At 52.8% G+C, this 105,893-nt stretch carries 68 protein-coding genes; 58 read left to right on the top strand and 10 right to left on the bottom strand.

Annotation, left to right across the window (positions count from 1 at the left end; genetic code table 11):
• Positions 1–379 precede the first annotated feature (379 nt).
• The 23 genes from HMPREF9412_RS21940 (at position 380) to HMPREF9412_RS21835 (ending at position 32,921) form a co-directional block, all read left to right on the top strand.
• Positions 380–3,166, top strand: a complete 2,787-nt coding sequence (locus tag HMPREF9412_RS21940) for a glycoside hydrolase family 3 C-terminal domain-containing protein (protein WP_036673061.1) — start codon at positions 380–382, stop codon at positions 3,164–3,166.
• Between the two features lie 355 nt (positions 3,167–3,521).
• A complete protein-coding gene (locus HMPREF9412_RS21935; protein WP_006207692.1) occupies positions 3,522–3,722 on the top strand; it encodes a cold-shock protein in 201 nt (66 codons plus the stop codon).
• A gap of 220 nt (positions 3,723–3,942) precedes the next feature.
• A complete protein-coding gene (locus HMPREF9412_RS21930; protein WP_009593899.1) occupies positions 3,943–4,185 on the top strand; it encodes a cold-shock protein in 243 nt (80 codons plus the stop codon).
• A 66-nt stretch (positions 4,186–4,251) separates the two neighbouring features.
• Positions 4,252–4,479, top strand: coding sequence for a helix-turn-helix domain-containing protein (locus tag HMPREF9412_RS33440; RefSeq protein WP_009593947.1), 228 nt, complete (start codon positions 4,252–4,254; stop codon positions 4,477–4,479).
• Positions 4,480–4,806: 327 nt separating this feature from the next.
• The gene (locus tag HMPREF9412_RS21920) at positions 4,807–5,265 is read left to right on the top strand and encodes an Hsp20/alpha crystallin family protein (RefSeq protein WP_036673055.1); all 459 of its coding nucleotides are present in this window, start codon (positions 4,807–4,809) and stop codon (positions 5,263–5,265) included.
• 158 nt (positions 5,266–5,423) lie between these two features.
• On the top strand, positions 5,424–6,128 hold the full coding sequence (locus HMPREF9412_RS21915; RefSeq protein ID WP_175320794.1) for a PspA/IM30 family protein: 705 nt from the start codon (positions 5,424–5,426) through the stop codon (positions 6,126–6,128).
• Between the two features lie 27 nt (positions 6,129–6,155).
• On the top strand, positions 6,156–7,187 hold the full coding sequence (locus HMPREF9412_RS21910; protein WP_009593950.1) for a TFIIB-type zinc ribbon-containing protein: 1,032 nt from the start codon (positions 6,156–6,158) through the stop codon (positions 7,185–7,187).
• Positions 7,184–7,972 (top strand): TPM domain-containing protein, encoded by a 789-nt coding sequence (locus tag HMPREF9412_RS21905; protein ID WP_009593930.1) that lies wholly within the window; start codon positions 7,184–7,186, stop codon positions 7,970–7,972. The genes HMPREF9412_RS21910 and HMPREF9412_RS21905 overlap by 4 nt, the downstream gene beginning before the upstream one ends.
• 21 nt (positions 7,973–7,993) lie before the next feature.
• Complete coding sequence (locus HMPREF9412_RS21900; protein WP_009593938.1) at positions 7,994–9,013, top strand: SPFH domain-containing protein; 1,020 nt, start codon at positions 7,994–7,996, stop codon at positions 9,011–9,013.
• A 387-nt stretch (positions 9,014–9,400) separates the two neighbouring features.
• On the top strand, positions 9,401–11,626 hold the full coding sequence (locus HMPREF9412_RS21895) for an AraC family transcriptional regulator (RefSeq protein WP_009593904.1): 2,226 nt from the start codon (positions 9,401–9,403) through the stop codon (positions 11,624–11,626).
• A gap of 174 nt (positions 11,627–11,800) precedes the next feature.
• A complete protein-coding gene (locus HMPREF9412_RS21890) occupies positions 11,801–12,736 on the top strand; it encodes an ABC transporter permease (RefSeq protein WP_009593931.1) in 936 nt (311 codons plus the stop codon).
• 184 nt (positions 12,737–12,920) lie between these two features.
• The gene (locus HMPREF9412_RS21885; RefSeq protein ID WP_009593897.1) at positions 12,921–13,787 is read left to right on the top strand and encodes a carbohydrate ABC transporter permease; all 867 of its coding nucleotides are present in this window, start codon (positions 12,921–12,923) and stop codon (positions 13,785–13,787) included.
• A 107-nt stretch (positions 13,788–13,894) separates the two neighbouring features.
• On the top strand, positions 13,895–15,439 hold the full coding sequence (locus HMPREF9412_RS21880; RefSeq protein WP_036673072.1) for an extracellular solute-binding protein: 1,545 nt from the start codon (positions 13,895–13,897) through the stop codon (positions 15,437–15,439).
• Positions 15,440–15,482: 43 nt separating this feature from the next.
• Positions 15,483–15,671 (top strand): hypothetical protein, encoded by a 189-nt coding sequence (locus HMPREF9412_RS32625; protein WP_139084044.1) that lies wholly within the window; start codon positions 15,483–15,485, stop codon positions 15,669–15,671.
• Positions 15,672–15,750: 79 nt separating this feature from the next.
• Positions 15,751–18,651 (top strand): DUF4855 domain-containing protein, encoded by a 2,901-nt coding sequence (locus HMPREF9412_RS21875; protein ID WP_009593926.1) that lies wholly within the window; start codon positions 15,751–15,753, stop codon positions 18,649–18,651.
• Positions 18,652–19,060: 409 nt separating this feature from the next.
• A complete protein-coding gene (locus HMPREF9412_RS21870) occupies positions 19,061–19,249 on the top strand; it encodes a hypothetical protein (RefSeq protein ID WP_009593944.1) in 189 nt (62 codons plus the stop codon).
• A 368-nt stretch (positions 19,250–19,617) separates the two neighbouring features.
• On the top strand, positions 19,618–20,727 hold the full coding sequence (locus HMPREF9412_RS21865; RefSeq protein ID WP_009593914.1) for a BMP family lipoprotein: 1,110 nt from the start codon (positions 19,618–19,620) through the stop codon (positions 20,725–20,727).
• Between the two features lie 396 nt (positions 20,728–21,123).
• Positions 21,124–22,656 (top strand): ABC transporter ATP-binding protein, encoded by a 1,533-nt coding sequence (locus HMPREF9412_RS21860; protein ID WP_009593952.1) that lies wholly within the window; start codon positions 21,124–21,126, stop codon positions 22,654–22,656.
• On the top strand, positions 22,649–23,704 hold the full coding sequence (locus HMPREF9412_RS21855; protein WP_009593958.1) for an ABC transporter permease: 1,056 nt from the start codon (positions 22,649–22,651) through the stop codon (positions 23,702–23,704). Before HMPREF9412_RS21860 ends, HMPREF9412_RS21855 begins: the two co-directional genes overlap by 8 nt.
• A gap of 6 nt (positions 23,705–23,710) precedes the next feature.
• Positions 23,711–24,664 carry an ABC transporter permease gene (locus tag HMPREF9412_RS21850; RefSeq protein ID WP_009593905.1) on the top strand — a complete coding sequence of 318 codons (954 nt, stop codon included), beginning with the start codon at positions 23,711–23,713 and terminating at the stop codon, positions 24,662–24,664.
• A 182-nt stretch (positions 24,665–24,846) separates the two neighbouring features.
• Positions 24,847–31,101: a 5'-nucleotidase C-terminal domain-containing protein gene (locus tag HMPREF9412_RS21845; RefSeq protein WP_009593903.1), complete on the top strand. Its 6,255-nt coding sequence runs from the start codon at positions 24,847–24,849 to the stop codon at positions 31,099–31,101.
• Positions 31,102–31,446: 345 nt separating this feature from the next.
• A complete protein-coding gene (locus HMPREF9412_RS21840) occupies positions 31,447–31,935 on the top strand; it encodes an RNA polymerase sigma factor (protein WP_009593946.1) in 489 nt (162 codons plus the stop codon).
• A 68-nt stretch (positions 31,936–32,003) separates the two neighbouring features.
• Positions 32,004–32,921: a hypothetical protein gene (locus tag HMPREF9412_RS21835; protein WP_254664096.1), complete on the top strand. Its 918-nt coding sequence runs from the start codon at positions 32,004–32,006 to the stop codon at positions 32,919–32,921.
• 138 nt (positions 32,922–33,059) lie between these two features.
• On the opposite strand, the gene HMPREF9412_RS21830 is transcribed toward HMPREF9412_RS21835, so the two are convergent.
• Complete coding sequence (locus HMPREF9412_RS21830; protein WP_009593948.1) at positions 33,060–33,935, bottom strand: AraC family transcriptional regulator; 876 nt, start codon at positions 33,933–33,935, stop codon at positions 33,060–33,062.
• A 153-nt stretch (positions 33,936–34,088) separates the two neighbouring features.
• Between HMPREF9412_RS21830 and HMPREF9412_RS21825 the strand changes: the two genes are divergently transcribed.
• Positions 34,089–35,408 (top strand): sulfatase-like hydrolase/transferase, encoded by a 1,320-nt coding sequence (locus tag HMPREF9412_RS21825; protein WP_036673052.1) that lies wholly within the window; start codon positions 34,089–34,091, stop codon positions 35,406–35,408.
• 119 nt (positions 35,409–35,527) lie between these two features.
• On the opposite strand, the gene HMPREF9412_RS21820 is transcribed toward HMPREF9412_RS21825, so the two are convergent.
• Positions 35,528–37,444: a beta-N-acetylhexosaminidase gene (locus tag HMPREF9412_RS21820; RefSeq protein WP_036673049.1), complete on the bottom strand. Its 1,917-nt coding sequence runs from the start codon at positions 37,442–37,444 to the stop codon at positions 35,528–35,530.
• Between the two features lie 436 nt (positions 37,445–37,880).
• Between HMPREF9412_RS21820 and HMPREF9412_RS21815 the strand changes: the two genes are divergently transcribed.
• The 9 genes from HMPREF9412_RS21815 (at position 37,881) to HMPREF9412_RS21775 (ending at position 62,861) form a co-directional block, all read left to right on the top strand.
• On the top strand, positions 37,881–38,897 hold the full coding sequence (locus tag HMPREF9412_RS21815) for a LacI family DNA-binding transcriptional regulator (RefSeq protein ID WP_254664095.1): 1,017 nt from the start codon (positions 37,881–37,883) through the stop codon (positions 38,895–38,897).
• A gap of 158 nt (positions 38,898–39,055) precedes the next feature.
• Positions 39,056–40,726 carry an ABC transporter substrate-binding protein gene (locus HMPREF9412_RS21810; RefSeq protein WP_009593954.1) on the top strand — a complete coding sequence of 557 codons (1,671 nt, stop codon included), beginning with the start codon at positions 39,056–39,058 and terminating at the stop codon, positions 40,724–40,726.
• A gap of 101 nt (positions 40,727–40,827) precedes the next feature.
• The gene (locus HMPREF9412_RS21805; RefSeq protein WP_139084050.1) at positions 40,828–42,738 is read left to right on the top strand and encodes an ABC transporter permease subunit; all 1,911 of its coding nucleotides are present in this window, start codon (positions 40,828–40,830) and stop codon (positions 42,736–42,738) included.
• Between the two features lie 12 nt (positions 42,739–42,750).
• Entirely contained in the window at positions 42,751–43,581 is an 831-nt protein-coding gene (locus HMPREF9412_RS21800) for a carbohydrate ABC transporter permease (protein WP_009593929.1), read from the top strand.
• A gap of 27 nt (positions 43,582–43,608) precedes the next feature.
• A complete protein-coding gene (locus HMPREF9412_RS21795; RefSeq protein ID WP_009593918.1) occupies positions 43,609–45,753 on the top strand; it encodes an alpha-L-rhamnosidase C-terminal domain-containing protein in 2,145 nt (714 codons plus the stop codon).
• Entirely contained in the window at positions 45,750–48,164 is a 2,415-nt protein-coding gene (locus HMPREF9412_RS21790; RefSeq protein WP_254664094.1) for an alpha-L-rhamnosidase-related protein, read from the top strand. Before HMPREF9412_RS21795 ends, HMPREF9412_RS21790 begins: the two co-directional genes overlap by 4 nt.
• 106 nt (positions 48,165–48,270) lie before the next feature.
• Positions 48,271–52,104: a DUF5722 domain-containing protein gene (locus HMPREF9412_RS21785; RefSeq protein WP_009593945.1), complete on the top strand. Its 3,834-nt coding sequence runs from the start codon at positions 48,271–48,273 to the stop codon at positions 52,102–52,104.
• A 48-nt stretch (positions 52,105–52,152) separates the two neighbouring features.
• Complete coding sequence (locus HMPREF9412_RS21780; RefSeq protein ID WP_009593900.1) at positions 52,153–54,837, top strand: alpha-L-rhamnosidase; 2,685 nt, start codon at positions 52,153–52,155, stop codon at positions 54,835–54,837.
• Positions 54,838–55,268: 431 nt separating this feature from the next.
• Positions 55,269–62,861 carry a pullulanase gene (locus HMPREF9412_RS21775; protein WP_009593915.1) on the top strand — a complete coding sequence of 2,531 codons (7,593 nt, stop codon included), beginning with the start codon at positions 55,269–55,271 and terminating at the stop codon, positions 62,859–62,861.
• Between the two features lie 218 nt (positions 62,862–63,079).
• On the opposite strand, the gene HMPREF9412_RS21770 is transcribed toward HMPREF9412_RS21775, so the two are convergent.
• Genes HMPREF9412_RS21770 through HMPREF9412_RS21755 form a run of 4 tightly spaced genes read right to left on the bottom strand, consistent with a single transcriptional unit; the run spans position 63,080 to position 67,519 of the window.
• On the bottom strand, positions 63,080–63,856 hold the full coding sequence (locus tag HMPREF9412_RS21770) for a PHP domain-containing protein (protein ID WP_009593949.1): 777 nt from the start codon (positions 63,854–63,856) through the stop codon (positions 63,080–63,082).
• A gap of 37 nt (positions 63,857–63,893) precedes the next feature.
• Positions 63,894–64,703 (bottom strand): energy-coupling factor transporter transmembrane component T family protein, encoded by an 810-nt coding sequence (locus HMPREF9412_RS21765; RefSeq protein ID WP_009593920.1) that lies wholly within the window; start codon positions 64,701–64,703, stop codon positions 63,894–63,896.
• Positions 64,678–66,636 carry an ABC transporter ATP-binding protein gene (locus HMPREF9412_RS21760; RefSeq protein ID WP_009593916.1) on the bottom strand — a complete coding sequence of 653 codons (1,959 nt, stop codon included), beginning with the start codon at positions 66,634–66,636 and terminating at the stop codon, positions 64,678–64,680. The genes HMPREF9412_RS21765 and HMPREF9412_RS21760 overlap by 26 nt, the downstream gene beginning before the upstream one ends.
• Complete coding sequence (locus HMPREF9412_RS21755) at positions 66,629–67,519, bottom strand: hypothetical protein (RefSeq protein WP_009593934.1); 891 nt, start codon at positions 67,517–67,519, stop codon at positions 66,629–66,631. The genes HMPREF9412_RS21760 and HMPREF9412_RS21755 overlap by 8 nt, the downstream gene beginning before the upstream one ends.
• A gap of 198 nt (positions 67,520–67,717) precedes the next feature.
• Here HMPREF9412_RS21755 and HMPREF9412_RS21750 point away from each other — a divergent pair, with 198 nt between their 5' ends.
• From HMPREF9412_RS21750 to HMPREF9412_RS21735, 4 genes are all read left to right on the top strand, one after another.
• The gene (locus tag HMPREF9412_RS21750) at positions 67,718–68,560 is read left to right on the top strand and encodes a MurR/RpiR family transcriptional regulator (protein ID WP_009593940.1); all 843 of its coding nucleotides are present in this window, start codon (positions 67,718–67,720) and stop codon (positions 68,558–68,560) included.
• Between the two features lie 426 nt (positions 68,561–68,986).
• Positions 68,987–69,730 carry a hypothetical protein gene (locus HMPREF9412_RS21745; RefSeq protein ID WP_009593925.1) on the top strand — a complete coding sequence of 248 codons (744 nt, stop codon included), beginning with the start codon at positions 68,987–68,989 and terminating at the stop codon, positions 69,728–69,730.
• Positions 69,731–69,745: 15 nt separating this feature from the next.
• Positions 69,746–71,434, top strand: coding sequence for a vWA domain-containing protein (locus HMPREF9412_RS21740; RefSeq protein WP_009593922.1), 1,689 nt, complete (start codon positions 69,746–69,748; stop codon positions 71,432–71,434).
• A gap of 56 nt (positions 71,435–71,490) precedes the next feature.
• Positions 71,491–72,630: a toxic anion resistance protein gene (locus tag HMPREF9412_RS21735; protein ID WP_009593910.1), complete on the top strand. Its 1,140-nt coding sequence runs from the start codon at positions 71,491–71,493 to the stop codon at positions 72,628–72,630.
• Positions 72,631–72,707: 77 nt separating this feature from the next.
• On the opposite strand, the gene HMPREF9412_RS21730 is transcribed toward HMPREF9412_RS21735, so the two are convergent.
• A complete protein-coding gene (locus HMPREF9412_RS21730) occupies positions 72,708–73,331 on the bottom strand; it encodes a TetR/AcrR family transcriptional regulator (RefSeq protein ID WP_009593894.1) in 624 nt (207 codons plus the stop codon).
• Between the two features lie 245 nt (positions 73,332–73,576).
• On the opposite strand from HMPREF9412_RS21730, the gene HMPREF9412_RS21725 reads away from it, so the two are divergent.
• From HMPREF9412_RS21725 to HMPREF9412_RS21695, 7 genes are all read left to right on the top strand, one after another.
• On the top strand, positions 73,577–74,524 hold the full coding sequence (locus HMPREF9412_RS21725) for a phosphotransferase enzyme family protein (RefSeq protein WP_009593919.1): 948 nt from the start codon (positions 73,577–73,579) through the stop codon (positions 74,522–74,524).
• Between the two features lie 311 nt (positions 74,525–74,835).
• The gene (locus tag HMPREF9412_RS21720) at positions 74,836–76,434 is read left to right on the top strand and encodes an ABC transporter substrate-binding protein (RefSeq protein ID WP_009593923.1); all 1,599 of its coding nucleotides are present in this window, start codon (positions 74,836–74,838) and stop codon (positions 76,432–76,434) included.
• 99 nt (positions 76,435–76,533) lie between these two features.
• Entirely contained in the window at positions 76,534–77,484 is a 951-nt protein-coding gene (locus HMPREF9412_RS21715) for an ABC transporter permease (protein WP_009593921.1), read from the top strand.
• A 15-nt stretch (positions 77,485–77,499) separates the two neighbouring features.
• A complete protein-coding gene (locus tag HMPREF9412_RS21710; RefSeq protein ID WP_009593936.1) occupies positions 77,500–78,405 on the top strand; it encodes an ABC transporter permease in 906 nt (301 codons plus the stop codon).
• Positions 78,406–78,427: 22 nt separating this feature from the next.
• Complete coding sequence (locus HMPREF9412_RS21705) at positions 78,428–79,450, top strand: ABC transporter ATP-binding protein (protein WP_009593939.1); 1,023 nt, start codon at positions 78,428–78,430, stop codon at positions 79,448–79,450.
• Complete coding sequence (locus HMPREF9412_RS21700; RefSeq protein ID WP_009593937.1) at positions 79,434–80,420, top strand: ABC transporter ATP-binding protein; 987 nt, start codon at positions 79,434–79,436, stop codon at positions 80,418–80,420. Before HMPREF9412_RS21705 ends, HMPREF9412_RS21700 begins: the two co-directional genes overlap by 17 nt.
• 43 nt (positions 80,421–80,463) lie before the next feature.
• Positions 80,464–80,883 carry an OsmC family protein gene (locus tag HMPREF9412_RS21695; protein WP_009593933.1) on the top strand — a complete coding sequence of 140 codons (420 nt, stop codon included), beginning with the start codon at positions 80,464–80,466 and terminating at the stop codon, positions 80,881–80,883.
• A 155-nt stretch (positions 80,884–81,038) separates the two neighbouring features.
• Here HMPREF9412_RS21695 and HMPREF9412_RS21690 read toward each other — a convergent pair whose 3' ends face one another.
• Positions 81,039–81,452 (bottom strand): DUF2500 domain-containing protein, encoded by a 414-nt coding sequence (locus HMPREF9412_RS21690; RefSeq protein ID WP_009593901.1) that lies wholly within the window; start codon positions 81,450–81,452, stop codon positions 81,039–81,041.
• A gap of 270 nt (positions 81,453–81,722) precedes the next feature.
• Positions 81,723–82,316 (bottom strand): NAD(P)H oxidoreductase, encoded by a 594-nt coding sequence (locus HMPREF9412_RS21685; RefSeq protein WP_009593895.1) that lies wholly within the window; start codon positions 82,314–82,316, stop codon positions 81,723–81,725.
• A 203-nt stretch (positions 82,317–82,519) separates the two neighbouring features.
• On the opposite strand from HMPREF9412_RS21685, the gene HMPREF9412_RS21680 reads away from it, so the two are divergent.
• Both HMPREF9412_RS21680 and HMPREF9412_RS21675 read left to right on the top strand, forming a co-directional pair.
• Complete coding sequence (locus tag HMPREF9412_RS21680; RefSeq protein ID WP_009593955.1) at positions 82,520–82,858, top strand: winged helix-turn-helix transcriptional regulator; 339 nt, start codon at positions 82,520–82,522, stop codon at positions 82,856–82,858.
• Positions 82,859–83,246: 388 nt separating this feature from the next.
• Positions 83,247–85,265 (top strand): bifunctional diguanylate cyclase/phosphodiesterase, encoded by a 2,019-nt coding sequence (locus HMPREF9412_RS21675; RefSeq protein ID WP_009593912.1) that lies wholly within the window; start codon positions 83,247–83,249, stop codon positions 85,263–85,265.
• A 103-nt stretch (positions 85,266–85,368) separates the two neighbouring features.
• Here HMPREF9412_RS21675 and splB read toward each other — a convergent pair whose 3' ends face one another.
• Positions 85,369–86,394, bottom strand: a complete 1,026-nt coding sequence (gene splB / locus HMPREF9412_RS21670; protein WP_009593913.1) for a spore photoproduct lyase — start codon at positions 86,392–86,394, stop codon at positions 85,369–85,371.
• Positions 86,395–86,698: 304 nt separating this feature from the next.
• Between splB and HMPREF9412_RS21665 the strand changes: the two genes are divergently transcribed.
• From HMPREF9412_RS21665 to HMPREF9412_RS21610, 12 genes are all read left to right on the top strand, one after another.
• Entirely contained in the window at positions 86,699–87,454 is a 756-nt protein-coding gene (locus HMPREF9412_RS21665) for a response regulator transcription factor (protein ID WP_009593917.1), read from the top strand.
• Positions 87,423–89,072, top strand: coding sequence for a sensor histidine kinase (locus HMPREF9412_RS21660; RefSeq protein ID WP_009593941.1), 1,650 nt, complete (start codon positions 87,423–87,425; stop codon positions 89,070–89,072). Before HMPREF9412_RS21665 ends, HMPREF9412_RS21660 begins: the two co-directional genes overlap by 32 nt.
• Before the next feature lie 204 nt (positions 89,073–89,276).
• Positions 89,277–90,914, top strand: coding sequence for an ABC transporter substrate-binding protein (locus tag HMPREF9412_RS21655; protein WP_009593908.1), 1,638 nt, complete (start codon positions 89,277–89,279; stop codon positions 90,912–90,914).
• A gap of 187 nt (positions 90,915–91,101) precedes the next feature.
• A complete protein-coding gene (locus HMPREF9412_RS21650) occupies positions 91,102–91,971 on the top strand; it encodes an ABC transporter permease (protein WP_036673070.1) in 870 nt (289 codons plus the stop codon).
• A 10-nt stretch (positions 91,972–91,981) separates the two neighbouring features.
• Complete coding sequence (locus HMPREF9412_RS21645) at positions 91,982–92,869, top strand: carbohydrate ABC transporter permease (RefSeq protein ID WP_009593928.1); 888 nt, start codon at positions 91,982–91,984, stop codon at positions 92,867–92,869.
• Positions 92,870–93,143: 274 nt separating this feature from the next.
• Positions 93,144–94,307, top strand: coding sequence for a GntR family transcriptional regulator (locus HMPREF9412_RS21640; RefSeq protein ID WP_009593942.1), 1,164 nt, complete (start codon positions 93,144–93,146; stop codon positions 94,305–94,307).
• Between the two features lie 402 nt (positions 94,308–94,709).
• Positions 94,710–95,993 carry a glycoside hydrolase family 125 protein gene (locus HMPREF9412_RS21635; RefSeq protein WP_009593898.1) on the top strand — a complete coding sequence of 428 codons (1,284 nt, stop codon included), beginning with the start codon at positions 94,710–94,712 and terminating at the stop codon, positions 95,991–95,993.
• Positions 95,994–96,052: 59 nt separating this feature from the next.
• On the top strand, positions 96,053–97,333 hold the full coding sequence (locus HMPREF9412_RS21630; RefSeq protein ID WP_009593953.1) for an ABC transporter substrate-binding protein: 1,281 nt from the start codon (positions 96,053–96,055) through the stop codon (positions 97,331–97,333).
• A 41-nt stretch (positions 97,334–97,374) separates the two neighbouring features.
• Positions 97,375–98,295 carry a carbohydrate ABC transporter permease gene (locus tag HMPREF9412_RS21625; RefSeq protein WP_009593927.1) on the top strand — a complete coding sequence of 307 codons (921 nt, stop codon included), beginning with the start codon at positions 97,375–97,377 and terminating at the stop codon, positions 98,293–98,295.
• Between the two features lie 27 nt (positions 98,296–98,322).
• On the top strand, positions 98,323–99,213 hold the full coding sequence (locus HMPREF9412_RS21620) for a carbohydrate ABC transporter permease (RefSeq protein WP_009593907.1): 891 nt from the start codon (positions 98,323–98,325) through the stop codon (positions 99,211–99,213).
• A gap of 76 nt (positions 99,214–99,289) precedes the next feature.
• Positions 99,290–101,404, top strand: coding sequence for a glycoside hydrolase family 76 protein (locus tag HMPREF9412_RS33710; RefSeq protein ID WP_009593951.1), 2,115 nt, complete (start codon positions 99,290–99,292; stop codon positions 101,402–101,404).
• Between the two features lie 785 nt (positions 101,405–102,189).
• The coding region (locus HMPREF9412_RS21610) for an ATP-binding protein (RefSeq protein ID WP_009593911.1) at positions 102,190–105,893 on the top strand (3,704 nt) is incomplete at its 3' end.

Raw genomic sequence — 105,893 nt, 5'->3', positions numbered from 1 at the left:
GAAGCTGCCAGCTCGGCCCCTTTTTGCAAGTCGCCGACGGCGTATTGTATGTCTAACTGAGGAAACAGGGGAATGCACTCTTGTATGATAGGAACCATCGCTTCATAAGGAGCGATTATATGGACACGTATACGCATAACTGATCCTGCCTTCATTCAAAATCATCCAATCGCATATCCCGTGTTGGCGGAATATAGATGTTTACATTATTATAGCCAACTTCATCGCATCCTGCGAACATCGCACTGTTTTCCGATTCAGAATTTGTTACTATGATAGTACATAGATGCCTAATACCTAATGTTGGAATCCGTCAGGCATTTACTATCTTTCTTCATATGGCTTGGTGATTTGGAGAAAACAAACGGGAGGGAACATATTGAGTACACAGAGAGTGGGAGCTCCTTTGGAGGGCTTTGCGGAGTTCAGCCGAAAAGTCGCCGCCGAAGGTGCCGTACTGTTAAAGAATGAAGGACAGGCTCTGCCCCTGCAGCCGAACGAAACCGTTTCCGTTTTTGGCAGGACGCAGGTTCATTATTACCGCAGCGGTACGGGGTCGGGAGGCAGCGTTCATGTTTCCCATACAACGAATCTGCTGGGCGGTCTTCGGGATCAGAAGGGCATCGCCGTCAATGAAGAATTGGCTGCCGTTTATGAGCAGTGGATCGAGCAGAATCCTTTCGATAATGGCGGAGGCGGCTGGGCGGCTGAGCCGTGGCATCAGAAGGAAATGCCTTTGACCGATGAGCTGGTCTCCGCGGCAAGACGCGCATCCGACAAGGCGATCGTTGTCATCGGACGGACGGCCGGAGAAGATCAGGACAACGCCAATGAGCCGGGCAGCTACCAGTTAACGTCCGAAGAAAAAGCCATGCTGCAGCAGGTGACCGCACACTTTGAGCAAACCGTTGTAGTCCTGAATGTATCCAACATTATCGATATGAGCTGGATGCTCGATGAAGGTTATGGGCATCCGATTTCTGCAGTCATTTATGCTTGGCACGGCGGCATGGAGGGCGGCAACGCCATTGCGGACGTATTGGCGGGCGAGGTGACGCCCAGCGGCAAACTGACGGACACGATTGCTTATTCCATCGACGATTATCCATCGACCCGCAATTATGGCAATGAGCTTAAGAACCTGTATCAAGAGGATATTTATGTGGGCTACCGATTTTTCGAAACGTTTCGACCCGCAGCCATCCAGTATGAATTCGGGTTTGGATTGTCCTATACGCAGTTCCGAATCGAGCCGCAAGAAGCCAAACTCGCGGTCAGAAAGGGAGCGCCAACCGTTGAGATCGGCGTGAAGGTGACCAATATCGGGACCGCCTATGCAGGTAAAGAGGTTGTGCAAGTTTATTACGAAGCACCGCAAGGATGGCTGGGCCAGCCTGCCAAAGTTTTGGCCGCTTTCGGGAAGACGCAGGAGCTACAGCCGGGGGAATCGCAGCAGCTAACGCTCCAGTTCCCGGTTCATGCCATGGCCTCCTATGACGATGCAGGCGTGACGGGCCACCGTTCAGCCTATGTATTGGAGGCCGGAACGTACCGTCTGTATGCGGGAACCAGCGTGAGAAATGTGCAGCCTATCGGCTTGGATGGTCAAGAAGGTTATGTTGTAGAAACGCTGCAGGTTGTCGAGCAGCTCCGGGAAGCCATGGCGCCAACGGAGAGCTTCACGCGAATGAAGCCGGGCGTTCGTAGGGAGGACGGCTCGTACGAGCTTACTTATGCGGAGGTGCCGAAGCGCACGATTGCCATGGAAGAGCGCATTCATCAAAACCTGCCGCCGACCTTGGAGCAAACGGGCAATCGAGGCTATACCTTAAGGGACGTCCATGAGGGGAAAGTCAGCATGGAGGCTTTCATCGCCCAGCTTAGCGATCAGGATCTGGCGGTCATCGTCAGAGGAGAAGGCATGAGCAGTCCGCTGGTTACGGCGGGGACGGCATCGGCTTTTGGCGGCGTGAGCGACCGCCTGCTCGACTACGGAATTCCGGTGGCTTGCACCGCGGACGGACCGTCCGGTATTCGGATGGACAGCGGGCAGCAGGCAACGCAGGTGGCGATTGGCACCCTGCTTGCAGCAACGTGGAATACGGAGCTGGTCGAAGAGCTCTACGTGATGGAAGGCCGGGAGCTGCTCAGCTACAACATCGATGCGTTGCTCGGCCCTGGTCTGAACATTCGGCGCAGCCCGCTGAACGGTCGCAATTTCGAGTATTTCTCGGAAGATCCGCTCATCTCCGGCGCCTTTGCTGCGGCATGCACGCGCGGGATTATGAAGGGCGGCTCCAACGCCACGCTGAAGCATTTTGCTTGCAATAACCAGGAGAAGCATCGGAGCAAAGTCGACGCCGTCGTATCCGAACGGGCCCTTCGGGAAATTTATCTGAGAGGCTTTGAAATCGCGGTGAAGCAGGGTGGGGCGAATTCCATCATGACCTCGTATAACCCAATCAATGGGCACTGGGCGGCTTCCAATTATGATCTGAACACCACGATTCTGCGCGGAGAGTGGGGATTCCAGGGCATCGTCATGACGGATTGGTGGGCCATTATGAACGACGTGGTGAACGGAGGCCCGGCCGATCGGAAAAATACGAACTGGATGGTCCGTGCCCAAAACGATTTGTACATGGTGGTCATGAACTACGGAGCGGAAATCAATGCCTGGGAAGACAATACGCTGGCATCCTTGGAAAATGGCACGCTGACCCGCGGAGAGCTGCAGCGCAGCGCCATGAACATTTGCCAATTCCTGATGCATACGCCGGTCTTCTCCAGAAAGCAGGTGATCGAGGAAGCCGTGGGTGCATTTAAAGCCGATCCATCCCTCGAGTCGGTACCAGCCCAAGCTTTATCGGAGAGCACGCAAGTGAAGCCGGCTGCAGCGGGATCGACTTATGTGAAGGTGGAGCAAGCCGGCGAGTACCGGATCATTGTGCGCATCATGTCGCCGGAATCGGAACTGGCCCAAAGCGCCTGCAACGTCACGCTGAACGATCAGCCGGTAACCACGATTCAAACGAATGGTACCGACGGCAGATGGATTCGGCAGAAGCTTGTCAAAGTGGAACTGGAAGCGGGTTATTACGAGATGAAGCTGGATTTCGTCAAGCCGGGCTTGCAGATCGAGTGGATTGAATTTAAAGGGGTTTAGATCTAGGTTGTACCGGGATCATATAGCCAAGCTATGCAAACCGCCCCTGTAATAGCTCATGGTGATTTGCATGAAGCAGCTTTCGTCGTAAATACGTTCCATGCTTCTATTTCTAAGGCAGCAAGAGCCCGCTCACGGAGAGCGGGCTCTTGTTAGGTTATCCATCAATGTAATGGAAAACATTCGTCGTTTGCTATTCCACATCCATTGAGGTATAATAAGTTTATTGGGATTTTGACCTGAGATTCACATATTGCAGAGGGTTATTATTTTGATTAGGAACCTTGTGCAATATGTGAATTTTTTGTTTTTTAACCAAAAATGAGAAAATCATATAAATTTAGGAGGTGTTTCTATGCAAACAGGAACAGTGAAATGGTTTAACGCAGAAAAAGGCTTTGGTTTCATCGAGGTTGAAGGCGGCGAAGACGTATTCGTACACTTCAGTGCAATCACTGGTGACGGCTTCAAGTCGCTTGACGAAGGACAGCGCGTTGAATTTAACGTAGTCCAAGGCAACCGCGGACAGCAAGCCGAGAACGTTGTAAAACTGTAGACTCGTGAAAGGATCCCCAAACGTATCGTTTGGGGATTTTTTTTAAGATATCAGAAAGTATGAATTTCAGAGGATCTGCTGCTTGATATCGCAAGGATAACTACCGCTAAACGCGGTCCGTCTTCTTTAAGAGTACGTCGATAGACGTTTTTCTTATAAAGGGTGGGCTTGGCTAGTTGAGGCACGAAAGCGTTAAAAAATGTAGCTGAGGGGGATTTCATTGTCATATTCTTGGAATAAGCCGCTGGAAAATCTGCCGGAAGAGATGACCACGATCTGGTCTTGTACGAAGGAAGGGTGTAACGGTTGGATTCGAGACAACTTCTCGTTCAAGGAAGTTCCCGTTTGTTCACAGTGCGCGTCGCCCATGGTCAGCAGCAATAAAATCCTGCCGATTCTCGTTTCGTCGGATCAGCAAATCAAGCTTTACCGCAAGAATCAGCGCAAGGACACGAAGTCGTAGGGCAGTTCTCACGGTCCCAAAACCATTCTGTCCTCGTTCGTTGCGTACAAGAAAGGTTGAGATTTCATGCAGGCATTCGAAGATTGGAATCTAAAGGTGAAAAAAACGTTTAATGCTACAAGTAACAAGGAGGTATTAACCGTGTCTGAGGCAGGTCATTTGTTAGGTCTGTCCAAAGATCAAATGAAGATCTATGTCGATCAGAATAAGCTGACTAAGGTTCCGATCATGAGAAGCGTGCATCGATACCTTTTGTTGAAAAGTGAAATCGATCGAATTATGCAAAAGCAATAAAACAGAGCAGTATTGTGCTTATACAGAGACAGAGCTTCAAGCTCTTCGATCAGTATCGATCTTCCATATGAATATATAAGAGAAGAGGGTGCCCTAAGGGCACTCTTTTTTATTTCAGGCTCCCAGTAATCGGTGGAACTTTTAAACCAATCACATCGAAGGTCAAAAAAGGTCAAATTTTAAGATCCGAACAAATTCTTTTGTGAAAACGGCCGATAACGAGCTATTTTAGCGCGAATTCCTGCATCATCGGTTTTGGCATTTAAACGTTCCGGGCATATAATAAAAGCGTAAGGTCAAACAAGGTCAAAGAAAGGGGAATTCATGATGTTTGAATTGATGCCATTCGGCAAGCGCAGAGAGGATGCCTTCGGACAACTGATGAAATCATTTCATGATGCCTTTAACGACGCTTTTCCTGATGATGTGTTTGCGCCGTTCAAGGGTTCGATGATGTCGTTTAAGACGGACGTCAAGGAGACGGAGCACGCTTATCTGGTTGAGGCGGAGCTGCCCGGTTTTCGCAAGGAAGACATCGAAATCAGCTACACTGACCCTTACTTAACGATCAAAGCCGTGCGCAAGGAAGATCAGAGCGTGGAGGATACGAACCAGCACATCGTCCGCAAGGAGCGCCGTTACGGCGAGTATGTGCGCAGATTTTACGTTCAGAACATAGCCGAGGACCAAATCGACGCTTCCCTCAAGGATGGAGTCCTTAAGCTTGAAATACCAAAAAAGCCCGACCCTGGTAAGAAACGCATCCAGATCCGGGATGATATCTAATATATATGCCCTCCGATCCATAAGGTCGGGGGTTATTTTTTTGTGCTTACTTAGTCATAAATTTACATATATGCCAATGAATTTCGGCAAATGAAACCTATCGGGAGTATATAGGGTATTATAAGTTAAATGTAAACTTTTCGAGGGGGACGCACATGATGGGAATCTTATCGAGGTTTAAGGATATTATGAGGGTGAATGTGAACTCGTTATTGGAACGGACGGAAGATCCGGAGAAAACGATCGATACCTATATGCGGAGCTTGAACGGCGATCTGGGTAAGGTGAAAGCGGAGACCGCTTCCGTGCTTTCGGATGAGCGGAGAGCGAAGCGGGCACTGGATGAGTGCAGCGCCGAGATTCAGAAGCTGCAGCGATATGCGGAGAAGGCCGTGGAAGCGGGAAATGAAGGCGATGCCCTGAAGTTCCTGGAGCGAAAAGCGGCGCAGGCCGAGAAGCTGAGCGACCTGCAGGCAGCCCACGAATCGGCTGCCGCAAACGCCGTCAGAATGAAGCAATTGCAGGATAAGCTGGTGTCGGATATGAGCCAGCTGGAAGATCGCTATGCCGAGCTGAAAGGGAAGATGGCGGCTGCCAAATCCCAGCAGGAGCTGAATTCCGGCCGATCCTCCTTGGGCGGTGCCAATGCGGCATTCCATACCATGGAGGAGAAAGCGAGCCGTGCTTTGGATGAAGCGGAGGCCCTGGCTGAGCTGCGCGCAGGAGCGAAGGAAGATGACCTGGACGATTTGATCGCGGAATTGGAGAAGAGCATGGGCAAGGACGGAGTTGCCCCGACTTCACCTCCTAATGCCAAGGATGAACTGGAAGCGATCAAAGAAAAGCTGAACAAGAAGGAGTAACCATTTCATTGTTATCGAGGTGAGCAAATGCCGGTAATTGAATACAAATGTCCGAACTGCGGCAGCGGCATGGTTTTTGACGGCGATACGGGAATGTTGTCTTGCCCCAGCTGCGGAAGAAAAGACAACATCGAGGAAATCCCCGACCCGCTGAAGAAGCAGGTGTTCGCGGAAGATGAGGTAAAGGAGTACCATTGCAACAGCTGCGGAGCCGTGATCGTGACCGAGCCGGAGACCAGCGCCACGACCTGCAGCTTCTGCGGATCGGCCGTCGTGCTCAGCGACCGGTTGAGCGGCGAGCTGGCACCGGTGAAGGTCATCCCTTTTTCGATTACGAAGGAAGAGGCGATGAAGGCGTTCAAGAAATGGTGCCGGAACGGCCTGTTGACGCCAAGCGGATTTATGACAGCGGATCGGATCAAGGGCATCACCGGGATCTACGTCCCCTTCTGGCTGTATGAGCTGCATAATCGGGTTGAGGTTCATGGCCAAGGCACCAAGGTGAGAACTTACACGCAAGGAGATTACCAGTACACGGAGACCGAGCATTTCGACATCTACCGGAAGATTCGCTTGAATTATGTGAAGGTGCCGATCGATGCTTCCGAGAAAATGAACGATGAGCTGATGGATAAGCTGGAGCCTTTTCCCTATCAGCAGCTGAAGGAATTCAAGACGCCGTATCTCGCCGGGTACATAGCGGAAAAATACAGCCATGACGACGAGCAGCTTCTTCCGCGCGCTAAGGAAAAGATCAGCTCCTTCATTGATTCGTATATTTCGTCGGCGGTCTCAGGATACACGACCGTGAGTTATACTAACAAACGGATCGATACCACCAAGAAACAGGCGGATTACGTTCTTCTTCCGGTATGGATGGTGCACTATGATTACAACAAATCGGAGTATACGTTTGCGATGAACGGCCAGACGGGCAAGGTGGTCGGCAAGCCGCCGATCAGCAAAGCGAAGGTGGCCGGGTGGTTCGCGGGCATTTCGGGCGTCTCCTTGCTATCCTTGAAGCTGATCTCCTGGGCAATGGGAGGAGGGTTCCTGTGAGAAGACGATATGCGTTATGGACGGTCTTATTTTTACTAACGGTATATTTGATAGCGCCCTCCGGGATCGTCAAAGCTGCGGATGATAAGACTTTGATCTTTGACGAGGCGAATTTGCTCAGTCCGGAAGAACGCCAAGAGCTGAGTGCGATGGCGAATGAGTACGGTGCCGAACGCGAAACGGACTTTATGATCCTAACAGTTAACCGTGTTGAGAATGATGACTATGAGACTTGGACGGAAAACTTTTACGATGAATACGCACCTGGGTATGACAAGCCGCACGGTAATACTGTTATTTTAACCCTAGTGATGGATACCCACGATGTGCATTTGGAAGGTTATTATAAGGCTGAGAAGTATCTCGATTCCGGGAGACTGACCAAAATACGCAACAAGATTACGCCTGATTTATCGAACGGCAATTACAAGCAGGCTTTTGAAAAATACATCAAAACCGCTCATCGGTATATGGGCTTTGAGCCGGACGTGAACCCGGATAACATTATATTTAATCTCTGGTTTCAGCTGGGAGCTGCCGCTGCCATCGGCGTGGTCGCCGTGGGCATCATGGCTTACCGCTCCGGCGGGCGGGTAACGGTCAACAGCCGAACCTATGAGGATGCCAGCACATCGGGGATCTTGAATCAGCAGGACCGATATATCAGAACGACCGTAACAAAGCGGAAAATAGAGCGCAACACGAGCAGCGGCTCGGGCGGCGGAGGCGGAGGCGGCGTCACCGGCGGCGGCCATTCGCACAGCAGCAGCAGCGGGAAATTTTAATGGGAAGGGATGGAAGCATCAATGGGATTTTTCAAGAATCAATTCTCCAACGTAGTGGAATGGGAAGAGTTTAGGGATGACATGATTTTCTGGAAATGGCGCAACCGGGAGATTAAAAAAGGAAGTAAGCTGGTCATTCGCTCCGGTCAGGATGCGATCTTCATCAATAACGGCAAAATCGAAGGGATTTTCGAGGATGAAGGCGTATATAACATCGATTCGGATATCATCCCGTTTCTTTCTACCTTAAAAGGATTTAAATTCGGCTTTAACAGCGGCATGCGCGTGGAAGTGCTGTTCGTGAACACCAAGGAGTTCACCGTCCGATGGGGGACGCAGAACCCGGTTCTGATCCCGACGCCGCAGCTGCCGGGCGGCATGCCGATCCGTGCCAACGGGACATTTAATTTTAAAGTGAACGATTACGTGACGCTGATCGACAGGATTGCTGGGATCAAAGAGAGCTACCTTGTGGAGGACGTGAAAATCCGGATCAGTTCGGTACTCGATCAATTGTTGATGAAGTGGATCAGCCGCGAAGGCAAGGACATGTTCAATCTGCAGGCGAACGCTTCCGACATCGCCAGGGGGATTCGGGAAGACCTCGACATGGAAGTGATGGACAACGGGATGACGATTACCGGTTTCCAGGTGATGAGCTTCAATTATCCGAAGGAAATTCAGGACATGATCACGAAGACGGCCTCCCATGAAATGATCGGCAATCTGCAAAAGTACCAGCAGGTCAGCATGACGGACGGGATCGCGTCCGGCAAGGTGAAAGGCGGCGGTGCGGCTTCGGATATGGCAGGCATGATGATGGGGATGAACATGGCCAATGAAATGATGAAGAATATGAATCAGAACCAGGGCCAAAACAATCAGAATCAAAGCCAGCAGTCTCCGGCCGCGAAGGAGCCATCCGCCCCGGCATCCTCGTCCTCTTCCGAAGGAAACAAGAAGCCCAATTTCTGCCCGAACTGCGGCGCGAAGAACGAAGGCGCGAACTTCTGTCCGAATTGCGGACAGAAGCTGGGTTGAATGAAAGCCAGCAGCACGAATAAATGCACAACCTTGGATGGACATAAAGGGTTTTGATTTTTATGTCACGGTTAAAACGATGCGAACTGCGTTATTTCTTCTATATAAAAGTAAATTCAACTCACGCCCCCCTCACTCATAAAGTGAGGGGCTTTTTTGCTATGAACGCCGTAGCTGAGTTATGTATCTACCTTTCCGCAGGAAGTGGCTCACAACTGGAATGAAGAACAGCCTCCGAGGGCAGGAAGGAAGGTGCTGCAGCGCGAATCCGGAGAAATAGAACTTGACGGACAAATGAGAACTAGGCAAATGGAAAAGGGGTACATTATGATAGGACATATCGGTCATAAGAGAACTCCCGAAGACGAAGGGGGACAGGGGGATACTATGTTCAGATCGACATCCTGGCGCATATTCGTGATAAGCGGCATCTTTTTTGCAATGACCATCATACCGTTCTCGTTGTTTCTGGCCAACCGGTTTTCTCATTTCGCATACTCGCAGATGGGGACGTTCAACCAGGACCGCATCGAAGAAATGGCGGAGCGGGTCGAGTACATCCTGGCCAAGCTGAAATGGTACAGCCTGACCATGTATGAAGACCATTCCGTTCAAAACTGGATGTATGCTTCAGCCGACAATCTGCTGCAAAATGCCAGCACGATGGGGGTGTTATCTAAATATTTATCTCATGAGCCTTATATTGAAACCGCTTACTTATTCAGTATCCGCAAACGCGAGGTGATCGACGCCAAGGTTGGATTGCTTTCATTCGAGGAATTTGCCGATCAGACGATGCTGCAGCGGATCGAGCGCACTCCCGGGACATTCCTCCGCTATTTTGATCACAGGATAGGAAATAATTCGTATTTGGCTCTTCAGCTTCCTTCGACTCCTGAGCAGAAAAACCGCGACGGGTATCTTGTCGTCCTGTTCGACAAAAAGGAGCTGCAGAAGCATTTGATCTCAGGCGACGGAAGGGCGGATACACTGCTTTCGATCGTGGATGATCGAGGAAGATTGATTCTGGGCGAATGGGATGAGCGGCTCGAGGAGACCATCGATAACATCCAGACAGGGCAGAACCAGGGAGCCTTCGAAATGAACAGCGCCGAAGGGAAAGCGTTCGTCAACTATGCGCGGATGGGATCGCCGGAGTGGACCATTATATCTGTTACTGAAATGAAGCAATTCCGCGAAAAGGCGGGGGCGTTCAAAACCGTCATCATCGTCTGCTCGCTCCTGCTGCTCGTGGCGCTGCTTCTGATCGCCTATTGGAATTCGCGCCGTTTTGTTGGGCCTTTCCGACGACTGGCGGATCAACTGCAGCGGAAGCTGGGCGTGAAGGGGGAGAACGATTACGGCGTCATCGAGCAGGGCGTCGTAATGCTTCGCGATCATTATCCGCTGATCAAGACCGAATATTTGCGGCAATGGCTGCTGCAGGGCAGGCTGACCGACGGCGCCAGAGCGGCGATTGTCCGCGAATCGTGCCTGCTTGACTATGAGTGGCTTCGGTTGGCTGTTATCAAGATCGATTCCTATTACGAGATATCCGAGCGGTATGATTTCTTCTCTCGCAAGCTGCTCAAGTATGCAATCGGCAATATCGCAGAGGAGCTGCTTGGCACATCAGAACGGCCGATCGAGGTGGTCGATTTTGGGACCGACCATCTGGTCGTGCTGGTTGGCACGGCCAGTTCCCTCCCTGATCCCGAGTTGACCCAAGAGCTCAAGGAGCTTAGCCGTCAAGTCAGCCGTTACGTAAAGCTGGACGTGACGATCGCAGAAAGCGAGGCGCGGCGCGTACATGACGATTTGCGAAAAGTATACGACGACATGAACGAACTGACATTATTCAAGTTTGTCAGCGGTGATGACAAAATCTACGTCGAACAAGACTTTGAACGATATGCCGATTTACAGGCGCCGATCGACTCCGCCGTGCATGAAAGCTTGATCCAGACGATTCGAAGCGGCAAAGAGGAGAAGGTGCTGGCCATGCTGGATGAGGTGTTCACGCGCCTGCAGACGATGAAATATACCGAGTGCCAATTCCAACTGAAGCTGCTTCTGTTTGCGATCGTCAAGTCGTTCAGCAAAGTGATGTCTATCCAGAGTGTTGAAGGGATTGAGCGCCACTTGAGGCAGTTCGCCACGCTTACCGAGGTTCGCGAATGGCTGAAGGAAGAGACCGGGCGGATGATCCGGCAGCTTAGCGACCAAAAGGGATTCAATCGCAAGGAAAAGCTGATTGGGGAAATCATCGAGTACGTCCGCTACCATACCCATGACCCGATGCTGTCGGTAGACGATATCGCTGACCATATCGCTTTGTCGGCCAAATACGTCCGGCAGCTGTTTCACGAACATTATGGCATGCCTCTATCGAATTTCATCTTGAACGAGCGGCTCGGGAAGGTTAAAGAGCTGCTGGAGCAGACCAGCATGCAGATCACCGAAATTGCAGAGCAGTCCGGTTTTCAGACCAAAAGCCACTTTTTCACCGCATTTAAAAAAGCGACCGGCATGACGCCGAGCCAATACCGCGACAGCAAGGCGGACGAGCGGATGGAGCGGACGCGGCAGATAGCCGGGAACTCTGCGAATTAGAAAGGCCAGCGGGCGATCGAGAACCGGCCAGACCAATAACAACCGGCCGAACGCTCGCGAATCGGCCGCGCGAGAACCGAATCCGGCCAATGAGAACTAGGCAAGCAGCAACCGTGAATGCTACGATGGCTCCGTTCAAATCCTGCAAGCCGCACAAGAAAGGAGGGACGCTCTTTGGAGCGACGTAGAAGGTTCGGCGGGTCGTTTGTGCGCGAGCTGTCGCGGAACCGGTATTTGTACTTGCTGGCGCTGCCCGGCATTGCGTTTCTGGTCGTATTTGCTTATATGCCCATGGCCGGGCATCTGCTCGCCTTCCAGGATTACCGGCTATCCGATGGAATATGGGGGAGCGAATGGGTCGGATTTAAGAACTTCGAGTTTTTCTTCAATGGGAAAGACTGGCTGCGGGTGACGCTGAATACCGTTTTCCTGAATGCACTGTTTCTCGTAACCGGCCTCGGCAGCGCGGTCGTGCTGGCTATTTTTCTGAACGAAATCCGTAACAGGCTGTTCAAGCGAATCACGCAATCGTTAATTTTTTTACCGTATTTCATTTCTTGGCTTGTCGTCAGCATGATGACGTTGACGCTATTCAGCACATCCGAGGGGCTCATTAACCGCGCGCTTGCCGCCCTTGGCTACGAAGGAGTGGACTGGTATTTGACGCCTGGCGTATGGCCGTATATTTTAACCGTCATTAGCGCCTGGAAGATTGCCGGCTATAATTCCATTATTTTTTTGGCCGTCATTACGGGCATCTCCTCGGAATATTACGAGAGCGCCCGAATAGAAGGCGCGAGCCGGATGCAGCAGATGCTCTACATAACGCTGCCGTTGATGCGGCCGACCGTGATGATATTGGCGCTGCTTGGCATAGGCCGTATTTTCTACGGCGATTTCGGCATGATTTACGCGATCATCGGAGATAACGGCATACTCTTTCCGACGACAGATGTCATCGATACGTATGCGTTTCGTGCGCTGAGGCAGCTGGGGAATTTCAGCATGTCCGCTGCCGTTGTCGTGTACCAGTCCTGCATGGGGCTTGTCACGATTCTGATCTTCAATGCGATCGCGCGCAAGGTGGACGCGGATTCAAGACTATTCTAAAAGGAAGGTTGGGCGAGTTGGCATGAGGCCGGATTCGGGCTTCCGATCGCTGTTGTCCCCGAATCGTTATGATCGTATAAGCTCGTTAAGCGGATACGATTCGGGAACAAAGGCGACCACTTGCGTTTCTCCAGCTCCGAACCGGCCCTTTGCTTCAGTCCCAACCAGTTAAGGTGTGATCGAAGTGAGAGAACGGTTGTTTCTTGTTTTGATGTACGGAGTGCTGGGTGCTTTTGCGCTGTTTTGCTTCATTCCGTTCTGGATTGTGTTCATTAACTCGTTCGCCGATGAATCGCTTCTGCAGACGGCGGGGTACCAGTTGCTGCCGAGCAAATTCAGCCTCCATGCGTACAAATTTCTGTTTTCCGGCAAGCAGGTGTTTCTAAGCTACGGCATTACGATGATCGTGACGGTCGCCGGCACGGCGCTGGGCGTACTCTTGACAGCTGCATATGCGTACACGCTGAGCCACCGGAAAGTGAAGTACCGCCATATTTTATCGTTTCTAACCTTCCTGACGATGCTGTTCGGCGCAGGACTGGTCGGCTTTTACATGCTGATCGCCAACTGGCTGCAACTGAAAGACTCGGTGTGGGCACTCATTTTGCCCTATCTGCTTAATCCGTTCTATGCCTTCATTCTTGTCTCTTACTACCGGACGCTGCCGTATGAATTGAATGAAGCTGCGACTGTGGACGGCGCCAATGATCTCTATATTTTCTTTCGCATCATCTGGCCGATTTCGCTGCCTGTTATCGCCACGGTGAGCCTGTTTTACGCGCTGCAATATTGGAACGACTGGTACTTGTCATTGCTGTTTATCGACAATCACAAAATGCTGCCGCTGCAGATGATGATCCGCCAGCTTATGTCCAATTTGAATGTTATGGCTTATGTAAGCGGGAGCCAGACGCAGTACAACGTCGTCGTGCCGACCTATGGCATGCAGCTGGCGATCGTCTGCGTTACCATCGGCCCGATCGTGTTCGTCTATCCGTTCATACAGCGCTTCTTTATTAAAGGTTTGACGCTTGGTTCGGTAAAAGGGTAGAGCGGCAAGCGTGAAGGCGTTTGGCCGGTTCGAGCTTTCAACCGCTGTTGTTTATGAACCGGCTCATCCGTCTGTTTTCTCTATTATTGATTCAGGGGGAAGGAACCATGAAAAGATTATTGTCCATCGCGCTTGTGTTATTGATCGCGCTCGTCGCGATTGCCGGTTGTTCGGGCAAGAACGAAGGGGAAGGGAAGGCACCTGGGCCGTCGGGTCAAACCGGAGACAGCGCCGGCGGTGACGCCAAACTTGAAGAGGTGACCCTGAAAATCATGATTCCCGGCGATCGGCCGTCGGATATGGATTTGGTCATCGCCGAGGCAGAAAAGCGGATGAAGGATACGATCAACGTCAAACTCGACGTCGTCTTCGTACCTTGGTCCGATCTGGCGCAAAAGACACAGGTGACGCTTGCTTCCGGCGAAAACATCGATCTCATTTTCGATGCGCCATGGCTGCACATCAATCAGATGATTGCAAACGGATTCTATGAGCCACTGGACGACCTGTTGGTCCAGTACGGCCAAACGGTGCTCGAGAAACGGCCGCAGCAAATGTGGGACTACAACAAATACGGCGGCAAAATTATGGCCGTTCCGCTCGGCGTCAGCTACATGTCCGGCAATTCCTACATGGTGCGCAAAGATATTCGCGAGAAGCTCGGCGTACCGCCGATTAAAACCTATGAAGATTTGATCGCTTTCGCCTACAAGGTGAAAGAGCAGGAGAAAGGCATCATCCCGATGACCGCAGGCTCCGGCACTTATTCATTTGTCGCTCACCATGCGCTGAACGATTACGAAACCCATGTTAGACCTACCCACGCCCTGGGCAACAGCCTGATGCTCTATTACAAGAACAATGACGGCAAAGTTTACAATTTGCTGGAGGATCGGGAGCCGATCGGAACGTGGCTGGCGAACACGCGCAAATGGTTTACTGACGGTCTGATTTTTAAGGACATCTTGACGACAAAAGATTTTCATCAGCCGATCTCGGCAGGCAAAGTGGCAATCGTCACAAACGGCGCGTTCGGCATCGGCGATTCCCTCAAGAACACGTTAAAGAACAATGTGCCGGACAGCGAGCTGGAGACGGTCACCTTCTTTAATCCGGAGAAGGGCGCGAACATCACCGACTTCAAACAGTGGAACTTTCTGGCCGTTCCGAAGGTAAGCAAGAATAAGGAGCGGGCGATTATGTTCCTGAACTGGGCGAATGAGAAGGAAAACTACGACCTGCTTTCTTACGGAATCGAAGGGAAGCATTGGGAAGCGGTAGGCGACGACAAAATGAAAACCCTGGATACATCCGGCTACTCTGCTTTCGGCTATGTTTGGCTGTGGAATCCCGTCGATGAGCGGAGTGATGTGAAGGGCGAGAATGAGGAGTTGAACGCTGTGCTTAAGGATGCCGACATGTTCACGACCGATATTTTGGCCGGCTTCGAATTTGACAGTACCCCGGTGCAAAACGAGGTCAGCCAGTACAATACAGTCGATGGGCAATACTACACGGCGCTGTTCAACGGGGTTATCGATCCGGACGAGACATTGAAGAAGTTTGAAGCGGAAGCCGGCCCCGCCCTCAAAAAAATTCAGCAGGAACTGCAAAAGCAGATTGATGAGTTCCTGGCGGCAAAGGCGAAGTAGACCAGAATCACCTGAACACTGATAAACCGAAGTTTGCTTATCCATGCCTATGAATCGCCCGAAGTGCGGAGTGTTTGGCTGCGCTGTACTACTGCCGTTGCCCACTGGAAACTTCGTGCCGGTGGCGGCACTGGATGCGGCGGTGACGGCTTCCTCTTCCGGAGGAAGCCGATCTTATACGCTTTGCTGCTTGCTTATGGCGGATTTCGTGAAAGGGGGGATTACAATCTAGCGTTCACCCGGAACAGAAATAAGGGTTTAAAGTTTTTGATATTTCTGTACTCGAGAATAAAGAAAAGGAGCTGGCCTTGATGAATTTCAATAAAAAATGGTTATCCGGATTAATGGCAGCCGTATTACTACTGACTCCGCTCTCTGCGGTTCAGGCGAAATCGCTTGTTCCGGATGTGACCGTCCTGCAGGCGGCAGGTGCAGACCAGATGGAAGCAGGAAAGGATACAGGTCATCCACAGGTCGAACTAGATCTACTGACGGATGCTGGTGAACCAGCAGCGGAACAGGCACCACAAGCAAAAGGTGAAAATCAAGCGGCAGCATCTTTGGCAGTGCAGGAGACGCAATTCCGCAATCTCGCGGCAGGCCTTCCGTATGAATGGTCTGAAGCTCCGGAAGCTTCGCATCCCGATGACGGATACAAGCTTACGGACGGAAAATACGGCTCATTGGATATGAACGACCCGGCATGGGTAGGACATCTGCGCGGAAAGGCTCGCGAAGTTGTGTTCGATCTCGGTGAGGAAAAGTCAATTGGAAAGATCACGGCTAATTTCTTTCAAGATTTTCCTACGAATTCGATTCTCGTGCCGCTGTCGGTATCGATGTATGTCTCCGACGATAAGGAAAATTGGGGGCTGCTTTCCCATAACGCTACGCAGCTTCTGTGGGGAGAAGGACCGCCCAGACAGGAGACCTTTGAATGGGATGGCAGCCGGGATGGAATCAAAGGCGGGAATACGGATGGCAAGCTGGCTTATGCCCGTTATGTGAAGGTGACCATTTATATGCATCCTACACAGTGGGAATACATTGATGAAATCGAAATTATGGGTATGGACGGCAAGATTGAAGGGGCGGTAAAGGTTCCTGCCGAGCAGCCTCGTTTTTTGGAGCCGGGGGAAGCTACGGCCGGGATCCGGAATCTGAATCTGTTTTATAACGGACAATATGCGAATGGTTTGGGTGATTGGAAAAAGGAACGGATTATCCCTAATATCAGTTATGTAAATAAAGACGGCGAGCTGGTCGATTGGCTTTATGACGGCGTTCTATATCTCGGGATTGCTTCGCCTGCCGGCCGCGATTTCGGTCAGGGACAAACGAACCTGGACGATTGGAAATGGTATTTGGATAAAACATTTGCAGCCACGGGCGATATGCAGCAGTTGAATGAGGCTGCCAAGGAAGTTGGGGCCAAGCTGAAACAGCCCGATCATCAAGTCAAGGTTGTGTTAATGATTCCGAATCCAGGGGAATCCTTAACGGATTTTGGCGACATTGACGGCAACGGTTCCTTGAATTTCAACGACTCCGTCGTAGGCAAAGAAAAAGCGTCTGAAAACAGAGGAAAAGCGGTGCAGTGGTGGCTGGACCAGGCCCGGCAAAGATGGCAGGCTGCCAACTACTCGAATCTTGAGCTTGTCGGCATGTACTGGATGCCGGAACAAATCGACATATCCGAATCGGGACCGGACATAGCTCGCATGGTGTCGGATAAAGTGCACGCCATGAACATGAAGGTTTTCTGGATTCCACACTCCTATGCTTACAAAATGTTTATGTGGAAAGACGTAGGGTTCGATGCCGCGGCGCTTCAGCCTAACTATTTCTTTGGCGGAATGGATTCCGACCGTCTGGACGATGCTACGGATACTGCAAAGCGATACGGAATGGGGAACGAAGTTGAATTTGATGACGGAATGCTGACAGATCCCGTACTTCGTCAGCGTTTTATCGAATACTTGGACAGCGGCGTCAGATCCGGTCTGATGCAAAATGGCTTCAGAGCTCACTATCAAGGCAATAATGCAGTATACAACTTAGGGGTAAGCAAGGATCCTAGTTTGCGTTTAATGTATGACTGGCTGTACCAGTATTTGAACGGAACGTACGCCATCGATAGCAGCCCGGCGCCGGAGACGATGGCGGAGGTTGTACAGCGTTATGTCGCATCGAACGAAATCAAGCCGGCTTTTGGTAATGATTTGACGTATCGATTGCAGACCATCAAGCTTCTTTTGGACGATAACAAGCCGAAGGAAGCCGTGACGTATATGCAGGATTTTCTCGCGCACATTCACGACCCGGCCGTCCAAGCGCAAGGGTTGATTTCGGTCCCGGCCGCAACGGTGCTTGATTCCTACGCCCAAGTTCTCATTCAAACCTGGTCTGACGGAGGGGGACTCAGCAATCTGGTTCTTGGCCAAAGCTATACAATTTCACATCAGCCTAACAGCAACTATCCCGATTCCGGGAACGAACTTACGGACGGCCGATTCGGCGGGACGGATTACCGCACCGAGCAGTGGCAGGCCCATGCGGGAAGCGACTACCCTGACGAACGAAGCCGCACCATCACATTTGATTTGGGTGGCAACAAATCGATCGGGGCAATTAGAGCCCATTTTCTTCAGGATAAAGGACCCGGCATTTATTTTCCTCCGAACGTTACTTTTTCCGTTTCATCTGACGGCCAATCCTGGAGCACGCTGGCAACCGTTTCTCCGCCACCGGCGCAGGATGCTGCCTCGGCCGAGTTCGTGGGTTGGAGCGGGATAACAGACGGTGTGCCGGGGGAATCGGGAGCCGATAAAGTGTCTGCCCGCTACGTTAAAGTGGAATTCCCGGTCAACGTCTGGGTCTTCCTTGATGAAATCGAAGTTCTTGGCATTGACGGCCATGCGGGGGGGGGCACTACAATCGACGGCGCAAGAGCCGTGGTGGATGCCGCTGCGAAGAAATTGACGATCGACGGTCTGGTCGTGAACGGCAGTCAGTCCCAAGTGAATTTGAAAATACTCGATTCGAAAGGGAAAGTTCGGTACGAAGGCCAGACGACCAGTACGGAAACGGGAAGTTTCCAATTCACGATCAAGCTTACCGGCAATTTAAAGGGAACCTGCGATGCCTATCTGTCTATGGAGGGAATGCCGGCTCCTGTTAAGATTTCATTCGAGTACAATAAAAAGGACTGATGAGTTATTCCAGCGCGAGCTCAGATTCCGATGGCATGCGGCCTGATTTCTATGATTTTGATTTAGGATGAGGGCATACCTTGATAAATTTTGTCACGGCATAATGCATGATAATTAATTTATGTTTCGTAAAAAAGCCATGGACGCAGCGTGATTTCCACGCTGTGACCTATGGCTTTTGCTTTCGAATCGGTCTTGATGACCGATAAATATCTGATGCATCCCGATGTTTATGAACACGTCTCATATAATGAAGTAATTGCGGGCTATCTGAAAAATTCATACTGCGAAAGTTAAGATTAATGTAAACGCATACTTATTCATGGTATAATGCATCTAATAGATTAGGCAATTTTAGTCATTTGGGGTTCTTATAAAGCTGTGAATCTGGCCTGGGGGTGTTGCGAGGATGAAAAGGTACAGCGTGTGGCGTCCGGTCATGCTGATTGCGGTGGCGCTGCTTACGAATAACTTGGTCACGAGTTTGGCGGGCGTGTTCGGCATGTCGCCGGAGTCGGCGAGCAATCTGGGTTTTATCGCGATGATTGTTGCCGCATTCATTACATATAACCGCATGATGAAAATCCGTCGCAAGTGAATAATCATTCAAAGCCATTCATCGAATGAACAGCATGTTTATAAGCACCTTGGCCAAGGTGCTTTCTTTTCGTAAAGCGCATTTATTTTTTACCAAATCAAAGGGTCTGAACCCTTGCCCACGCTTCGTATCACACCGCCTGTAATCCCCGTGTTATCTATAAAAACCGTCAAATCAACGATGCGAAAATTACGTCTTCCTATCTCTACTAGAATTGGAATAAAACATGTCTTAAACGTTTCACCGCGGCACAGATGCAGTTTGACAGATTCACCCAAATTTATGTTGAAAAGGGTCACTTTTATTAATATATTGTAAATAGCGCGAATCTAGTATTCGGGCATATATACCTAGGAGGGTTATCCTTAATGAAAAAAGGGGTCATATCATTAATCAGTTTGGCGTTATCTGTCACGATGCTGGCGGGCTGCGGCGACAAACCGGCGTCAGAGCCAAGCGGCGGCGCAGGCGGCGACGCACCTAAGGCAAACTTCATGGTAGGGATGGTTACAGATGCGGGAACGATCGATGACAAGTCGTTTAACCAAGGCACATATGAAGGTATTGAGAAGGCGAGTAAAGACTTCAACATTAAGCATAAATACCTGAAGCCAGCTGGACAGACAGAGGCTGATTATTCGAAGGAAATTGTAAACCTTTACGATGCCGGATATAAATTCATCGTAACGCCAGGCTTCAAATTTGAGACGGCTGTGTTTAAAGCACAGGAAAAGTACACAGACACTAAATTCGTTATTATCGATGGATCACCACGCCCTGCAGCAGACGCCGATCCAGTTGTTAAGGAAAATACCGTATCCATCTTCTTTGCAGAGCAGGAGTCCGGGTTCCTGGCTGGCGTAGCGACTGCGCTTCATGTGAAGGATGGACAAGCAGGCTTTATCGGCGGCATGGAAATTCCGCCTGTACAGAAGTTCAACTGGGGCTTCCAACAGGGTGTAGCTTATGCTAACGAGAACCTCGGTACGAAACTGGTGATTAACAAAGAAAACGTTGTATATCAAGGAACCTTTGACGACACTGCAGCAGGCAGCCAATTGGCGGCACAGATGTATGACCGCGGCGTGAACGTGATCTTCGCGGCAGCAGGCGGCGTTGGTGTCGGTGCGATTAATGAAGCGAAGACTCGCGTGCAGCAAGGATCCGAGGTTTGGATCGTCGGCGTCGACGTTGACCAATATCAAGACGGCGTATACGAAGGCGACAAGTCGGTTGTACTGACTTCGGCTGTTAAGAAAATCGACAATGCGGCTTACGATATGATCAAAGCTGAAATGGAAGGTAAATTCCCGGGTGGACAGACGCTTACACTGGATGCGACTAATGACGGCGTCGGCCTTCCTGAGAAGAACCCGAACCTGAGCGATGATGTTCTAAAGCAAGTTGACGAAGTGTTTGGCAAGATCAAAGCCGGGGAAATTAAAGTAGCAGCAGAGCAAGGCGATTTGATTAAATAAATCAAGACACCAAGGTTATCTACAAAGCGTGGATAGGCTTACTTGAAAAGCAGCGATACCGCATGAAAAAAGACGGATTCCTTTCCGTCTTTTTTTAAGGTATTAGAAATTATAAGTTATTTCAGCGAAACGTAAGCAGTTCTGTAATCGCATTTATATGTTTTGGGGCCCCCGCAAAGTATTTGGAACAAGCATCGAAGCATAGGCTCCACTATGTGGGGCTTTTTAGGTATCAGACCGTATCACCAGCGCAAGCGATTGCATCCTGATATTGAATGTAGAATGATCTCTATGAAACTGTGTTCTGGCGGTTTGGAAGTGAGTCGATTCGCGTTTTTTAGCGGTTAATAATGAATAGGAAGATATCAGACAAAAAGAAGGAGAGGACCCAAAACCATGGACTATGTTGTCGAGATGGTGGGCATCCGCAAGGAATTTCCGGGGATCGTGGCCAATGACGATATCACGATTCAACTGAAGAAGGGCGAGATTCATGCGCTGCTCGGCGAGAACGGCGCAGGCAAGTCGACCCTGATGAGCATCCTGTTTGGCATGTACCAGCCTGACCGTGGCGTGATCAAAGTCAACGGCAAGGACGTGCGGATTTCGAATCCGAACGTCGCGAACAAACTCGGAATCGGGATGGTGCATCAGCATTTCAAATTGGTGGAGCCGTTTACCGTGACCGAGAATATTATTCTCGGCAGCGAGACGCGCAAGTATTACTTTGGTTTAGACGTGAGATCCGCAGCCAAGCGGGTCGAGGAGCTGTCCAAACGATACGGGCTGAACGTAGACCCCTATGCCAAAATCGAGGATATCTCGGTAGGAATGCAGCAGCGCGTGGAAATTCTCAAAATGCTGTACCGCGATGCGGAAGTGCTCATATTCGACGAGCCGACTGCCGTGCTTACCCCTCAGGAAATCGAAGATTTACAGGGCATTATGAAAAACCTGGTCAACGAAGGCAAATCGATCATTCTGATCACCCATAAATTAAAAGAAATTAAAGCGGTTGCGGACCGATGCACCGTCATCCGCCGGGGGAAAACGATTGGCACCGTTGACGTGGCCGACACGAGCCGCGAGGCGATGGCCGAAATGATGGTGGGCCGCAGCGTTTCCTTTAAGGTGGACAAACAGGAGAGCCGTCCGGGCAAGACCGTGCTAGAGATCCAGTCGCTTACCGTGAAGAACAGTAAAAAAGTCGAAGCGCTTAAAGGTTTCAGCCTGGATCTGCATGCCGGCGAGATCGTGGGCATTGCCGGCGTGGACGGCAACGGTCAAACGGAATTGGTGGAAGCTATTACCGGCCTGCGTCAAGCGGAGAGCGGGACGGTGAGCTTGAATGGTAAGTCGCTTAACGGACTTTCCGTCCGTCAGCGGAACGAGAGCGGAATCGGACACATTCCGGAGGACCGCCAGAAGAGGGGCCTCGTGCTGGATTATACGATTGAAGAGAATTTGATCCTTGAGGTGTATAACCGCCCACCGTATTCCAAGAATGGGCTGCTGCAGCCAGCAGTGATCCGCAAGCATGCGGAGCATATCATTCAGAGCTTTGATGTGCGTTCCGGAACGGGCGGCCGGTCGATCGTGCGTTCGATGTCCGGCGGTAACCAGCAAAAAGCCATCATCGGCCGCGAGGTAGAGCGCGATCCGGATCTGCTTATTGCCGTTCAGCCGACCCGAGGCCTTGACGTAGGCTCGATTGAATATATTCACCGTCGTCTGATCGAACAACGGGACAAGGGGAAAGCCGTTCTGCTGGTTTCCCTGGAGCTTGATGAAGTGCTGAATTTGTCGGACCGCATAGCCGTTATCAATAACGGTGAACTGGTAGGTATCGTAAAAACCTCCGAAACGAACGAAAGGGAGCTCGGACTGATGATGGCCGGGTATCAAAAAGAGGAGGCGCCACATGAATAACAGCGTAAAATCGTTGCTTGCCGTCCTGTTAGGGCTCATTGCGGGGGCACTGCTTATGGCGCTGACCGGGCATAATCCGGTAGAAGGGTATAAGTATCTCCTCCAGGGCGGGCTCAAAAACCCGGAGCGGATCGGTAATACGCTGGCGACGGCGACTCCGCTTATTTTGACCGGTTTGTCCGTGGCTTTTGCCTTCCGTACCGGGCTGTTCAATATCGGTGCTGCGGGCCAAATGCTGTTCGGTGGCTTCTGCGCAACGGCTGTCGGCCTGTCGCTGGATTTGCCGCGGGCTCTGCTCCTGTTGGTCATGGTGCTGGTCGGGTTTATGGGCGGCGCACTATGGGCGGTTGTCCCAGGTTTCCTGAAGGCTAAATATAACGTGCATGAGGTCGTATCCACGATCATGATGAACTGGACGGCCTACTGGACCGTTTATTATGTCATTCCAGGTTACTTCAAAGGGGCGAGCCTAGAGACGGAATCGCGCCAGCTTCCGCCGGAAGCCATGCTGCATCAGCAGTGGCTTAGCGATATGTTCCAAGGATCTTATGTCAATCTGGGCTTTTTTATCGCGGTGATCGCCGTTCTGGTCGTCGCTTTCCTTATTAACAAAACGACCCTCGGCTATGAACTAAAGGCGGTCGGGTTCAACCGGCATGCATCTGAATATGCAGGGATTGCCGTCAAACGCAGCATCGTGCTGTCCATGTTCATCTCCGGCGGCCTTGCCGGCCTTGCCGGCGTTGCGCAGTATGCGGGGAATGCCTCCAGCATGCAGATCGGCGTTCTGCCGAGCCAAGGCTTTGACGGCATTGCCGTAGCCCTGCTTGGAATCAACGCACCTATCGGTGTTTTGGTGTCGGCCCTGTTCTTCGGGATTCTCTACTCGGGCAGAGGTTTTATGAATGCTATGACGGAGATTCCGCCGGAAATCGCCGATTCGATTATCGCCATCATTATCTATTTTGCGGCAACCAGCATCTTGATTGAGCGTCTGTACCGTAAATTGAAGCTGCGTCGCGCGGCAAATAAAAAGCAGGGGGAGTAAGGACATATGTGGACAACGATTGAACAGATTTTTCCGTATGCCATCGCTTACACGATCCCGCTTTTGATTACCGCGTTAGGCGCACTGTTCAGTGAACGAAGCGGGGTCGTCAATATCGGCCTTGACGGATTGATGATTGTCGGTTCTTTCATCGGCGCCTTTGTCATTTTCAAAATGCAGGCCCAATGGCCTGGCCAATCGTGGGTATTATGGGTAGGCCTGTTGGCGGCGGCGGCAGCGAGCGCGCTATTCTCGCTACTGCATGCCTTTGCCAGCATTAACCTCAGTGCCAATCAGATCATAAGCGGTACGGCGATCAACATGATTGCGGGTGCCTTGACGATTTTCCTTGCCCGTAACATTACGGGCAGCGGCAAGATTACGATCACGAATGGTTTTGCACCATTTGATGTGCCCTTGCTGTCTAAGATACCGATTATTGGGGATTTGTTTTTTACCAAAACCTATGCAACGACCTGGCTCGTTCTGTTAGTGTTATTGCTCAGCGCACTGATACTGTACAGAACACCCTTCGGTCTGCGGCTCCGGTCCTGCGGCGAGCATCCGCACGCGGCCGAAGCAGCCGGTATTAAGGTGCAGTCCATGCGGTATGTGGGCGTCATGATCTCGGGTGCTTTTTCCGGACTCGGTGGGGCTGTCATTCTGTTGACGTATTCCGGCGAATTTACGGGGAACGTTGCGGGACTCGGGTTCCTGGCTCTGGCATCCCTCATTTTCGGACAATGGAAGCCGCTCGGCATCCTGCTGGCGACTTTGTTCTTCGGATTTGCCACGACGGTAGCCAACGTATCACAGGTAATCCCATCATTGGCGGTGATTCCGCCGGTCATTCTCAAGATTTTCCCTTATATCGTCACGCTGATCGCGCTCGTGATTTTCTCCAAATCCTCGAATGCGCCGAAAGCGGTAGGGGAGCCGTTCGATTCAGGTAAACGGTAACGCATTGCGCAAGTCGATGTAAGACAAATAGAACCTCTGATATGCCTATCCAGCTTTGGGTTTAGGTCTATCGGAGGTTTTTTTACATCTAGCATACTTTAGGTTAGAACTCCCAAAACATATCTGGTATATATAGTAAATAAGGTAAGAAAATTTAATAGAATAGAGGAGTGAACACCTGAATGCGCATTCGATTACATCGGTGCCAAAGGCCGTTAAGCATGCTTTTGGCTATCGTGATGCTTCTAAGTATCATCGTTCCGTTCAGCCCCGTGAAGGTGGCGGAGGCTTCTCCCCGGCATGATCAGGTTGTGATCAGCCAAGTGTACGGTGGGGGCGGGAATAGCGGGGCCGTTTATACGCATGATTTTATCGAATTGTTCAATCCAACCAGCAGTCCGGTCGACCTGACAGGCTGGAAGGTACGTTATGCGAGCGCAGCAGGCAATTTTAACAATGAAACCTCTTTAACTGGTACTATAAAACCTTATGCTTATTATTTAATCCAACAGCAGAGTAACGGCTCGGTAGGTGGTTCTTTGCCGACAGCTGATGCTGCAGGAGCATTGAACCTTAGCGGCTCCAACGGCAAGGTGGATCTGGTGAACGCCGCTGGCGACCGCATCGATCTTATTGGCTATGGAAATGCAACGCTATCGGAAAAGAGCCCAACCGCAGCTCTCTCCAACAGCACGGCTGCGATCCGCAAGGAATTGACCGTTGGTCAAAATGATCGCGGTCGCGACACGGATAACAATGTGGCCGATTTTATCGTTATGACCCCGGATCCCCGGAACAGTGCGAGTCCCGTTACGCCGGTCACGCCTGGCTCAGGCCTAGGAGTGGTAACGGCTAATCCGGAGCCTAATGCCTGGCCTGCCGGAACGGAGATCACGTTGAATCCGCCTACGGTGGGCGCTTCCGTTTATGCGGATGTGTATTTGTCCAGCGGGAACGGGTCCGGCTTCCAGATCGTCAACGGCCCGATCATCCTTAACGAGCCTACGCGGGTGGATGCCTATGCAGCCCAGGATGGCCAGCCGGATGGGCCGGTCTCCTCGTTCCAATATGATATTTTAAGGCAATCGTCCGTCGCTGATGCCCGCAGCAAGGCAAAAGGCGAGCATGTATGGACGGAAGGCATCATTACGCATATCGAAGGCAGAGAAACCTACATTCAAGATGACACGGCAGGTATCGTGCTCTATGATTACCCGCTTAATGCCAGTGTTGGCGATCGGGTGAGCGTGGCCGGCGTAATGGAGATTTACAACAATCTTCAGGAGATCAAACCGCACGCCTTGCTGCCGCACGACGTAACGGGGAACCAGGTCGGAGTTCCGCAGGCTCTCCCAATTACCGGAGCTGATCTATCTGCAGCTGCAGGGGAGAATTATGAGGCAAGACTAGTCTCCCTGAATGATGTCACCATCAAGTCCGAGAATAGACCTGGAGAATACACAGCCGAGCAAGGCGGGCATGAATTCATCATTTATTCGGGCTTGTCCAAGCTGAAGACGGTGAAGACCTTCAGCCGCATCACGGGCGTGGTGAAGCAGTTCGGAAACGTCTATGAACTGATCCCTTTAGGCGAGGATGCCTTAATCGAAGAGATGTTCTCCGTAATCGCAAGTCCCGGTGCCGGACCGATTATTACCGGGGGAACGGTAACGCTGTCCAGCCCTACGCAAGGGGCAAGCATCTATTATACGCTCGATGGATCGGTACCGACGACAGCAAGCACGCTGTACAGCGCACCGATACAGATTGACCGTGATACGACCATCAAGGCAATTGTTGTCTCAGGTGCGGATGTGAGCAAGGTATACGAATTTGCTTACAAGGCCACTCAGCAGCCGCGCATCGCGGATATCCAAGGCGAGGACCATGCTTCGCCGTATACTGGACAGACGGTAACCGATATTGAAGGCGTTGTAACCCAGTACGGTTATACGTTCTCTAACGGCAATATCAAGGGATTCTACATCCAGGATCCGAAGCCGGATTCCAATCCGGATACCTCGGACGCCATTTTTGTGTATTCCACGGATCCAAACCGGCCTCAAATCGGAGATTTGGTGAGCGTAATCGGTAAAGTGGCCGAGTATAACGAGGGAAGCTCCAGCAACCTGACATCGACCCAAATCGAGATGCAATCGTTCAAGAAGCTGGATCAGGCTCAACAGCTGCCTGAACCGGTTACCTTAGGGAAAGGCGGACGCCCGATTCCGGCTGCCATTATCGATAACGACGGCATGACAACGTTCGATCCGGACGAAGACGCCATCGACTTCTACGAGTCGCTGGAGGGCATGTTGGTCAGACTTCCGCAGCCAACGATCATTAGTCCGTATTGGACAAGCGGCGGCACCTACAACATTGCGACCCGGGTCGAAAATGATGTCGCCGATGTCATAACGCCAGCGGGCGGGCTGGTTCTAAAAGAGAACGGTAATTTCAACCCGCAGCGTCTCTTGATTGCTTACGGCAATCCGGGTCAAGAAGTGAGCACGGGCGATACGTTTGCCGATGATGTGATCGGCGTGATTGGGTATAACGGCGGGAACTTCAAGGTGATCCCTGCCAAAGACAGCCTGCCTCCAATCGACAGCAGCTCTTTTAAGCAAGAGGTATCTACTATTGACGTGAATGCCGAACAGCTCAGAGTAGCGACGTATAATATTGAAAATTTCTACCCGGGCGTAAGCTCCGCCAAAATCAACAAGCTGGCGGAATCGATCGTTAACAACATCAAGTCTCCGGATATTATCGGTCTTGTCGAAGTACAGGATAATAACGGAGAGCAGAACAACGGAACCACCGCGGCCGATCAAAGCTACCAGACCTTGATTAACGCCATCAAGGCAGCCGGCGGACCAACCTATAGCTTTACCGACATTGAGCCGGTGAATAATAACGACGGGGGAGCGCCGGGAGCCAACATTCGGGTCGGGTTCCTCTACAACGCGGATCGCGTCCAGTTAACGGACAGCGTTCAGGGCAAGAAGGGATCCCCGACGGAATCCGTGGCGTATGATGCGGCGACGGATCAGTTAACCCTGAATCCGGGGCGGATCGATCCGCAGAATGCGGCATTCAATGCATCGCGCAAGCCTCTGGCTGCGCAGTTCGAATTCCAAGGGGAAAAAGTGATTGTCATCGCGAATCATTTTAACTCGAAATCCGGAGACCAAGGACCATTCGGCAACACCCAGCCGCCGGTTCTCTCCAGCGAAACCCAGCGCCATCAGATCGCAGCGGTCGTGAACGGATTCGTGAAAGACGTGGTGTCTGCTAATCCTGACGCGAACGTCGTCGTGCTGGGGGATTTGAATGATTTCCAATTTACCGAGACGACAAACATTTTGAAGGGCAACGAATTAGACAACCTGATCGAGACGCTTCCGCTCAAGGAGCAGTACACGTACACGTATGACGGAAACTCGCAGGTGCTGGATCATATTCTGGTCAGCAAGAACCTGACCCGTTCTACGCAAGTCGATATCGTGCATCTGAACGCCGATTTCCCGGCCTCCAAGGGCCGCGTATCGGATCATGATCCCGTCGTCGCCCAGATCGACCTGAAGGAAGAAGCCGCGAACGGCTTCCCGCTGACGATTTTGCATACCAATGACACGCATGCCAATCTGGACACCGTAAGCTCGCCGGATAATATTGCGCGCCGGGTTACGGCAATCAAGGAAGCCAAAGCGAATGCGGTCAATCCTCTGCTCGTGGATGCGGGAGACGTATTCTCAGGCACGCTGTATTTTAATCAATATTTGGGACTTGCCGATCTGGAGTTCATGAATTTGGTTCAATATGATGCCATGACCTTCGGTAACCATGAGTTCGATAAAGGATCCGAGGTGCTGAACGATTTCATCGAGCATGCGGAATTCCCATTTGTGTCTTCGAACGTGAATTTTTCGGCCGATGCTTTATTGACCCAGAAATTCAAGAATGAAGTGACCCGGGATGCCAAGGATGCAACCATCTACCCGGCCATCATCATGGAGGTAGACGGGGAGCAGGTTGGCCTCATCGGACTGACAACCGAAGACACGGCGAACATCGCTTCGCCTGGAGACGTAACCTTTGAGAATGCGGTGCAAAAGGCAAAAGACACCGTAGCGATGCTGAAGAATGAAGGTATCAACAAAATCGTCGTACTGTCGCACCTCGGTTATGACGTGGATGTCAACCTTGCGAAGGAGGTCGAGGGCATCGACATCATCGTGGGCGGTCACAGTCATACCAAGCTGGATCAGGCGGTCGTGGACCGTTCGGACAGCGAACCGAAGCTGATTGTGCAGACAGGTGAAAAAGGTCAATTCTTAGGTCAGTTGGAGGTCGTATTTGACGACGAGGGGGTTCTGCAGGAGTGGAACAGCAGCCTCATTTCCGTTGACGAGAAAGGTAGCAATGAGCAGTATGTCATTCAGCCGGATCCCGAAGCCTTGCAAATTCTGAACACCAAATATAAGCCGGGCGTGGAGGCATTGAAACAAACGGAGGTGGGCACGACAGAAGTGAAGCTGAACGGCGTCCGCGCCGATGTCCGCACGAAGGAAACGAATCTCGGCAATCTGATTGCCGATGGCATGCTGGATGCGGCGCAAGCCGCCGGCACGAATGCGGTCATCGCCCTGCAGAACGGCGGCGGCATCCGCGAATCCATTGAAGCAGGCAAAATCACGATGGGTGACGTCATGACGGTGCTTCCGTTTAACAATGATCTCGTCACGATCACGCTAACGGGCGCCGAGATCAAAGAAGCCATGGAGAACGGGGTCTCTAAAACCCCTGCTCAGGACGGGCGCTTCCCGCATATCGCGGGCATGAAGTTCTATTATGATTCGACCAAGCCGGTTGGATCGCGCGTCCTGCGCATCGAGGTGAAAGGCAAGAACGGATATGAGCCGATCGACATGAATAAATCGTATGAAGTAGCGACGAACGCATTTACCGCTAAGGGCGGCGATTTCTATGCTTCGCTCGAGAAGGCCTATCTGGAAGGGCGCGTGAACCTGCTTTATAAGCCTGACTATGAGGTATTCTCGAACTATGTGAAAAAGGTAGGCACCATCACGACCAAGACCTCCGCCGTCGAAGGACGGATTACGGACTTGAAGGGAGCGCCGCTTCCTGGAGGACCTGGAGAGCCTGGGCCGGGCAACCCTGGGAATCCGGGCACGCCTGGAACTCCAGGACCGACGACGCCTCCCGTAAACCCATCGAACCCTGGCACCACGACGCCGGCAGAACCGGGCAAGGTCAAGGTTCCGGTTATGGTGGAGAACGGCGCAGCGGCAGGCAGCGTGACCGGAGCGGCCATGAAGGAAGCCCTGAAACAGCCTGTTGGCGGAAAAGTTACCGTAGAGGTAACAAGCACGCAGCCCATCTCTTCTTCATCCGTTACCATCGAGAATGAAGCGCTGCGAGCGTGGCTTGATCAAACAAGCGCGAAGGTGCTGGTGGTAGCGACGCCTTACGGAAGCTATGAGCTTCCGAAGAAGGAGATCGATCTTCAAGCGCTGGCGGCCCAAGCCGGCTCGGACATGAACAGCCTTCAATTGGTCATTCAGCTTGCTATCGATGAGGATGCCCTTAAATCAGCGGCCTCCAAAGGATATCATGCGCTGCAAGCCGTGAGCTACACCGTGACGGTTAAGTCCGGCAATGGCAAGACTATCACGCTGGATTCGTTCCAAACGTATGTGAAGCGGTCACTGAATGTCGACAAATCGCATGCGTTGACGGACATCGCGGTTGTCCGAGTGGATGGAAACGGCGAATACACGCCAGTACCATTTAAGGTAAACGGCCAACGTATCGATATCTATAGCCGAACCAACAGCACATACCTGGTGTTGCAGAACCCGGTAACGTTCCAGGACATCGCGTCGCATTGGTCGAAGGGTGAGGTTGAATCGCTTGCGGCCAAAATGATCGTAACCGGGCGCACGGAGCAGACCTTTGTTCCGAACGCTCCAGTCACTCGGGCCGAGTTCGCAGCGCTTGTCGTCCGGGCACTGGGACTTTCTGCAGACGCTGCGTCAGGCAGCTTCCAGGACGTGGCTTCATCCGACTGGTACGCGGGAGCGATCCAGGCAGCAGTCGATGCCGATATCATTAACGGCTACACGGACGGCACCTTTAAGCCGAATCGGACGATCACGCGCGAAGAGATGGCCGCGATGGCCTACAACGCGCTGGAGTATGCCGGATACAACCCCGTCGACGCGGCAAAAGCTCATTTTGCCGATGCGTCCTCGATCGGTGCTTGGTCTCAGGTGGCGGTGTATGAATTGGCGGCACTTGATATTCTGAATGGAGATCCGAAGCAGCGCTTCAATCCTAAATCGAATGCCACCCGCGGCGAAAGCGCCGCTGTGCTCCATCGTTTGATGCAGGATTTGACGTACGTAAAATAAACAGGTTCTTTAGCGGCTGGATGCATTTTGGGTTAGCCTCTTGGTTATAAACGGGAAGGGGGCGTCCAACAGCAAATCTGCTAAAGAACACTCCTTTGATCAACAAAGTGGAAAATAGAAATGGCGGTGCTAAGGATGCGATCCTTGCACCGCCATTTTCTTGTTTTTTACTATCGTTGCACCGCTTCTTTCGTAAATGGGTCGTACACGGAGTGTCTCCTAACAGGAAAAGGAGATAGTCCTATCTATCGGGCCCCCTCTTTTTTTAATCCGAAAAACTTAAAAACAAAATGTGACCGATCTGCGTCCATAACTGTGTTAAGGGTAAAAGGAGGTCTAAAGGCGATGCAGATCGATTCGCTCCGGCCGGGCGGAGATATTACGGAAACCTATGAATTATATGGCGATATGCTTTTTAAAATAGCGATGGTGTACCTTGGGAACAAACAGGATGTCGAAGAAGCCATTCAGGAGACGTTCATTAAATTGATATATAAAGCGCCTGACTTCAGGGATCAGGAGCATAAGAAAGCTTGGCTCATTCGGGTGATTACGAACCACTGCAAGAACATGCAAGGGAGCCTGTGGCGCAAGCGGGTAACCAAGATGGAGCATATGAACGATTATTTTGTCGAACCGTCGGAACGGACGTTGATGGATAACGTCATGAGTTTGCCGTTCAAGTATAAGTCGGTCATCCATCTGTTTTATTACGAGGATTATTCCGTTAAGGAAATCGCCGGGATTTTGCAGATTAACGAGTCTGCGGTCAAGATGCGTCTTCAGCGCGGCAGGAAGCTGCTGCGCATGGACTTGGAAGGAGAGGACGATTGATGAATCGGAATGACTACAAATCATTGATAGATCGAATAGAACCTGATAAAGGATTGGAGGAGCGAATCATGAAAGGAATGAAACAAAATCAGCGTCAAACGACAAGAATGAGCCGAATGGGGGTCGCCGGCGTCACCGCGGCCATTATGCTGGGGCTGGTGGTAGTGACTTCGCTGGTATTGAATCTTGAGAACGAGCCAGCGGTCAGCGATATCCCGGTGGTTCAACAAGGGACTGGGGTGAATACCCCGCCGACCGCGAAGGTTGGCCACGATCCGGTAACCATTCCGAAAATTGAGCTTCCGGGCGAGAGCAACGTCAAAGCCGACATGATCGGTTTGGTTGTATACCAGGGCAATATCTACACCCAAACCGGTACGCAAATCACGCCGGAAATCGCCAAGCAGCTGCGGGGCGACAAGCTCGGACGGTCGAAGTCGGGGATCACGGAATGGAGCTCCTCCGATGACTACACGGAGCTTGCTTCGACGATCGGCGAAATGGATATATTCACGGTTAAGGGATATGACGCCGATTTTAGAATCATGTCCTACATGGAGCACGACGGGGAAGTCTACGCCGAATTGTATGAGCATTTGAACGGGATTACGGTGGCCAAGGGCGAGGATATCATCGGCAAGCTGAATCTGATGGGGAACATGACTTCGGTCAAATGGCAGGATTTCGACAGTTGGAACATGGGCGAGAACAAGCTGCGCGAGCTTTCCGCCGATGCGGAGGTGCAAGCCTTCGTTGACGCTTTATATGAAGCGAAGCCGATAGCGGCCGAGCCTCTGTTTGAGCAAGGGATCTACGAGACCGGGCCTAGCGAACAGAAATTTCTGTATATCCAGCTGCAGGACGGGACGGAAGTCCAGTTAAGACTGTTCAAAGGCGGCCAATATGTGCGATATGCCAATGCGCCTGTGTTCTTTCAATTGGAAGGTGAGGCATTCACCACGCTGTGGGAGCTGATGGAGGAGTAGTTGTCCTGCCGTTTGTAGCCACGGAAAAATAGGTAATGTAAAAAGACTAGAGGCTATCCCTCATCGGATGGCCTCTTTTCGTTGCTGTAGGGTCGATAACGGCGATCCCTTTATCGTTTATCGTATGGCGGTTCCTTGTTATTCGCTTGTTCTCGATGATGGGAGGTTCGCTTTCACGAATGCGCTCGGCGTCATTCCGAAATACCGGGTAAAGGCGCGGGAGAACGTAAACAAATCCGAATAGCCCAGGGATAAAGCGGTCTGCGTGATGCTGGTTCCCTCGGCGGATAACAGGCGGGTCGCTTTCTCCATGATCAACTGCTGCATGTAGCGGGACGGAGAGATGCCGTATCGGCGGGTAAACGCGCGGGTGAAGTGACTGCGATGCACGCCGGCCCAGGCGGCAAGCTCCTCCACGGACAGGTTCTCCGTGCAATGAAGCCCCATATATCCGGGGACGGACTCGAGCCAGTCCGAAGCAGCCGAAGCAGCGGGGAGGTGCTGGTCCCGGTTGGGATCGATGCTGTGGATCAACTGGAATCCCAGCGACATCAGCTGGAGGCTATGGTCCTGCTGGGGCTGCCGGAGCAATCGCTGAATGTCCTTGATGACAGCCAAGGCATCGTCCCTGAAGGCATTTCGTCGATAGGGCCGTTCCGGGCATAAATCGACATGGTTCAATATGGACGGCATCAACTCGCCCATATAGGCCGTCCAGGTGATCATGGTAGACGGCTCGTCGCAGTCCTTGACATACGTATAGACCGAGCCGGGGAAGAGGCAGAAGAGGTCGCCTTCCGAGAGGGAGACGCTGCTGCCGTCCCATCCGAACCGCACCTTGCCGCTGGCAACGAAATGTATACTGTAAAATTCGACGGACCGGGGACCGACTTTTTCGGTGAAAAAGGGATGGGATCCGGATTTGAATATCCATAATCCCAGTTGTGTCTCAAAGTGAGCCGGGTTGTTAAAGTATTCTTCTCGGGATGGCCGCTGATTCACTGTTAAACTCATGTGTCCTCCTTCCGCCAATAGCGGTCAATTCTTTTGTTACTGCTATGATGCAACATATTGTATAACGATTGCAAGGATGGAGCATTCCGTATTCGTCCGCCAAAAGGTACGATGATGAGGAACAAGTCGAGCATAGTAGAGGTGAATGGAGATATGAAACAACCGAATTTTATCGTGATTTATTGCGATGACTTAGGGTATGGAGATCTTGGATGCTACGGTTCGGACACCGTGAAAACCCCGCACCTGGACGGGTTGGCTGATGAAGGCATTCGTTTTACGAATTGGTATTCGAATTCCCCGGTCTGCTCCCCGTCACGAGCCTCTTTATTGACGGGCAAGTACCCGGCCCGAGCTGGAGTCGGCGAGATTCTTGGGGCGAAGCGCGGTTCGCATGGACTGCCTGCCGACGAGGTGACGTTGGCCAAGGCGCTCAAGCCTGCCGGGTACAGGACGGCGCTGTTTGGAAAATGGCATTTGGGCTTGTCCGAGGAAACCAGCCCGAATGCGCATGGATTTGATGAGTTTTTCGGATTCAAGGCAGGCTGCGTCGATTTTTACTCGCACATTTTTTATTGGGGCCAAGCCCATGGCGTCAACCCCCTGCATGACCTATGGGAAAACGAAACGGAGGTTTGGGAGAACGGCCGGTACATGACCGAGCTGATCACGGAACGATCCGTTGATTTCATTCAGCGGTCGCGGGAGCAGGAGGCTCCGTTCTTCTTGTTTGCGTCGTACAACGCGCCGCATTATCCGATGCATGCGCCGCAGGAATACATGGACCGGTTTGCGCATTTGCCTTGGGATCGGCAGGTCATGGCCGCCATGATTGCCGCGGTGGACGACGGCGTCGGGGAGATCGTAAAGGCGCTGAAGGAAGCCGGGTGTTACGAGGATACGGTCATTTTCTTCTCCAGCGATAACGGACCGTCCTCCGAGAGTCGCAACTGGCTGGATGGGACGGAGGATGTGTATTACGGGGGAAGCGCGGGGATCTTCCGGGGGCATAAAGCAAGCCTGTTCGAAGGCGGAATCCGCGAGCCTGCCATATTGAGCTGGCCGAACGGATGGGAAGGCGGGCAAGTGAGAGATGAAGTGGTGGCTATGATGGACATCGCACCGACCTTTTTGGATCTGGCCGGCGTCGATCCGGCGGCAGGACCGCTTCAAGGCGTTGCGCTGGACGGAAGCAGCCTGAAGGAGATGCTGCAGATGCGCATGCCGTCGCCGCATAAGCAATTGTTCTGGGAGTATCAAGGCCAGCTGGCTGTCCGGGAAGGGGATTGGAAGCTGGTGCTGAACGGGAAGCTCGATTTTGACCGCGTGGTTCCGGATCAGGTTCACCTGTCCGATCTGTCCAGGGATCCCGGGGAGCGCTCCAACCTGGCGGACCGTTACCCCGAGATCGTGGAACGGCTTAGCCGGGATGTGCGAGACTGGTATAAGGAAGTGCAGCGTCACGGCTCCTGAGCGTGAATAGAGCATACCATCTAAGCCTCAGCGATAAATGCAAAAAAAGCCCCGGCAAACCGGGGCTTTTTATTATGCTTTTGTGATTGGTATGAGCTGATAAAGGACAGCCGGAACCCTTAAAAAGGATTCAGCACATGGTAGAACACGTTCGGCGAAGCCATGCGGTAATAATGGCTGCACCAGCCGACACCCTTGTGGTTGTCGCGGTTGGTCGTGCTGAACACCAGCCGTTCCTGCTCCAGCTCCTCGATCCGTGCCGTCCGTCCCTCCACGTATTCCAGAATGCGGAACGATGCGGTGTCCAGGCGGGTGATGACGCCGCCATAGCGGATGTCGATGACCTCCCAGCCAAAGGGCTTGAACATCCGATGCCACTGCGTACGGTGGGCTATGCGGAGCTCTTGCACGGCTTTGGAGATGGCAGGGAGCACGTTTTTGGCCATATGCCTTAAGGTATCGACGTCCTTAGCATCATAGGCTTGCTTCAGCAGAATGCCGATTTCGCTCTTGCGTTTGAGGACGGCGCTTAGCTTCTCCGGCATCTCGAACAGATAGTCCAGCTCGGCGCCGCTATCGCGCTTCGCGCGCAGGTTTTGTTCCAGCTCGGCATAATGGTTCGAGAGGTCCAGGCCTTCGATCTGTTTGTCGAACATCCCGAGGAGCACATCCTGGTACAGCAAAAATTTCGACGGGTTGCTCTGCTTGGCGTTGTTCGGCTCCTGGCCGGGAATCTCGTCCAGATCCTTCAGCAGGAGGAACGCCTCCATGTCGATGCCCGTACAGAATTTCACTCGTTCCGCCAACTGAGCCGAAGAAGGCTCCTGTTCCGAGTAGGCATGCTCGGCATAAAGCTGCAGACCGAGCAGCGCTGCGAACGGATTTCCTTCGTTGCCGTCGTCGCCCCACATCGTGGCGTATACCTCGCGGATTCCTTCCTGCTTGCACACTTGAAGCGCAACATTCGAAGCGTTCAGGGACAACCCGTAGTTGACGCCGAATGTGTTAAAGATCCAGACGGCTCCGGCAAACACGAGGTTGCAGCCCAGCGGGCGGTGATTGGCGATCAGCTTCTCATAGTCCGCCGGCTCCATGTGGGTGTAGTCCCAGTACACCATATCCACATCCTTCGGGATGCGGCGGGCCATATCCTCCGGAATCGAGGTGTCCTTGTCGTAATACGCCGCATCGCCGCCTCCGCCGGCAGCGAGCTTCAGGAACATGTCGCTCCACATCATCGGCTTCAAACCGCGCTTGCGGACGGCAGCCAGGACTTTGTCCAGATGGGCGATCATAATGTCGAAACGGCTCACATAACCGTTGTGATCCAAATATTTACCCCGTCCGAGCTCCTCCGCTTCGTCCATCCCGATATGAATCTTGTTGCTGCGGAACGGAGCGCTGGCGGCCTCGATCATCCGTTCGATCAGGGAATCGGTCTGCTCGCTGCCGACGAGCAGGGCACCCTTCGTATCGCGGTAATGCTTGATGGGCTCCCACTTCAGAAACTCCTCCAGGTGCGCTAAGGTTTGGATGCTTGGAAAAGCCTCGATGCCGAATTGTTCGGCATAATCGTCCATCTCTTTCAGCTCCGCCTGCGTGTAGCGACCGCGCATATAACCGAAATACGGCTCGCCTTCGATCTGGTAGGTGTCCTCCATGTACAGCATCACGCTGTTCATGCCCATCAGGGCCATTTTATTCAGCATGAGCTTGAAGCTGTCCACGGTCAGCACGGCGTTGCGGGACAGGTCGAACATCGGGCCGATCTGGTCAAATTGCTGGCGTTCGAGAAGGTGGAACGAATCGCTTTGGCGGCTATGTTGAACCAGCAAGCCGAGTCCCCGGAAAAATTGATGTTTTCGTCCGTAACGAATATAGGCGTGGTCTCGGTCCCTGCCGACCTCCAGATCGCCATCGGACAAGGCTACCTCAACGGGGATGCCGTTATCCCCAAGTTCGACGCCAAGCTCCTCCAGCAGCAGCTCAATGCCTGGCATGACATCCGAAACAGCGCCTTCGAAACGAAATTTCATATGAAATCCCCCTGCATCCATGATTTTGCGAGCATTAAACATTATATCATTATAATGTTTAATGTTATGGGAATCGCCGCTGGAAATCAATCCTTTGTTTGCAAAGTTAGAGGAGTTATCACGACCTATTTCAAACGTACAGCGGTTCGTGAACGAGCTATTCATTTACGAAATAGATAAAAAAAGAACAAAAAACAGGATTGACACTGCCGATAACCCGGTGTATTTTATATACAAATCGTTTTTGCAAAAACGTTTTGCATCATGAGTACATCAATCATTGCGTCATTCGGTGATTCTTTCTTCAACGCGATAGCGCCGTAATCGGCTAAGATCTGATAGCGTTTACATATGGTGATTTGAACTCTGCAGTTTTACAGGCCCTGCATTTATAGTCTAATCAAATGTTTTCCTATAATTTTGGATAAGGATGATCATGATGGCAGCAACCATAAAAGACGTCGCCCGTGAGGCAGGCGTAGCAGTTTGTACCGTGTCGTTTGCGGTCAATGGCTCCGCGCATGTAGCGGAAGCGACCAAGAAGCGGATATTCGATGCAATCGAGAAGCTGAATTACCGGCCGAACCAATCCGCGCGCGGATTGGTTACGAAGAAGACGAACAACATCGGCCTGGTGGTCGAGGATACGGTGGACGGTTTGGAGAATACCATTCTCCTCGACGTCGTCAAGGGGCTTGGGGAGGCGACGGGAGACAACAATTACGATTTGCTGCTGTCCTTTCAGAAGCCGAGTACGAATAAATTGGCGGATCACCTGCTGGACGTCTACCGCAAGCAATCGGCGGATGGACTGATCCTGATGGGGGCGGCCATTAACCAGCCGTATGGGGAGCTGATCAAGAACCGGTTTCCTTTTGTCCTGCTCGGGAGGCCGACGATGCCCGGGGTGTGTCACAGCGTCAATGCGGATAATGAGCAAGGCGCCTATGAAGCCGTTAAATATCTGATCGGCAAGGGGCATCGCCGGATTGCGCTCATCACCCCATGCTCGCTGGAAGTGGATGCCTCGCTGGACCGGTATAACGGCTACCGCCAAGCCATGGAGGAATTAGGCGACGGGTTCGACGAGCGGTTGGTGGAGATCGGTTCCTTCGAAGAAGACAGCGGGTATACGGAAACGGAGAAGCTGTTGAACAGAGTCGAGCGTCCTACCGCCATCATCGCCGGACGCGACGTGGTCGCTTCCCGCGTCGTCGAGAAGGCTCAGGAGCTGGGTTACAAGGTGCCGGAGGACCTGGCGGTGATCGGATTCGATAACACGGCCGTGTCCCAGTTGGCCCGGCCATCCATTACATCGATTGAGCTGCCGATGCGGCAGATGGGCCTGGAAGCAGCGAAGCTGTTAATGCAGCTGATTGACGGCGAAATTCGTTTTGACGATATTCAGACGATCGTTTTGCCTTGTACCGTCATTGAAAGAGAATCGACCTGAAAACGGATATTTTCGTTGGACGATTCTTTTTTTTGAAGGGTGCAAAAACGTTTTTGCACCCTGTTAACCTTGAAGGGAGTGATGCGGGTCCAATTCAGACATCTAAGACTTCACATAAATGTAAGCGAATTCATTAAACGCTTAGGGGAGTGAACGTCATGATCCATATTAGAAGAATCGTAAGCCTCATTTTGATTTCCTCACTAATCATCATCATCGCAGCGGGCTGTACCAGCAGCGGCCCCAATACCGCTAACCCGTCGCCATCCGAACAGCCTACCCCAACGGATACCAAAACACCAGCAGAACCAGCCGGAGAAGATACGGAAAAACCTAAAAGCGGCACGATCCAAATTTCCTTGCGCGGTGCCTCTGCCGAGGTTTGGGGCAAGGTAGCCGACGCTTACATGGCTAAGCATCCGGACGTGAAGGTCGTCGTGGATATCAAGCCGGCCGAGGGTTACCGCGAATGGCTGCAGGCTCAGTTTGCCGCCGGAGAGCCGGAGGCCGATTTTGTGAACACGAATGAAAACAGCGACCTGAACGAAGACCAGAAATTCGTGGACTTCAAGCCTTGGCTGGAGACGGAGAACCCTTACACCGGGAAGATCTGGAAGGAAAGCTTCAACCTGGACGGCATGGGCGTCAATCTGGATGACCCTAACCTGCAAACTTTGCAAGCGCTTAACTTTGAATCGGTTCAAATCCTCTGGATGTACAACAAAGAGATGTTCGAGAAAGCGGGGATTACCGATACCCCTAAAACGTTCGATGAACTCATCGCGACCTACGACAAACTGAAGGCGGCGGGTTATATCCCGTTCACGATCGGCGGCAACGCGCTCTCCCTGTGGAGCGGTCAGGCGGGCTGGCTCATGCGCATTTATCCGGACCAGTACTTCCGCGATTACGTGGAGCTGATCAAATCAAAGCCGGAAGATTATACGTACATGCCAAACATCGACGATAACTGGAAGTTCGACCTGAGCGACCCGTACAACGATTCCCGTTCCAAAGTATCGACGAACGAGCTGCGGATGTACCAAGCGATCAAAAACAAAGTCGGCCCGTATAAAGTCGAGGGCCATCCGGCGTGGCGCGAAGTCATGACAAATCTGAAAACCTTGTTCAGTTATGCGCCGGACGGTTTTATGGGCATGTCCGAGGAGCAGGCCTACAAGCTCTTCTTGACAGGCAAGGCCGCAACCATGGTCGCGCTTCCGTCCTCCTATTGGCAGCTTCCCAAGGATTTTGCCGACGCGGAAAAAACGGGAGAGAGCGGCGGCGTGAAATCCTTCGACTTCGGATTCTTTAACATGCCTTCCATGGAAGGGGAGCTGGTCCAGGCTCCGGCAAGAACGATTCACATCTACACCGGCTTCTACGGCTTCGTGAAGAAGAATGCGGAGCAAACGGCCCTGAACGTGGATTTCATGATGTATTTGACCAGTCCGGAAGGATATAAGGTGTACCTGGAAGCCGTCCAGAATTCCAAGGACGCCTCCTTGAACGGCGCGCCGCTGCTTAACGACATCGAGCTGCCGGAAGAAATGAAGAAGACGTTCGAATCGTTTGACGCGATCGGGAATACGGAAGGGCTGAACAGCCCGGGCAACGTGTTGGCCCGCGGTCTCCATGACTATCAGCCGTCCGTGCAGAGCTATATCGGCCTGATCTCCAAATACTTCAACGATGAAATCGATGTGGATCAGCTGCTGAAGCAGTACCAGGCGGATATTGACGCCAAATTCGAAGCCATGCTCAAGGAACGCAAAAAAGAACTCTCCGATATCGAGAATCCGGAGCGTCAGCCGCCTGTCAGACAGTAGCATTAGAAGGCTGTAAATGGCTGTAAGGCGCAGGACTTCGCCTTCATCGGTGGAGTTCTGCGGGTTCACTTGGCATGGAAGGGAGTGTGAACACGAAGGTGATGAGAACAATATATTCCTGCCTGCTGGCTTCGCTGCTGCTATTTCTATATGCCCAGCCGATCCATGCCTCTGAGCCGATCTGGACGATGGAGCAGGGCCTTACGATCAAAGGTTTGTCCATATCGGAAGACGGCGAGCTGGTGGCGGTCGGTACGCAGAATGCGAGTGCCATTCTTCTTCAGCGCGACGGCACCCAGCGATTCGAATTCATGGCAAACAACGTCGTGACCGGTGTCGCCCTCCTGAATGACGGCCGCATGCTCGTCACTTCCGATGACCGGCATCTTTATATGCTGAGTGCTGACGGCAAGGAGCTGTGGAAGCGGGATTTTAAGAAAATGATCAAGAATCTGTCGGCAACGCCCGACGGCAAGCTGGCTATCGTGACGCTGCATAACGAAAGTTTGGTGCATGTTCTGGACGAACAAGGACAGACGCTGCGTGAAATTTCGATCGGCATCGCGGTGAAGAGCGCCGCGGTATCCCCGAACGGGCAATGGCTGGCAGCCGGAGCTGCGAACCAGTATGCCTATTTGTTCAATCCTGCCGGTGAGCTGCAATTCCAGACGCCGCTGGAGGGCGACATTCTTCATGCTTCCGTTGCGGATAACGGAACGATGGTGGTCGGAACGTCCAGCAATAAAGCGGTCCTCTATTCGGCGGAGGGCAGCAGGCTTGGCGAATTGTTGACCAAGGATAAAGTGACCTCCGTGCATGTCACCCATGACGGGGAGTTTATCGGGGTAGCGGACTACTCGGGCAATTATTACGTGGCCAATCAAGGCGGCGAATTGTTGTGGAGCACGAAGGAGGCCGGAGCCGGCCAGCAAATCCGGTTCAGCAAAGACGGTACGCGGCTCTTCGCAGGCTCGGACAAAGGAGCCGTCTTCCAATATGAAGTCGGGGCCGTGCTGGAGCAAGGCAAACAGGCAGCGATGGTCAAAACCGTGGTACAGGTAGCGGCCGTGATCGTATTCGTTCTGTTGACGGCACTGTTATTTTTCTGGTTACGGCGCAAAAAGCCTTACATTCTTCACCGGTTGTGGAAGAGCAAACTGGCGTATGCTATGCTGCTCCCCAGCTTTACGCTCATTATCATATTCCTGTATATCCCGGCGTTCTCCGGCTTGATTCATTCTTTGTACGACTGGAATCCCGGGGCAAGAAGCGAGTTTATCGGGCTGGACAATTTCAGGCGAATGGCGAATGATCCGTACGTCACCAAAGGCGTGGGCAATCTGCTCATCCTCATCGTCACCGGATTGTTCAAGGCTCTCATTCCGCCGCTGATCGTGGCGGAGCTGATCTATCATCTGAGAAGCAAAAAGTCCCAGTATGTATTCCGTACGTTTTTCGTCATTTCCATGGTCATTCCATCCGTTGGCATGCTGCTGGTCTGGCAGGACATGTACGATCCGAACATCGGCCTTGTGAACCAGCTGCTGCGCATGATCGGACTCGGCTCGCTAAGCCATCCTTGGCTGGGAGACCCGAATACGGCGCTGTGGGCCATCATTATGATGGGCTTCCCGTTCGTCGGCATCCTGCAGCTGCTGGTGATGTACTCGGGGCTGATCGCTATTCCGGAAGAAGTGATCGAAGCGGCGAGAATCGACGGCGCCAAACCTTTTCGCATTATCCGGGCGATTCACCTGCCGCTGCTGGCAGGGCAATTCAAGCTGCTGATCGTGCTCGCGCTGATCGGCATCATTCAGGACTTCGGCTCCATCCTGATCGTGACCGGCGGGGGGCCTGCCGATTCGACCTATGTGCCGGCCCTGCAGATGTATTTTGCCGCAACGAAATTCAATGACCTGGGCTATGCGTCGGCGCTTGGCGTCAGCATGTTCGCCATCATCATGGTGATTACGGTCATCAATATGAAATTCATCAAAACCAATACGGATTAGGAGGGAAACGGCATGAATGCTAAGGCTAGACTCGTTCAGCAGTCGGCGCTTTATGTGCTGCTTATCGTTTTTGTTGCGTTGACCCTCGCCCCCATCGCTTTCACCTTGATTTCATCCTTCAAAAATAACGCGCAGATTCTGGGAGGCATCTGGACGCTGCCCATCCCGGCGCAGACCGCGAATTATACGGAAGCCTTCGCGGCGATCTGGAGGTATACCTTGAATACGGTGCTCTATGCGGCGGTGGGCGGCACGCTGGTCGTTGCCCTGTCCGCCGTTGCAGGTTATACCTTTGCCAAGAAAGACTTTCTCGGCAAGGAGGTGCTGTTCATGCTGATGCTGGCCATCATGATGATACCGGGCGTCATGACGCTGATCCCTTCCTATGTGCTGTATGCGAATCTGGGGCTGGTGAATACGCCGTGGGTCATCATTATCAGCGCGGCCGCGGGTGGCCAGATTTTCGGCACATTTTTGTGCAGGAGCTTCATGGCGGGCATTTCCAACGAGCTGTTTGATGCCGCCAAAATCGACGGTGCGGGAGAGTTCGTGGTGTTCACGAGAATGGTGCTGCCTCTGTCCGTTCCCGTTCTCATGACCTTGATGATCATGCAGTCCGTCGGGATCTATAACGATTACATCTGGCCGCTTTTGACCATTAAATCGAACAGCATCCAGATGATTGGCGTCGGGCTTACGCAATTCACGAACCAGTTCGGCATCTCCAACATGGGCGTGGAATTCGCGGCGTACATCATATCGGCGATTCCGCTGGTGCTGCTGTTCAGCTTCGGGATGAAGTATTACATCCAGGGCGTTACGCAAGGGGCTTTAAAAATATAAAACGACGGACCAAATGGAGAGAGATGGATGAATATACACAGACAAGCGGAGAAGATACCCAGCTGGATCTGGCACCGGGAACGTGCGGGCCGGCGGCATGTCGTACTGGAAAAATCCTTTGTTCTGCATGCCGCGGTTGAGCAGCTTGAGATGAGAATCGCCTGTACGGGAGAAGCCGAGATCAGGCTGAACGATGCCGTGATCGGCCATTTCCCGGAGCATGCCAGGCACACATCCGCATTTTATCCGGTAGAGGGGCTCCCCGGCGGTTTGGAGCCTGGAGCCTATACAATCCGAATCGAGCTCCGAAATACGGAGCCGATGCCGATGCATCCCATCAATATGCATCTGCATGACCGTTCGGTGGGATGCATCGCCTACTTGAGCGGAAGCGAAGGCTTATGGCTGGCAACGGATGATACCTGGGAGACCGGGGACGGCCCGGCGGAGGTGGTATGCGTTTGGGGCGAGGAGCCTTTTGGAGACCTGGATCATGCGCCTCCTTGGTTTATTGCCGGAGGATACGGCGATATCGCGGTCGAGCCTGTTCAAGGCATAAGAGTTATGTCCGCAGCCGGAGTGGAAGCGGTCAGCGGCATAGATGGTGTAATTCAGATGAAAGGAACGGCCGGTGGGCGAATCGTCCTAGGCGAAGTGGAGTCCCGAAATGAACGGCATATTTTTTATCATCTTCTGAAGCAGGGGGAATGGAAGGAACGCAGGACTCAGCAGAAAGAGCTGGATTTGAGCCGGATGCCGAAGCTGCTGCTGGAATTGCCCCATGAGCTCAATGTGCGAATGCAGGTGACCAACCACGGCGATTCCGAGATCGGTTTGCTGTGGAATGGCGCTGAATCCTTGCAGGAGCTGCGGCATTATGACGGATGCATGACCGAGTGGTTGGCGATTCCGCCGGGGAGCCCGTCGGCAACGAATCCCCAGGGCATGCGGTACGTGCAAATTTACGTAAGCGGGGACGATGGAGGAACATTCCATATCGAGCTCCGATTGGAGGCAGCCGGCGCCGCGCTGAACCAGGTGGGGCAGCTGCAGACGGACAACGACCTTATGCAGCGCATCTATGACGTGTCGGTGCATACCAGCCGGGTCTGCCATCAAATCGGATTGTGGGACGGCATCAAACGGGATCGCCTGAATTGGGCTTACGATATTTACCTGGCCGCCAAAACCGAATACTCGCTCTGGGACGATTATTCGGTATTGAAGCGGTCGCTCCGGGAGCTGGGGCGGACACCTTACGGCTATTGGATGAACAATCTCCCCTCCTATACGCTGTGGTGGGTCAGCAGCATATGGGATTACTACTTCGAGACGGGAGACCGCGAATTCGTATGGGAATTACGGGAGGATCTGCAGCGGCATATTGCTTGGGTGAAGGCGAATGCGGATCCGTGCAGCGGGATTTTCATGCCGGATGCCAAAGAGGCACATTCCTTTATCGAATGGTCGCCCATGGGGGCGTCTGAATCGTGGGCGTGCCTCAACGCGATTTACGGCATGACGAAGAGCCAAATGAAACGGCTGGCGGATTACATGCCGGAGCTCGGGCTCCATTGGGATGAACCGCAAGCTGAGCTTAAGGAAGAGCAGTTCATCGGGCCGTCATACGCGCTGCTCACCTCGGTCATCGGCATTAAGAGCGGGTATGTGGAAGAAGACAGCGCACGCAGATTTCTCCTCGACTATCGGCTGGGGGACCCGCTCACGCCATTGTCCGCCTACTGGCTGGCGGAATGCTACTCGGAGTACGGCATGCACGAACGGGCATGGGCGGTTATTGCTACGGTCTGGGGAACGATGCTGGATGCGGGAGCAACCACTTTCTGGGAGGGGATCAGGCTGACGCCGAGCAGCGATATCCACCATGCCCTGACCACGTATACCGCGTACGATTCCTACCGGATGAGTCTGTGCCACAGCTGGTCGAGCACGCCGGTGGTCTGGATTGCCAGGTATGTCCTGGGGATTCGCGCGCTTGAGCCCGGTTATGCCCGCATCGCTTTCGAGCCTCATGCCATCGGGGGGCTAACGGCTGCACGGGGCGTGATTCCAAGTCCCAGGGGCTTGATTCAAGTGGAGTGGAAGCTGGAGCATGGCCGCATGATCAAATCAGCTCGCATCGGGGAAGCCGAGCTGGCAGGGAGGGCATGATGAAAGAGCACTGGCAAGCGAGCTGGATTTGGGGAGATTTCCCCCCGAATACGGCCAACGTGTATCTGGAAGCGAGAAGGAGCTTTGACTTGCAGGAAGCGCCGATGGCGGGCCGATTGTACGTGTCAGCCAACCAGGAGTATCTGCTTTATGTCAATGGGGCCGTGGTCGGGAGAGGCCCATCACCAGCCGATCAGCAGTGGAAGTATTACGACGAGATCGATGTGACCCCGCTGTTGTCGGTGGGTAGGAATGTGCTGGCCATCGTCGCCTACAATTTCGGTTCGACCGATATCGTGACAGGCCAGATGCAAGGGCCGGGGGGCTTGATTGCCGAGCTGGAGATCGAGCGCGGGAACGGAGTATTCTGCGTGGCCGCCACGGATGCGGATTGGAAGGTCCGCCGATCGCCAAGATGGATGGCCCAGGTGTCGCGCCAGCATCAGTGGAACGGATTCCGCGAAATTTATCTCGCGGAGCAGGAGGACGGATGGGAGGAATCCGCTTATGACGATTCCTCCTGGAGCGGGGCGGTGGTTATCGCCAAAGCATTGGATCCGGATTCGCCATGGCCGCGACTGCTTCCGCGGGAGATTCCTCCGCTGCACAGGGAGTGGGTCAGTCCGGCAGCGATCGTGCGGACCGAAGCCAATTTCGGCGTCAGCCTGGGGGAGTCCGGCATGCTTCGGAATCGTGGGGGCAGCACGGAGGCGTTCGGTTCGGCGGAGCGTGCCCCTCGGGGGCATGAAGCGTTTGGCTTGCAAGAGGACTCGGCGGAAACAGAAAGAGATCCAGATCGGTTAGCGGCAGGTACAACAGGCTGGACGCTTGATGCCAGCATGCCCGGCTCGCTGCCGGGTGTTGTATATGATTTTGCTAGCGAAATCGTGGGGTACCCCGAGCTGGAGCTGGACGCGCCCGCGGGCGGCGTGATCCAGCTGTCGTACGGAGAATCGCTGGAGCTGCAATTGTACGATACCTTCATCCTGCGCAAAGGGCGAAATCGGCTGAAGCCCTTTGGCCGCCGGGCTTTCCGTTTCCTTCAGGTTACGGCGCAGGCGACGCCGGCCGCGCTGACGATATCGCGCTTCGGCGTCGAATCCGTCCATTATCCGTTTGACGAATCCGGCTTTTTTCGCTGCAGCGATGATCGTCTGAACCGGATTTGGGAGGTCGGGGCGTATACGACGCTGGTGAACAGCCAGGACCATCTGGAGGATTGCCCGCTGCGCGAGAAGGCGCTCTGGGTAGCCGATGCCGTGGTCATGGGCAAAGTCATCTACCACGCGTTCGGCGATGATCGGCTGCTGCGCAAATGTCTCCTGCAAGGGGCGCGGATTCAGAATGACGACGGCTCCATACCCGGTACCGGCCCGGAACGAAACTCGTTCCTGCTGCCCGATTTCTGCGCGCATTGGTTGTTTGGCGTGCATGCCCACTGGCTGTATACGAAGGACCACGATTTCCTGGAAGAAATCTGGCCGGCCATCACACGGTTGATGGCGTGGTTCGCGCTGCAGGAGGATCGGGATGGCCTGTTTGCCGGCGCCGACCGGCCTGGCTGGTGGTGCTTTATCGATTGGGCCGATTACATCGACCGGCGCGACCGGGTGACGGCCGTCTCCTGCTTCTATCACAAGGCGCTCGGGTTGGCGGCGGAGCTGGCGCAAGCGATTGGGCGCGGCGAGCTGGCAGGACAGTGGAAAGACCAGGCGGTCCGGCTTCGCGCTGCCATAAGGGAGCAGATGCGGCCCCCCGGCGAGATCGTATTTGCGGATTGCATCGGACCGGACGGATTATCGAAGCAGATCACGGCTCAGACCAACTTTGCGGCGATATGGTCCGGCCTGATGGACCCGGCGGAAGAGGACCGCTTCCTGGACGAATGGTACGACGGCGGAAAGCTGCCGCCGTTAAAAGGCGCTTTTTTCTATCATGTGGTTCTGGAGACGCTGATGAGCAAAGGACGCGAAGACCGCGCTTTGGAAATCATAAGAAGCTATTGGGGCGGCATGCTGGACCGGGGAGCGACCACCTGGTGGGAGACGTATGATCCATCAACGCCGGCCTGTACCGTGCCGAGCGCTTATCAAGGCAATACGCCAACTTATTTAGTTGATCATATTCCCGTGAGCTTTAGCCACGGCTGGGGCGCATCGCCGAGTTATATTTTGACGCAATCCGTGTTGGGCCTTGATTTAAGCAGACTCGGCGAGCAGGAGGTATATCTTGCCCCGCATGCCGGTGATCTCGATTGGGCGGAAGGCGCTGTACCGACGCGCTTCGGCATGATGGAAGCAAGCTGGAAGAGAGAGAAGGGAGGGAAACTGAAATACGAGCTCACGATTCCGGAGGGAATTACCGTGAAAGCGATCGACGGGGCGGAGCTTGTGCTTAGAATCAGAGATTAAGGCGATCGGCTTGGAGACGAGCGAATAGGGGTTTGGAAAGGGGGTGAATGGCGTCGAACTGCGGTAATCGTATCAACAGAATCCATTTTGAGGAGGAACAAGCGTAATGAAGTTGAAGGGGTTTAAAAGGCTGCTGCTGTATTCCGTCCTGCTGGCGCTCACCCTGCAAGCGTATCCCGCCGGGATCGTGTTTGCGGGCACGTATGATCCGGATTTAAAGGCATCTCCCCATGTGCTGAACGTGACGGGTTACACGCCTTCGATTGTCATTGACGATTTTAACGAGCCCGATGCGGTAAACCAGCCGGGAAAATGGACCAGCGGAGCGGGGGCGGAGAAAGTCACCTACGCCGACCGTTATGCCAACGGTCCGAATTCTCCATATGAGGGGAGCCATGTGCTCGAGGTATGGTCGGATGAAGTCAAGGCTTATGAATGGAGAACGGTATCCAGGGATTTCGATCAGCCGCTCGACTTGTCGGGCGTGAACTATCTGACGTTTGCGGCCAATTGCTACGGGTGGCAGACGGAGGACTATCTGATCAAGGTTACCCTGTTCAGCGGCGAAGATTCCTATGAGAGCATTGCCCAAATCAATCCGAACAGCTGGAGCAAAGTGGCGGTGTCCGTTAAGGACTGGGCCCTGCGGGACCACGTCACCAAGATCGAATTCGCGTTCATGCTCAACTTCGATCACGGCGGACTGAAGCCGGGCGATCCGGGATACGAATTCTGGGGCGGCAATTACCAGATCGATTATCTCAGCGGATCGAACGCCATCGGCATGGATTTTAACGCGGACGGGGAAACGGAAGGGTTTACCGCCCAAGGCGCCGAGGTAGACGCAGCCGGCGGTGAGCTCCGATTGACACTGGCGGGTGCCGCTCCCGTATTGCAATCTCCGGTGATCATCCAGGATATCGATCATTACAATACATTGAGCGTCAAATGGAGGAACGAGTCGCCCTTCAACAAAGTGAAGGTCGAATGGATTACGGAGGAAAGCCCCGATTGGGACGACACGAAGTCGGAGGTGTTCGACATCGAAGCGAATAACAGCCAGTCCGTTGAACAGGAATTTAATCTGTCGCTGCATCCGGAGTGGAGCGGCAGTCTAAAGCAGTTCCGGTTGACGTTCTTGAGCGACGGAGGGGCAAGCACGGGAGAAGTCGGCATCGATCAGATCCGGTTCAAACAGCTGGCACCGATCGAGGTTTTCCCCGGGGAGCTTACGAGGCATGAGATCGCGGCCTCCCGGGATCGGATCGTGATCGAGGGCGCATTAAAGCCCGGGGAAGCGGAGCTTTATGAAGGCGGAGAGCTCCAATTATTTGAGCTGCAGCCCTATGAATCCGAAAGGGATCTGGCGAATCGAGAGCCGATTGCCGAACAGGGGATTCAAGGACAATTTATGTTTGAGCTGGACCTGGCAGGAGAAGAGGGACGTAACCGGCTGCAGTCCAAATTCGCGGTCGCGGCCAGGCTTCCGGACGGATCGCTGGAGCTCGTGGATCGCGCCAAATACGTAAGCAATCCCGAGATACTTGCTCCGAATACGTATCCGTTTCCAGTGGCGAAGAGCAAGAAGGGGCTGCAGGTGCAGATGGTCGGCGATGCGGAGGACCTCGGCATCAGCCATGCCGCGCTGAACGTGGATTACAATAACGCCCTGTACATGAACGGGGCCGTCAATCCGGCCAATACGTTCGAATATTCCTACGAAGGGGAGACCTTCTACTTCAAGAAGGATTGGATCGAGGAGCGGGATAATTCCATTAAGAGTTTGTCCGATAACGGAGTGACGGTATCCCTGATCCTCCTCATGTATAAGGGGGGAATGGACGATACCACGCCTAACCGGTATTTGCTCCATCCGGATGCCACGGAAGGCATCGTCTATGCATTTAACACGACGGATGAGCTAGGGACGAAGTATTATAAAGCCATCACCGCCTTCCTGGCGGAGCGATACTCGCGCGAGGACGAGAAATACGGCAGAGCGGTCAATTACATCGTTGGCAATGAGGTGGACGCCGGGGAGACCTGGTACAATATGGGCAACGATAAAACGGTCAGGGAATTCGTTCAGGACTATGCCCGGACCGTGAGAATAACGAATACCGTCGTAAAAAGCTTTTACAGCAACGCCAGAGTGTATATTTCGCTGACGCATAACTGGGATCAGCAGCTGCCGTCCACGCAGATCGGCTCGTTCGACGGCCGATCGATCATCGATACGCTTCAGGCGGAGATCGACGCAGAGGGAGATATTCCATGGCATATCGCTTATCATCCTTATCCGGAAAATCTGTTCGATCCGAGAGCTTGGGTTGCGCCGCAGTCCCTCGAGCAGTTCGATACGCCGAAAATCACGTTTAAAAACCTGCACGTCCTCGTTGATTACATGAAGCAGCCGAAGTTCATGTACGGCGATGAGGCGCGCCGGATTATCCTGTCGGAGCAGGGCTTCCACAGCGGCGACAATTCGCCGGAAGGCCAGCAGCTGCAGGCGGCAGCCTATGCGTATGCGTATTACATTACGGACTTCCTGGACGGCATCGACTCCTTCATTCTGCACCGGCATGTGGACCATGCCGAAGAGTACGGCTTGAATCTCGGATTGTGGACGCATGATCCGGATACGAGCAGGGGCGCCAGCATCCCTGCGGAGCACAAGCTGGTGTACGATGTCTTTAAGTATATCGACACGGAACGTTCGCTGGAGGTGACGGAATTCGCGAAGTCGATCATTGGCATCGCCGACTGGCAGGATATCGCGCCATCCTTCGATGCCGGCATGCTTGCTCGGCGGGAGATACCGGATACGGCGCCCGCGGCTGTCCTTCCTCCGGAGCAGCTGGAGGGCGCGGAAATGCTGTTTGATTTTGAGAACGGCGATGAGGGCTGGACCCATGCGGAGTATGTATCCGGCGTCAAAACCGATGCTTCCCACACCTGGACCGGCAGTCAAACGCTCAAGGCTACGGTGATGACCAGAGAGCAGCTTGGCGATAGCAAAGGCATCGCCAAGCGGTTCGACGAGCCGCTGAATGCCGAGGGCAAACCCTACCTGTTCTTTGGCATCAATCCTTCGAACGGACCTGCGTCCGAATCCTATACCGTTCGGGTAAAGGTGTACAGCGATCAGCATGTGCTGGAAGCAGAGGGGAATGTTCCGCCGAAGCAGTGGAGCAATCTGGCGGTTGACTTAGGGGATTGGGCCTATAAGGACCGGATCACCAAAATTAAAATCGGGCTTGTGCCGGCAAGCCGGGTGCATTGGCAAGGAGGATATTTCCATGTGGACGGCATCGGTTTGGCCGACGGCATGGAGGCGGCAGAGCTTACCGCCGCTTTGACGCCGGAGCAGCCTGATGGCAACGACGGCTGGTACCGAAGCCCGGTAACCGTGAAGCTTGGCGCAGCGAATGGCTTGCCGGACGGCTACGACATTCAGTTTCGCGTGAATGACGGAGAATGGCAGACGTACGGTTCCGAAATGATCATGGATACGGACGGGATTCATGAGCTGGACTATCGGACGATGAGTCCAGCCGGGGAACCGGGTTCCATCAAGTCGTTGACCTTGAAGATCGATCAGACTGCGCCCGTGGCGGCCGTAACGGCGGACCCGGTCAAGTTGTGGCCGCCTAACCAGAGGCTGGTCCAGGTCACGGCTTCCGTCGACGCCAGCGATTCGGGCTCGGATATCGGTTCCGTCGTGCTGTCCTCCATTACAAGTAATGAGGAGCTGCAAGCGGAGGATATTCAGGGTGCGGAGCTGGGCACGACGGATACCTCGTTCAGCTTGCGCGCGTCAAGATCGGGTGCAGGCTCCGGCAGGATCTACACGATCACTTATACGGTCACGGATCAAGCCGGCAATGAAACCGCGGCCGTGGCCCAGGTGAACGTGCCGCATGATCAATCGAATCCATGATGGATGGATTCTAACGCCCGATAGACAGTCTGGAAGGGGAGAAGCAACGTGCTTACGATACAAAAACCGCTTGTGCATGGTCTGGAGAATCCATTGGGGCTGGATGTGTCTTCTCCCCGTTTTTCCTGGCTGCTGGAGAGCGATCGGCGCGGAGAGGCGTGCACGGCTTACAGGGTGAGGGTGTGGGTGTCCCTTTCCGCGGAGGGTCTCTCTAACAGGGACGAAGATTTAGTGTGGGACAGCGGCAGGCGGAGTGGCCAAAGCCTAAGCCTCCTGTATGATGGTCCGCCGCCGCAGAGCAATACGCGTTACTGGTGGCGGGTTACGGTCTGGGACCGTCAGGGTAAGGAAAGCGAAAGCGTACCGGCATATTGGGATACGGGCTTGTTTCCCGGCGGTTGGAGTGCTGAATGGATATGGCGGTCCGAGGAGATGAAGCTTAATGATTTTGCCTATTTCCGCAAATCCTTTGATCTCCGGGGGGCCGTTGCGCGGGCCAAAATATTCGTATCCGCCCACCATGTATTCCAATTGTTCGTTAACGGACAACGGGTTGGAGGCTATGGTTCACCCGCACCGACGGGGGTACCTCACCGCAAATATTATTTGGCGTATGATGTGGCCTCCCTCTTGTCGACCGGTTCCAACTGCATCGGCGTTGCCGCTCATTATTTGGGCGGAAGCGGCCAGAACTATGTGAACGGCGTCCCTGGAATGCTGCTCCAGCTGCACGTGGAGCATGAGGACGGGACGGAGCAGCTGGTTGTATCGGATCTGACATGGCAGGCCTTAAGGCAGATTCCGCATCGCATCGGCTCTCCTTATCAGCAGAACCGCCGTTTATCGGCCATAGAGGACTATGACGCGGCTCTTCTGGAACCGAACTGGCTGCAGCCCGATGTTGGAGAGGAACACTGCAGTTCGGTTGTTCTTGCTCATCCATCCGCACAGCAATGGTCACTCCATTGGCAGCAGCTCCCCGAGGCGGAAGAGCTGGAGTCGATCATTCCATCCGTGGCAGCGGCGCCGTCGTTCGTAAACGGGGAAGAGGGGCTCATTCAGGTATTCGACGCTGGCAAAATCATATCGGGCTGGCCGCAGTTGGCCTTGCCCGGTATGGCAGGCGTCACGGTACGGCTGCGGTACGCCGAAACGCTCGATGGCGACGGGCGGGTCGTTCATCAAGTGTGCAACGAGACCTCGCATCATTATTACGACCTGTATACGATGCATGGACGCGGAGGGATCGAATATTGGCAGCCGGATTTCAGCTTTAAAGCCTTTCGTTATGTGGAGGTTACCGGCTATCCGCAACCGATTGAGGAAGGCCAGCTGCGAATTTGCTCAGCGGGTACGGCCATGGCACGGACGGGGCGTTTTCGGTGTTCGTCTGACTTCTTAAACAAGCTGTACGACGTTTGCCTGCAGACGCAGCGCAACAATGTGCTGGGCCAGGTGGTCGATTGCCCGCATCGGGAACAGGCGCAGTATCTCGCGGATACCGATCTCCAAGCCGAGACGCTGCTCTATAACTTCGATGCCTATCCGGTATTGGATAAGACGCTGCAGGACTTTGCGGACGGCCAATTGGAAGACGGCTCCTTCCCTTTTGTGTTCCCATCGAACTACGAGCATCCAGACTTTTTCATACAAATCCCGGAATGGGACCTGCATTATGCGACCTTGCTGTGGAAGCTTTACCAGTTTAGCGGAGATACGGAGCTGCTCTCGCGATATTATGAACCGCTCCGGGCCATGATCGAGGGTTATCTATCGTTGATATCGCCGGCAACAGGCCTGATTCCGGTCGGCCGCGGATGGCATATTAGCGATTGGCCCTACCCGACGGTTGAGCATGAAGGCGAACATCTGACCGTGCAGCAGATCAAGGCATGGCAGGCGTTGCGCATTCTGTCCGAAGCCGCTGCCTTGCTGAACCGGGCAGATGACAGTGCAGCGTATGCTGCCCATGCCCAGAAGCTGCAAGTCAGCGTCCTGAATGAGCTGTACGATGGCTCCGGCAAGCTGCTGCATGACAGCTCGGGATCGACTGCCACCCACCAAGGCGTTAATGCGTTGGCATTATATGCGGGGCTCCTGCCGCAAAAAGACCGGGAGGCTGCATTGAAGGCCGTGGCAGGCAAACCGTGGGAGAGCAAGACGGTCTTGTCGCTCCCGCTGCTCCGTCTTTTGTTCGAGGAGGGATTGCAGGATCAGGCCTACCATTTGCTGAGTAAACCGGATTACCCGGGGTGGGGCTGCATGATTGCACAAGGAGCCGAGACCATGTGGGAAGGCTGGGATGATATCGAGTCCCATTGCCATGCATGGAACGGTTATCCCGCCCGCTTGCTGCAGGAGTATGTCTGCGGGATTCAGAGCGGAGCTCCCGGATTCGCGACGGCACGAATTCGCCCCTTTTTCGCGCCGGATCTGGACTTTGCCGAGGCTTCCGTTTCCACCGTAAGAGGCAAGATCGCCGTGCGCTGGGAGCGGGTCAGCGAAGCCGGCATTCGGATGCGGCTTGAGCTGCCCTGCACGATGAGCGCCACCGCTGCATTGGCATCACCGAGCTCCCGCCCCATAACCGGTCTCCTGATCGATGGTGTTGAGATATGGGGAGGAGCAGCTTCAAGCTGCATGCCGGACGGCATCGTCCGCTGCGGACTGGACCATAGCATGCTTGAACTTGAGCTGCTGTCCGGACGTTATGAGTTAACGGTTCGCTATTAGTAGGCAGCGTTGTGCTTGCGGCCGACCAGCTTTAGCAATTCAAGGCCCAATTTACAGGAATGATCATACTTGAAATCCTTAGTAGGGGAATCCGTCATCTGGACGACGGATTCCCTTTATTTGTTAGAGCTAGATGCTGCTGGAGAAAATCCGCTTGAGTCGCAAAATTCATGATGAAAACAGGTCAAAATGTGGTTGACGAGAAGGAGCCTCAATACTACAATAAATGATGCAAACGTTTCCATTGTAATCGCTTTCATCTATTTTTGTTTCATTCTATATTTCGAACATATTCTCTAACTCTTGTCAGTAATTGTCGTACTTTACTTGATGGAAGCTCAAACCTGTTTATGCAAGCGTTTGCGCAGTGATTGGCATCAACATCGTACCAGCTGTACCTAATCCAAGAACAGAAGGAGGCTATTTGTTTCATGAGAATGACGGTTTCAAGCAAACGAACGTGGTCCATCATCATGATTGTTTCGCTGATTTTCTCCATGCTCGGCATTCCGCCATCCACGGCCGATGCCAATAGCGCGCCAAGCCAGGTTACGCTGGTGGGGACTCTGCAATCCGAATTAGGCCATAGCGGGGATTGGGATCCGACTGCCGCCGCGACAACCATGAACGATATGGGGAACGGAGAATACAGGTTCACCGGCAGCTTGCCCGCGGGATCGTACGAATACAAGATCGCGATCGACGGCAAGTGGGACGAGAATTACGGCTCCGCCCATTATTCCAATCCGAGCGGAGCAAACAAGGATGGCAACATCCTCATAACGCTCGCTCAAGATTCCCAGGTTACCTTTTATTACAACCATGGGACTCACCGGATCGCGGATTCTACATACTACGCTCCGATCGAGGCGGATAAGCTTCCCCGAGTGATCGGCAGCTTCCAATCGGGCATCGGCGAAGCGGCCGACTGGTCGCCTGCGGATGCGAGATTAATCATGCAGGATTCCGATTATGATCATGTATACACGGTGACGGCCGACGTGTACGAAGGGGATCATGAGTACCAAATCGCTTTGGGCAGCGATGCGGCAAGTCCGGTTCACCCCGCTAATCGGGAGGCGCTTCAGCTGCCGCAGGACGTGAAGGTTACGTTCAGCTACGACGCGGCCAATCACGGCGTTGCCGCTCATTTCACGGTACCCGCCGATCCGGGAACGCCGGTGCCGGCTAACCATCTGCGCGTCCATTACAACCGGGCTGACGCGAATTACGGCAGCATCGGACTGTGGATATTCGATGACGTCGCATCTCCGTCCGCCAATTGGCCGGCAGGCGCAACGCCATTCCCTGGCGGGCAGCAGGACGCCTACGGGGCCTTCGTCGACATTCCGCTCAAGGACGGCGCGCAAAAAGTCGGCATCGTCGTTGTCGATCGCATCAGCGGCAATAAAGACGGCGGCGACAAGAAATTCACCCTAGCCTCGCCGGACATGAACGAAGTATGGCTCAAGGAAGGCTCCGATACGGTATACAGCTTTGAGCCTGTTGACCTGCCGGCGGATACCGTGCGTATCCACTATCAACGGCAGGATCAGAACTATGATCCGTACGGTTTATGGTTATGGGGAGACGATGTCGCTGCGCCTTCGAAAGACTGGCCGACGGGGGCTACGATGTTCCCTTCAGGCCAAACCGACCGATATGGCGCTTATGTGGACATTCCAATGAAGCCGGGAGCCCAGAAGATTAATTTCCTCGTGCTGGATCCGGCCAAAGGAGACGCCGGCAAAGACGGGGGCGACAAAGGCTTCTCTCTGGTGGATCGATACCAGCATCTATTCATTCAAGAAGGCGACAACACCGTCTACACATCCCCGTATGGGGAAGTGCCTACCGGGTTGGTCTCGGCTGAAGTATTGGCTCCAGGAAAGCTCCAGCTCGGATTTACCATGACCGATGGTTTGGAAGCGGATACGCTGAAGAATGAGCTGCTGATTAAGAATAAGGACGGCCATCCGGCTGCCATTCAAAACGTGAAGATTACCGGAAACACGACCATCGAAGTATCGGCATCATTTCAGCTGGATCAATTACCGCTAAGCGTAACCTACGCCGGAAAAACCGTATCCGCCTCCACCGGCTGGAGAATGCTGGATGAGATGTACGCTTACGACGGCGATGACCTCGGGGCGACTTATCAGGCTGGAGGAGCCGAGCTAAAGCTGTGGGCACCGACGGCGACCGAAGTCACCGCAAAGGTGTACAGCAAGGATGATGCCACGCAGTTTATCGGCAATGCCGCTCTCCAAAAGGGTGATAAAGGGGTATGGTCGGTTCGGTTGAAGCCGGGAGACCTCGGCATCCAAGATTTTAGAGGATATTTTTATCAATACGAAGTGACCAATAACGGCGTGACGAAAACCGTCCTGGATCCTTATGCCAAATCCATGGCGCAATTCAGAGTGAACACCAAGGGCGAAGTTGGACCGGACGGCGATACCGTCGGCAAAGCCGCGATCGTCGATTTGAGTCAAACGGATCCCGCCGGCTTGGATTTTGCGGACATTCCGGGCTACGAGCAGCGGGAAGACGCCATCATCTGGGAAATTCACGTCCGGGATTTCACGTCGGATCCGACGATTGAGAACGACCTGCATAACGCGACTTGGGGATCCTACGACGCGTTCAAAGAGAAGCTCGAATACATCAAGTCCCTGGGCGTCACCCATGTTCAGCTGCTGCCTGTGATGGCTTGGTATTACGGCGACGAAGCGGCCATGAAGAACAGGGAGCTGGATTATTCGGCCAAAGACAACGAGTACAACTGGGGATATGACCCGCACAGCTATTTCTCCCCTGACGGTGCTTACTCCGAGGATCCAACGGATCCCGAGCTTCGCATCAAAGAATTGAAGGCGATGATCAACGCCATTCACGAGGCGGACATGGGCGTCGTATTGGACGTGGTCTACACCCATATGGCCAAGGCAGATTTCTTGAATGATATCGTGCCGAACTATTATGCATTCCAGGATGCCAACGGTAATTTCATCGGCGGCTTCGGCAACAATCTGGCGACCAACCACAAGATGGCCGAGAAGCTGATGGTGGACTCCGTGAAATACTGGTTCGACGAATACAAAATCGACGGCATGCGCTGGGACATGATGGGCGACGCCACCTATGAAGCCGTGCAGAACGCTTATGATGCCGCTGCAGCCATCAACCCGAAAGCGCTGTTTATCGGCGAGGGCTGGGTCACGTTCGGCGGCCATCTGTCGGATCCCTCCCTGGCAGGCAAGGGTGCGGACCAGAATTGGATGGATAAAACGGACGACGTCGGCGTTTTCTCCGATGAGTTCCGCAACGAACTGAAATCCGGCTTCGGCAATGAAGGCGAGCCTCGATTCATTACAGGCGGCGCGCGCGACATCCAAACCATTTTCAACAATATCAAGGCGCAGCCAGGCAATACGAAGGAAGACGATCCGGGTGACATGGTTCAATACATTGAAGCCCATGACAATCTGCCGCTGTATGACATTATTGCGCAGTCCATCAAAAAGGACCCGTCGTTTGCAGCGAATGATCTGGAGATCCATAAGCGCATTCGCCTGGGCAACCTGCTCACCTTGACCTCGCAAGGAACGGCGTTCCTCCATGCAGGACAGGAGTACGGGCGGACCAAGCAATGGCTGGGTCCAGGGGTTCCCGAGCAGAAATACCATGAATTAGAGGACGAGGCAGGAAACCGCTTCGGTTATTTCATCCATGATTCCTACGACTCCTCTGATGCCATCAACATGTTCGATTGGGAGAAAGCGACGGATGAAGCCAAATATCCGGAGAATAACAAGACGCGGGAATATACGACCGGACTGATCGAGTTAAGAAAATCGTCCGACGCTTTCCGCCTCGGCGATCAGTCGATGGTGAATTCGAACGTAACGCTGCTGCAGATTCCCGAAGTAAAGGCGCAGGATCTGGTCATTGCTTATAAGAATAAAGCGACGGACGGAACCGGCCATTATTATGTGTTCGTTAATGCGGATAATCAGTCGAGAACGCTTACGCTAAGCGAAGATCTGAGCTCCGGCACGGTGGTGGTCGACAACGATGAAGCCGGCACGACAGGCGTCAAAGCGAAGTCCGGCTTCACGTTAACCTCCGGCTCGATCACGCTTGAGCCTCTGACGGCCGTTGTGATCAAGACGGACGCCGCGGCAGCCGTACTCCGCGCGATATCGGCAGATCAAGATAGTTACTCTCTGCAGACCGGTAAGACGCATCAAACCGCGGTATACGCTGAATACGAGGACGGCAGCAAGCGAGCCGTAACGAAACAAGCAACCTATGCATCCAGCAACCCGCAGGTGGCTTCGGTAACGGCCGCAGGCGTGGTGAAGGGAGTCGCGGAAGGAACGGCGGTCATAACCGTTTCCTATCGGGGGTTCCAGAAAGAGATTACCGTAACCGTTACAGCCGATGTAGTGGACAATAAACGGTATGTGCAGCTTAACTACATTCGGCCGGATCAGGATTATGCGGATTGGAATTTGTGGGTTTGGAATACGGGGGTAACGAACGGTGAGATTAAGTTTGAAAAGATAGAGAATGGCGCGGCTACCGTACAGATTGAGGTGGCACCCGAAACAACAGGCGTCGGTTTCGTTCTGCGCAAAGGAACGAATTGGGATACGGCCAAGCAGGATATCCCGGATGACCGGATCATTCCGCTTCAGCCAGGAGAGGCCTTCACGAAAGTGAATGTGACCAGCATGGTGCATGAGCTGGAGATTTTGCCGAGCATTACGGGGCCGACGCTTGAAGACGGTAACATTACGTTCCATTATCGGGACGATCAATTGTTCAGGGACGGCCGGATGGATAGCATCTCTGACGTGAAAGTGAAGATTAACGGGAAGCTGGAAACGATGGTCTACGTTCCTGACAAGGAATGGTTCAGTTATACGCTTAAGGGCGTTGCTCCCGGAACGTACGAATACACGTTCATCGTCAATCATAACGGAACCACGAAGGAAGTCACCGATCCGAAAAACACGGTGAACGGAAAGTCGCAGGTGGTTTACCGCGATCCGACCGTGACCATCGGGGCGAAGGTAACCCCTGGTTCCATCTCTTATGATGAAAATGCGGTGCTAAAATTGAATGTAACCTCTTCGGAGCCCGTTGCTTACAAGGAAGCGTTCGTCGACCTGACGGAGCTGGGAGGTCCGGCCCAAGCGAAGGTTGATACAGAGCTGCTGGAGCACAGCATTGCCGTAAAGGATACGGTCACGGCCGGCAGCAAGAAAGTAGGAATCACGCTAGTCGACCAATACGGCAATAGGCATACCGGCGAAGCCGCGATAACGGTGAAGCCAAGAATCACAGGCGGCAAACTCGATTTCGATTGGGACGAGGCGCGCATTTATTTTGTGCTGACCGACCGTTTCATGGATGGGGATGCTTCCAACAATGCGAATGTTGACAAGGATCACCCGGAAGCCTACCATGGCGGGGATTTCAGAGGATTGATCGATAAACTCGATTACATCGAGGATCTGGGCGTAAATACGCTGTGGATCACGCCGATTGTGGATAACATCGATTTCAATCAGGGTGCAGGCTTCGGCGGCAAGCAATATGCGTATCACGGCTATTGGGCCAAAGATTTTACGAAGATCGATGAGCATCTGGGCGATCTGGATACCTTTAAGGAGCTGATCGATAAGGCGCATGACCGGGGCATCAAAATTATGGTGGACGTCGTGGTCAACCATACGGGATATGGCCTGAAGCCGGGAGACAGAGCGCCCGGTATCACGCAGGAAGATAAGGACCGGTTTAAAGATATGCTCCGTACAGACGGTCTGTCGGCCGATACGGACCCGATCAAAGGCGAATTAGCGGGGCTTCCTGATTTCATAACGGAGAATCCGGCTGTTCGCCAGCAGATCATCGATTGGCAGGCAAGCTGGCTGGAGCGTGCCAAAACCGACCGCGGAGACACGATCGACTACTTCCGCGTGGATACGGTGAAGCACGTGGATGAAACGACATGGAAGGCGTTCAAAAATGCGCTGACCCACCTCGATCCGAGCTTCAAAATGATTGGCGAATATTTCGGAGCTACGGTAGACAGCGACGGCGGAACGCTTCAGAGCGGCCAGATGGACAGCTTGCTGGACTTCGGCTTCAAAGGAAAGGCCAAGGAATTCGTGAACGGCAGCGTGGAATCGGTTGAGGCCTACCTGGCTGACCGCGAATCGAAGCTGGATAACACCCGAATGATGGGGCAATTCCTAAGCAGTCATGACGAGGATGGCTTCCTGTCCCACTACGTGGATGGCGACAAGGCAAAGCTGATGGCGGCTGCAGCGCTGCAAATTACATCCAAAGGCCAGCCGGTCATCTATTATGGCGAAGAGCTTGGGCGCTCCGGCAAGAATGCCGGGGATATGGGCAAAGGCGAATTTAGCGAGAACCGCGGCGATATGCCATGGGACCAGCTGGAGGGCGAGAAGAAGCTGCTCACGCATTACCAGAAGCTCTTGAACATTCGAGCGGCAAACTCGAAAGTATTTTCAAAAGGAACGCGCACATCCATCGCGGCTTCGAATGCGGATGGTTATCTCGCATTCGACAAGCAGTTTAACGGAGAGCATATCGTTACCGCGATTCACGTGAAGAACGAACCGAAAGAAGTCGTCCTGCCTGTGCCGTTTAATGCGGGCAGCAAGGCGAAGGACTTGTACGGCGGCAGCGTGTATAACGTAACGGCCGATCAGAAAGTGACGCTAACGCTCCCTGCCATGTCGGATGGCGGTACCGTCATTCTGGCTGCAGTGCCAACTGAAGGCGGCGGCAACGGCAGCAACGGCAGCAACTCCGGCAGTGGAAACGGAAGCGGAGGAGCAGGCGGCAATCCGTCTACCGATCCGGGAACGAAGCCAAATCAGGGTCAGCGGATCGTTAACGAAGAATCGCTGCGCGGCGGGCAAGAGAAAGTGACGATTCAGCTCGGTGCCGAGGATATCGAAGTTCTCCTGCCGCTGACGGCAGGGGATATTCTGGGGGCGAAGCCGCTGGAGCTGAAGCAGGACGGCGTGATGGTACAGCTTCCGTCCGCGCTGCTCAAAGCGCTGCGCCAGCTCGTACCGGCCGAGCAGGCTAGGGATGCGGTCATTTCGTTTAAGCTGAAGGAGGTTGGAACGCAGACAGCTGCCTCTCTCGTAGCCAAAGCAGCTGCTGCCGGGAAGGCTAAACTGAAGCAGGGCAGCAAGATGTACGAATTAGATCTTAACGTCCGTACGAAAGACGGCAAGGCATATAAGCTGGAGCATTTCATAGCGCCTGTAACGATTGCTTTTCCTGTCGACAGCGCCATTCACGGCGAGCTGGCCGGCATCTACGGCATTTCGGAATTGGGACCATTGAAATATGCCGGCGGCAAGCCGGTAAATGGGCAGCTGACGGCTGAAGTCAGTCAATTGAGCTACTATGCCGTGCTGGAATACGACAAATCGTTTGCCGACCTTGCCGGCCATTGGGCGGAGCAAGCGGTAAAAGAGCTGGCAGCCCAGCATATTGTGAATGGCACCGGCGATACGAAATTCAGTCCGCATCAGCCGCTGACGCGCGCGCAGTTCGCCGCGATGCTCGTTCGTGCCCTGGGCCTGGAAAGCACGCAAGGCACGACCTTCACGGATGTGGACGGCGAAACATGGTATGCTTCGGCGGTTGCGGCGGCTTCCCAGCACGGGCTGGTGAACGGCAGAGGCAAGGACACGTTCGCACCGAACGCGGCCATCACCCGCGAGGAGCTGGCTGTGATGCTTTATCGTGCTTACCAGACCAAGGGAGACGCTTCCTCTTTAGAGGAAGCACCTAACCTGAAAGATCAGCAGCAAATTTCTTCATGGGCACTCCAAGAGGTGAATGAAGCCTTGGCCCTTGGCTTGATGAAGGGGCATGCCAATGGCATGTTTACGCCTCAAGCCAAGACCACCCGTGCGGAAAGCGCGCAAGCCATGCTGAATCTGTTGGATCGACTGCAGTAATTCCGCCCATCCCGCCGATTCGTGCAACGCTGGAATGGGGTTAGAGAGCCGGTTCGGACGGGAATGACATGGGATCGAGTCGCAATGTAACAATCTTTCGGAAACGCAAGGAGCCTGGACATGGATACATGACCAGGCTTCTTTTTCGTACATGAATGTAAATGATACATAGCGGGGGGGGGGGCTATTGAGCTTTGGCGTAGTTCACGTTTCACTAGCTAGATGACGGCTGAGGGGGACTGGAGCCGGATGATCTCCTTCATGAGCTTTTTCAGCATGACGGATGCTTTGACCTTAATCGGCAGGCTGTCCGAGACATGAAGCTGGTAAGCGCCTTGCATAATGGCATCCTTGAGCTCGGCAGCGGATTCGCAAGGCATATGCAGCTCGTTATAGACGCTTCCGAATTGGAGGCATTGATGCGTATCGCTACCCGCCGTAACAGGTTTGCCGAGATCGGCGGCGAAACGTTGAACCTGATCTTGATTGGCTTTGCTGCCGTATTGGTACATATCCTTGGCATTGAGATCAAAGGCGTCCAGGCGGCTCAACTGGCTGCGCGTGAGATGGTGGAGCGGCGTGCTCTCCCGGAACGGATGGGCTCCGATCTTGAGCAGCGGGAAGGCTTCGGCCATGTCCATCAGATCATCGAAAGGGATGAAGGCGCCCTTCTCCGTATACCCGTCCAGGCGACGGCGGGTTTCCAGAATGAACTCCTTCCGGCCGATCAGCAGAATGTGGCCGGTTTCCCGGATGTCCACTTCCATCCCAGGAAAGATCTTTAATCCGCCTGCATCGTAGTATTCGCCGTTATAGGGGAACATGCTGTCAAGCTGCCGGTACACCTCGTCAAAATGGCGCGTGTTAAAATGCTCGGTCAAAGCGAGTGCATCAAGTCCGTTGTCCAGCGCCTCCCGGATCATCTCCTCATAATAATGTTTAGAGAAATCGGACGCTTTGGACAATTTGGCGTGGGTATGGAGATCAATTTTCATATTCGAACACTCCTTGTCGATGTCAGTAATTTTAAGGTTAGCCGAACCAGAACAATAATGCGGTATATGCTGCCGTTCCGGTCAGGAACACCACATCCCGCGCCGACAGGGTCAGGTGGGACAGCTTCAGCTTCTTGGCAGCCGGATTCTTCATGCCGTAGGAGAAACCGCGGGTCTCCAGCGCTTCTACCGTCGTGCGGGAACGTTTGGCGGTGGCCAGCATCAAAGGAAAAAAAGATAGCATCAGCAGTTTCATGTAATAGGCCGCGAGCCGCCAGTAGAGAAAACCGGGATGTTCCGGCGCTTTTCCCCGAAGCCGGTAAGAAAGCAGCACATGGCGAAATTCTTCGAACAATACGGGGAGTATCCGATAACCGTACGACAAGCTGAACGAGAAGGCGGCAGGCATGCCGAGCGCAAGCAGGCCGTCGCTGATTTTCTCGGGATCCATGCCGGAGAACACCGTAATGCTTGCAAGCGATACAACCGACAGCTTTAAGGTGAGTTTCAGCAGCGGAAGCGCCGAGCTGACGTCCCCGCCGAAAAAGAGGGATACCACAAACAGCCAGCCGACCTGGCCGATCAGGCCCAGGCATAGTACGACGATAATAAACGGCGTAACCCGGGACAGAATGGTGGTGACCACCATCATGAGAAACAATCCGGCCAGCACGGTCATGCTGGAAATAAACCAGGGCGCTATGGCAAAGAACAGGTACCAGATCAGCATGCATCGGGGATCGAGCCGGGAAAGGGCGGCATGACCGCTCCCGTAGGCGGTATTCATCAACTCGAGCTGAATCCGTTCAATCGAAATCTTGTTAAACCAGTTGCGGACTACCTGCATGACGGTGAATCTCCTTTCCGCTCAGAATGCCGTACATATACCGGGCAAATTCGTCCGGTGAGCTGGTCGGGGGCACGACGCCCAGCCTTATAGATAAATCCATCATCTGGGTCGGTGCGAGCCCGGCCCGGGAAATAAGCTCCGAATCGGCAAAAATCTCGGAGACGGTGCCGTCGCCGGCCACAACGCCTTGATTCAAGACGATCACTCTGGTCGCCCATTCGTGAACCAGCTGCATATCATGGGTGGCGATGACAACGGTACGGACATGGTCCTCCAGCTCCTGCAGCGTATCCAGAAGCTCTTCACGAGTAGACATGTCCAGATTGGCCGTCGGCTCATCCAGCAGAATCAGCCGGGGCATCATAGCGGCCCCTATGGCCAGGGATACGCGGCGCTGCTGACCACCGCTGAGGAGACGGGCATCCCGTTCCTGGAGAGGCTGAAGCCGGAAATGAGTCAGCATGCGCTGAACCCGATCCTCCGCTTCCGGGTGACGGCGGCTCTTCAAGCCGTAGGCCACCTCTTGATGCACATTATCTTCAATGAACATATCCTCGGGGTTCTGGAAGACGTAAGCGACGCCAGCGGATATTTGCTCCAGCGATAAATCCTTGGTATTTCTGCCCATCATCGTGACGGAGCCGCCGGAAGGCTTGGCGATGCCGGCGATCAGCTTTAGAAGCGACGATTTGCCCGCGCCGTTGTTGCCGACAAGTGCGATGCGTTCGCCTTCATACAGGCGAAGATCAATGCCTCGAAGAACCTCGTGCTCCGTTTTGTGAATCGTTCGGTAGCGAAGTACGGCATGGTGGAACTCCACCAGTGAACCATGCTCCCCTTGCCGTTCTGATTCATCGCCCTGCAGGATGCGGCGCTGGTCGGATTCCGGGTTTTTCACGGTGATGTCAGCGGGGGAAGCATCGTCTGCTCTAGCGTCGGTTGGTGGATGATCAAGCAGCGCTGGGCTATCCGCGTGGCTGTGCAGAAGCTCTGCAAAATAGACTTCTGCTTCTTCGGCCGTAATAGGGTAAGGCTGCTTCAGCTGATATCCGGACAACCCCATAGAATAAGAGTCGGAGCCGACCGTTATCGAGTGTCCATCCTGCGGACGGCCGGGAGCCAAACCGCCATTCAGCAAAATCGCAGACAGCTGTACCACTGCTTTGGTCACCTGGGGCGGCTGGATGCCAAGCCGCTCCAGATCTTCAAGGCTGTTCAGCGCTTCGATGACCGGGCGCTGCCACAGTACCTTCCCCTGCTCCATCAGGCATACTTCCTCGCAGTAGTCCGCAATAAACTCCGCATGATGCTCAATCACGATAATGGTCTTTCCATGGACCTGATTTAACTGGCGCAGCACATCATATACTTGCCTGGCGTGCTGGGGATCGAGCTGGGATACCGGTTCATCCACAACGAGAATGTCCGGTTCCAGCGAGAGGGCTCCCGCCAAGGCGAGCAGATGCTTCTGCCCGCCGCTCAGCTCCCAAATATAGCGGTCCTTCAGATGGGTTAATCCGCACATATCGAGTGCCCTGGCGCCCATGGCCCGGTAGTCCGAGAGCCCGTAATTGAGCGGAGCGAAATGGGCTTCATCCATGACGGTGGGGCGGACTAGCTGGTTATCAAAATCCTGATAGACATACCCCACCATGCGCGATAGCTCGGAGACCGTCCGATTCTCGGCGGAAGCCCCGCAGATTTCGACGGTACCCGTGAAATCGCCTGAATAATAGTGGGGAATCAATCCGTTGAACAGCTTGCAAAGCGTGGATTTGCCGCAGCCGTTTCCTCCGATGATGGCCGTAAAGCTGCCGCGGCGAATATGCAGGGAAGCTTCCTTCAGCACAGGCTGCTCCGAACCGGGATAGGCAAAGGTGACGCCTGCGATTCGGATGGCCGGGTTGTCTTGAATGGACGGCTTAGGCATAAGGCGGGTTCTCCGGCATTTCCTCTTCTTGAAGGCCACGGTTTTTTCTGGCCCGCATGAACGTCAGTACCGCAATAGCAACGATGGCGGCTGCAGCAATGCTGATCCAGATCGCGCCGACGCCGAACCGGTCTGCAAATCCGCTGTCCCACTCCCCGAGGTTCCAGTCCGTTTCCGAAAGGGATTCCGCCCCGAAGGCAATCAGCGCCAAAACGATTCCGGCCAGGACCAGCTTGGGCGAGACGATGCCGGCGGCTTCGTATTGGGTAAGCTTCTGGCGGGGTTTGATGCCGAGCAGCGGCTCGATTTTTCCATACAACCTTGGAACCAGATATAATGTAGGCAGAAGAGCGAACAGAATGCCGGAGAACAGCACATCGTTCAGGAAACCGATGCCTTCGACAAGGACCACGCTTTGTGCAAGCCCCGGCACGGCTTCGAATTCCTCGACGCCGATCCAAACCTTGCCGATATCCACCAGAGAGCTGCACAGCTGGTGGATGATGACGCCCGACATGGCGGCGATGCCAACCTGAGCGCGGCTGAGGGGATTTTTGACCAAGCGGCCGGCGACGTACATGGCGAAGGAGAAGGTAAGAAACTTCTCCAGCTCTCCGAGGCCGCCGAATTGCCCGAGCATCAGTTCACCGAAGATGACTTCGCCGAGCGCAGCCCCTACAGCAGCATAAAAAGGATGGAACAGCATGCAGAGGGTTAGGGGAATGAACGCGAAATATTCGACCGAAAGCTCGATCGGACCCAGGCGAAACGCGGGAATGAGCTCGGTGAACATGTTGGACAGGCCGTACAGCGACATGGACAGCACGAAAATCATCATTTTCTGCGAAGAGGTCAGGGTATAGACCCGTGAATTGCTTGCCATTAGAGAGAAGCCTCCTTGGAATTGGGATTTGCTATCAGTATAGGAGGCGATTATTAAAATGAACGGAGTATTATGTCAACGTATTGTAATATTTTTTACAAAAATATAATCATGAAATAAAATTTACATAACAATCACGGCGTATGATGAACTCACGCCCAATTACGATGATTTCATTGCAGAAGGAGTGCAGCATCATTGAAGAATCTGTTTCCCGATACATCCGGGCTGTCGCCGAGCCAGCTCAAAATCGCCGATTTTATCGAACGTAATCCCGAGGAGATGCTGTTCATGACCGAGCAGGAAATCGCCGACAGGCTTGGCACCAGCATCGCGACCGTTTCCCGGTTTTGGCGTGCCGTCGGGCACGAGAATGCCAAGGCGTTCAAGCTGAAGCTGCGGGAATCCTCGGATACGACGCCTGCCGTAAAGCTGGAAAAAACGATATCCCGGCTGGACGCGTCCAGTCTGCCCGCGAAAATGCTGGAACAGGCGAAGCATCATCTGCAAGACACGATGGAGAAGAACCGCCCCGACGAGCTGGAGGAGGCAGCCCGTCTAATGGCCTCGGCAAGACGCGTGTATGTGCATGCGCCTGGTCCGTCCCTCTCGCTGGGCGAATTATTGTCGTACCGTTTATCCCGGTTTGGCATGTCGGTGCGAATCATGGCCGGCAGCGGTCATGAACTGCTGGAATCGCTCGCGCATGTGGAGAGAGAAGATGTTGTGCTGATCTTCAGCTTTACTCGGATGCTCCCGGAAACGGAGGTCATCCTGGACTGCGTAAGCCGCGTGCAGAATGCGGCGATCATGATCACGGACCGGGAGGAGTTCCGGTATGGAACGCCGGCGCAGATCTCCTTTTTTGTCAGTCGGGGGGATATGGGCGAATTTCATTCCATGGTGACGCCATTGCTGCTGATCGAGCAGCTCATTCTGAGCATGGGCATGCTGAATAAAGAGAAGGTGCTCGGCAAGCTGGATTACTTGGGCGAGTTGCGGACCCGATATGCGGATAAGCTGCCCAGAGGCAAAGCTTGAAGGTATATAGTCCCGTCGGCAGGCCATCCCTATTAGAAGTCGTTCAGGCACGCCCTGAAGGACTTTTTTTGTGTCTTTTGTCGCAGAACCATTGGATTATTTATGTAATTTTGATATAGTTACCCTACCTCTATGAACTTGCTCGCCTCGGCCTGGCCCCTCTGTTTTGCCGCGGTTCTCTGCGTATTCGCCATGGCTTTCTTAAACACGGGACGGCCATGCCCGCATCATGTTATCCAAGTGAAAATCCGATAAAGAAATGAATGGATTACATATCGGCAGGGCTGCCTGGAGAGGAAAATGCATCTAACTTCGAATTGAGACGTAGCATGTGTTATATCCTTCAATTGCCTATGTTTTTACGGATGTTTTATAAGATAGGTCGAATCAGTCATCGCTCTATAGGAGCAGGGGAGGTGTTAATTCTTGAATGGCTCGAAGTCCGCGAAGCTGCTCCTGCTAATGGCGGTTATCGCGATCGTGAATATTGTCCTGGTTTCGCCCGGGCTGCTCGGCTTCCAAGTCGGCGGCGATAACGCTTTCCAGTCTGCACTGGTCATCACCGTATGGGTCGTCAGTATTCTTGCACTCTTTTATGGAAGTTATGTTTTGTTGTTCAAGGCTCCGGCTGCAAAACCGATCCAAACGATTCAGACCCGCGAGGATTACATAGAGGCGCTCCACCATTACCGCAACGTGAAAGTGCTGAAGAATGATATCGCTCTTGCCCTGGATCAATTGGAGCGAATCGAGAAGAAGAGAAACGCGCTGCTGAGCGTTCTGGGTCAGCGGTTTCAGCCAACGGAGCTCAGTTACAGGAAATTCATGGGTGTCATCGATGAAGTCGAGAAGCTGTTCTACCTCAATATCCGAGGGATACTGAACAAGCTTGGCGTCTTCGCCGCATCCGATTTCGCCCGCATGGCGGATCAGCCGAAAGCCTCCCAGCTGTCCAGCAAGGTGGCGCAGAAAAAAACGGCGTTATACCAAGAGTACTTGGCTTACGTGACCGGTTATCTGGAGGCGAACGAGGAAATCATGCTCAAGCTTGATCAGCTGCTGCTGGAGATCTCTTTGCTCGGCAGCACCGATTACCGGGATGTGGAGGATATGCCGTGCATGAAGGAAATCGATGCGTTAATCAAGCAAACCAAATTATACAAGCAATAAGAGAGGGAGATGATTATGCGAAGCAAGGGGAGTGCCTTTGTCGTCTTAGTGGCCATTGCAGTGGTCGTGTTTGTTCTAGTGTACGCGGGGATCACATTGACCTCCAATCTGGGCAAAAGCCAAGCCGAGGTCGATTCGGAAGGCGCGGCTAAAAAGATCAACAAAATCTACAAGGATATTACTGTCACGACAGCCGATCCCATCAAAGGCCAAGTCGATCTCGACCCGGTGGCCGTCGCGGATTCCCTGCCCGATATATCGAAGTTCCCGATCTCGGTCGAGAATACGACGGACTTGTACGTGGAGATTTTCTCCTCGCCGGAGAAGGCGGGACCGGGCATTGACGGATGGCTGAACGAAGTGGCAGAGGAATTCAACAAAGCCAAGCCGGTAGTGAACGGCAAGCCGGTATCCGTGAAGATCCGCAATATCGCTTCGGGAACCGCAACCGATTACATAACATCCGGGAAGTACGTGCCGGACGCTTTTACGCCTTCCAATGAGCTGTGGGGGGAGATGGTCAAGGAATACGGCGTCAAAGCCGAGCTGGTATCCAAGCGCCTGACGGGGAACGTCACCGGCGTCGTCACCCGAAAAGCCAAATACGACGAGCTGGTGGAGAAGTACGGCTCCCTGAACGTCAAGACGCTGACGGATGCGATAGCGAATAATGAATTGGCGATGGGGTACACGGATCCTTTTGCCAGCTCCACGGGCCTCAACTTCCTGATCACGGCCCTTGAAACGTTCGACAGCAACGACATACTGGGCGAGAAGGCGGTACAGGGCTTCGAGAAATTCCAAGCGAACGTTCCTTTCACGGCTTCCACCACGATCCAGATGCGCGATGCGGCGAAGTCCGGCATGCTGGATGCCTTTGTCCTGGAGTATCAGACCTTTGTCAACGCGGCGGATATGAAAAGCGGTTACGTCTTTACCCCGTTTGGGGTAAGGCACGACAGCCCTTTGTACGCGCTCGGGAAATTGCCGAAGGAGAAGCTGGACATCATCAAGAAATTCGCGGAATTTGTTGAGCAGGACAAATACCAGCAGATGGCCGACAAAAAAGGGTTCAACGGTCTTAATGATTACCAATCCGAGCTCGAGGTCGTTGACAGCAGCCTGCTGCCGTCCGCCCAGAAGCTGTGGAAGGAGAAGAAGGACGGCAACAAGCCGGTAGCGGCCGTGTTTGTGGCGGACGTATCGGGGAGCATGGACGGCGAGCCGTTAAACCGTCTCAAGGAATCGCTGTTGACGGGACAGAAATATCTGGGCCGGGACAACAGCATCGGCTTTGTATCGTATTCCACGGACGTTACGATCAACCTTCCGATCGGCAAGTACGATTTGAATCAGCAGTCGATGTTTGTCGGTGCGATCAACAGCCTAGAGGCCAGTGGGAATACCGCGACCTTTGACGGCATCGTCGTGGCGATGAAGATGCTGCAGGACGAGATGGCGGCAAATCCAGACGTGAAACCCCTGATTTTTGTGCTGAGTGACGGGGAGACGAACGTCGGGCATTCCCTAGACGATATCCGCGGACTGATCCAAGCCTTCAAAATCCCGGTGTATACGATTGGCTATAATGCCGACATTCAGGCGCTCCAAAGCATTTCCAGCATCAATGAAGCTGCCAGCATCAACGCCGATACCGATGATGTCGTATACAAAATCGGCCAGCTGCTGAATGTGCAGATGTAGCAATTTTTCATACGATGTGAATCTGGTTAACACAGAAATTTGGAGGAGGGGTTATATTGTCATTTACGATGGAAGTCATTAGTCCCGAAGAGATTAAGACGGCGATTGAAGAGCAGGTGAAGCCTGAGCCGGAAGAAGTCACGCAGCTGAAGGAGCTGGCGGCTAACAATGTGCAGGCCATCATGGAGCTGGATATCGAATCGCTCGAGAAGCGAAGACAAGTGCTGCAATCCATTGAAAGCTTTGGGATCAGCTCGATGAGATCCTCCTCGGAGAAGAATGCGCTCCTGCAGGTTCAGGTGGGGAAATTATCGAAAACCGGGGACGAAGGCGGTCAAGTGGCTAAAGGGTTAACGGAGCTGCAGCTGCAGCTGAAGGATCTGGACCCAAGCGTCGTGGATTTTGCGAAGAGCGGGCTGCTGGGCATGGTGTTTAACCCGCTGCGCCGATATTTTGCCAAGTTTCAAAAGGCCGATGCCGTCATTTCGGATATCATCATTTCTCTGGATAAAGGAAAAACCGTATTAAAGAACGACAACACCACGCTGGAGATTGAACAGCAAACCCTCCGCGAGCTCACCAAAAAGCTGCAAAAGGAAATTCAGCTGGGCATGCTCATGGATGCAGAGATCGAATCCCAGGTCGAGGCGGCCAAAATACGGCAGGAGTCGGAGGATAAAATCCGGTTTATTACCGAAGAGGTGCTGTTCCCGCTGCGCCAGCGCGTGATGGACCTGCAGCAGATGCTGGTCGTAAACCAGCAGGGAATTATGGCGATTGAAGTCGTCATTCGGAACAACAAGGAGTTAATCCGTGGTGTGGATCGGGCGAGAAACGTAACGGTAACGGCGCTGAAAATATCGGTCACGGTGGCAAGTGCCCTGTACAACCAGAAGATTGTCTTGAAGAAAATCGAGCTGCTGAACGAAACCACCAACAACCTGATCAGCGCCACCTCCAAAATGCTGAAGGATCAAGGTGCGGCGATTCATAAGCAATCGCTGGAAACGAGTATTTCCGTTGATACCTTGAAGCAAGCGTTCACGGATGTGCTGTCAGCGCTTGATTCCATCAGCACTTACAAGCAGGAGGCTCTCCCGCGGATGCGCGAGACGATCCATCAGTTCAGCGAGCTGGCGGTCACGGGCGAGCAGCAGATCCAGCGCCTGGAGCGGGGGCAGAAGCTGGGCCTGTAGGAGAAGCCAGGGATACCAACAAGAAAAGAGTGTGCAGTTGTGATGCTGCGCACTCTTTTTACTTGGCTCCAACTCCCTTATGCCCGCAAATAATTAAGCAGAATGTGCTTGAGAATCGCCAGCTGCTTCTCCGGCGCGAGGTCCGGCTCGACCACCAGAATGTTTTTCTGGAGGGACAGCTTTCTGGCAAAAATGCCGAACGTATTCACGATGGTGGTCAGCGTCTCGGCGAACGGAAGATCGGCTTGAACCGATCCATCCTCGATGCCCTGCTCCACGATGGTCGAGAATACCTGGGATATATCCCGGTAGACGGCGTTAAACAACTCGATGTCCTCAAGAGGCTCTGTAAACTGAGCCGCATAGCTCTCGAAGTTCTCGAGCAGCTTCACGTTCGAGCTGGTCTGCTGCTCCAGCAGGGAAATGAAGTGGTCGAACAGCAGCTCCAGCTTCTCCATACAGGAAACCGGCTGCTCCGCGACGGAGCGGAAGGTCTCGAGAACGGTCTCCAGCATTTTCGTGGCAACGGCAACGACGAGTTTCTCTTTGCGGGGAAAAAAACGAAAAACGGTAGCTACGCCCATGGCAGCCTCGGTGGCTACATCCTGCATGGTGGCTTTTTCAATGCCTTTATGTGTAAATACGCGCTCGGCTGCTTCGACGATGATTTGGGTTCGGGCGTTTCGGGTTTGGGGATTCATAATAAGGCCCTCTTTCTTGCAAAACGATTTTATTTTACCCGTATTATATCCTCCCGCCCTTTTGACGACAACAAGAGCGTATACATCGGCGGAGAAAGCGGCCCGCACAAGGACCGCTGTTGGATGGCGTTATTTCAATGGAATATTCATGAGGACCGAGCTTTGCATGCAGGAGCCGCTTTAAATTTGCAGAAATCATTCATCATTGATTTCAATATCATCCGGCTTGAAGGGAGGCGCTGCAATTGGAACGTCGGAGCGAGCTTATGGCCGCGGCTGCAAGCAGGTTCGGACTCTTGGAGCGGAATAGACTCCAGACGCATTTTTCCGAACACAGCCTTGTCCGTTCTTATCGAAGGGACGAGAAGATCGTGTATGTGCGCTTGACCGACGAGTCCCACAAACCCTATGCGAAGATTGCCGGCGAGGTGCAGTGGGTGGAGTATCTTGGGAGTAAGGGCGTTTGCGTTTCGAGGCCGCTCCATTCGGCAGCCGGGAACCTTGCGGAGCGAATCCGGATGGAGGACCGTGAATATACGGCGGTCTGTTACGAGGAAGCCAAGGGGCGTCCGGTTGGGGAGAACGAAGCCGGCGAGGATTTATACAGGCGAATGGGCCGATTCATGGGGGGCATGCATCGTATCACCCAAGCGTATATCCATCAGGACCCCTCCACAAGACGGCCGGATTGGTCGTATGAGGCAGAGAAGGTTCGACATCTCGATTTTCCGCCGTCCGAGAAGGGAATTGCCTTTCGTTATCAAGCCTTGTGCCAGTATATATCGAAGCTCCCTGTTTCTAGGGAGACTTACGGATTGATTCATGCCGATTTTCATTACGGCAATTTTTTTGTCCAGGGGGATGCGTTGTGCCTGATTGATTTCGATGCGAGCCGTTATTCATGGTTCGTGGATGATATAGCGGTCGCCGCCTTCTTCTCGGGTTTAACCGCAGGGGCCGATCCGGACAGCGGTAAGTTCCTGATCCCTTTCCTGGAAGGATACCGTGTGGAGCATCGCCTGGAGGAGGAGTGGCTACGGGAGATCCCCTATTTCATGAAGCTGAGAGAAATGGGGCGGTATATGAAGCTGTTCCATGCCTGCCGCGGAAATTTCGATAAACTTCATCCCTGGGGACAGTGGTATATGAAAGGGCGCAGGGAAAAGATTTTGCAAAGCGATCTGCCACTTTAATAAAGAGCCTTGGTTCGAAAGACGGACCAAGGCTTTTTTATATTTCGGGGGAAGGCTGGCTGCGACGGTTAAGGCTATGGGGAGGAACGAAGTCCTTGCAACTCAGATCTATTAATTTTCGCCAATAGGAAATTAATTCTAGTGCGATCAATTATTGCATTGACAGCCCATAGCGAATCTATTAGTATGTGCATAGCTTATTAAACCTACCAGATAACTTAGATTTTAGGGGTGCGTTCGTTTTACGAGTTTTTGACAGAGCATGATGCATACATTTTATATGCATATGTCTACTACATGGGGGGATTACAATGAAAGCCAGAAAGTTAGGTTTACTCTTATCGTCGATCGTGCTGATGCTGTTGATCGCGGCATGCGGCAACGGCTCCGATCCGGCGGCAGAGGGCGCAGCTGAAGACAAAGGAAGCGAGAAGCAAGCCGAACAGCAAGAGTACAAAGACGAGCTGAACATCGCGCTTACGGCTCAGCCGCCAACGTTGGATACGGCCTTGACGGTATCGGCGGTTGCGCTCGATACGGCCGGCAATATCTTCGAGCAGCTCTACACGCTGAATGCAAACTATGAGCCCGTACCGGCTCTGGCAGAGTCGGTCGAACGAAGCGAGGATGGTTTAACGTATACGTTCGCCCTTCGCCAAGGCGTGAAGTTCCACAACGGGAAAGAGATGACGTCCGAGGATGTTGTAGCCTCGATGAACCGCTGGCTGGTGACTTCGTCCCGGGCGAAGGTGCTGCTGACGAATGCCAAATTCGAAGCCGTCGACACGTATACCGTGAAGCTGACCGTAGAGACGCCTACGTCGGACGTGTTGATTCTTATTGCATCGCAAGCGCAGTTCCCTTCGATCATGCCGAAAGAGATCGTGGATGCAGCGCCGGCTGACGGAATCAAGGAGTACATCGGTACAGGACCTTATAAATTCCAGGAATGGAAGCAGGATCAGTACATCCATTTGGTGCGAAACGACGATTATCAGCAGGTGTCGGATGCGGAGCCAAGCGGATTTGACGGGCGAAAAGAAGCTCCCGCCAAAGACCTGTACTTCCATTTCGTGACGGATCACTCCACGCGCATTGCAGGCGTGAAGACCGGCCAGTACGATGTGGCGGACAGCATTCCGATCGAAAGCTATGATGAGCTGGCTGCCGACAACAACATCAACCTGCTTTCGTTCCCTGGCGGTGCCCTGACGGCATTTTTCAATACCAGTGAGGGATTGTTAAAGGACGTGAAGATGCGCCAGGCCATTCTCGCCGCGTTCAATAATGAGGAGATCATGTTGGCGAGCTTCGCCAAACCGGATTTGTACTCTTTAGCGCCGGGTTACCTGAATACGAACCAAGTTCAATGGTCGACCGAAGCCGGTGCGGAGTATTACAACCAGTCCAATCCCGAGAAGGCCAAGCAGCTGCTGCAAGAAGCCGGGTATAACGGCGAAGAAATCACGCTGCTGACGACCAAGGATTATAACGAGATGTACACGGCCACGTTGGTCATTCAGGAGCAGCTTCGTCAGATCGGCATGAACGTAAAAGTGGAGAACTTCGATTTCCCGACGTTCCTGGAAACGAAGAACGACCGTTCCAAGTGGGACATCTTTGTTGCCAGCACGGGCTATCAGCTTACCCCGCCGCAGCTGCTGGCCGTTAATCCGGATTGGGCCGGACTCGACAACGAAACCGTCAAGCAGGCGCTGATCGATATTCGCGGCGCAGCCACGCCGGAAGCCGCCAAGCAGGAATGGGAGAAGCTGCAGGGCTTCCTGTACGAATTTGCTTCCTCCACCGTGATCGGCCATTATAATGGCGTCGTCGCCACAACGAAGAAGCTTGAAGGGTTCGAGCTGTTCGAAGCACCGGTGGTTTGGAATGCCAAAGTAGCGAAGTAAGCGTAAATGGAGGGTGTTACAAGTTACCGGAGTAACTTCGATAACACCTTCCTTTTTTGAAATTGGATTCATAGACCATGTACAAATGAGGGATTTACCGTGCTGGCTTATATTACGAAAAGACTTTTGTCGCTGATTCCCGTACTGGCCGTCGTCACCATCGCTATTTTTCTGATCATCCACATAACGCCGGGGAATCCGGCGGCGGCCATCTTGGGCATGGAGGCGTCGGAGGAGGAAATACAGCAGCTGAATCAGGACCTTGGACTGGACCGCCCGATACTCGAACAATATACGAGCTGGGTGGCCAACCTGTTCAAGGGGGACCTGGGGGATTCGATCTTCATGAAACAGCCGGTCAGCGAAGCCATTGCGGAGCATATTACCCCCACGCTATCGCTGGCCATTCTGGCACAGGTCATCGCGATCCTGCTCGCGATTCCCTTCGGGATTATCGCCGCTTACAAGCGAGGATCCATCGCCGATTATACGCTGATGGGGATATCCTTGCTGGGCATGGCCTTGCCCAGTTTCTTGCTGGGATTGTTCCTTATGCTGTTCGTGGGCGTCAAGCTGCAGTGGCTGCCGGTCGCTGGATATGAACCGCTGAGCAGCGGGCTATGGGAACATATGAAATATCTGATTCTTCCCGGCATTTCCCTTGGAACCATACAGGCGGCCCTGATTACGCGGATGACCCGTTCGTCCATGCTGGAAGTGCTGAATTTGAATTTCATCAAGACAGCCAGATCCAAAGGCCTGCATGAAATGAAGGTGCTGTTCAAACATGCGTTTCGGAGCGCGTTTCTGCCCATTCTGACCGTCATTGGACAAACCTTCGGCACGTTGGTGACGGGAGCGGTGGTCGTGGAGGCCATATTTAACATTCCCGGTCTGGGTCAATTGATCTTGAATTCCATTGCCAGAAGGGACTTTGCGGTGATCCAAGGGGTGGTGCTCGTCGTCACGCTGATGTACGTCACCATCAACTTGATCATCGACTTGCTGTACGGCGCGGTTGATCCGCGCGTTCGATTGGATCGCAAATAAAAGAGGTGTAACGGGATGGCTACAGTTCAGGAAAAGGAATATGTCGCTCAAGTCAGCAAAAAGCTGAAAAAAGAACAGCGAGCCTTAGGATATCGCCGCCTGAAGTCCAACTACGGGCTTTTGATCGGAGCGACCATCTTTGTTGTATTGGTGATTCTGGCGCTGATCGGACCGCTCTTCACGAACTACGGTCCGTACGACATGAAGGTTGTGGACCGTTTAAAGCCGCCCGGGGCCGAGCATTGGCTGGGTACGGACGAATTCGGACGGGATTTGTTAACCCGGCTTCTCTACGGGGCCAGGGTATCGATTAGCGTCGGACTGGCGGTTGCGCTGCTGTCCTCCGCTCTGGGACTCGTGATCGGCGTCTATGCGACGTATTACAAGACGTTGGACCATATTCTCATGCGCATTTGCGACGGGTTGATTGCGATTCCGGGAATCTTGCTTGCCATTGCCTTAATGGCCGCGCTCGGCGCATCCGCTTTGAACGTTATCATTGCGCTGACGATCGTGTTCACGCCGAATATTGCCCGAGTCGTCCGCTCGGCAGCACTGGTGGTGCGCGAGCAAACCTACATCGAGGCGATGCATGTCCAGGGGGCCAGCTCCACGCGCATTATATGGCAGCACATCGTGCCGAATGTACTGTCTCCTCTATTGGTACAGGCGACATTCGTATTTGCCGAAGCGATTATCTCGGAGGCGGCTTTAAGCTTTCTCGGTGCGGGCATTCCTGCGCCCGAAGCCAGCTGGGGGAACATTTTGCAGGCAAGCAAGCTTGTTATTTACAAGGCATGGTGGATGGTCGTATTTCCCGGGGCCACGCTCGTTCTGTCCGTCCTCAGCTTGAATTTGCTGGGAGACGGGCTGCGCGATTTGCTGGACCCTCGCGTGAAGCAAAAGTTTAGAAAGCGATGAATATAAGGCTGGAGGTGTTTCCATGAATAAAGAGCCTCTATTGGAAGTGAAAAATCTTAAAACGCATTTTCATACCGAGCGCGGAAAAGTGACAGCGGTGAACGGGGTCAGCTTTTCCATGAATACTGGTGACATCATCGGTATCGTCGGAGAGTCCGGCAGCGGAAAAAGCGTGATGTCCCAATCCATCATGAGATTGCTGGATCATACGGATGCGATCGAGTACGAGGGAGAGGTCGTATTCGAGAATCAGAACCTGCTGTCCCTCCCGCATTCCAAATTACGGGCGATCCGGGGAGATCAAATATCCATGATATTTCAGGACCCGCTAACCTCCCTGAGCCCTGTCTATACGATTGGAAATCAAATCGGAGAAGCCATACGCCTTCATCAGAAGAAGTCCAAGAAGGAAGCCCATCAGCAAGCCATCGAAATTTTGCGGATGACGGGCATTCCTTCGCCCGAAATCAGGGTTAACGAATATCCCCATCAGCTGTCGGGGGGGATGCAGCAGCGGGCGATGATTGCCATGGCGCTCTCCTGCGAGCCGAACCTGTTGATCGCGGATGAGCCGACAACCGCGCTCGATGTGACGATTCAGGCGCAGATTTTGGAATTGATCGCCGACTTGAACCGCAAAATGGGCATGGGCGTGCTGTTCATTACGCATGATCTGGGCGTGGTCTCGGAAATTTGCACGGGCGTGAAGGTGATGTACTTGGGGCAGATCGTGGAGGAAGCTCCCACGGAGAAGCTGTTCCAAACGCCGCTGCATCCTTATACGCAGGGGCTGATCCAATCCATCCCTAAGCTGGAAGGGGACAGGGAAGATGAACTTTACGTCATTGAGGGAACGGTGCCGTCCCTGACGGATATTCCGCAGGGCTGCGGCTTCTCCACGCGATGTCCTTACGCCGACGAGCTGTGCCGTACCTCCGAGCCGCCGATGCAAACGGCCCAAACGGACCATCGAGTGAAGTGCTGGCATTATGAGGCCCTAAACAAGCCGGAAGGGAGGGAGACAACCGTTGGAACAAGCAGCTGATCATTCGATTTTAAAGGTAAGCTCCCTTCACAAGCAGTTTCCGGTGTACGGATCATTCGGCAAATTAGGGGGCGCCAAAGCATACGTCAACGCGGTCTCGGACGTTTCCCTGCAATTGAACGAGGGAGAAACCTACGGTCTGGTCGGCGAATCAGGCTCCGGGAAAAGCACCACGGGACGCACCATCCTCGGATTAACGCCGGCGAGCCAAGGGCAGGTTCTGTATCGGGATCGGGAATTGGCGGCCATGACGAGGGAGGAAATGCGGAATTTCCGCAAGGATGTGCAGCTTGTTTTTCAAGATCCGTTCTCTTCGCTCAATCCGAGGAAACGAATCGGCCGGATGCTGGAGGAGCCCTTGATCATTCATAAAATGGGGGACAAGGCGGAGCGTCAGGAAACCGTGTTCCAAATCCTGAAAACCGTCGGCTTGCAGCCGGAGCATGCCTTTCGCTTTCCCCATGAATTCTCGGGCGGTCAACGCCAGCGGCTGGGCTTGGCGCGGGCGCTGATCATGAATCCGAAAATCATCGTGTGCGACGAGCCGGTCTCCGCCCTGGACGTGTCCATCCAGTCGCAAATTCTGAACATGCTCAAGCGCCTGCAGCGCGAAATGAAACTAACGCTATTATTTATAACGCATGATATCAGCGTGGTTCGGTATATTTCGGATCGGATCGGCATTATGTATCTCGGAAAAATAATGGAAGAGGCTTTGACGGACGATTTGTTCCATGAGCCGCTGCATCCCTATACGAAGGCGCTGTTCTCGGCCGTACCCGATTTCAACCGCAGCCGATTAAAGGAACGGATCGTGTTGCGGGGGGAAATCCCGTCCCCGATATCGCCGCCGAGCGGCTGTGTTTTCCACACGCGCTGTCCCTATGCAACCGATGTATGCAGAACAGACATACCGGCTGTAAGAGAAGTGCGGCCGGGCCATAAGGTCGCCTGTCATCTTGTTGACTAGAACGGATAAGTTCGCCAACCCCAACCCAAAGGAGAGAAGGACCATGACAACGTTGCAAATCGTAGAAGGCCAGGATCGGATATTCAATGAGGCGGGGTTTCAGATTGCAGGAAACCACGGGCCGAATTTGGAGGGCGGCTTGTCTCCGAGAGAGCTGCTGGAAGCGTCCCTGGCGCTGTGCGTATCCATCTCGCTTCAAAAAATAATGGCTTACGACGGCGTGGAATATGATAAGTCTTCCATTCATATCGAGGTGTCATCAGTAAAAGCAGAGGATAAAAGCAATAAGTTCTCGCATTTCAACGTCCTTGTCTCGCTGCCGCCAACGCTGGAGCCTGCCTACAAGGAGAAGCTGAAATCCGTCGTAGAGCGTGCATGCACGATCGGCAATACGCTGAAAAGCGAGGCCGTCGTTGAACTGATCGAAGTGAATGAGCCTATCGAAACGAGCAGCAATGCGTAATGGATCAGATGAAATATTAACATTTCAAGTCGATTCAACAAGAAGAGCCTTAGTTCGGGTTTGATCGCGGACTAAGGCTCTTCTGTTCTTAAGGGACCGGGCGAATAAAATACGGAGACACGATGCGGCCTCATTTTTACTGTAAACGCGTCCGGTTACGACTGCGGCTGCATATTCCGCTCAAACGCGACGATCCAGTCGCCCTGGATGGCGGCATAGCCGGTATCTCCTTCCACGACAAGACCGTACAGATTCTTGACGTCAAGATACTCTTTTCGTTGTCCATTATCAAATTCGAGCGTGATGTAATAATACGTACGGGATGAATGGTTGGCGTGCATCATTCCATTATCGTGGTTGTGGTGATTGGTATGATGTCGGACATCCATCCGTTTAGAGACCACCCGGGCAAACTCGGAAGTACGCGGGGACTTGGCATTCTTAACATAGCGGGCACCGTTGGAGATGAAGCCCACGATCACAATCACGAATACAATCCCGATCAGAATGGGAACCAGCGTAAACATAAAATCAAAACCTCCGCCAAAAGACATTCCTTGGGGCATCATCGACGGCACTCCTCCTGTTCCGTTATTTTTACATTAATTATATGTACGGTAAAAATGACTAAAATGTTTCAAATTTTGGTTGGGGCAATGGATGTTACGAGCAAGTAATGACCAACGGTTAAGGCCAACCTGGATTCCGCCGTTCCTTATTGACGTACCAATGACGTGAGAGCGAACGATTCGAAGCTGCGGTAAATAAAAATCGGCCTCAAGAGCGAGGCCGATTTATTTTTATTATATGAACAAAGCTCTAACTCCGCTAGGGAGCCTTCACTTCGCATGTACTCCCGAGCCCGCATAATGCAATCCCAACTGGTATGCCCGCTCCAGCAGGCTCTCCATGTGCTCCGGTCTGCCCTCTAACGTATCATAGAAGAATTCCACTCGGGAATCTTCGATTCCGGAATAGTTGGCGATACCGACGTTGAGGGAATGGGACAGCATCGTATCATAGCTCCGCTTGGCAAAATGGTCCTCCGACGCGCCTGCCAATGCGATCCATAACGCCTTCTTGTGATGGAGCTTGGAACCGCCGCCATATGCGAAGCCGTGATTCCAGACACGGTCGATATACCCCTTCAGCATAGCCGGAACCCCGTACCACCATACCGGGAAAATATAGGCCAGCGCGTCGTGCTGTTTCATTCGCGCGATCTCGTTTTCAACCTCAGCGGAAAAAACCTTGCCAGCATCAGACCAATCGGGTTCGTCCGCCTCCCACAGAACCGGATCGAAACCGATGCGGTGAAGATCCAGAACCTCCGTCTCATGTCCGGCATCTTGAAGCCCCTGCACAAATCGCTCCGTGACAGCAAATGTAAAGGAGTTCACTCTGGGATGAGTGACAACGGTCAGTACTTTCATCATGAATCACCTTCGCTTTCTTCTATAATGTGTTGAATGTGCTTTGTTTTCTTACAGTACTGGTATAAGGGGATTATGTATCATATAATGGCTGGAAGGAAGTACGCACTTATTTGTTCTATAGGTACCTAAAGGTGCTATTAGCACCATAAAGTGCCCTTCATAGTCGCATGAATTTTTCGTCCGGGAGGTGAGAGGATCTTATGAATCGTGACCGGCAATACCATATTCCGTCCGAAGCCACCATGGAGGTGATCGGCGGCAAGTGGAAGATCGTTGTGTTGTGCCACCTTAGTTATGGGCCCAAGCGTACGAGTGAAATTAAGAAAGAGATGCCGGATATTACGCAGAAGATGTTAACCCAGACCCTTCGGGAGCTGGAGGAGGATGGGATTATTACGCGAACGGTCTTTAATCAAGTTCCGCCGAAGGTCGTGTACGAGCTGAGCGAATTGGGCGTTTCACTGCAGCCCATCCTGGATCAAATCTGTGAGTGGGGCGAGAAGTATATGAATGGAGAAACGAAGGTAAGTGCTCCATGAAGACATGATAAAAGCTGCCGACCTGAGGGAATGAGTCGGCAGTTTTTTTGTTTTTCACGATATTCTTCCGGCCGAAATGTCCGTTCTGCGTTCCATTATTTTAAATCGGTTAGAAGGAAAGGCAGGGATATTGTGGAATATATAGTCCTTTGGACTCATGCAGGTTCCGAAAGTTTCAGCGAAAACGGAGCTTGTCGAGAAATTGAATAGTTACTAAAGATATAATAGGTAGAAGACTCAGGACCGGGCGGGCCGTAACCATAAGAATTATCACTTTGGGTATGCAAGGAGAGCCATCCTTGAATTAATAGAAACGTTTGTCTCTCGGGTAACGTATGAATTTCATAGGACCTAAGGATTACTCACAAAAGGAGTGTGCACAGCTCAGATGGACGGCAATTATAACTTGTATATTGTTGGGCTTTCAATTGCGATCGCTATACTTGCTTCATACTCGGCTTTGAATATTACGTCCAAAATTTCGGACGCGAACGGCAAATCCAAGTTTTTTTGGCTATTCGGGGGAGCCATGGTCATGGGAAGCGGCATTTGGTCCATGCATTTTGTCGGCATGCTGGCGATGCACATGAATATGAACGTGAAGTACGATGCCTTTCTGACCATCATGTCGATGCTGGCCAGTGTGATTTCATCGTTCATCGCGTTTTATATCACCATGCCCAAGGACATCAACTGGTCCAAAATCGCCATTGGCGGTTTCGTTATGGGAAGCGGCATCGTGACGATGCATTACATAGGAATGGAAGCCATGGTCGTTCACGCCGACATCCGTTACGATCCCGTATTTTGGATCTTGTCCGCCGTCATTGCGCTGGCGGCCTCCTATGCGGCCTTATTATTGTTTCTTCGTTTTCGCAACCATTCCAAGTCCAGCTTTCTCAAATGGGGCTCGGCGGTTGTGATGGGATTCGCCGTGTGCGGGATGCATTATACAGGGATGAAGGCGGCGCGCTTTGAAGCACATGCCGGCATGATGACACATCAGCCGCAGTCTGTGGATTTCTTCCTCTTGTACTGCGTGACGGTCGCGATTTTTGCTATTCTGTTGATTTCCTGGGGCGCGATGTTCTTTGACCGGCATGTGCTGGAAAAGCTGGCCTATCAGGATACGATCACGGGATTGCCCAACCGCAATGAGATGAATCGGTTCTTCAGGACGAATGCCGAAACGGATCAGATTACGATCCTGTTTCTGGATCTGGACCAATTTAAGGCCATCAACGATACGCTGGGTCATAATGTCGGGGATTTGCTGGTCCAGGAAGTGGGCAAGCGGCTGCGTCAATTCATTCGAAGCGGCCAGCAGGTGTTCCGAATCGGGGGCGACGAATTTCTGGTTATTTTGAAGCAAAGCGACCCGAATTATGCCCAACGCTTAGCCGATGATATACTCCAACAAATTAAAAAGGTGTACCATATCGACGGCAACGAGCTGTATGTGACGGTTAGCATCGGCATCAGCATCGGTTCCGTCCATAGCTCGGATCGTACGACGCTGCTGAAGAATGCCGACACCGCCATGTATAAAGCGAAGGGGCTCGGCAAGAATCAGCAATGCCTTTATGACGAGGAGATGGGTCTTCAAGAGGTTCGCAAGATGGAATTGGAAAAGGACCTGCAAAGAGCGCTGGAGATGAAGGAGTTCTTCATCGTGTATCAGCCGAAATGGAATGTGCAAAGCGATCGCTTGGTCGGATTCGAGGCGCTGCTCCGCTGGAGGCATCCGAGGCTCGGCGTGATTTCCCCGCAGGAATTCATTCCGATAGCGGAAGAGACGGGACTGATTATTCCGATGACCCGATGGACGCTTGAAGAAGCATGCAAGCAGTGCAGGGTGTGGCAGGATAGCGGGATTGTCCAGCCGGTCTCGGTGAATCTATCGGTCCGTTTATTTCATGGCGACAATCTGCTGGAGCTGATTCAAAACGTGCTGCGCCAGGCGGATTTGGAGCCGCGGTTGTTAGAGCTGGAGATTACGGAGTCCATGGTGCTGCACGATGTGAACGATATCATCCGTCAGCTTGGGAATATCCGATCCTTAGGGGTTAAGGTCTCCATGGATGATTTCGGAACCGGCTATTCCTCGATTGGGCTCTTGGACCGGATTCCGATTGATGCCCTGAAGCTGGACCGCCAGTTCACCAATGATTTGGACACGCCCAGCAAGCGTGCCATCGTCAACGCCGTCGTTCTTATGGCGGAAAAGCTGAATCTGGACGTGATCGCCGAAGGCGTGGAGAATAAGGAGCATATCGACTTTTTGACAGGGCTCGGGTGTCATGTCATGCAGGGGTACTATTACGGAAAGCCGATGGATATCCATGAGATTGAGGTCTGGATGTACGACCAAGATCACAAGGCCGAAGAGTTCGCGGCCCTTCGATGAAAGAGCGGATACGAATATATATGGTCCATAAGAATAACGGGCACCGCGAGGTGTCCGTTATGTTGTTTTCGGGTACGCCAAATGACTGGCTTTCCCGGGTATTTTAGACGAAATAGGCAATTTCCGCGCGCGGGAAATATTCTTTGATTCCCTTTTCGAACAGCTGCTGAAACTCCTCGACGGTTTCGGCTTTATAGACATATTTGAATTTTCCATACCTACCCCATTTTAACTGCCGGTCCTCCTCATCCATGTCCAGCTTGGTTTTGGGGTACCGTTTCAAAATGGTGTTTTTGGCCGTTTTGGTAAACCGGTGCTGAATGAGCTCAAATGTCAGATCCTTAACCTCCACATGGCTCAATCGCTCATGGAGCTTCTCTAATAAATGCCAGTATCCTTCCTGCCATCCGTCATATTTGACGATCGGGGCAATGATGAAACCTAACGGATATCCGGCTTCGGCAATTTTCCCTGCGGCTTCAATGCGTTCTTCGAAGGAAGAGGTACCCGGCTCGAAATAACGGATCACATAATCGGAATTGATGGAGAAGCGTACCCTGGTATGGCCGCCATGATGGATATTCAGCAGGGAATCGATGTTGGCGAATTTCGTTACGAATCGCAGTCGGCCATGTTCCTGCTTGGCCATAAATTCAATGTAATAGGCCAGTGCCCCGGTCAAATGCTCCAGAGATACGGGATCGCCGGTACAAGCGGCCTCGAACCGGGTGTTTTCGGGCGACCGCTCAGCGATGTACTGCTTCGCTCGGTCCAGAATTTCATCCAGGTTGACATAAATCCGGACATAAGGCTTCGAGCTCATGGTGGTTTGCAGGTAGCAGTAATGACAATGTCCTGCACATCCCGTGGTCAACGGGATGGCATACTCCGCAGAAGGCTTCGACGTATCGAAATCCAAGGTCTTCCTAATCCCAACGACTAGGGTGCGTTTGGCGTTTCGGTATTTTTCGGTTTCGGTCTCCCCCGGAATGCCGGTTACCCGATTATGGGAGGTGGTCATTTTGATGGGTGTGCCTAATTCCTCAAACCATGCTTGCAGCTTCTTCCCAAGCGGATACTCCAACGCATCCGGCTCAAAAAAGACGAGTTCCGGGTCAAAACGCTCCAACGAATCTTCCTCCCTGCAAAAATTTAAGTATATGGATTATAGGATGGGCAATGGTCGGGTTGATCATGCATCGTGCTTCCTTGAAGGTCAGCCGAAACTCCCCATCAGAATAGAGGTCAGTCCCGCGCATTATGAAAACAGTAAAGTATGAAATTAAAAGGACGTTAATAGTGAATGTTGACAAGTTCAAGATGAAAGCCCTTTCCGATTTCTATGATATACTACGACATAACAGCCATACCAATTATAACAACCTATATCTTCCTGTGAAGTTCCCATACTTTTCATATGCAAAGGAGATTTCATGATGTTTAATGTTCTTGTTGTTGACGATGAGTCTGTTCAAAGAGAAGGCATTAAGGATTTGATCTCTCAGTACCGCTTCCCATTTCAAGTAATGGAAGCCGAGAACGGAATGAGCGCGGAGCGGATTCTGGTGGACAATGCAATTGATATCCTCATCACCGACGTCAAAATGCCTCTGATGGATGGACTGGAGCTAAGCAAACTAGCGCGAAAGGTTCAGCAGGATCTAAAGATTGTCATCTGCAGCGGTTATGATGAATTTGAATATGCCCGCAGTGCCATCCGGCTGGGCGTGGTGAATTACTTGCTGAAGCCGTTAGTCAGGGAGGAGTTTCTGGAGGTGATGGAGGACATTACCCAGATCAGCCCTTATGGAGGGGACTACCAGCAGGAGTCGTTGGAATCCAAGGTTATCGTTCAGGTCAAGGATTATGTGAAGGATCATTACCAGCGGGACATCTCGTTGTCGGATGCAGCTCACGATGTATATCTGTCCCCGGGGTATTTGAGTATTTTGTTCAAGAAAGAGACCGGCGAGAACTTCTCGAAGTATTTGACCGATTACCGCTTGCGGCGGGCAAGCCATCTGCTCCAGAATTCCAATATGAAGGTCAATGATATCGCTGTAGCCGTTGGCATCGATAACCATTCCTATTTTGCCAAGCTGTTCAAAAGCAAGTTCGGCGTGAGTCCGATACAGTACAGAGAGTGCGGGGTGCCCCATGATCGGGTGGATCAAGAACAAGTTCAATGATATCAGGTTCCGCAACAAGCTGCTGCTGTCCCACTTGGTGATTGCACTCATTCCCATTCTTCTGCTCGGGCTGCTCTCCTTCATTCAGTCCTACCGCATTCAGATGAAGGAACTGCGGAGCGAGGCCGAGGCTAGCCTGGAGCAGGTGGCGAACATTATGGATTACAAGATTAACCGGTACAATACGCTGAGCGAATTCATGGTGCTGAATCGGGATTTATCCCAAATTTTCATTAAGGATTACGAAGAGAACTATTTTAACATGTACTTGGATTTCCGAGACATCCTGGAGCCGTTGATCTCGAACATCAGGCTGATGGACGAGAATATTGAGGCGATTACCTTTTATACATCCGGTGAGCTGCTGGGGATTCGCGACAATATTTTGCCGATCGGGGATCTTAAGAGCAAGTCTTGGTATGACGGATTTCGGGGCAGGCGCTGGATCGTGGACGGGGAGAAACTTTATCTCGTTCAGGAACTGATCAGCAATCCGAAGGACAGCAATTTCATGGTCATTTCCATTCAGCACGACAGCATCTTTGCAGACCTGGACAAGCTGTCGGAGCATGTGGCGGTTCAGATCAAGGATGCTGAGCAGCGGGTGATATTCAAGGAAAGCAAGGCGCCGGATGCATCTGCCGGTTTGGAGGGCGGGGAGTCGAGCGGACTGAGCCTAAGCCGATCACTCGCTAACAATGGCTGGATGGTTCACTATCATTTGCTGAATACGAATGCGTACGCTAATGCGCTCGGTATTTTTCAAATTACGTTGTTTGTCATTATCCTCAGCTTGATCATTACCTTCCTGCTCATTTATGTGATTTCCAACAATTTCACACGCAGAATTATTCATATTAAGAACAAGGTAGACAAGGTGGAGCAGAACAATCTGGATGTCATTATCCAAAGCTCGTCCAAGGATGAATTCGGTGAGCTGACCAACGGCATCGGCAAAATGCTGAAACGGATCAACAGCCTCATCTCCCAGGTGTATCAAGCGGAAATCGCCAAGAGGGAAAGCGAATATAACAAGCTGATCAATCAGATTAATCCGCATTTCCTATACAACACCCTCTCCTTTATCCGGTGGAGGGCCGAGAAGAAGGCGGATATCGAAACGAGTTACATGGTATCGGCATTGGCTCGGTTCTATAGAACGACGCTGAATCAGGGGAGGCATATGGCAACGATCAAGGATGAGGTGCAGCACATCAAGGCTTACCTGGATTTGCAGCTTATTATGAATGATGGCCGGTTTGACGTGGATTACCATATCGATGAGGGAGTATTACATACCGAGATCATCCATTTTATTCTGCAGCCGATTGTGGAGAATGCCATCAAGCACGGATTTGTGGAGGCCAGAGGGGCCGATTACCAAATCCACATTGGGGTCAGCCGGATCGAAGGGGGTATTAAACTATTCGTTAGCGACAACGGGGTGGGCATGACACCCGAGCAGGCGGCGAGGCTGCTGGCCGGAGAGAGCGGCGGCTGCGGCGTTCGAAACGTGAATGACCGGATTAAGCTGTGCTACGGGCAGGATTATGGACTCGATATCCATAGCGAGTCAGGCAGTGGAACAGAGGTATCGATGGTCATTCCAGCCTCCTGAACAGAGCATGCGTTATTCCATCCATAGCATTGGTAATGAAAGCGGTGTGCAGTGCTGAGGCAGCCGCTTTTTTTGTGGTTTGAAGTGGAGAAAAAGGAGGTCATGAAAAAAGTGATACATATCCAAAAAATGTTGCATATACGCCAGTTTTGAAACCGCATACAATTTGGTTATCAACCAAAACGAGATAAAGGGGATGACAGGATGAACAAACGCAGAAAGATCGCTTCTCTGCTGCTCGGCTGCATGATGCTGGCCGTAGTCAGCGGCTGCGGCGGGGGCAAGAGCGATAACGCGCAACCGGAAATTTCAGAGCAGGATTATGAGCCGTACGGGAAATATGAGACACCGGTGGAATTTACGATCGGCCGGAATACCAATCATGTGAACAACCTGCCACCAGGCGATACGATTGAGGACAATTTGGCTACTCGTTACGTGGAGGATCGGGTGAACGTAAAAGCCAAGGTGGCTTGGGAGACGGACGATATGGATCAGAAGCTGTCGCTATCGATGACAACGGGCGATCTGCCGGACGTTATGCTGGTCAGCCGCGATATTTTCAACCAGCTGGTGGATAATGATCTGATTGCCGATATGACGGAGGTGTACGAGAAGACCGCATCCGACGGGGTCAAGAATATCTACGCTTCCTATGGTGACTTGCTGCTGAACCAGGTGAAGGTCGACGGTAAAATCATGGGCCTTCCGATGACGAATATCGGCAACCAGCACCAGCTGCTGTGGGTTCGGAAGGACTGGGTGGATAAAGTCGGCGCGAAGATGCCGGAATCCGTTGAGGACGTATGGAACCTCGCCAGAACGTTCGTGGAAAAGGACGCCTCGGGAACAGGCAAAACGGTCGGAATGGTGATGGATTCCAATGCCATGAACTTTACGCCGGTATTCGCTGCGCATGGGGCCTTTCCGATGAATTGGATCGAGAAGGACGGTCAGGTCGTATATGGATCGGTCCAGCCCGAGATGAAGCAGGCGCTGACGGAGCTAAGCGCCATGTACAAGGAAGGTCTGATTGATAAACAGTTCGCCGTCCGGTCGAATGAAGAGAAGGAAGCGCTTGTGATCAACGGACAGGTAGGCATGCTGTTTAACCCATGGTGGATCGGCTACACCAACTACAAGGACTCGATCAAGCAAGATCCTGATGCTGTCTGGGTAGCCGTATCGGCACCGGTAGACGAGAACGGCAAATTCAAGACGATTCGTCAGGATCCGGTGGGCGGGGGCATCGTTGTGGTGAAGAAGGATTTTGCCCATCCCGAAGCAATCATGAAGTCGGTCAATCTGACAACGGATTTCCTGTACTCCTTAACGGATGATGCCATCAACTACAAAAAAGAGCATCCGGACGAGATGCTGACCGATGCCAGCCGTTGGAACAATGATCCGACGCAAATTCCGATGCAAGTGGATTATGATGACGTGTTGAAGCGTTATTACGACGATCTGATGAAGGCGGATCAATCCGGGGATGCTTCGGCCGTTCAGGAGGACCGGGTGGTATCTTTCAAGGCGTATCAGGAGTTTAAGGAGAAAGGCAATGACGTCGATGTGAACACCTATGGCGAATACCTCTCCCGTATCGAGGGTCAGCGCGAAGCGAACAATCCGAATCTGGAGGTAATTCCTGCCGGCTTCTATGGAACCACCGAGACGATGAAGCTGAAGTGGGCGAACCTCCAAAAGCTCGAAGAGGAGACCATATTGAAAATCATCATGGGCCAAGCCCCCGTAGATGAATTCGATAAGTTCGTGGACACCTGGAAGCGTACCGGCGGCGATGAAATTACAGAAGAAGTCAACCAGATGAGCAGCAGATAAGGAAAGCGTGAGCCTTGGCGCGGAGGGCTATCGTTGGTCATCCGCGCGGGCTTTTTTATTCGATAAGGCTTGTCCTGACAGGGACGTGATGGAGGTGGAGCGAACGATGGGGCAAGTGGAAACAACCGTCAATCCAGAGCGGGAAGTACGATACCGGAGGAAAAAGAAACGAAGAACCTTTGACGAAATGACCTATCATGCGATGCTGCTGCCCGGTATGGCGATGCTGTTTATTTTCTCGATTGTGCCGATGTTCGGGGTGGTCATGGCTTTTCAGAAGTTCATCCCCGCGAAAGGGATACTCGGCTCCGCATGGGCAGGGCTCGACAATTTCACGTATATGTTTCAGCTGCCGGATGCCAAGCAGATTTTTGTGAATACGCTGGTCATCGCGGTCGGAAAGATTGTTCTCGGATTGATTGTGCCGATCATATTCGCCCTGCTGCTTAATGAGGTGCGTCTGAAGCTCTTCAAAAGCACGATACAAACCATTGTGTATTTGCCGCATTTTATGTCGTGGGTGGTTCTGGGCACGATGCTGACCATGATCTTTTCCTTTGACGGCATGATTAACAATTTCCTTGAGTTTCTAGGGCTGGAGCGGATCATGTTTCTGGCAAGCAACGACTGGTTCAGGCCGCTGCTCATCGTGACGGATACCTGGAAGGAATTCGGCTACGGGACGATTGTGTATCTGGCTGCGTTGACGGCGATAAATCCGGCTCTGTATGAATCCGCCGCAATGGACGGCGCAAGCCGCTGGAAGCAGACCCTGAATATCACACTCCCGGGCATGTTTCCGACGATCATCCTGCTGGGCACGCTGAGTCTCGGCAATGTGCTGAATGCGGGATTTGACCAGGTGTTCAACTTGTATAATCCGCTGGTCTATGAGACGGGTGATATTATCGATACATTTGTGTATCGTATGGGTCTGATCAATATGCAGTATTCGTTCGCAACGGCGATCGGTCTGATGAAATCGGTCATCAGCTTTATTCTGATCGTTATATCCTACAGGCTGGCCTCGAGGTATGCGGGGTACAGGATTTTCTAGGAGGGTTAGCATGATTCAATCCAAAACGCTGGGCTCAAGGCTATCCCGCCTGATGATTATGCTCGCGCTCGTCCTGATCACATTTCTGTCGCTGGCTCCCATCGTTAATACGATAATGGTGTCCGTCAGCAGCAGCACGGCTGTGAATGCCGGCCGGGTCTACTTCATTCCGGTAGAGCTGAACTTCTCATCCTACGGGCAGATACTGAATGACATGAAGTTTTGGAAGGCGTTCCTTATATCCGTGGAACGGGTGCTGCTTGGGGGTGCGATCAACATGATTCTGACCATCCTCATGGCGTATCCGTTGTCGCGGAGCGTTACGCAGTTCCGATCGAGAAACAAATACATGTGGATTATCGTGTTTACGATGCTCTTCAGCGGCGGGATCGTTCCCTGGTATATGGTGATCAGCAAGCTGGGGTTGATCAACAGCATTTGGGCGCTGGTTCTGCCGGGAGCGGTTCCTGTCTTCAACGTCATTCTCCTGATGAACTTCTTCAAGGGCATTCCGAAGGAGCTGGAGGAGGCCGCATTCATTGACGGTGCCGGTCCGCTGAAAATCCTGCTCAAAATCTTTATCCCGATCTCCATGCCCAGTTTGGCAACCATTACCCTGTTTGTCATCGTCGGTCACTGGAACAACTTTTTTGACGGGATCATTCTGATCAATGATAGCGAAAAAATACCGCTTCAGACCTATCTGCAGCAGCTCAGTCTGACGCGGGACCAGATGCAGAATCTCTCGGTCGAGCAGCTGCAGCAGTTCAATAAAATTTCCAATACGACCCTGAACTCTGCCAAAATTCTGGTTTCCATGATTCCGATTCTGCTGATCTATCCGTTTCTGCAGCGTTACTTAATTCACGGAATCGTTCTGGGAGCCGTGAAGGAATAGATGGCCTGATCCGCCTCTTTCGTGTGTTCCAACTTGAGTCGGCACGTCAAGTATCGGCTCGGCAATGGATAGGTAGTCGACAGAAGGCAGCGCCTCATGCATGAGTCTTTCTTGGCGAAAGACCATCCTGTGGCGCTGTTTTTCCATGGTTGGGACGGTTCAGATGGTCATTAATCTGTGAGCGATCATCGTTCAACATGGACAATTTAAATATATCATGTTATATTGTTATATAAATTAGCAGGTTTTGGAGTACCGTTGGAGGGATATCAATTTGAAAGATGCAGCTTCCACGAAGCCGATGTATGAACAGATTTTTAACGAGATGAAGCGAAAGATCTCAACCCATATGTTTCGGATTGGAGATAAAGTTCCATCAGAGAAGGAACTTGCGGATGAGTACGGAGTTAGCCGAATCACTAGCAAGAAGGCATTGGATCTGCTGGCGGCTGAAGGCGTGATCGTGCGCAAGCCGGGTAAGGGATCGTTCGTAGCCGATCCGGATGAGCCTGTAGTACACAGGGAACCGCTCTCCTCAGAGAGCGCGGATGCCGGAGCAACCGGCCGGGAAAAAATGATCGGTCTGGTCATTACGGACTTTTCCTCAAGTTACGGGACACGGCTCATCTACAGCATGGAGCAGTATTCCAGGGAGAATGACTGCTTTCTAGTCCTGCGCAGAACGTTCGGGGACCAGGATAACGAGGAATTGTCCATCCAGAAGCTGCGCAATCTTGGCGTGAACGGACTTATCGTATTTCCCGCGCAGGGGGAATATTTCAATGCTGAAATATTGAAGATGGTCATAGCCCGTTTCCCGCTGGTCCTGATTGATCGCAAGCTGAAGGGAGTCGCAGCTGCTTCCATCAGCACGGATAATCTAGGGGCAGCCGTGCAAGCGGTGGAGCATTTATTCGATTTGGGGCACCGCCATATTTGCCTGCTATCTCCTCCCCCGAGGGATACGACGGCGGTGGAAGAGCGGATTGAAGGATTCGTTCAGGCTCATGCCGCCCGGGGCATCGCGTTTGACAAGGAAATCTGGATCAGTGACGTAACTGCCACGTTACCGAATGCTTTCTATGAAAGCAATATTGAACGGGAAATTCAGCGGATCATGCAGCATTTGCAGGATCATCCGTCGATTACCGCTTTTTTTGCGATCGAGTACAATATTGCACTGCTTGCCAAAGTTGCAGCTGAACGTCTCGGTTTGCGGGTGCCGGAGGATGTATCGATTATATGCTTCGACAGTCCGCAATTAAATATCGGCGAGGGGTATTTGTTCACCCATATGCGGCAGAACGAGGAAGAGATGGGGAGACTGGCGATCGAGACGGTGCTGGGCATCATGAACCACGATGCGGTTGCGGTCGAGAAGAGATTGCCTGCGGAATTGGTGGTTGGCGCATCTACCGGTCCTGTTAAGGAATCGTAGAAATTGGTTCAAAACGTCAGCGAAGCGGGCGAGAGCCTCGATGCATAGTGCGCTGGAATGTGACCGGTGCTTGATAATCACCAAATCGATTAGATAATGGCTTCGAATCCGGTAACGATGACTTTGGGATTGGACCTTGTAAGAAGGAATTATAAAAAAACATAATTTCTGTAGTGGTTGGTTTCCCCTATAATGCACGCATGCAAACCATGCGCTCACGAACCTGTGAGCGCATGGTTTTTTTGTTCTTCTGGTTAGGAGCAGCGTCCCTTTTGTGTTGAGTTTACCCAATACCTAGTATAACATTTAAATTAATTTATATATTGACATATTAACTGGATAACAATATACTGATCCGTGATAACGGTTTCATTAATCCATCAAGTGAAAGGGGAACATCACGTGCATTCCATAACTGAACTGCCAGAGGCCGTTAAGCGGTTAACGGATCTGGTTCGGGCGAAGCAGCCGGAACGAACAGCCGACATGTTCGAGAGATGCCTAGCGAATACCTGGAATACCACCTTGAAGCGAATGGAGGACGGCACGACGTTTGTCATTACCGGGGATATCCCCGCCATGTGGCTGCGCGATTCGGCTGCGCAGGTCAGGCCCTTCCTGGTGCTTGGAGAGGACCGGGAGATCGGCGACATGATTCAAGGCGCGGTCAGACGCCAGTTTGACTATATTCTGCGGGATCCGTATGCCAATGCGTTCAATGAGTCCGCGAACGGGATGGGACATCAGGATGATGCAACCGAGATGAGTCCGTGGATTTGGGAACGGAAATACGAGATCGATTCGCTGTGTTATCCGATCCAGCTCAGCTACCTGCTGTGGAAAAACTCCGGGAGAACCGGCCATTTTGACGAAGCCTTTCGGGCAGGCGTACGGCAGATAATCGAGTTGTGGACGACAGAGCAGCACCATGAACAGCAATCGGCTTACACCTTCGAGCGGAGCAGCTGCCCTCCGTCGGATACGCTGGTCCGTGGCGGAAAAGGAGCACAGACGGCATATACCGGCATGACCTGGTCTGGCTTCAGGCCGAGCGACGATGCTTGTGCCTACGGGTACCTGGTTCCGTCGAACATGTTTGCGGTCGTTGTGCTGGGGTATGTGACGGAGATTGCCGAGGAGATTCTGAAGGATCGGGAGCTGGCAGCGGCGGCAGAGGAGCTCGCGGCACAGATCGAAGCCGGCATACAGCGGTACGGCATTGTGGAGCATCCTGAATGCGGCCCTATCTATGCATACGAGGTGGATGGATTGGGTTCGATGAATCTGATGGACGATGCGAATGTGCCCAGCCTGTTGTCCATTCCGTACCTGGGATACCGAAATGCGGAAGATCCGATATACGCGAATACGCGGAGGTTTATCTTGAGTGACCGGAACCCGTACTACTTCTCCGGGACGGCTGCATCCGGCATCGGCAGTCCGCATACGCCGGATCAATACATATGGCATATTGCGCTTGCGATGCAAGGGATGACCGAACAGGATGAAGCCGAGCGTCAGCGCCTCCTTGAACTGCTGCTGGCAACGGACGGAGGAACCGGGCTCATGCATGAAGGGTTTCATGTGGATCGGCCGCAGGAATATACCCGGCCTTGGTTTTCATGGGCCAATATGATGTTTTGCGAACTGGTGCTGTTGTGCTCCGGTATCGCGGTTAAACGGTAAAGCTAGCAGCGGGATGAAGCGGCGAACCAAGCTTGGAATTCATAAGGGAGGGTTAACGAATGAAAAAGCAGTGGAAGATCGTATGGTCGATGATAGTTGTGATTGGGCTTCTGGCGGGCTGCTCAGGGGGCAGCGGCGGCTCCTCCGGCGGAGAAGCCAGCGGCGGCAAAACGGTGCTGACCTTCTGGGGAGACTGGGGCGGAGAAGGGCAGGAACAGATCCAAACGATGGTGGATGCTTTTAATAAATCCCAAGATAAAATCGAGGTAAAATATGCCCTGCAGCAGGACGTGGTGACGAAGTTTCTGACCGCGGCCACGAACGGGGGGACGCCGGATGTCGTGTTCTGGGACCGGTGGCGGACCGCGCTCTATGCACCTAAGAACGTGCTTCATCCCGTAGATGAATACCTGGAGCGCGACGGCGTCAACAAGGAGGATTTTTACGAAGAGGCTCTGAAGGAGCTTACCTATGATGACAAGCTGTACGGATTGCCGTTGACGGTGGACGCGAGGGCCCTGTTCTACAACAAGAAAATGCTGGAGGAAGCCGGGCTTGAGCCGCCAACGAACTGGGATGAGCTTGAGGCGGCAGCCAAAGCCACGACCAAGTGGAACGGGACCAAGCTCGAAACGGCAGGGTTGTCGATGGGGGATCCCGGACTGTTCAACATGTATTTGCAGCAGGCGGGCGGAACGATGCTGACCCCGGACAACACGATGAACGTGAACAACGAGAAGGGCAAAGCGGTATTGGACTTCTGGGGACGTTTGCTGAATGAGGACAAGGTGTACAAGATCGGTTTCGAGGACGGCTTGGGCGAAGGAACGGATGCGTTTGTAACCGGAAAAGTCGCTATGCTGTACACCGGCCCTTGGATGCTGAGCACCTATGATAAATACGGCAAAGATCTGGAATATGGCATCGTGCCGCCACCGGCCGGACCGAACGGCGATAAGGGAAGCGTTATGGGCGGCTTTGGGCTTGTCATTCCGCAAGGCTCGAAGCATCCGGAGGAGGCTTGGGAGTTTATCAAATGGTGGACGGCCAACAAGGACAATGCCGTGTTATGGGCCAAAACGAGCCTGAATATGCCGGGCTTCAAGCCTGCCTTCGAAGATCCGTTCTTCGCGGACGATCCGAAATGGATTCCGTTTATGGAGACGCTTGAATTTGCCAAAACACGGCCGACGCATCCGGGTTACTCCGTCATGGAGGAGAACGCCGTCATTCCGAATCTGGAGCTGTTCATGCAGAACAAGCAGAGCGCCGAAGAGACCCTTCGGCTCAGCCAGGAGCAGGGCGATAAGCAGCTGAAGGAAAATGCCGTTGCCCGTTAACGCATTCGGGGATTCTAGGAGCTACAGAAAGGAGCATGAGGATGACTTCCGCCACGAAGCCAGTCAGCGCCAAGCCTGCTTCCGTCACGAGGCTGGGCAAACACCAGGCCAGGATGGGCTACCTGTTCATTATGCCGACAATGCTGTTATTTGCGGTATTCATGGTGATCCCGGTTGGAATGGCGCTATACCTGAGTTTTACCAATTATGACGTGCTCAGCTCGAACGACTGGGTCGGCATGGACAATTACAGGCGCCTGTTCGGCGATGATTTGTATTGGAAAACCTTCGTTAACGTGATGATTTATGCGGTGGTGTTTGTGCCGCTTAACGTACTGATCTCCCTTCTGCTGGCGATTCTGCTGAACCGGGCTGCGAGGGGAGTCAAGGCGCTGCGGACGTTTTACTATCTTCCGACCTTGACGTCGGCGGTCGCGGCGGCCACCGTCTGGATCTGGATGCTGCATCCCGAATACGGGCTCGTTAACGGGATCCTGTCGCTGTTCGGCATCACGGGCCCGGCCTGGGTGTCCCAGACCGATACCGCCATGCTGTCGATTATTATGATGACGCTGTGGCAGAGCGTAGGTTCCAATATGATCATTTACCTGGCCGGTCTTCAGGGCGTGCCGGATTATCTGTACGAGTCCGCTCGTCTTGACGGTGCCAGCAAATTCGATTGCCTGCGTTACATTACCTGGCCGCAGCTGCGGCCGACCACGTTCCTTGTCAGCACGATGTCGATTATCGGCGCGCTGCAGCTGTTTGATCAGGCATTCGTGCTCACGCAGGGCGGACCCGCCAATGCAACGAAAACGCCGGTTTATCTCATTTATCAGCAGGGCTTTAACCAGCTGCAGATGGGATATGCATCGTCGCAGGCCTTTGTGCTGGCGATGGCGATTCTGGTCTTCTCGCTGATCAGCATGAAGATCAATAAATCGGAAGAATCGATTGTGTAATCAGGGCTTAGAGGAGGAAGACAAGAGATGAGAGCAATTGAGAGTCAGGCCAAGCGGCAGCGAATCCTTACCGCGAGCGTCTTCTATATCGGTGCCATTCTGATCGCCATCGTCATGTTTCTCCCGTTCTACTGGAGCGTGATGACCTCTTTTAAGCCGGATGAGGATATGTTCTCGATGCCGATCAAATGGTTCCCTACGGACATCACGCTGGAGCACTATAAAAAGGCGTTCACAACCGTACCCTTCGGCCTTTATTTCTGGAATTCATTCTTTCTGGCCATTACCGGCGTGCTGCTCAACCTGTTCTTCGGTTCGCTTAGCGGCTACGCTTTTGCCAAGCTGAAGTTCAAAGGCAACTCGGGACTCTTCCGCGTGCTGCTGGCCGCGATGATGGTCCCGGGCATCGTCACGATGATCCCGAGCGTGTATGTGCTGCGCCATATACCGCTGATGGGAGGCAACGACCTGTTCGGAAGCGGCGGCATGGGGTTGATGAATTCCTTCTGGGGAATCATTCTTCCGGGGGCTTCCGGCACGTTCGCGGTGTTCTTCATGCGGCAGTTCTTCCTGACGCTCCCCTCCGACATGATGGAGATGGCGCGGATTGAGGGCTGCGGCGAATTCAAAATTTTTTGGCGCATCTATTTGCCTCTGACCAAGCCGGCGCTGGCAACCCTGAGCATCTTCACGTTTCAGGCGGGCTGGAACAGCTTCCTGTGGCCGATGATCGTGCTGAACGATCCGAACAAGGCGACGATCCAGATGGGGCTCCAGGCGTTCTCGTTCAATTTCCAGACGGATTACGGCCCGATGATGGCCGGGGCGCTGGTGGCTATTTTGCCGATCCTTGTCCTGTTCCTGGCTCTGCAGCGGTACTTCATTCAGGGCATCGCATTTAGCGGGATCAAAGGCTAGCGGGATGGAAGCTGGATATCTTTGACGGAATGGAAAAAGAAACTTGCACATTGAGATGTCAGGAGTGAATTCGACAATGATAACGGTGTCCGGTATATGGACCAAAAGGGCCGATGAGGCGCAGCGCGCGCTGGAACGTCATTTCTGGAATGATTCGATCCGTATGTACAATATAGAAACGCCGTGCCCGGACGGGGCGTGCAACACGATTTTCCATTATTGGTGGATGGCGCACGCGGCAGATGTGCTGGTGGACGGTTATGTTCGCACGGCAGATCCGTTGTATGCGGAGCGGCTGGAGCAGTTGTATGAGGGAGTGCTCCGCCGGAATAACGGCGAATGGCCGAATGAGCTGTACGATGATATGGAATGGATGGCGCTGGCATGGCTGCGCGCCTATGAGGCGACGGGGCTGGAGAAGTATAAGCAAGCGGCGCTGACGCTCTGGGAGGATATTCAAACCGGCTGGAACGAGGTTCAAGGCGGGGGAATTGCATGGCACAAGGAGCAGCTCGGTTATAAGAATACCCCGGCTAATGCGCCTGCGATTATTTTGGCGGCACGGCTGTATCGGGCTTTCGGCAACCCGGCGGACCTGGAATGGGCTCGGAAAATCTACGCTTGGCAGAAGAATGCCCTCGTGGATCCTAGCACGGGTTTTGTCTGGGACGGGATGAACCGGACCGGGGACGGGGCCATCGATAAAGATTGGAAATTCACGTATTGCCAAGGCGTCTTCATCGGAGCCGCTGTCGAGCTGTTTCGGGTCACGGGCGATTCGGCGTATCTTGAAGACTCCAAGCGGACCTTTCAAGCGATGCGCGTAGAGCTGGCGGATTCGGCAGAAGGCATTCTTCCGGACGAAGGGGGAGGCGACGCCGGATTGTTCAAAGGCATCCTGATCCGTTATGTGACGGAAGCCATCCAGGTGTGGCCTGAAGCAGCAGAAGCTGCAGGGTGGCTGACGCGGAACGCTGATAGGCTATGGGAACAGGGAAAGAATGCAGATGGCGCGTTGTTCGGGACCGATTGGAAGAGCCGCCGAACGTCTGACGCTATCGTTCAGCTCAGCTCACAGCTGAGCGGCGTGATGCTGCTTGAATGTGCGGCCGTACTGGAATCGGCAGGGCAGGCTGGGGGGAGCGATGGTCGGCATTCTGCGGCAAACTGGGATAAGAGAGCGGACCTGCTGCAGGAGGCCATGTACCGAAATTACGCAAACCCGGACAGCGGCATTATGGATCAATGGTTTCCGCGGGAACATGCCGCGGCAGGAGAGAATTTCTATTATTGGTGGCAGGCGCATGTGCTGGATGTACTGGTGGACGCTTATAAGCGCACGGGAAAACCGATGTACGCCGACCGAATGGAAGCATTCAGCCGAAGCCTGTACAAGTACAACGGCCATACGTTCACCCACAATTATTACGATGACATGGAGTGGACGGCACTCGCGCTGCTGCGAGCGCATCAGGCTACCGGAAGCGAGTGGTATAAGGAGCAGGCGCTTACGCTGTGGGAAGACATCAAGACCGCTTGGAACGATCACTGCGGGGGCGGCATGGCGTGGAAGAAGGATCAGCTGGATTACAAAAACACGCCGGCTAACGCGCCTGCCGCCATTTTGGCGGCGAGGCTGTATCTTTTGGAGCGAAACGAAGAGGATTTGAGCTGGGCAAAGCGCATCTATGAATGGAATAAAAGCCGACTTGTCGATCCATCGACCGGGTTCGTATGGGATGGCATGAACCGGCTGGGCGACGGTGAGATCGATTACGATTGGAAATTCACGTATTGCCAGGGCGTGTTCCTTGGTGCCGGAGTGGAATTATACCGTTGTACGGGGAATAAGTCCTATCTCGAAGACGCTAAACGGACCGCTGACGCATGCATGCTCGAGCTGTGCGATCCAAAAACCCTGCTTCTGCCCGATGAGGGCATTGATGACACGGGTCTGTTTAAAGGCATCCTCATCCGTTATCTGCTGGTGCTGCTTGAAGAGGCGCCCGAAGAGGACGCCGTACGCCGAATGGTTCAGTGTAACGCGGAAACGCTGTGGGAGAAGGGAATGCTTGAGGATGCTGGTATATGCGGCCCTGCCTGGGACACTCTGCCGACTCTTCCCGTTCAACTGAGCGTGCAGCTGAGCGGAATGATGCTGACGGAGGCTGCGGCCGTGTTGAGCAAATAGCTTTGATTCGCTGTCAGCGATGATGGCGTCTTGTGAATGATTGGAGAAGAGCGCGCGAATTGGCGTGCTCTTCTTCATTTTATTCCCAATTCGACCAAATCAAGATGATTGTCATATGACAATATTCATGACAACACACACTGTTGGCCGCGCGGGCCTTGCGTTATATTTATGAGGTAAATCACATCCTGGCTTGGATACAAAATATGATTTCAGATGCTCTGTGAAGTAAGGTCATATCCGTTCATGAGGTGATGTATGTCCATTAATCTGAAAATAGAAGACGTTTGTATTCAGCTAGGAATTGACATTCATAAATTCAACTTGGAGAACCCTGAAATCAAGACCGAACCCGAAGCCCCCTACCCAGGTTACCCTCATCAACCATCACCGCGATTTGGCAAACCTCTGTCACTCCCTAAAATCTGATCGATGTCATATGACAATTTAATGACACCACTCACTATTTGTCGAGCTGCCCTTCCATTATATTAAATATGTTCGGTATAACAACGACGATCGTCATGAATAGGCAGTGCTTGTTGCAGATGGTTCACAACGTCAATACATACGGCAAGCCATGAGAACAGACCACCGAAGGGGAAGGTCTGTTTTCCCCATTCGTTCTGTCGAAGATTGCGGAACCGAGCCTACTGCATATCAGAAGCAAGAAATGCCGCGAGCTTTTTGCGATTTATAGCATGGCAATGACGAATGCTATAATAGCCTTAATTAGCCTGCGATCATTAAACACGCTTTTACATATAATCAGGGAGTGGAACTTTATGTTTGAATTGCCAGGATATCAAACATTGGACGTAATCCATACTAATGGAGACATTCAACTCTTTAGACTTTCGCGTTCTATCGACGGTTTGCGCGTCTTAGCCAAGACAACGCGCGATGCAGGTCCGGAATCGGCCATGGTGGCTGCTTTTCGATACGAGTATGACGTATTGAAGAAGCTGGATGGCCGTGGAGCCTTGGAAGCGTACAGCTTGGAGATGATCGCAGATCGGCCGGTTCTTCTCCTGAAAGAGATGGCCGGGGTTACATTGGAACAGCTGCTGCGGGCATATTCTGACGTTCCGGAACTTCCGGATCTCCTGCGCATGGCTGTTGCCATAACCGATTGTTTTATTCGGATTCATCGAGAGAATATGACGCTGAACGAAATCACGCCCTCTCATTTGATGGTCAATCCCCGCACCTATGAAGTGAAGCTGATCGATATTCGTATGTGTTCAACCGAAGCGGGCAAAAGCCCGCTGTCTTCTTTAAGCCGGCCGGATGCGTTTCTTCCTTATATATCGCCCGAACAGACACGCAGAACGGGAATGACGCCGGATTACCGATCCGATTTTTATTCCCTCGGGATCATATTATACGAGTGGTTGTCCGGTACTTTACCCTTTGAACATATCGACCCTGTAAATACGGTATACCGCCATCTTGCCGGTACCCCTGAGCCTCTTCACCGCAAATTCCCCTTCATCCCCAAAATAGTGTCCGATATTATACAGAAATGCATGGAGAAGATGCCCGGCGATAGGTATGTCAGCGCATTCGGAATTCAAACGGACCTTGAGGAGTGTTTCAATCGGCTTCAGGATACAGGCGAGGTGGAACCATTCCGACTCGGAAGCCGGGATATACCGGAACGATGGGTGGAATCGGCCCAATTCTACGGGCGGCAGGCTGAGCTGCAGATGCTGCAGGATGCAGTGCGGAGGGCGGCTAGCGGGTCTGTTGTGCTGGTTGGCGTTAGCGGTACGGAGGGGATAGGAAAAACTTCTTTTCTCATCGAAGCCCTGGATCAGGCTGCATCTATGGACTATTTCTTCATCAGGGGCAAGTTCGGCACCCATCAGACGGCTCAGCCTTACGATATTTGGATTCAGGTGATCCGTAAACTGATTCGTCAACTGCTGACCGAGGGCAAACTGCAGGCCGAAGTATGGAAGCTGCGGATTCTTCAAGCGGTTGAGGATTACGGGAAAATTCTGATTGAACGGGTTCCCGAGCTGGAATTGCTGATAGGCCAACAGCCGCCTGTTCAACCGCTGCCGCCCGTAGAAGCCCAGGAACGGTTTTATCTGATCATGAACCGATTTATCCAGTTGTTCCTTCGTCCGAACTGTCCCCTTGTTCTATTTCTTGACGATCTTCAATGGGCGGACGAAGCATCTCTTCGATATCTGGAATTTCTTCTGGACGACAGAGCAACCAAGCATCTGCTGGTTGCATTGGCTTACCGCGATCAAGATGGCGACCTGATTCGTCGATTAGAAAACCGCTTGACTCATGATCGTATAATACGGAATCATATCGATCTCCAGCCTCTCGCCTTGGATGATATAAACCAGCTGTTAAAGGATGTCATGCGTCATAAAGATGACGATGTAGAGGAGCTGGCTGTTGCCTTGCTTAGGAAGACAGACGGCAACCCCTTCTTTCTCAAGCAGTTTCTTGGAGATTTAATTGCCCATGGCCATGTTTTCTTTGATCAATCGAGCAAAAGCTGGTCATGGGATTTGCCGTTTATTGCCGAAATGAACATTCCCGATAATGCGGTCTCCTATCTGACGGATCGATTGCGGGTACTGCCAACATCCACAAAGAATGTAGTCGGCTATGCTTCATTTCTCGGAGACCGATTCGATCTGGAAACCCTGTCCGTTATATCCGGGCTCCACATAACGAAACTGGCGAAGGAACTGGAGATGGCAGAAAGGATGTCATTGGTGCAGCTCATCAACGACGGCAGCCGAAGCTCCTATAAATTTCAACACGACCGCATCCAGCAGGTGGCTTACACGCTTGTTCCGGAAGAAGAACGCTCGGATTTGCATTGGAGCATCGGCTTGCTCTTCCTTGACCGAATGAATCTCGGTCAGGGAGATGGTACGGAGGCTTTATTTGAAGCTGTTAATCATATGAATCTTGCTGTGGAGCGGAACCGTCAACCTGAACAGAGAACAAGGATGGCGGAGCTGAATCTTAGGGCAGGCTTGAAGGCAAAAGAATCGACCGCCTACGAGACTGCTCTGCGATATATGCGCCTTGCAACGGCTTATTTGGAGGCGGACGGGGATAACTGGGGGACAAATTATGGGCTCGCTTTTCAGGCTAACCGGGAACGAGCGGAATTGGAATATTTATGTGCCCATTTCCAGCTCGCCCACGACTTGTTCCAATCTTTGATGGAGAAGGCGGTTACCCCTTTGGACAAAGCATCGGTTTGTGTACTGAAGATGCATCTGAAGGCAAGTCAGGACCATTATGGGGAAGTGATCTCGTTAGGTCAAGATGCCTTAAGGCTGCTGCAAGTTGATTTTCCGTCTGATTTCGGTTCATTCGGATTGACTCTCCAGTGGTTACGGCTAAAGCGGAAATTAGGCAAGTATTCGATGAAAGAACTGAATCAATTGCCTCCTATGACGGATGCGTCCCGGCAGCTGGCCATATCCGCGTTGGTCCATATGAGCAATGCCTCGTTCTATGTCAATCGGAAGGAATGGCTTTCTTATACTCTAACGATCGTCGATATGACGCTGCGTCACGGCATAACCCCGGAGGCCTCCATCGGGTTTATGGGTTACGCCCTGTTCATGTATTATCGCTTTCGTCATGAAGAGGCATTTAAATGGGGAATGCTCGCCTATCGCTTGTCGAAACCATATCCGCAGCTGCATGTGAGAACACTGACCGCCTTTACTTTGTGTTCCGATAGTTGGCGGCGATACGACCCAGCCCTGCTCGGGGTATTTACCGAGAAGGTAGGCAAGATCGGGTTAGAATCCGGCGACTTATGGCAAGGGAATCAAAGTGTGCTGATCAATTGTGCTTCTCTCTTTCAGTTTGGTCATCCTTTAGGTGAGATATATGACCGGCTAATCGCAAGCTCAGGGAATTTCTTAAGACATCATAATCATCTTCATTCCAAGCAGCTTAAAGTATTTATTGCGCTTCTCATTCGGTTGACGGGTGTTCGATCACCTGATGATCCCTTCGATACCGGGCAGATTACGGACGCGGAGTTTGCCGAGTCGGTTCACGGGGATTCATTCGATATGATTGAAGAGTTAGTATGCATTTATCGATATTTGCCGGGGTATCTGTTTGGCGAGTATCGGGAAGCGAATGAAGCGTTAGCGAGGTCAGCCATTATCTTGGAAAAGCGGAAAACGGCCGGTGATCCGATTCTTCAATACTATTACGAGTCGCTGGTATGGGCACAGCTTTACGAAGAAGCCCCGCTGGATGTGCAGAACGATTATATGGGGAAATTGCGCAAGCGGCTAAACAAAATGAAGGAATACGCCGCTCGCTGCCCCGAAAATTATCAGCATAAATATTTGTTGATGAAAGCGGAGATATTTCGGTTGACGCAGAGGAACCGGCAAGCCGAGGAATTATACGAGCAATCGATAGAGGCTGCCCGTCAATATGGACATATTCACGATATGGCGATGGCGGCGGAGTGTTA

This window comes from Paenibacillus sp. HGF5 (assembly GCF_000204455.1).
Taxonomy (GTDB): Bacteria; Bacillota; Bacilli; order Paenibacillales; family Paenibacillaceae; genus Paenibacillus_AQ; species Paenibacillus_AQ lautus_A.
Note: the sequence above shows the minus strand (reverse complement) of the source record. Positions and strands in the feature narration are given on the sequence as shown.

Coding starts and splice junctions, on each gene's coding strand:
- HMPREF9412_RS21935 (WP_006207692.1), top strand. CDS start 3,522: ATGCAAACAGGAACAGTGAAATGGTTTAACGCAGAAAAAGGCTTTGGT.
- HMPREF9412_RS33440 (WP_009593947.1), top strand. CDS start 4,252: ATGCAGGCATTCGAAGATTGGAATCTAAAGGTGAAAAAAACGTTTAAT.
- HMPREF9412_RS21920 (WP_036673055.1), top strand. CDS start 4,807: ATGTTTGAATTGATGCCATTCGGCAAGCGCAGAGAGGATGCCTTCGGA.
- HMPREF9412_RS21915 (WP_175320794.1), top strand. CDS start 5,424: ATGGGAATCTTATCGAGGTTTAAGGATATTATGAGGGTGAATGTGAAC.
- HMPREF9412_RS21910 (WP_009593950.1), top strand. CDS start 6,156: ATGCCGGTAATTGAATACAAATGTCCGAACTGCGGCAGCGGCATGGTT.
- HMPREF9412_RS21900 (WP_009593938.1), top strand. CDS start 7,994: ATGGGATTTTTCAAGAATCAATTCTCCAACGTAGTGGAATGGGAAGAG.
- HMPREF9412_RS21895 (WP_009593904.1), top strand. CDS start 9,401: ATGTTCAGATCGACATCCTGGCGCATATTCGTGATAAGCGGCATCTTT.
- HMPREF9412_RS21880 (WP_036673072.1), top strand. CDS start 13,895: ATGAAAAGATTATTGTCCATCGCGCTTGTGTTATTGATCGCGCTCGTC.
- HMPREF9412_RS32625 (WP_139084044.1), top strand. CDS start 15,483: ATGCCTATGAATCGCCCGAAGTGCGGAGTGTTTGGCTGCGCTGTACTA.
- HMPREF9412_RS21875 (WP_009593926.1), top strand. CDS start 15,751: ATGAATTTCAATAAAAAATGGTTATCCGGATTAATGGCAGCCGTATTA.
- HMPREF9412_RS21870 (WP_009593944.1), top strand. CDS start 19,061: ATGAAAAGGTACAGCGTGTGGCGTCCGGTCATGCTGATTGCGGTGGCG.
- HMPREF9412_RS21865 (WP_009593914.1), top strand. CDS start 19,618: ATGAAAAAAGGGGTCATATCATTAATCAGTTTGGCGTTATCTGTCACG.
- HMPREF9412_RS21860 (WP_009593952.1), top strand. CDS start 21,124: ATGGACTATGTTGTCGAGATGGTGGGCATCCGCAAGGAATTTCCGGGG.
- HMPREF9412_RS21855 (WP_009593958.1), top strand. CDS start 22,649: ATGAATAACAGCGTAAAATCGTTGCTTGCCGTCCTGTTAGGGCTCATT.
- HMPREF9412_RS21850 (WP_009593905.1), top strand. CDS start 23,711: ATGTGGACAACGATTGAACAGATTTTTCCGTATGCCATCGCTTACACG.
- HMPREF9412_RS21845 (WP_009593903.1), top strand. CDS start 24,847: ATGCGCATTCGATTACATCGGTGCCAAAGGCCGTTAAGCATGCTTTTG.
- HMPREF9412_RS21840 (WP_009593946.1), top strand. CDS start 31,447: ATGCAGATCGATTCGCTCCGGCCGGGCGGAGATATTACGGAAACCTAT.
- HMPREF9412_RS21835 (WP_254664096.1), top strand. CDS start 32,004: ATGAAAGGAATGAAACAAAATCAGCGTCAAACGACAAGAATGAGCCGA.
- HMPREF9412_RS21830 (WP_009593948.1), bottom strand. CDS start 33,935: ATGAGTTTAACAGTGAATCAGCGGCCATCCCGAGAAGAATACTTTAAC.
- HMPREF9412_RS21825 (WP_036673052.1), top strand. CDS start 34,089: ATGAAACAACCGAATTTTATCGTGATTTATTGCGATGACTTAGGGTAT.
- HMPREF9412_RS21820 (WP_036673049.1), bottom strand. CDS start 37,444: ATGAAATTTCGTTTCGAAGGCGCTGTTTCGGATGTCATGCCAGGCATT.
- HMPREF9412_RS21815 (WP_254664095.1), top strand. CDS start 37,881: ATGATGGCAGCAACCATAAAAGACGTCGCCCGTGAGGCAGGCGTAGCA.
- HMPREF9412_RS21810 (WP_009593954.1), top strand. CDS start 39,056: ATGATCCATATTAGAAGAATCGTAAGCCTCATTTTGATTTCCTCACTA.
- HMPREF9412_RS21805 (WP_139084050.1), top strand. CDS start 40,828: ATGAGAACAATATATTCCTGCCTGCTGGCTTCGCTGCTGCTATTTCTA.
- HMPREF9412_RS21800 (WP_009593929.1), top strand. CDS start 42,751: ATGAATGCTAAGGCTAGACTCGTTCAGCAGTCGGCGCTTTATGTGCTG.
- HMPREF9412_RS21795 (WP_009593918.1), top strand. CDS start 43,609: ATGAATATACACAGACAAGCGGAGAAGATACCCAGCTGGATCTGGCAC.
- HMPREF9412_RS21790 (WP_254664094.1), top strand. CDS start 45,750: ATGATGAAAGAGCACTGGCAAGCGAGCTGGATTTGGGGAGATTTCCCC.
- HMPREF9412_RS21785 (WP_009593945.1), top strand. CDS start 48,271: ATGAAGTTGAAGGGGTTTAAAAGGCTGCTGCTGTATTCCGTCCTGCTG.
- HMPREF9412_RS21775 (WP_009593915.1), top strand. CDS start 55,269: ATGAGAATGACGGTTTCAAGCAAACGAACGTGGTCCATCATCATGATT.
- HMPREF9412_RS21770 (WP_009593949.1), bottom strand. CDS start 63,856: ATGAAAATTGATCTCCATACCCACGCCAAATTGTCCAAAGCGTCCGAT.
- HMPREF9412_RS21765 (WP_009593920.1), bottom strand. CDS start 64,703: ATGCAGGTAGTCCGCAACTGGTTTAACAAGATTTCGATTGAACGGATT.
- HMPREF9412_RS21760 (WP_009593916.1), bottom strand. CDS start 66,636: ATGCCTAAGCCGTCCATTCAAGACAACCCGGCCATCCGAATCGCAGGC.
- HMPREF9412_RS21755 (WP_009593934.1), bottom strand. CDS start 67,519: ATGGCAAGCAATTCACGGGTCTATACCCTGACCTCTTCGCAGAAAATG.
- HMPREF9412_RS21740 (WP_009593922.1), top strand. CDS start 69,746: ATGCGAAGCAAGGGGAGTGCCTTTGTCGTCTTAGTGGCCATTGCAGTG.
- HMPREF9412_RS21730 (WP_009593894.1), bottom strand. CDS start 73,331: ATGAATCCCCAAACCCGAAACGCCCGAACCCAAATCATCGTCGAAGCA.
- HMPREF9412_RS21720 (WP_009593923.1), top strand. CDS start 74,836: ATGAAAGCCAGAAAGTTAGGTTTACTCTTATCGTCGATCGTGCTGATG.
- HMPREF9412_RS21710 (WP_009593936.1), top strand. CDS start 77,500: ATGGCTACAGTTCAGGAAAAGGAATATGTCGCTCAAGTCAGCAAAAAG.
- HMPREF9412_RS21705 (WP_009593939.1), top strand. CDS start 78,428: ATGAATAAAGAGCCTCTATTGGAAGTGAAAAATCTTAAAACGCATTTT.
- HMPREF9412_RS21695 (WP_009593933.1), top strand. CDS start 80,464: ATGACAACGTTGCAAATCGTAGAAGGCCAGGATCGGATATTCAATGAG.
- HMPREF9412_RS21690 (WP_009593901.1), bottom strand. CDS start 81,452: ATGATGCCCCAAGGAATGTCTTTTGGCGGAGGTTTTGATTTTATGTTT.
- HMPREF9412_RS21685 (WP_009593895.1), bottom strand. CDS start 82,316: ATGAAAGTACTGACCGTTGTCACTCATCCCAGAGTGAACTCCTTTACA.
- HMPREF9412_RS21680 (WP_009593955.1), top strand. CDS start 82,520: ATGAATCGTGACCGGCAATACCATATTCCGTCCGAAGCCACCATGGAG.
- HMPREF9412_RS21675 (WP_009593912.1), top strand. CDS start 83,247: ATGGACGGCAATTATAACTTGTATATTGTTGGGCTTTCAATTGCGATC.
- HMPREF9412_RS21665 (WP_009593917.1), top strand. CDS start 86,699: ATGATGTTTAATGTTCTTGTTGTTGACGATGAGTCTGTTCAAAGAGAA.
- HMPREF9412_RS21660 (WP_009593941.1), top strand. CDS start 87,423: ATGATCGGGTGGATCAAGAACAAGTTCAATGATATCAGGTTCCGCAAC.
- HMPREF9412_RS21655 (WP_009593908.1), top strand. CDS start 89,277: ATGAACAAACGCAGAAAGATCGCTTCTCTGCTGCTCGGCTGCATGATG.
- HMPREF9412_RS21650 (WP_036673070.1), top strand. CDS start 91,102: ATGACCTATCATGCGATGCTGCTGCCCGGTATGGCGATGCTGTTTATT.
- HMPREF9412_RS21645 (WP_009593928.1), top strand. CDS start 91,982: ATGATTCAATCCAAAACGCTGGGCTCAAGGCTATCCCGCCTGATGATT.
- HMPREF9412_RS21630 (WP_009593953.1), top strand. CDS start 96,053: ATGAAAAAGCAGTGGAAGATCGTATGGTCGATGATAGTTGTGATTGGG.
- HMPREF9412_RS21625 (WP_009593927.1), top strand. CDS start 97,375: ATGACTTCCGCCACGAAGCCAGTCAGCGCCAAGCCTGCTTCCGTCACG.
- HMPREF9412_RS21620 (WP_009593907.1), top strand. CDS start 98,323: ATGAGAGCAATTGAGAGTCAGGCCAAGCGGCAGCGAATCCTTACCGCG.
- HMPREF9412_RS33710 (WP_009593951.1), top strand. CDS start 99,290: ATGATAACGGTGTCCGGTATATGGACCAAAAGGGCCGATGAGGCGCAG.